This window comes from Amycolatopsis methanolica 239 (assembly GCF_000739085.1).
Taxonomy (GTDB): Bacteria; Actinomycetota; Actinomycetes; order Mycobacteriales; family Pseudonocardiaceae; genus Amycolatopsis_E; species Amycolatopsis_E methanolica.
The window spans coordinates 3,095,273-3,207,148 of the sequence record NZ_CP009110.1 but is presented as its reverse complement, the minus strand read 5'-3'; the positions used below and the strand labels follow the sequence as shown (position 1 = coordinate 3,207,148).

At 72.6% G+C, this 111,876-nt stretch carries 110 protein-coding genes, 9 pseudogenes and 1 riboswitch (2 of these 120 only partly in view); of the genes and pseudogenes, 44 read left to right on the top strand and 75 right to left on the bottom strand.

Going from position 1 to position 111,876, the window contains the following annotated elements:
* The 3 genes in view from AMETH_RS15465 to AMETH_RS15455 are tightly spaced (at most 37 nt apart) and all read right to left on the bottom strand, a layout consistent with a single transcriptional unit that may run on beyond the window.
* Positions 1-1,038, bottom strand: the 5' portion of a protein-coding gene (locus AMETH_RS15465) for a CaiB/BaiF CoA transferase family protein (protein WP_017988179.1). 147 nt of this gene lie to the left of the window's left edge; only the first 1,038 of its 1,185 coding nucleotides appear in the window; the start codon lies at positions 1,036-1,038; its stop codon lies off the left edge, out of view.
* Entirely contained in the window at positions 1,035-2,165 is a 1,131-nt protein-coding gene (locus AMETH_RS15460; RefSeq protein WP_017988178.1) for an acyl-CoA dehydrogenase family protein, read from the bottom strand. The genes AMETH_RS15465 and AMETH_RS15460 overlap by 4 nt, the downstream gene beginning before the upstream one ends.
* Positions 2,166-2,202: 37 nt before the next feature.
* Positions 2,203-3,345, bottom strand: a complete 1,143-nt coding sequence (locus tag AMETH_RS15455) for a CaiB/BaiF CoA transferase family protein (RefSeq protein WP_223843158.1) — start codon at positions 3,343-3,345, stop codon at positions 2,203-2,205.
* A 228-nt stretch (positions 3,346-3,573) separates the two neighbouring features.
* Here AMETH_RS15455 and AMETH_RS15450 point away from each other — a divergent pair, with 228 nt between their 5' ends.
* A complete protein-coding gene (locus tag AMETH_RS15450; protein ID WP_017988176.1) occupies positions 3,574-5,049 on the top strand; it encodes an aldehyde dehydrogenase (NADP(+)) in 1,476 nt (491 codons plus the stop codon).
* A 121-nt stretch (positions 5,050-5,170) separates the two neighbouring features.
* Here AMETH_RS15450 and AMETH_RS42580 read toward each other — a convergent pair whose 3' ends face one another.
* From AMETH_RS42580 to AMETH_RS15415, 7 genes are all read right to left on the bottom strand, one after another.
* On the bottom strand, positions 5,171-5,665 hold the full coding sequence (locus AMETH_RS42580; RefSeq protein WP_157628500.1) for an ROK family protein: 495 nt from the start codon (positions 5,663-5,665) through the stop codon (positions 5,171-5,173).
* Positions 5,666-6,235: 570 nt separating this feature from the next.
* On the bottom strand, positions 6,236-7,570 hold the full coding sequence (locus AMETH_RS15440) for an MFS transporter (protein ID WP_017988174.1): 1,335 nt from the start codon (positions 7,568-7,570) through the stop codon (positions 6,236-6,238).
* Between the two features lie 36 nt (positions 7,571-7,606).
* Complete coding sequence (locus tag AMETH_RS15435; protein ID WP_156131665.1) at positions 7,607-8,827, bottom strand: xanthine dehydrogenase family Fe-S subunit; 1,221 nt, start codon at positions 8,825-8,827, stop codon at positions 7,607-7,609.
* Positions 8,824-9,729 (bottom strand): FAD binding domain-containing protein, encoded by a 906-nt coding sequence (locus tag AMETH_RS15430; protein WP_017988172.1) that lies wholly within the window; start codon positions 9,727-9,729, stop codon positions 8,824-8,826. The genes AMETH_RS15435 and AMETH_RS15430 overlap by 4 nt, the downstream gene beginning before the upstream one ends.
* Before the next feature lie 8 nt (positions 9,730-9,737).
* On the bottom strand, positions 9,738-10,517 hold the full coding sequence (locus tag AMETH_RS15425) for an enoyl-CoA hydratase/isomerase family protein (RefSeq protein WP_017988171.1): 780 nt from the start codon (positions 10,515-10,517) through the stop codon (positions 9,738-9,740).
* A gap of 2 nt (positions 10,518-10,519) precedes the next feature.
* Positions 10,520-12,958: a xanthine dehydrogenase family protein molybdopterin-binding subunit gene (locus AMETH_RS15420; protein WP_017988170.1), complete on the bottom strand. Its 2,439-nt coding sequence runs from the start codon at positions 12,956-12,958 to the stop codon at positions 10,520-10,522.
* A 5-nt stretch (positions 12,959-12,963) separates the two neighbouring features.
* Positions 12,964-14,517, bottom strand: coding sequence for a class I adenylate-forming enzyme family protein (locus AMETH_RS15415; protein WP_017988169.1), 1,554 nt, complete (start codon positions 14,515-14,517; stop codon positions 12,964-12,966).
* 116 nt (positions 14,518-14,633) lie between these two features.
* Here AMETH_RS15415 and AMETH_RS15410 point away from each other — a divergent pair, with 116 nt between their 5' ends.
* Both AMETH_RS15410 and AMETH_RS15405 read left to right on the top strand, forming a co-directional pair.
* Complete coding sequence (locus tag AMETH_RS15410; RefSeq protein ID WP_038532142.1) at positions 14,634-15,206, top strand: PadR family transcriptional regulator; 573 nt, start codon at positions 14,634-14,636, stop codon at positions 15,204-15,206.
* 107 nt (positions 15,207-15,313) lie between these two features.
* The gene (locus tag AMETH_RS15405; RefSeq protein ID WP_017988167.1) at positions 15,314-15,904 is read left to right on the top strand and encodes a hypothetical protein; all 591 of its coding nucleotides are present in this window, start codon (positions 15,314-15,316) and stop codon (positions 15,902-15,904) included.
* On the opposite strand, the gene crcB is transcribed toward AMETH_RS15405, so the two are convergent.
* The 3 genes from crcB to AMETH_RS15390 are packed head-to-tail and all read right to left on the bottom strand — an operon-like array spanning position 15,897 to position 17,097.
* Positions 15,897-16,259 carry a fluoride efflux transporter CrcB gene (gene crcB, locus AMETH_RS15400; RefSeq protein ID WP_017988166.1) on the bottom strand — a complete coding sequence of 121 codons (363 nt, stop codon included), beginning with the start codon at positions 16,257-16,259 and terminating at the stop codon, positions 15,897-15,899. The two genes, AMETH_RS15405 and crcB, sit on opposite strands and share 8 nt — an antisense overlap.
* Complete coding sequence (locus AMETH_RS15395) at positions 16,256-16,606, bottom strand: DUF190 domain-containing protein (RefSeq protein WP_017988165.1); 351 nt, start codon at positions 16,604-16,606, stop codon at positions 16,256-16,258. The genes crcB and AMETH_RS15395 overlap by 4 nt, the downstream gene beginning before the upstream one ends.
* Positions 16,603-17,097 (bottom strand): fluoride efflux transporter FluC, encoded by a 495-nt coding sequence (locus tag AMETH_RS15390; RefSeq protein ID WP_017988164.1) that lies wholly within the window; start codon positions 17,095-17,097, stop codon positions 16,603-16,605. Before AMETH_RS15390 ends, AMETH_RS15395 begins: the two co-directional genes overlap by 4 nt.
* Before the next feature lie 208 nt (positions 17,098-17,305).
* Between AMETH_RS15390 and AMETH_RS15385 the strand changes: the two genes are divergently transcribed.
* The 3 genes from AMETH_RS15385 (at position 17,306) to AMETH_RS15375 (ending at position 19,296) form a co-directional block, all read left to right on the top strand.
* Complete coding sequence (locus tag AMETH_RS15385) at positions 17,306-17,659, top strand: ArsR/SmtB family transcription factor (protein ID WP_017988163.1); 354 nt, start codon at positions 17,306-17,308, stop codon at positions 17,657-17,659.
* Between the two features lie 223 nt (positions 17,660-17,882).
* Positions 17,883-18,284, top strand: a complete 402-nt coding sequence (locus AMETH_RS15380; protein ID WP_017988162.1) for an arsenate reductase ArsC — start codon at positions 17,883-17,885, stop codon at positions 18,282-18,284.
* 118 nt (positions 18,285-18,402) lie between these two features.
* Complete coding sequence (locus tag AMETH_RS15375) at positions 18,403-19,296, top strand: IS982 family transposase (protein ID WP_017983093.1); 894 nt, start codon at positions 18,403-18,405, stop codon at positions 19,294-19,296.
* A 96-nt stretch (positions 19,297-19,392) separates the two neighbouring features.
* On the opposite strand, the pseudogene AMETH_RS15370 reads toward AMETH_RS15375, so the two are convergent.
* Positions 19,393-19,960 (bottom strand): annotated as a pseudogene (locus AMETH_RS15370) (TetR/AcrR family transcriptional regulator).
* 168 nt (positions 19,961-20,128) lie between these two features.
* Here AMETH_RS15370 and AMETH_RS15365 point away from each other — a divergent pair.
* A pseudogene (locus tag AMETH_RS15365) lies at positions 20,129-20,461 on the top strand ((2Fe-2S)-binding protein); the annotation flags it as partial.
* Here the strand turns inward: AMETH_RS15365 and AMETH_RS15360 are convergent.
* Positions 20,446-20,914: pseudogene (locus AMETH_RS15360) on the bottom strand (FAD binding domain-containing protein); the annotation flags it as partial. The pseudogenes AMETH_RS15365 and AMETH_RS15360 overlap by 16 nt on opposite strands.
* 3 nt (positions 20,915-20,917) lie before the next feature.
* Here AMETH_RS15360 and AMETH_RS37975 point away from each other — a divergent pair.
* The 5 genes and pseudogenes from AMETH_RS37975 to AMETH_RS15340 all read left to right on the top strand — a co-directional run.
* A pseudogene (locus AMETH_RS37975) lies at positions 20,918-21,154 on the top strand (FAD binding domain-containing protein); the annotation flags it as partial.
* Positions 21,154-22,864 (top strand): annotated as a pseudogene (locus AMETH_RS15355) (xanthine dehydrogenase family protein molybdopterin-binding subunit); the annotation flags it as partial. The pseudogenes AMETH_RS37975 and AMETH_RS15355, both read left to right, overlap by 1 nt.
* 47 nt (positions 22,865-22,911) lie before the next feature.
* Positions 22,912-23,892 (top strand): TetR/AcrR family transcriptional regulator, encoded by a 981-nt coding sequence (locus tag AMETH_RS15350; protein ID WP_017988155.1) that lies wholly within the window; start codon positions 22,912-22,914, stop codon positions 23,890-23,892.
* A 598-nt stretch (positions 23,893-24,490) separates the two neighbouring features.
* On the top strand, positions 24,491-24,739 hold the full coding sequence (locus AMETH_RS15345; RefSeq protein ID WP_017988154.1) for a PLD nuclease N-terminal domain-containing protein: 249 nt from the start codon (positions 24,491-24,493) through the stop codon (positions 24,737-24,739).
* Complete coding sequence (locus tag AMETH_RS15340) at positions 24,736-25,050, top strand: hypothetical protein (RefSeq protein WP_017988153.1); 315 nt, start codon at positions 24,736-24,738, stop codon at positions 25,048-25,050. Before AMETH_RS15345 ends, AMETH_RS15340 begins: the two co-directional genes overlap by 4 nt.
* Positions 25,051-25,103: 53 nt before the next feature.
* Here AMETH_RS15340 and AMETH_RS36790 read toward each other — a convergent pair.
* The 6 genes and pseudogenes from AMETH_RS36790 to AMETH_RS15310 form a co-directional block, all read right to left on the bottom strand.
* Positions 25,104-25,983: pseudogene (locus AMETH_RS36790) on the bottom strand (universal stress protein); the annotation flags it as partial.
* A 179-nt stretch (positions 25,984-26,162) separates the two neighbouring features.
* Positions 26,163-26,708, bottom strand: a complete 546-nt coding sequence (locus AMETH_RS15330; protein WP_017988151.1) for a pyridoxamine 5'-phosphate oxidase family protein — start codon at positions 26,706-26,708, stop codon at positions 26,163-26,165.
* A 420-nt stretch (positions 26,709-27,128) separates the two neighbouring features.
* On the bottom strand, positions 27,129-29,405 hold the full coding sequence (locus AMETH_RS15325; RefSeq protein WP_017988150.1) for a heavy metal translocating P-type ATPase: 2,277 nt from the start codon (positions 29,403-29,405) through the stop codon (positions 27,129-27,131).
* Positions 29,402-29,764 (bottom strand): hypothetical protein, encoded by a 363-nt coding sequence (locus AMETH_RS15320; RefSeq protein ID WP_223843157.1) that lies wholly within the window; start codon positions 29,762-29,764, stop codon positions 29,402-29,404. The genes AMETH_RS15325 and AMETH_RS15320 overlap by 4 nt, the downstream gene beginning before the upstream one ends.
* Before the next feature lie 84 nt (positions 29,765-29,848).
* The gene (locus AMETH_RS15315) at positions 29,849-31,225 is read right to left on the bottom strand and encodes a wax ester/triacylglycerol synthase family O-acyltransferase (RefSeq protein ID WP_017988148.1); all 1,377 of its coding nucleotides are present in this window, start codon (positions 31,223-31,225) and stop codon (positions 29,849-29,851) included.
* A 6-nt stretch (positions 31,226-31,231) separates the two neighbouring features.
* Positions 31,232-32,638: a DUF4389 domain-containing protein gene (locus AMETH_RS15310; RefSeq protein ID WP_017988147.1), complete on the bottom strand. Its 1,407-nt coding sequence runs from the start codon at positions 32,636-32,638 to the stop codon at positions 31,232-31,234.
* 396 nt (positions 32,639-33,034) lie between these two features.
* Between AMETH_RS15310 and AMETH_RS15300 the strand changes: the two genes are divergently transcribed.
* Positions 33,035-33,481: a universal stress protein gene (locus AMETH_RS15300; protein WP_017988146.1), complete on the top strand. Its 447-nt coding sequence runs from the start codon at positions 33,035-33,037 to the stop codon at positions 33,479-33,481.
* 7 nt (positions 33,482-33,488) lie between these two features.
* Here AMETH_RS15300 and ppk2 read toward each other — a convergent pair whose 3' ends face one another.
* The 7 genes from ppk2 to AMETH_RS15265 form a co-directional block, all read right to left on the bottom strand.
* Positions 33,489-34,271, bottom strand: coding sequence for a polyphosphate kinase 2 (gene ppk2 / locus AMETH_RS15295; RefSeq protein ID WP_020486787.1), 783 nt, complete (start codon positions 34,269-34,271; stop codon positions 33,489-33,491).
* Entirely contained in the window at positions 34,268-35,062 is a 795-nt protein-coding gene (locus tag AMETH_RS15290) for a universal stress protein (protein ID WP_017988144.1), read from the bottom strand. Before AMETH_RS15290 ends, ppk2 begins: the two co-directional genes overlap by 4 nt.
* A 49-nt stretch (positions 35,063-35,111) precedes the next feature.
* Positions 35,112-36,092 (bottom strand): Acg family FMN-binding oxidoreductase, encoded by a 981-nt coding sequence (locus tag AMETH_RS15285; protein WP_017988143.1) that lies wholly within the window; start codon positions 36,090-36,092, stop codon positions 35,112-35,114.
* Entirely contained in the window at positions 36,073-36,588 is a 516-nt protein-coding gene (locus AMETH_RS15280; protein WP_017988142.1) for a flavodoxin domain-containing protein, read from the bottom strand. Before AMETH_RS15280 ends, AMETH_RS15285 begins: the two co-directional genes overlap by 20 nt.
* Before the next feature lie 82 nt (positions 36,589-36,670).
* Positions 36,671-37,447 (bottom strand): universal stress protein, encoded by a 777-nt coding sequence (locus tag AMETH_RS15275; RefSeq protein WP_017988141.1) that lies wholly within the window; start codon positions 37,445-37,447, stop codon positions 36,671-36,673.
* Positions 37,437-37,868 (bottom strand): hypothetical protein, encoded by a 432-nt coding sequence (locus AMETH_RS15270; protein WP_017988140.1) that lies wholly within the window; start codon positions 37,866-37,868, stop codon positions 37,437-37,439. Before AMETH_RS15270 ends, AMETH_RS15275 begins: the two co-directional genes overlap by 11 nt.
* A gap of 12 nt (positions 37,869-37,880) precedes the next feature.
* The gene (locus AMETH_RS15265; RefSeq protein ID WP_038533027.1) at positions 37,881-38,444 is read right to left on the bottom strand and encodes an Rv1733c family protein; all 564 of its coding nucleotides are present in this window, start codon (positions 38,442-38,444) and stop codon (positions 37,881-37,883) included.
* A 128-nt stretch (positions 38,445-38,572) separates the two neighbouring features.
* Here AMETH_RS15265 and AMETH_RS15260 point away from each other — a divergent pair, with 128 nt between their 5' ends.
* The 3 genes from AMETH_RS15260 to AMETH_RS15250 all read left to right on the top strand — a co-directional run bounded on the left by AMETH_RS15260 (position 38,573) and on the right by AMETH_RS15250 (position 41,004).
* The gene (locus tag AMETH_RS15260) at positions 38,573-38,998 is read left to right on the top strand and encodes a CBS domain-containing protein (RefSeq protein ID WP_017988138.1); all 426 of its coding nucleotides are present in this window, start codon (positions 38,573-38,575) and stop codon (positions 38,996-38,998) included.
* A 57-nt stretch (positions 38,999-39,055) separates the two neighbouring features.
* Positions 39,056-39,424 carry an STAS domain-containing protein gene (locus tag AMETH_RS15255; protein ID WP_017988137.1) on the top strand — a complete coding sequence of 123 codons (369 nt, stop codon included), beginning with the start codon at positions 39,056-39,058 and terminating at the stop codon, positions 39,422-39,424.
* A gap of 137 nt (positions 39,425-39,561) precedes the next feature.
* Entirely contained in the window at positions 39,562-41,004 is a 1,443-nt protein-coding gene (locus AMETH_RS15250) for a bifunctional aminoglycoside phosphotransferase/ATP-binding protein (protein ID WP_017988136.1), read from the top strand.
* Positions 41,005-41,110: 106 nt separating this feature from the next.
* Here AMETH_RS15250 and AMETH_RS15245 read toward each other — a convergent pair whose 3' ends face one another.
* The 5 genes from AMETH_RS15245 to AMETH_RS15225 are packed head-to-tail and all read right to left on the bottom strand — an operon-like array spanning position 41,111 to position 46,985.
* The gene (locus AMETH_RS15245) at positions 41,111-42,196 is read right to left on the bottom strand and encodes an acetate/propionate family kinase (protein ID WP_026154004.1); all 1,086 of its coding nucleotides are present in this window, start codon (positions 42,194-42,196) and stop codon (positions 41,111-41,113) included.
* 5 nt (positions 42,197-42,201) lie between these two features.
* On the bottom strand, positions 42,202-44,583 hold the full coding sequence (locus AMETH_RS15240; RefSeq protein WP_017988134.1) for a phosphoketolase family protein: 2,382 nt from the start codon (positions 44,581-44,583) through the stop codon (positions 42,202-42,204).
* The gene (locus AMETH_RS15235) at positions 44,580-45,461 is read right to left on the bottom strand and encodes a universal stress protein (protein ID WP_017988133.1); all 882 of its coding nucleotides are present in this window, start codon (positions 45,459-45,461) and stop codon (positions 44,580-44,582) included. Before AMETH_RS15235 ends, AMETH_RS15240 begins: the two co-directional genes overlap by 4 nt.
* The gene (locus AMETH_RS15230; protein ID WP_026154003.1) at positions 45,461-46,066 is read right to left on the bottom strand and encodes a CBS domain-containing protein; all 606 of its coding nucleotides are present in this window, start codon (positions 46,064-46,066) and stop codon (positions 45,461-45,463) included. The genes AMETH_RS15235 and AMETH_RS15230 overlap by 1 nt, the downstream gene beginning before the upstream one ends.
* 49 nt (positions 46,067-46,115) lie before the next feature.
* Complete coding sequence (locus AMETH_RS15225; RefSeq protein ID WP_223843156.1) at positions 46,116-46,985, bottom strand: DMT family transporter; 870 nt, start codon at positions 46,983-46,985, stop codon at positions 46,116-46,118.
* Positions 46,986-47,184: 199 nt separating this feature from the next.
* Between AMETH_RS15225 and AMETH_RS15220 the strand changes: the two genes are divergently transcribed.
* Entirely contained in the window at positions 47,185-47,505 is a 321-nt protein-coding gene (locus tag AMETH_RS15220; protein ID WP_017988130.1) for a hypothetical protein, read from the top strand.
* A gap of 3 nt (positions 47,506-47,508) precedes the next feature.
* Here AMETH_RS15220 and AMETH_RS15215 read toward each other — a convergent pair whose 3' ends face one another.
* The 3 genes from AMETH_RS15215 to fabG are packed head-to-tail and all read right to left on the bottom strand — an operon-like array spanning position 47,509 to position 50,097.
* Positions 47,509-48,543 carry a ferrochelatase gene (locus AMETH_RS15215; protein WP_017988129.1) on the bottom strand — a complete coding sequence of 345 codons (1,035 nt, stop codon included), beginning with the start codon at positions 48,541-48,543 and terminating at the stop codon, positions 47,509-47,511.
* 46 nt (positions 48,544-48,589) lie between these two features.
* Entirely contained in the window at positions 48,590-49,357 is a 768-nt protein-coding gene (gene fabI, locus AMETH_RS15210; RefSeq protein ID WP_017988128.1) for an enoyl-ACP reductase FabI, read from the bottom strand.
* Between the two features lie 35 nt (positions 49,358-49,392).
* Entirely contained in the window at positions 49,393-50,097 is a 705-nt protein-coding gene (gene fabG, locus AMETH_RS15205; protein ID WP_017988127.1) for a beta-ketoacyl-ACP reductase, read from the bottom strand.
* Positions 50,098-50,316: 219 nt separating this feature from the next.
* Here fabG and AMETH_RS15200 point away from each other — a divergent pair, with 219 nt between their 5' ends.
* The 6 genes from AMETH_RS15200 (at position 50,317) to AMETH_RS15175 (ending at position 55,962) form a co-directional block, all read left to right on the top strand.
* Positions 50,317-51,627, top strand: coding sequence for an MFS transporter (locus AMETH_RS15200; protein WP_017988126.1), 1,311 nt, complete (start codon positions 50,317-50,319; stop codon positions 51,625-51,627).
* A gap of 64 nt (positions 51,628-51,691) precedes the next feature.
* Positions 51,692-52,348, top strand: coding sequence for a response regulator transcription factor (locus AMETH_RS15195; RefSeq protein WP_017988125.1), 657 nt, complete (start codon positions 51,692-51,694; stop codon positions 52,346-52,348).
* Complete coding sequence (locus tag AMETH_RS15190; protein ID WP_017988124.1) at positions 52,349-53,737, top strand: sensor histidine kinase; 1,389 nt, start codon at positions 52,349-52,351, stop codon at positions 53,735-53,737.
* Between the two features lie 193 nt (positions 53,738-53,930).
* Complete coding sequence (locus AMETH_RS15185) at positions 53,931-54,875, top strand: TAXI family TRAP transporter solute-binding subunit (RefSeq protein ID WP_017988123.1); 945 nt, start codon at positions 53,931-53,933, stop codon at positions 54,873-54,875.
* A 17-nt stretch (positions 54,876-54,892) separates the two neighbouring features.
* Positions 54,893-55,309 (top strand): acyl-CoA thioesterase, encoded by a 417-nt coding sequence (locus AMETH_RS15180; protein WP_017988122.1) that lies wholly within the window; start codon positions 54,893-54,895, stop codon positions 55,307-55,309.
* Entirely contained in the window at positions 55,306-55,962 is a 657-nt protein-coding gene (locus tag AMETH_RS15175) for a class I SAM-dependent DNA methyltransferase (protein ID WP_017988121.1), read from the top strand. The genes AMETH_RS15180 and AMETH_RS15175 overlap by 4 nt, the downstream gene beginning before the upstream one ends.
* Here the strand turns inward: AMETH_RS15175 and AMETH_RS15170 are convergent.
* Complete coding sequence (locus tag AMETH_RS15170; protein WP_017988120.1) at positions 55,950-57,545, bottom strand: alkaline phosphatase D family protein; 1,596 nt, start codon at positions 57,543-57,545, stop codon at positions 55,950-55,952. The genes AMETH_RS15175 and AMETH_RS15170 overlap by 13 nt on opposite strands.
* 107 nt (positions 57,546-57,652) lie before the next feature.
* On the opposite strand from AMETH_RS15170, the gene AMETH_RS15165 reads away from it, so the two are divergent.
* The gene (locus AMETH_RS15165; RefSeq protein ID WP_017988119.1) at positions 57,653-58,117 is read left to right on the top strand and encodes a tRNA (cytidine(34)-2'-O)-methyltransferase; all 465 of its coding nucleotides are present in this window, start codon (positions 57,653-57,655) and stop codon (positions 58,115-58,117) included.
* A gap of 125 nt (positions 58,118-58,242) precedes the next feature.
* Here the strand turns inward: AMETH_RS15165 and AMETH_RS15160 are convergent.
* From AMETH_RS15160 to AMETH_RS15130, 7 genes and pseudogenes are all read right to left on the bottom strand, one after another.
* Positions 58,243-58,514 (bottom strand): annotated as a pseudogene (locus AMETH_RS15160) (DUF2267 domain-containing protein); the annotation flags it as partial.
* A 59-nt stretch (positions 58,515-58,573) separates the two neighbouring features.
* Complete coding sequence (locus tag AMETH_RS15155; protein ID WP_017988117.1) at positions 58,574-61,324, bottom strand: hypothetical protein; 2,751 nt, start codon at positions 61,322-61,324, stop codon at positions 58,574-58,576.
* Positions 61,325-61,548: 224 nt separating this feature from the next.
* Complete coding sequence (locus AMETH_RS15150) at positions 61,549-62,529, bottom strand: VWA domain-containing protein (protein WP_017988116.1); 981 nt, start codon at positions 62,527-62,529, stop codon at positions 61,549-61,551.
* The gene (locus AMETH_RS15145; protein ID WP_017988115.1) at positions 62,526-63,479 is read right to left on the bottom strand and encodes a DUF58 domain-containing protein; all 954 of its coding nucleotides are present in this window, start codon (positions 63,477-63,479) and stop codon (positions 62,526-62,528) included. Before AMETH_RS15145 ends, AMETH_RS15150 begins: the two co-directional genes overlap by 4 nt.
* Positions 63,479-64,549 carry an AAA family ATPase gene (locus AMETH_RS15140; protein WP_017988114.1) on the bottom strand — a complete coding sequence of 357 codons (1,071 nt, stop codon included), beginning with the start codon at positions 64,547-64,549 and terminating at the stop codon, positions 63,479-63,481. Before AMETH_RS15140 ends, AMETH_RS15145 begins: the two co-directional genes overlap by 1 nt.
* Positions 64,550-64,669: 120 nt before the next feature.
* Positions 64,670-65,215 carry a molybdenum cofactor guanylyltransferase gene (mobA, locus tag AMETH_RS15135; protein ID WP_038532135.1) on the bottom strand — a complete coding sequence of 182 codons (546 nt, stop codon included), beginning with the start codon at positions 65,213-65,215 and terminating at the stop codon, positions 64,670-64,672.
* A gap of 232 nt (positions 65,216-65,447) precedes the next feature.
* Entirely contained in the window at positions 65,448-66,800 is a 1,353-nt protein-coding gene (locus AMETH_RS15130; RefSeq protein WP_017988112.1) for an NlpC/P60 family protein, read from the bottom strand.
* A gap of 149 nt (positions 66,801-66,949) precedes the next feature.
* Here AMETH_RS15130 and AMETH_RS15125 point away from each other — a divergent pair, with 149 nt between their 5' ends.
* The 5 genes from AMETH_RS15125 to AMETH_RS40150 all read left to right on the top strand — a co-directional run bounded on the left by AMETH_RS15125 (position 66,950) and on the right by AMETH_RS40150 (position 72,408).
* On the top strand, positions 66,950-67,390 hold the full coding sequence (locus AMETH_RS15125) for a hypothetical protein (protein WP_017988111.1): 441 nt from the start codon (positions 66,950-66,952) through the stop codon (positions 67,388-67,390).
* A complete protein-coding gene (locus AMETH_RS15120) occupies positions 67,387-68,745 on the top strand; it encodes a flagellar basal body-associated FliL family protein (protein WP_017988110.1) in 1,359 nt (452 codons plus the stop codon). The genes AMETH_RS15125 and AMETH_RS15120 overlap by 4 nt, the downstream gene beginning before the upstream one ends.
* A gap of 184 nt (positions 68,746-68,929) precedes the next feature.
* The gene (locus AMETH_RS15115) at positions 68,930-71,743 is read left to right on the top strand and encodes an aconitate hydratase (RefSeq protein WP_017988109.1); all 2,814 of its coding nucleotides are present in this window, start codon (positions 68,930-68,932) and stop codon (positions 71,741-71,743) included.
* A 162-nt stretch (positions 71,744-71,905) separates the two neighbouring features.
* Positions 71,906-72,214 carry an MMPL family transporter gene (locus AMETH_RS40155; protein WP_223843155.1) on the top strand — a complete coding sequence of 103 codons (309 nt, stop codon included), beginning with the start codon at positions 71,906-71,908 and terminating at the stop codon, positions 72,212-72,214.
* Positions 72,202-72,408 (top strand): hypothetical protein, encoded by a 207-nt coding sequence (locus tag AMETH_RS40150; RefSeq protein ID WP_026154000.1) that lies wholly within the window; start codon positions 72,202-72,204, stop codon positions 72,406-72,408. The genes AMETH_RS40155 and AMETH_RS40150 overlap by 13 nt, the downstream gene beginning before the upstream one ends.
* On the opposite strand, the gene AMETH_RS15105 is transcribed toward AMETH_RS40150, so the two are convergent.
* From AMETH_RS15105 to AMETH_RS15070, 8 genes are all read right to left on the bottom strand, one after another.
* On the bottom strand, positions 72,380-73,615 hold the full coding sequence (locus AMETH_RS15105) for an RNA polymerase sigma factor (protein ID WP_017988107.1): 1,236 nt from the start codon (positions 73,613-73,615) through the stop codon (positions 72,380-72,382). The two genes, AMETH_RS40150 and AMETH_RS15105, sit on opposite strands and share 29 nt — an antisense overlap.
* On the bottom strand, positions 73,612-73,935 hold the full coding sequence (locus tag AMETH_RS15100; RefSeq protein ID WP_017988106.1) for a YciI family protein: 324 nt from the start codon (positions 73,933-73,935) through the stop codon (positions 73,612-73,614). The genes AMETH_RS15105 and AMETH_RS15100 overlap by 4 nt, the downstream gene beginning before the upstream one ends.
* A 36-nt stretch (positions 73,936-73,971) precedes the next feature.
* Complete coding sequence (locus tag AMETH_RS15095; protein ID WP_017988105.1) at positions 73,972-74,592, bottom strand: dihydrofolate reductase family protein; 621 nt, start codon at positions 74,590-74,592, stop codon at positions 73,972-73,974.
* Positions 74,593-74,695: 103 nt separating this feature from the next.
* A complete protein-coding gene (locus tag AMETH_RS15090; protein ID WP_017988104.1) occupies positions 74,696-75,166 on the bottom strand; it encodes a nitroreductase family deazaflavin-dependent oxidoreductase in 471 nt (156 codons plus the stop codon).
* A gap of 78 nt (positions 75,167-75,244) precedes the next feature.
* Complete coding sequence (gene egtD / locus AMETH_RS15085) at positions 75,245-76,219, bottom strand: L-histidine N(alpha)-methyltransferase (protein ID WP_017988103.1); 975 nt, start codon at positions 76,217-76,219, stop codon at positions 75,245-75,247.
* Positions 76,219-76,977 carry an ergothioneine biosynthesis protein EgtC gene (egtC, locus tag AMETH_RS15080; RefSeq protein WP_026153999.1) on the bottom strand — a complete coding sequence of 253 codons (759 nt, stop codon included), beginning with the start codon at positions 76,975-76,977 and terminating at the stop codon, positions 76,219-76,221. Before egtC ends, egtD begins: the two co-directional genes overlap by 1 nt.
* A 2-nt stretch (positions 76,978-76,979) precedes the next feature.
* The gene (egtB, locus tag AMETH_RS15075) at positions 76,980-78,341 is read right to left on the bottom strand and encodes an ergothioneine biosynthesis protein EgtB (RefSeq protein WP_017988101.1); all 1,362 of its coding nucleotides are present in this window, start codon (positions 78,339-78,341) and stop codon (positions 76,980-76,982) included.
* Positions 78,338-79,591 (bottom strand): glutamate-cysteine ligase family protein, encoded by a 1,254-nt coding sequence (locus AMETH_RS15070; protein ID WP_026153997.1) that lies wholly within the window; start codon positions 79,589-79,591, stop codon positions 78,338-78,340. Before AMETH_RS15070 ends, egtB begins: the two co-directional genes overlap by 4 nt.
* Positions 79,592-79,758: 167 nt before the next feature.
* Here AMETH_RS15070 and AMETH_RS15065 point away from each other — a divergent pair, with 167 nt between their 5' ends.
* The 6 genes and pseudogenes from AMETH_RS15065 to AMETH_RS42575 all read left to right on the top strand — a co-directional run.
* Positions 79,759-80,352 (top strand): TetR/AcrR family transcriptional regulator, encoded by a 594-nt coding sequence (locus tag AMETH_RS15065; protein ID WP_017988099.1) that lies wholly within the window; start codon positions 79,759-79,761, stop codon positions 80,350-80,352.
* 191 nt (positions 80,353-80,543) lie between these two features.
* Positions 80,544-81,875 (top strand): hemolysin family protein, encoded by a 1,332-nt coding sequence (locus AMETH_RS15060; protein WP_017988098.1) that lies wholly within the window; start codon positions 80,544-80,546, stop codon positions 81,873-81,875.
* Entirely contained in the window at positions 81,872-82,915 is a 1,044-nt protein-coding gene (locus tag AMETH_RS15055; RefSeq protein ID WP_017988097.1) for a hemolysin family protein, read from the top strand. Before AMETH_RS15060 ends, AMETH_RS15055 begins: the two co-directional genes overlap by 4 nt.
* A complete protein-coding gene (locus AMETH_RS15050; protein ID WP_017988096.1) occupies positions 82,915-83,775 on the top strand; it encodes a hypothetical protein in 861 nt (286 codons plus the stop codon). Before AMETH_RS15055 ends, AMETH_RS15050 begins: the two co-directional genes overlap by 1 nt.
* Positions 83,776-84,114: 339 nt before the next feature.
* The gene (locus AMETH_RS15045) at positions 84,115-85,050 is read left to right on the top strand and encodes a substrate-binding domain-containing protein (RefSeq protein ID WP_017988095.1); all 936 of its coding nucleotides are present in this window, start codon (positions 84,115-84,117) and stop codon (positions 85,048-85,050) included.
* 163 nt (positions 85,051-85,213) lie between these two features.
* A pseudogene (locus tag AMETH_RS42575) lies at positions 85,214-85,567 on the top strand (hypothetical protein); the annotation flags it as partial.
* A 186-nt stretch (positions 85,568-85,753) separates the two neighbouring features.
* Here AMETH_RS42575 and AMETH_RS15040 read toward each other — a convergent pair.
* A pseudogene (locus AMETH_RS15040) lies at positions 85,754-86,566 on the bottom strand (helix-turn-helix domain-containing protein); the annotation flags it as partial.
* Between the two features lie 79 nt (positions 86,567-86,645).
* Here AMETH_RS15040 and AMETH_RS15035 point away from each other — a divergent pair.
* Entirely contained in the window at positions 86,646-87,008 is a 363-nt protein-coding gene (locus AMETH_RS15035) for a nuclear transport factor 2 family protein (RefSeq protein ID WP_017988093.1), read from the top strand.
* A 161-nt stretch (positions 87,009-87,169) separates the two neighbouring features.
* Positions 87,170-87,270: riboswitch (glycine riboswitch) on the bottom strand.
* A gap of 42 nt (positions 87,271-87,312) precedes the next feature.
* Here AMETH_RS15035 and AMETH_RS15030 read toward each other — a convergent pair.
* From AMETH_RS15030 to AMETH_RS15000, 7 genes are all read right to left on the bottom strand, one after another.
* Complete coding sequence (locus AMETH_RS15030; RefSeq protein ID WP_017988092.1) at positions 87,313-87,879, bottom strand: MerR family transcriptional regulator; 567 nt, start codon at positions 87,877-87,879, stop codon at positions 87,313-87,315.
* Between the two features lie 360 nt (positions 87,880-88,239).
* Positions 88,240-88,713, bottom strand: a complete 474-nt coding sequence (locus AMETH_RS15025) for a bifunctional nuclease family protein (RefSeq protein ID WP_017988091.1) — start codon at positions 88,711-88,713, stop codon at positions 88,240-88,242.
* Between the two features lie 248 nt (positions 88,714-88,961).
* Positions 88,962-89,714 (bottom strand): transcriptional regulator FtsR, encoded by a 753-nt coding sequence (gene ftsR, locus AMETH_RS15020; protein WP_038532131.1) that lies wholly within the window; start codon positions 89,712-89,714, stop codon positions 88,962-88,964.
* Complete coding sequence (gene garA / locus AMETH_RS15015; protein WP_017988089.1) at positions 89,711-90,175, bottom strand: glycogen accumulation regulator GarA; 465 nt, start codon at positions 90,173-90,175, stop codon at positions 89,711-89,713. Before garA ends, ftsR begins: the two co-directional genes overlap by 4 nt.
* Positions 90,176-90,279: 104 nt before the next feature.
* Positions 90,280-90,663, bottom strand: a complete 384-nt coding sequence (gene gcvH / locus AMETH_RS15010; RefSeq protein WP_026153995.1) for a glycine cleavage system protein GcvH — start codon at positions 90,661-90,663, stop codon at positions 90,280-90,282.
* A 57-nt stretch (positions 90,664-90,720) separates the two neighbouring features.
* The gene (clsA, locus tag AMETH_RS15005) at positions 90,721-91,332 is read right to left on the bottom strand and encodes a cardiolipin synthase ClsA (protein ID WP_017988087.1); all 612 of its coding nucleotides are present in this window, start codon (positions 91,330-91,332) and stop codon (positions 90,721-90,723) included.
* 587 nt (positions 91,333-91,919) lie between these two features.
* Positions 91,920-92,123: a hypothetical protein gene (locus AMETH_RS15000; RefSeq protein WP_017988086.1), complete on the bottom strand. Its 204-nt coding sequence runs from the start codon at positions 92,121-92,123 to the stop codon at positions 91,920-91,922.
* Positions 92,124-92,278: 155 nt separating this feature from the next.
* Between AMETH_RS15000 and AMETH_RS40145 the strand changes: the two genes are divergently transcribed.
* Positions 92,279-92,737, top strand: a complete 459-nt coding sequence (locus AMETH_RS40145) for a hypothetical protein (RefSeq protein ID WP_017988085.1) — start codon at positions 92,279-92,281, stop codon at positions 92,735-92,737.
* 33 nt (positions 92,738-92,770) lie between these two features.
* Here AMETH_RS40145 and AMETH_RS14990 read toward each other — a convergent pair whose 3' ends face one another.
* Complete coding sequence (locus AMETH_RS14990; RefSeq protein WP_017988084.1) at positions 92,771-94,483, bottom strand: AMP-binding protein; 1,713 nt, start codon at positions 94,481-94,483, stop codon at positions 92,771-92,773.
* 11 nt (positions 94,484-94,494) lie between these two features.
* The gene (locus AMETH_RS14985) at positions 94,495-95,337 is read right to left on the bottom strand and encodes a crotonase/enoyl-CoA hydratase family protein (RefSeq protein WP_017988083.1); all 843 of its coding nucleotides are present in this window, start codon (positions 95,335-95,337) and stop codon (positions 94,495-94,497) included.
* A gap of 80 nt (positions 95,338-95,417) precedes the next feature.
* Between AMETH_RS14985 and AMETH_RS14980 the strand changes: the two genes are divergently transcribed.
* Positions 95,418-96,245, top strand: coding sequence for an alpha/beta fold hydrolase (locus AMETH_RS14980; protein WP_085929458.1), 828 nt, complete (start codon positions 95,418-95,420; stop codon positions 96,243-96,245).
* 31 nt (positions 96,246-96,276) lie between these two features.
* On the opposite strand, the gene cobA is transcribed toward AMETH_RS14980, so the two are convergent.
* From cobA to rpmB, 6 genes are read right to left on the bottom strand one after another with little or no spacing between them, the layout of a single operon-like run.
* Positions 96,277-97,506, bottom strand: coding sequence for a uroporphyrinogen-III C-methyltransferase (cobA, locus tag AMETH_RS14975; protein ID WP_017988081.1), 1,230 nt, complete (start codon positions 97,504-97,506; stop codon positions 96,277-96,279).
* A gap of 37 nt (positions 97,507-97,543) precedes the next feature.
* Positions 97,544-97,930: an ankyrin repeat domain-containing protein gene (locus AMETH_RS14970; protein ID WP_017988080.1), complete on the bottom strand. Its 387-nt coding sequence runs from the start codon at positions 97,928-97,930 to the stop codon at positions 97,544-97,546.
* 47 nt (positions 97,931-97,977) lie between these two features.
* Positions 97,978-98,226 carry a 30S ribosomal protein S18 gene (gene rpsR / locus AMETH_RS14965; RefSeq protein WP_017988079.1) on the bottom strand — a complete coding sequence of 83 codons (249 nt, stop codon included), beginning with the start codon at positions 98,224-98,226 and terminating at the stop codon, positions 97,978-97,980.
* On the bottom strand, positions 98,223-98,528 hold the full coding sequence (gene rpsN, locus AMETH_RS14960; RefSeq protein WP_017988078.1) for a 30S ribosomal protein S14: 306 nt from the start codon (positions 98,526-98,528) through the stop codon (positions 98,223-98,225). Before rpsN ends, rpsR begins: the two co-directional genes overlap by 4 nt.
* Positions 98,528-98,692, bottom strand: coding sequence for a 50S ribosomal protein L33 (gene rpmG, locus AMETH_RS14955; protein WP_017988077.1), 165 nt, complete (start codon positions 98,690-98,692; stop codon positions 98,528-98,530). Before rpmG ends, rpsN begins: the two co-directional genes overlap by 1 nt.
* Positions 98,692-98,928, bottom strand: a complete 237-nt coding sequence (gene rpmB, locus AMETH_RS14950; RefSeq protein ID WP_017988076.1) for a 50S ribosomal protein L28 — start codon at positions 98,926-98,928, stop codon at positions 98,692-98,694. The genes rpmG and rpmB overlap by 1 nt, the downstream gene beginning before the upstream one ends.
* Positions 98,929-98,978: 50 nt before the next feature.
* Between rpmB and mrf the strand changes: the two genes are divergently transcribed.
* From mrf to AMETH_RS14930, 4 genes are read left to right on the top strand one after another with little or no spacing between them, the layout of a single operon-like run.
* Positions 98,979-100,205 (top strand): ribosome hibernation factor-recruiting GTPase MRF, encoded by a 1,227-nt coding sequence (mrf, locus tag AMETH_RS14945; RefSeq protein ID WP_017988075.1) that lies wholly within the window; start codon positions 98,979-98,981, stop codon positions 100,203-100,205.
* Positions 100,202-100,450, top strand: a complete 249-nt coding sequence (locus AMETH_RS14940; protein ID WP_017988074.1) for a type B 50S ribosomal protein L31 — start codon at positions 100,202-100,204, stop codon at positions 100,448-100,450. The genes mrf and AMETH_RS14940 overlap by 4 nt, the downstream gene beginning before the upstream one ends.
* The gene (gene rpmF, locus AMETH_RS14935; protein ID WP_017988073.1) at positions 100,450-100,608 is read left to right on the top strand and encodes a 50S ribosomal protein L32; all 159 of its coding nucleotides are present in this window, start codon (positions 100,450-100,452) and stop codon (positions 100,606-100,608) included. Before AMETH_RS14940 ends, rpmF begins: the two co-directional genes overlap by 1 nt.
* Positions 100,605-101,660, top strand: coding sequence for a GTP-binding protein (locus AMETH_RS14930; protein WP_017988072.1), 1,056 nt, complete (start codon positions 100,605-100,607; stop codon positions 101,658-101,660). Before rpmF ends, AMETH_RS14930 begins: the two co-directional genes overlap by 4 nt.
* Here the strand turns inward: AMETH_RS14930 and AMETH_RS14925 are convergent.
* The 5 genes from AMETH_RS14925 to AMETH_RS14905 form a co-directional block, all read right to left on the bottom strand.
* Entirely contained in the window at positions 101,657-103,048 is a 1,392-nt protein-coding gene (locus tag AMETH_RS14925; protein WP_026153991.1) for a pyridoxal phosphate-dependent decarboxylase family protein, read from the bottom strand. The genes AMETH_RS14930 and AMETH_RS14925 overlap by 4 nt on opposite strands.
* A gap of 25 nt (positions 103,049-103,073) precedes the next feature.
* Positions 103,074-104,375, bottom strand: a complete 1,302-nt coding sequence (locus tag AMETH_RS14920; protein WP_017988070.1) for an MFS transporter — start codon at positions 104,373-104,375, stop codon at positions 103,074-103,076.
* A 79-nt stretch (positions 104,376-104,454) separates the two neighbouring features.
* Positions 104,455-106,464, bottom strand: a complete 2,010-nt coding sequence (locus AMETH_RS14915) for a neutral/alkaline ceramidase (protein WP_026153990.1) — start codon at positions 106,462-106,464, stop codon at positions 104,455-104,457.
* 256 nt (positions 106,465-106,720) lie between these two features.
* Positions 106,721-107,746 (bottom strand): LLM class F420-dependent oxidoreductase, encoded by a 1,026-nt coding sequence (locus AMETH_RS14910; RefSeq protein ID WP_017988068.1) that lies wholly within the window; start codon positions 107,744-107,746, stop codon positions 106,721-106,723.
* Positions 107,743-108,666 (bottom strand): oxygenase MpaB family protein, encoded by a 924-nt coding sequence (locus tag AMETH_RS14905; protein WP_017988067.1) that lies wholly within the window; start codon positions 108,664-108,666, stop codon positions 107,743-107,745. Before AMETH_RS14905 ends, AMETH_RS14910 begins: the two co-directional genes overlap by 4 nt.
* A gap of 48 nt (positions 108,667-108,714) precedes the next feature.
* Here AMETH_RS14905 and AMETH_RS14900 point away from each other — a divergent pair, with 48 nt between their 5' ends.
* Positions 108,715-109,305, top strand: coding sequence for a TetR/AcrR family transcriptional regulator (locus tag AMETH_RS14900; RefSeq protein WP_017988066.1), 591 nt, complete (start codon positions 108,715-108,717; stop codon positions 109,303-109,305).
* Here the strand turns inward: AMETH_RS14900 and dmpG are convergent.
* Both dmpG and AMETH_RS14890 read right to left on the bottom strand, forming a co-directional pair.
* Positions 109,302-110,324, bottom strand: coding sequence for a 4-hydroxy-2-oxovalerate aldolase (gene dmpG / locus AMETH_RS14895; RefSeq protein ID WP_020486785.1), 1,023 nt, complete (start codon positions 110,322-110,324; stop codon positions 109,302-109,304). The two genes, AMETH_RS14900 and dmpG, sit on opposite strands and share 4 nt — an antisense overlap.
* Positions 110,321-111,232 (bottom strand): acetaldehyde dehydrogenase (acetylating), encoded by a 912-nt coding sequence (locus tag AMETH_RS14890; RefSeq protein WP_017988063.1) that lies wholly within the window; start codon positions 111,230-111,232, stop codon positions 110,321-110,323. The genes dmpG and AMETH_RS14890 overlap by 4 nt, the downstream gene beginning before the upstream one ends.
* A 58-nt stretch (positions 111,233-111,290) precedes the next feature.
* Here AMETH_RS14890 and AMETH_RS14885 point away from each other — a divergent pair, with 58 nt between their 5' ends.
* Positions 111,291-111,876, top strand: the 5' portion of a protein-coding gene (locus AMETH_RS14885; RefSeq protein ID WP_026153989.1) for an IclR family transcriptional regulator. Its footprint extends 161 nt past the window's final position; 586 of the gene's 747 nt are visible here — the first part of the coding sequence; its start codon is at positions 111,291-111,293; the stop codon falls past the right edge of the window.

Below are 111,876 nucleotides of genomic sequence, written 5' to 3'. Positions count from 1 at the left end.
GAGAATGCGGGTCGTCCGCCCCCCGCCGACCTCGACCTGGGTGATCGTGCCGTTCTCGAGCACCTGGGGGTGCGCCAGTGCCTCCTCGAGGGTCAGCAGCGGCGCGGAGAGCAGATCGACGGCGTCGAATCGAGCGATCGCCTCGTCCGTGGTGAGGGCGCGGACAGTACCCCGCAGGACCTCGTTGGCCTTGTCCTTGTTGCGGGCCTGCAGCTCCGCCGTGGCGAACTCGGGGCGGCGGCTCAGGTCCTCCACCCCGAGCGCCTTGCACACCAGGTGCAGTGCGTTGTCCCGGAACAACCCGAGCACGGTGACCATGCCGTCGGTGGTTTCGAAGATCCCGCTGTACCAGTCGGTGACCCAGTTCGTCTCACGCCGGTACATCAGCAGTGACGCGCTTTCGAGTGTCTGCAGCGCCAGCGCCGTGTCGAGCAGGTTGACGCTCACCCGCTGCCCCCGGCCGGATCGCTCCCGTTCCAGGAGGGCCGCGAGAATTCCCTGTGCCAGCGCCATTCCCGACGCGTAGTCGACCACGGGAACCGGCAGGATGTGCGCCTTCAGGTTCGGGTCGCCCACGGTGCGGGCCATGCCGCTCAGCGACTGGGCGAGCATGTCCTGTCCCGCCTTGTGCGCGTAAGGCCCGCTTTCCCCGAAGCCGGAGGCCGAAGCGTAGACCAGCTTCGGGTAGCGCTCGGCCAGGTCTTCGTAGGCCAGGCCGAGCCGCCGCACCGCTGCCGGCCGGTAGCTGTGCACCAGCACGTCGGCCTCCGCCAGCAACCGGTGCAACGCCTCCATGCCCTCGCGGGTCTTGAGGTTGAGCGAGACGCTGCGCTTGTTCCGGTTCACCGCGACGTAGTAGGAGCACGGTTCGCCCGTCTCCCCCGCCACGCGGTCCAGTGACCGCATCATGTCGCCGCCGATCCCGCGCTCGACCTTGACCACATCGGCGCCGAAGTCGCCGAGCACCTGCGCCGCGAGCGGGCCCTGCATGATCTCGCCGAGGTCGAGGACGCGGATTCCCTCGAGTGCGCGGGTCATGACCGAGCCTGCCGGGCGTAGACGTCCTTCGCGATGACCAGCCGCTGGATCTGGTTGGTACCCTCGTAGATCTGGGTGATCTTCACGTCACGCATCATGCGTTCCACCGGGTAGTCACGGGTGAATCCGTAGCCGCCGTGCAGTTGCAGGGCGTCCGTGGCCACCGACATCGCGTTGTCGCTGCAGAGCAGCTTCGCCATCGAGACCCGGGATCGCGCCCGCGGGTCGCCCGCGGAGATCAGCGCGACCGCGTCGTAGAGCAGCGCACGGGCGGACTCGATCTTCACCGCCATGTCGGCGACCATTCCCCGGAGCAACTGGAACCGCGACAGTGACTGCCCGAACTGCCGGCGATCGCAGGTGTAGGCGACGGCGGCGTCGAAGGCGCCCTGGGCGATCCCGAGCGCCTGCGCGGCGATCAGGGCGCGACTGGTGTTGAGCTCGCCATTGATGTAGCGGTAGCCCTGCACCGGATCGGCGACGACACGGCCGCCGGGGATCCGGCAGTCCTCCAGGAGGACGTCGGTGGTCGGGCTGCCCCGCATGCCCATCTTCTTCTCGTGCGGGCCGAAGGAGATCCCGGCGTCGTCGTTGCGGACCATGAAGACACCGAAGTCCTGCTCGCCGGTCCGGGCGAGCACGGCGTACCACTCGGCCCACGGGGCGTTGCTGATGAACCGCTTCTGTCCGTTGAGTACCCAGTCGTCACCGTCCCGGGTCGCGGTGGTCCTGATGCCGGACAGATCGGAGCCCACGGTCGGTTCGGTCATGCACCAGGCCGCCCCCGCGTCACCGGCGGCGACCCGCGGCACGACCTCGGCACGCAGCTCGTCCGAACCATGACTGACCACAGTGGACGTGCCAGCCCAGTTGACCAGCATCACCAGCGCGGAGCTGGCACAGGCCGCCGCCACCTCCTCGACGGCGATCACCTGGGACAGCAGGTCGGCGCCGGAGCCGCCGAGCTTTTCGTCGTAGGGCAGGCCCGGCAGGTCCGCCGCGCGCAGTGCGGCCCAGGCCTCCTCTGGGAAACGCTCCTTGTCGTCCACATCCGCGGCGTGGGGCGCGATCTTGTCCGCCGCCAGCCGGCGCACGCTGAACCGGAAGTCCTCGTACTCGGTGTTCACGTCTTCGTGCTCCTCAATGCTTTTTCCAACTACCGCTTCACATCGGCGGCCAGCGCAGGCCCGTGACGGCGCTGGCGTCGCGGGTCCCCGCCGCCTTGCCCGCTTCCTCGGCGGAGAGGCCGAACCGGGCGAGCACCCGCTCGGTCGCGTCGGCGGTGTCGATCCGGCCGGGCGCCGCCGCGGTCCGGGAGTACACCGGCACCGCCGGCACCGACTCCGGGGCGAATCCCTGGTATCGCTCGGCAATCTGCTCGAACTCACCCAGCTCGTGCGGTTCGAGGACCGGTGTGACACACGCGTCGATCCCGGCGAAGAACTTCGTCCACTCCGCCATCGTTCGCTGCCGGAAGGCATCGCCGAGCCGCGCCTCGATCCCGGCGAAGTTGGCCGGGTCGAAGTGGTCGGGCACGGCGCCCAGGTCCAGTGCCTGCCACAGGTTCGCGAAGAACGCCTTCTCCAGTGCGCCGACCGCCACGTAACGACCGTCGGCGCACTCGTAGCAGCGGTAGGCCGGCATCGACCCGGTGAGCACACCCTCACCGCGCCGCGGCAATGCTCCCCTGCCCCAGTCGGTGAAGTTCATGCCCATCATGGACAGCACCCCGTCGACCATGGCCGCGTCGAGGTACTGCCCGCGGCCGGAACGCTCCCGTTCGTAGAGCGCACCCACGATGCCGAACGCCGCGAGCAGACCGCCGCCGGCGAAGTCGGCGACCAGGTTCAGCGGGGGCACCGGTGGACCGCCAGGCGGGCCGAAGGTGCCCAGCGCGCCGCCGATCGCGAGGTAGTTGATGTCGTGTCCGGCGCGCTGCGAGAGCGGGCCGGTCTGGCCGTAACCGGTGACACTGCAGTAGACCAGGCGCGGGTTGAGCGCGCTGAGCTCCGCGTACCCGGCGCCGAGCCGATCGGCCACCCCGGGCCGGAAGCCCTCCATGAGCACGTCGGACTCGGCGACCAGCCGGTGCAGGGCAGCGCGGCCCTGCGTGGTCTTCAGGTCGAGCGTGATGAATTCCTTGCCCCGGGACAGCGCCGGAACCGGCAGGCCGGAGCGGCCGCCACCGATCGCGATCACTTCGGCGCCGAGATCGGCCAGCAGCATACTGCCGTACGGGCCCGGAGCGAGCCTGGTCATGTCGAGCACCCGGATTCCGGCGAGCGGTCCGGCCGCCCGGCGGGTCACCGGGTGCCCCCGGCGGAAGACCGGGAAAGTACTGCGGATTGAAGCAAAACCGTCCTCCTCGGTGAGGTCGCGGATCGCCGCGATGGATCGATGCTCGCCCGGGCCGCCGCAACGCCGGTACCTCCACCTGGAGGTACCGGTTTCCGCGGCCCGGCGGTGATCGTGAGGAGCCACGGATTCCCGTGCAGCCGGGACTTCCGGCCATTCCGGCGAACAGAAGGAGCGACGATGCCTGCCCCCGCGATCGCGGACACCACCTGCCAGAAGTACGAGGAGGTGCTGGCCGCGGCCCTCACGGCCGCGCCGGTGCTCGCGGCGATGCCCTTGACCGAGCGCGCCGGCCTGTTGCGCGCCATCGCCGGCGCTCTGCGCGCGCAGGCGGACTCGCTGGTGCCGCTGGCCGACGCGGACAGCTCGCTCGGCGTGCCGCGGCTCACCGGAGAGGTCGAACGGACCGCCGGGCAGCTCGAGATGTTCGCCGATGCCGTGGAGGAAGGCTCGTGGCTGGAGGCGATCATCGACCGCGCGGGCGCAGGCCCGGATCTGCGGCGGATGCTGATCCCGCTCGGTCCGGTCGCGGTGTTCGGCGCGAGCAACTTCCCGTTCGCCTTCGGGCTGGCCGGGGGCGACACCGCGTCGGCGCTGGCGGCGGGGTGCCCGGTGATCGCGAAAGCACATCCCGCGCAACCCCGGCTGTCCGGCGCCTACGCACGGGTGGTCATCGACGCCTTGCGTGCCGCCGGTGCGCCCGAGGGCACGTTCGCCGTGGTCCACGGGATGGAGACCGGGCGCAAGCTGGTGACCGACGCCCGGATCACCGCCGTCGCCTTCACCGGTTCCACCGCGGGAGGACGGGCCCTGGCAGACCTGGCCGCGGCCCGGCCCTCCCCCATTCCCTTCTACGGGGAACTGGGCAGCCTCAACCCGGTGTTCGTCACCCGCGAAGCGGCCCGGGCGCGCGGCACGGAAATCGTCGACGGCTTCCTGCGGTCGATGTCACTGGGCGGCGGCCAGTTCTGCACCAAACCGGGCGTGTTGTTCGTGCCGGCCGAGTACGGACTGGAAGATCTGATCGCCGCCGGAGCGGCCACGGCTCCGATGAGGTTGCTGCACGAGGACATCGGCGCCGCGTTCCGGGCGGAGGCCGCGCGACTGGCCGCCCATCCGGCGGTCCGCCCGCTGAGCGTCCCCGAGCAGGACGCCGCGGACGAATCGGTCGTCCGGTCCGTTCTGATCAGCACCACCGCCGCGGAATTCGCCCGGTGTTCCAAGCAGTTGCTCGTCGAGTGTTTCGGACCGTTCGCGCTGGTCGTGATCTACGCCGACGACGCGGAACTGGCTGCCGCGGCGGACCTGATGGAGGGCAACCTCACCGCTACGGTACACGGGGAACGGAGCGGTGACGCGGTCGCACCGGCGCTGCTGCACGCCTTGACCCGAACGGCGGGGCGGGTCATCTGGAACGGCTGGCCGACGGGTGTGACGGTCGGCTGGGCGCAGCACCACGGCGGCCCGTACCCGGCGACGACTTCGGTGCACACCTCGGTCGGCGCCACCGCGATGCGCCGGTTCCTGCGCCCGGTCGCCTACCAGTCGGTGCCCGACGCGCTGCTGCCACCCCCGCTGCGCGACGCGAATGAACTTCACATCCCCCGGCGAGTGGACGGTGCGCTCACCGCCGCACCGCTGACCGCCTCGCGGTAGCGCTCCCATCCTGGGCGCCGGCGACCGGGCAGGTCACAGTCCGAGCCACAGCAGGTGCACTGGACGACCGGTCCGCTGAGGACGATCCGCACCGGGTTGCGGAAGTTCACCAGGTCGGCGATCACCCGGCCGACGACGGTGGCCACCTCGCGGACCACGCTGACGGTGTTCGCCTCGCCGCGAAGTCGTTCTCGCTCAGCCCGAGCCGGGGCGTGATGGGCCCGGTCGAGGCGATGGCGTCGAGGCAGCCATGGTTTCCGCAGCGGCACCGTCCGCGCCGTGCAGGAGCCTGCTGTTCTCGCCGACGAGCCCGTCGCCGACACCGGGTCCGATGTGGACGAGCAGCGGCAGGTGTGCCGGCCTCCCCCAGCGCCTTCAGGTTCACGTCGTTGTCGGCGATCACGTCGCATCCCCGCCGTTCGGCCAGGAACCGGCACACGCCGAAACCGTCCCAGCCGGGCATCAGCGGTGGCCGCACGGCCATGCCCAGGTGCGAGCCGGCCGGCCCTGGCAGGCCGACCGAAACAGTCAGGTCCTCCCGCGTGAGCCCGTTCTCCTCCAGCGGGGCGCGGGACTGCTCGGCGAGCGCGGCCGGCAGCGCTACGGGCGACGACACTCCGCGCCGACGTACATGATGATGGAGACCACTGTGTACACCCGCGAGTTCTCCTTTGTCGGGCAGAACAACGCGGCCCACGCGATCAGCCGGCGCTCGCCCTCACCGGGCACCAGGCCGAATACGTGCAGTGCCTGGGCTCGGGTTCGGTGTTCGACCGCTCGTTCAGGGCAGCGGGCACGGCGGCTCCCACCCGCCCTAGCGCGGGTTGCTGATATCCGTGCCCGGGGAGGCCGGGCCCTACCCGAACCGCCTTGGGCGGCGGCCTGAAGCACCGGATTCCTCCTCCCGGTGCGGCGGTTGCCGCACCGGGAGGCTCCTGTGGATCGCACCGGCATCGACGCGATGCCATGAGGACAGTTCCCGTTCCCCCATCGGGGTACCCGGCGGGCGGCGCCGGCACCGCCGGTTCCGGCCGCGGCCGTTAACCTGGCCGGAGTGTTCAAGGCCTCCCGGGCGGTGATCCCGCACATCCGGTCGGGATCACCGGAGTCGACTCCCCCATGTCCAAACAACGAGTTCTTTCCCTGGTGGCTCGACGGCCGCCCAACGAGCCTCGGCGGCCGGCCCTCAGGCGGGCGTCACGTCGTCGGCGGCGGTTGGCCGCGCTTCGCGCTCGCGGTCGAGCGCGCCCCGGGTTTCCGGGCTCGCGAGGACTGCGAGGACGAACACCACGGTCGCGCCCACCAGGAACATCGCGAGCCGCGAGGGGACGTCAGCCAGCTCCGGGCTGAAGAGGCTCACCAGGGTCGGCATCAGCCCGCCGAGCATGAAGCCCAGGTTCCAGCTCACCGCCGTGCCCCTGGCCCGCAGTCCGGTCGGGTACCGCTCGTTGAGGAAGATCATCAGCGGCGAGTACGCGGCGTTGGACAGCATCACCATGACCACGCACAGCAGCGCGACGACCGCGCCGCGACCGCCTCCCGCGGCGGCGATGCCCCAGGTGAGCACCGGCAGCGCGACGAGGTTGCACAGACCGAACCCGAGCATGGTCCGGCGGCGGCCGAGACGTTCGCTCAGCTCGCCCGCGCCGATCGCCGCCCCGACCACCACGACGCTGCTGACCAGCAGGACGATTCCGCGCTGGGCGGCCGGGACCCCGACCACTTCGCTGAGCAGCGTGGGCAGGTACCCGGAGGTCAGGTAGTACTGCGCGCCACCGCCGGCGGCCACCGCGATGTTCAGCGCGAGGATCTTCTTGCCGCGGCCCCGGAGCAGCTCCCGGAACGGCACCGGCGCCTGCCGCTCGCCCTGGAACTGCGGGGATTCGTCGACCTTGCGCAGCACGAACAGGCTCAGCAGCGCGCTGAGCAGCCCGCAGAAGAACAACACCCGCCAGCCCCACTGGTCGAACGCCGGGCCGGAGAAGAGCGCCGTGACCACGATGTAGGCCAGGCTGGCCAGCGCGGCGCCGAGGCCCGCTCCCCCGGCCCCGATCAGCCCGCTCATCAGCCCACGCCAGCGGGGACCGATGCTCTCCGTGCCGAGCGTGTGCGTGGTCGCGGTGACCCCGCCGACGAACAGTCCCTGCGCGATCCGCAGTGCCAGGAACAGGATCGGGGCGAGCACCCCGACCGTGGCGTGGGGCGGCACCAGGCCCATCGCGGCCGTGGTGAGGCCGACGCCGCCCATCACGAGGACCATGGTCGCCTTGCGCCCCTTGCGGTCGGCCAGCTCGCCGAAGATCGCCGCGCCCGCCGGGCGCATCACGACGGTGACCGCGAACGAACCGAACACCGCGGCGATCCCCAGGGTGGGGCTGGTGCTCGGGAAGATGTTCTTGCTGATCGGTCCGGCCACGTAGAGCAGCAGGAACAGGTCGAACAGGTCGAAGGACCAGCCGGCGACGGAAGCGAATACCGCGGCACGAGGCGACTTTGACCGTGGTGCGATATCGGGTGTCACAGTTTTCCCCTCACGGGACAGGGACCGGGAACCGGATCAGCGGGACTTGCGGCGCAGGGCTGTCCGGATCCGGTCGAACAGCGGGGCGAACAGGAGCTTCAGCGCGCTCGGCGCTGCGACCGGCCCGGTGGGAGCCTGCCCGGAGGTCGCGGTTTCGCGCAGGGCGTCCGCGAACTGCTCGAACATGCGCCGGCTCACGTCACCGGCCAGCGCACGGCCGAACTGCGCGATGCGCCCGGTGAGGTACACCTTGGCCTCGGCCCGCATTACGGTGCCGGTGGCGGTGGCCTCGGTGCGCAGCACGATGTCGGCCTGGGTCTGCGCGCCACCGGTGTCCTGCCCCTGCGCGAGCACGCGCAGGCGCTGACCGGCGCGGTCGTGCTCGACGACGTGCGCGACGCCCTTGAACGCGAGCTTGATCGGGCCCACTGACACGCGCGCGCGGCCGGCGTACTGGTCCTCGCCGAGGTCCTCGGTGAGCTCCGCACCGGGCAGGCAGCGGGCGAGCAGGGACACGTCGTCGAACACGCGCCACACCGCGTCCACTGGCACGCCGATCTCGGTCCCGACGTCGACCGCGATCGTCGGATCGCCGTCCGGAAGCACGATGTCGATCCGGCGCGTGTCCCCGGTTTCCTCGGTGACCTCACGGCCGTCGGTGCTAACCCCCGCCTGGCCGGTGGCCCGGCCCACGAGCGCGCGGTGCGCGCAGTTGCCCGGGGCGGGGATTCCGCCGGGGTGTGCCGACTTGGTTTCCCTGACCGCCGTGAGGATGTTGCGGTACCCGGTGCAGCGGCAGATGACACCGGACAGCTCCGCCGGCAGTTCCTCCTCGGTCACCTCCGGCTGGTTGCTGAGCAGGTCGTAGGAACTCATCAGGAAGCCCGGTGTGCAGAAACCGCACTGCAGCGCGTGGTTGCGGCCGAAGGCCTCCTGCAGCGGGTGCAGGTCGTCCGGCCTGCCGAGGCCCTCCACGGTGACGATGTCGGCCCCGTCGAGCTGGACCGCGAACAGCAGGCAGGCCCGGGCCGCCTCCCCGTCCACGAGCACCGTGCACATCCCGCACACCCCGTGTTCGCAACCCACGTGCGTGCCGGTGAGCCCGAGGTGGTCGCGCAGCGCGTCGGCGAGCGTGACGCGCGCGGGCAGGCTGAGCACGGCGGGGGTGCCGTTCACCGTCATCCTGACTTCGACAAGGTCGTCCGCCGCCGCCTTCACCGCGCGGGGTTTCCCGTTTTCTGCCAACACTTCGGTCACGAGTCCACCTCACCGGCGCTCCTGCGAGCGCGCTCGTATGCCTTGCTCAGTTCCCGGCTCGCCAGCGTCCGGAACAGGCGGCGGCGGTAGTCGCGTGAGGCGTGGGCGTCGCCATCGGTGTCGACCAGCTCCTCCGCGAGTGCGGTGAGCGGATCGGACAGTGCGCCCGGCAGGCGGCTCACCTCACCCCCGCTTTCGCGCAGTGCCGCGGCGAGCTCACCGGCGGCCGAGCGGGTGACCGGCCGGTCGGACACGCCGAATCCGGTCAGTTGCGCGTCGGTCTCCGTGCCGCGCACGCGAACCCGGGCGACGACCCCGGCGAGTGCGAAGTCGCCGTGCCTGCGCGCGATCTCGGCGAACCCGAAACCCTCACCCTTCCCGGCGACGGGGAAGCGCACCGCGGTCAGGATGTCCTCGGGCCCGAGCGCGGTCGTCATCGCGCCGGAGAAGAACTCCCTGGCAGGCACCCGGCGGGCGCCGCCGGTTCCGGTCACGGTCAGCTCGGCGTTCAGGCAGCACGCCACGGCAGGCAGCTCGGCGGCCGGGTCGGCGTGCGCGAGGCTCCCGCACACGGTGCCGCGGCTGCGCAGTTCCCGGTGACCGACCCACGGCAGCGCCATGCCCAGCAAGGGAACCGTGGCGCTCACCGGGTCCCGCTCGACCCGGCGCTGGCGTACCGTGGCGCCGATCTCCAGGTAACCGTCCGCGGTGCCGAACCGGTCGAGCTCCGCGACAGCGTTGATGTCCACCAGGGTTTCGGGGCGGGCGAGCCGCATCGCCAGAACAGGCACCAGCGACTGCCCACCCGCGATGACCTTGCCGCCGCCGCCCGTGCTCGCGAGTTCGGCGATCGCGTCGGACAGACTCGACGGCCGGACGTAGGCGAATGGTGCGGCCTTCATGGCTCAGCTCACCGGCCCTGGAACTTCGGCGCCCGCTTCCCGGTGAACGCGGCGACACCCTCGGCGAAGTCGTTACTGGAGCGCAGCATCGCGTACGCCTTGCGCTCCAGCTCGATGCCGGAGTACAGCGGCGCGTCCACGCCCTTGTCGAGCACCTCCTTGGCGGTGCGGGCGGCCAGCGGGGAGAACCCGAGCAGCACACCCACGATTCGCTCCACCTCCGCGTCCAGCGCGGCGCGGTCCTCGACCACGTTCGCCACCAGGCCCCAGTCCCCGGCCTGCTGCGCGTTGATCCGGGACGCGGTCATCACGTGGTACTTCGCCCGGGAAAGGCCGATCAGCCGGGCGAGGCGCTGCGTGCCGCCGGAGCCGGGAATCATGCCCAGCCGCATTTCCGGCAGCGCGAACTCGGCTCGCTTGGTCGCCACCCGGATGTCGGTGGACAGCGCGAGTTCGAGCCCGACGCCGAAGCAGTAGCCGTCGACCGCGGTGATCACCGGTTTCGGGCTGCGCGCCGGTGCGGTGACGTTGTGCCCCAGGTCGGTGAAGTCGATCGGGTCGACCTCCATGAACCCGGCGATGTCGCCGCCGGAGGAGAAGTGCTCCCCCGTGGCCTGGATCACCACGACCTTGATGTCGTCGTCGGCGTCGATCTCGGCGAACCGGTCGGCCATCACCTGACGGGTCTCCCAGGTGATGATGTTGTACTTGCCGTGATCGAGGGTCAGGTACGCGACCCGGCCGTCGTGACCGCGGTCGAACCTGATCTCGCCTCCGGTGAGTGCCATGGTCAGTGGTTCCTTCCGTTTTCCGATGTGCTGCCGCTCAGCAGCTCGTGGAGCACGTTTCCGTGCAGGGGCAGGCTCGTGATGTCCACGCCGGCCGGGGCGAGCGCGTCCGCGACCGCGTTGGCGATCGCGACCGGCAGGCTCATGCAGCTGCCTTCACCGCAGCCCTTCGCGCCGAGCCTGGTCAGCGGGGACGGCGTTTCCAGGTGGTCACTGTCGAGCTCGAAGGTGGTCTCGGCGCTGGTCGGGCACAGGTAGTCCATGAAGGTGGCGGTGGGCTGCCCGGCCTCGGTGTAGTGCATCTCCTCGAACAGCGCGCCGCCCAGGGCGTGTGCGAGCGCGCCGTGCACCTGGCCTTCGAGCAGGGCCGGGTTGAGGATGGTCCCGGCGTCGTGCACGGTGACCACCTGCTCGAGCTTGACCTCGCGGGTCTCCGGGTCGATCCGGACGACGGCCAGTTCGGCGACGAAGCCGTAGCACAGGCTGGAGTTGATCTGGTCGGTGCGGCTCGCCGCCGTGGACTGCGGAGGGGTGAACGCGGCCTCCTCGTACAGCCGCGCGGAGGTGCCCGCCGGCAGCGCACCGGGGTCCCAGTGCACCAGGCCGGCCGCGTGCTTGAACGGGACCGCCCTGCCCGGTTCTGCGCGCAGCCGGACCTGGCCGTCGGCGAGTTCCACCTCCTCGGCCGCGACGCCGAGCTGGGCCGCGCCGGCGATCTTGATCGTCTCCGCGATCTTCTCCGCGGCCTCCACGAGCGCACTGGTCAGCAGCGGCGCGAAGCGCGAGGAGTAGCTGCCCGAGCTGATCGTCCACGGCGTGGTGGCGGTGTCCATCTCGACGATCGGGCGCACCTGGTCCAGCGGAAGCCCGAGCTGGTCGGCGACCACCTGCTGCGCGACGGTGGCGTGGCCCTGCCCCTGCGGCACGGAGCCCAGCAGGACCGAGACCAGTCCACTGGGGTCCACGCTGATCCGGACGTGTTCGGTGGAACCCGACTTGCCGCGCCCGGACGCCCGCTGCTCGGCCGGGGTGGCCAGGCCGACGTAGCCGATGTTGGTCGCGGACGGATCGACGATGGTGGCCACGCCGAGTCCGAAGTACTCGCCCCGCGCCCGCGCTTCCCGTTGTTTCTCGCGCAGGGCCTGGTAGTCCGCGTTCTTCACGACCATGTCCAGCGCGCGGTGGTAGTCGCCGGAATCGTAGATGCCGCCGCTCGGTGTGGCGTACGGGAAGTCCTCGTGCCGCACGAAGTTGCGCCTGCGCAGCTCGATCGGGTCCAGGCCGCAGGTCGCGGCGACCTTGTCCATCAGCCGCTCCAGGCCGAAGTACAGCTGCTGGCCGCCGAAGCCGCGGTTGAGTCCGGTGGGCGTCTTGTTCGTGACGACCGCACGCGACCGGATCTGGACGGCGTCGATCTTGTAGGCGCCGGTGATGTTGCCGAAGCAGCGGTACAGCGTGCTGGGTTCCGGCGGGCGCAGGTAGGCGCCCACGTTGTCCACCAGGTCGGCCCGCAGCGCCTGCACCGTGCCGTCGGCCGAGACGGCTGCCTCGAACCACATGGCCCGGTCGGATCCGGCGGAGCTGGCCAGCATGTGCTCGATGCGGTCCTCGGTCCAGCGCACCGGCCTGCCCGCGTACTTGCTCGCCAGCGCCATCAGCGCGACGTAGGGGTAGATGCCCGCCTTGATGCCGAAGCTGCCGCCGTTGTCGGCCGGGATCATCAGCCGGATCCGCGACGCGGGCAGGCCGAAGGCGCCGGCCAGCACCGCCACCATCGAGAACGGTCCGTGGAAGTTGGCCCAGGCCTGGATGGCCGGTCCGTCCACTTCGTCCTGCCACTCGGCGACGACCGCGTAGCACTCCATCGGGGTGGAGGAGTAGCGCGGGAAGTCGTACTTGCCCGTCACCACGTGATCCGCCGTGGCGAACGCCCCGTCCACGTCGCCGAAGGTGAAGGTCCGGTCGGTCGCGACGTTGCCGTCCGCGTCCTCGTGCAACCGCGGCGCGTCCGGCAGGAGCGCCTTCTCCACGTCGACCACCGGCGGCAGCGGCTCGTAGTCGATCTCGACGAGTTCCGCGGCGTCCTCGGCCAGATAGCGGTCGGCGGCGACCACGACCGCGACCGGTTCGCCCACGAAACGCACCTTGTCCGTGGCCGTCGGGTAGTACGGCATGGGCGCTTTGAGCGCCAGCGGGAACGGGCGCAGGTTCGCCTTGACCTCCTCGGGGCCGATCACCGCGGCGACCCCGGGGTGCCGTCGCGCGCGCTCGAGGTCGACCCGGCGGATCCGGGCGTGCGGGTGCGGGCTGCGCACCACCGCCGCGGTCAGCGTGCCCGGCAGCGGGTCCATGTCGTCGAGGAACCTGCCGCGGCCGGTGAGCAGCGCGGGGTCCTCGACCCGCGCCGTCCTCCTGCCCGGCGTGCCGGCGACTGCGGTCATTCGGCTCACCTGCCTGCTTCTGCGATGCTGTCGGACAACGCGCGGTAGTTACCGGAGCTCAGTTCGCGGCGGAGGACTTTGCCCACCGCCGATTTGGGGATGGTCGCCACGGCGACGAACCGCTTGGGGCGCTTCAGCGACGGCAGTCCGGATTGCTCGCGGGCGAAGGCTTCCAGCACCTCCGTCGCATGCTCGGGGGTCATGTCCTCACCCGGGACGAAGAACGCGGTGGCGGCCTGACCCCACCTGTCGTCGGCCATGCCGACCACGACCAGTTCGCGCACCGCCGCGCAGCGGATCAGCGCGTCCTCGATCTCGTCCGGGTAGATGTTCTCGCCGCCGGAGTTGATCATGTCGTCGACGCGGCCCGCCACCCAGAGGTCCCCGTCCTCGTCGGCGATCGCCAGGTCGCCCGGGAAGTACCAGCCGTCCCGGATGGACCTGGCGTCGGCGTCGGGGCGGTGCCAGTACCCGGCGAACGCCTCGGGGCTGGACATCGAGATGGCGACCTGGCCCTGCTCCCCCGGCGCGACCTGCGCGTCCGGCGGCGCGGCGGGATCCGGGTCCACCAGCCGGACCCGGGAGAACACGCCCGCGCGGCCCGCCGACCCCGGCTTCGCGATCACGTCCGGACCGACGGTGAAGGTGTAGATCTCGGTGCTGCCGAAGTGGTTGACGAAGGACTCCGGTTCCAGCGCATCGGTGAGTTGCTCGGCCAGTGCCGGGGTCATCGACGAACCCGCGTACGCCAGTCTGCGCACGGTCCGCGCCTCGGACAGCCGGCCGGTGCGCACCAGCGACCAGTAGATCGTCGGCACCAGGTACAGGGAACCGATCTGCTCGGCGGTGATGAGCTCGAGCGCCTCGTCCGCGTCGAACCTCACCTGCGGCACCCAGGTTCCCGCGCCGACCAGGGTGGCCAGCAGGGTCCGCAGCCCCATGGTGTGGAACAGCGGCATCACGCCCAGCGTCGCGTCGAAACGGGACTGTCCACTCTGGATCAAGTGAGCGAGCGCGGCGTAGTGCTCCGCGGAGTGCGTGCGCGGTACGCCCTTCGGCTTCCCGGTGGTGCCCGAGGTGTAGAGCATCACGCTGATGTCCTGGCCGGACACCCGGACGTCCGGGGCGCCGCCCGGCTGCCGCAGGGCGAGGCGCTCGACGGTGTCCTCGTCCGGCGGGCCGGAGGCGATCCGGGGCACCGGGGGCAGCTCGGCCAGCGCCTCGTCCGCGAGAGCGGCAGTCGAGGCGTCGGTGATCACGAGGGCGGGCTCGGCGTCGGCGACGCAGTAGGCAAATTCGGGCGGCGCGAGCCGGAAGGACAGCGGCACCGAGACGACGCCGAGTTTCTGCGCGGCCAGGTGCAGGCTGGCCAGCGGTTCGCCGCCGGCCAGCGCGAGCACCACGCGCTCACCGGGCCGGACGCCGAGCGCGACCAGTGCCCGTGCCAGGCGGTCGGTGTGCGCGTCCCAGTCCGCGTAGGTCATGGGGGTGCTGCCACCCACCGCGCGGCGCCCGGGATAACGCTCCGCCGTCCAGCGCAGAACCGTGCCCAGATCCATGACCGTCCCTCCATCGCGACAGTGATCGTGCCGAGCAGAGCTAACCGTCCGTAACAAACGATACGAGAAGGACCATCTGTTTCGGACGGTTGAGAACCTACGGTATGGTTCGGAGCATGTCAACGGTTCGGCTGTCGACGACGTCGTACGTGGTGCTCGGCATGATCGCGCTGCGCGGTCCGTCCACGTCCTACGACCTCAAGCGCGCGATCGGCCGGTCAGTGGGGTACTTCTGGAACTTCCCGCACGCGCAGCTGTACTCGGAGCCCAAGCGCCTCGAGGAGGCCGGCCTGCTGGAACTCGACGAGGAGGACTCGGGGCGCCGGCGCAAGACGTTCTCGATCACCGAGGCCGGCCGCAAGGCGCTGCGCGAGTGGATGGCCGAGCCGGTCAACGAGCATTTCGAGCTGCGCGACGTCGCGGAGATCAAGCTCTTCTTCAGCGAGCTGGCCGGCCCCGATGACGTGGCTCGGCTCGCGAAGGAGCAGGTCGAGCAGCACGAGCGCAGAATCGCCGAGTACGAGGAGATGCAGCGCCGCTTCGGCCACATCGAAGAGGTCGCCGGCCGGATGATCACCCTGGAACTCGGGCTGGGCATGGAATACGCCGCCCTCGAGTTCTGGCGCCGCGTGCGCGAGCGCGCGGCCCGCGGCGAGTTCACGACCGAAAAGCGTTCAACGCAGGACTAGCGACACCGGATCTCTCCCCGCAACCGGGCGTCCTGCCGGCCGTTTGCCTGGGGACACATCGGGAACCCTGGCGGCCTCACTCCCAGAGATCGAGGAGAGGCCCTCGCATGACTGCCCAGCGCGAGCCGGAGGCCCTCTCGGTGGGTCTCCTGACCGATGACGGACTGCCCCGGCAGCTCGCCGGACGAATCGCGGAGGGCCGGCCCGCCCGCCTGGCCCAGGATCTCGACGACGGGACGACCTGGCACGTCGAGCACGAGACGCGATCGTTGCCACTTGACGAGGAAGGCAACATCCCGATGCTCGCCCTCGCGGAGGAGCACCGGGCCGAGCACGAGTGGGACCTGGTCGTGCTGATCACGGACCTCCCGCGGCGGGCCGGCACGGTCCCGATCGCGTCGGACTACAACGTCGCTCACGGCGTCGCGATGGTATCCCTGCCCGCGCTTGGCGCCCTGCGTCTCCGTGACCGGGCCTGCCGGCTGATCATCCGCCTGATCCACCACCTGATGACATACCGCTCGGCGAAGGCGGCCGCTCCGCCACGGCGGATCCTCGACCGGCTCCGGAAGCTGGTGGCGCCGACGCGGCACATCCGCGACCGCAGCGCCGCCGACCATCACCTGACCGCTCGGTCGTTGACCAGCACCGCGCGCCGGCCGCGATGCAGCAACCTGACGAAGCGCCTGCTCAGTTAGTGAGGGCTTGGGCGAGGGCGAGGCCGGTGTAGGCGGCGCCGAGCCCGGCGACGATGCTGGCGGTCACGTTGGCCACCGCGTAGAAGCGGGCCCGTTCCTGGGCCAGGCGCAGCGTTTCGTAGCTGAAGGTGGAATAGGTGGTCAGCGCGCCGCAGAACCCGCTGCCGATCAGTGCGGTCAGCGCCGGGTTGGTGGGCAGGCCGGTGAGGAACCCGAGGATCGCGGAGCCGGCGACGTTGACGGTGAAGGTGCCCCAGGGGAACACGGTGTCGTGGCGGGCCTGGATCGCGCGGTCGGTCAGGTAGCGCAGCGGCGCGCCGACCGCGGCGCCGAGGGCGACCAGCAGAACGGTCATCGGCCGGCCGCCCGGTCCCGGCCGACGTAGCGGATGACCTCGACCGGTTCGACGATCACCAGGCCCTCCCCGATCAGCTCGTCGAGGGTGGGCAGGAAGTCACGGATGCGGGTTTCGTCGTCGACGATGAGGATCACCACCGGCAGGTCGTCGGACAGGGACAGGATCCGGGTGGTGTGCACGTGGTTGGAGGCGCCGTAGCCCTCGATGCCGCGCAGCACGGTGGCACCGGCCAGCCCTGCGGTGTGGGCGCGGTGCACGATCTCGGTGAACAGCGGCTTGTGGTGCCACTTGTCGGTCTCGCCGACGAAGATCGTCAGCCGCAGCGCGGGACCCTGGAGTTTCATCGGTTCCCACCCGCTTCCCGGGAGACCGGGCGCATGCGCAGCGCCCACATGCTGAGTGTGACGCCGGTCCAGACCGCGAGCAGCGCGGCCAGGGCGGTGGCGGCGAGGTAGGCCAGGGCGGTACGGGCCGCCCCGGCGGCCAGTGCCTGCTGGATGTCCACGATGTAGGTGGAGAAGGTGGTGAACCCGCCCAGCACACCCACGCCGAGGAAGGGGCGCACCAGTCGCCGTCCGGGCCACACCTCGTTGAGCAGGGCCATCAGCACGCCGATCAGCAGGCAACCGGACACGTTGATCGCAAAGGTGGCCCACGCGAATTGCCCGGCGCGGTGGGGGAAGGCCTGCTGCAGCCCGTAGCGGGCCAGCGCGCCGAGCACACCGCCGGCGGAGATCACCGCGAGCACCGGCCGCGGACTCGGCCGCACCTCCCGCCGCTCGGCGGGCACGTGCGGATCCACATCCGGATCGACGGGGTTGGTCGCGGGTTCCACGCAGTCCTCCTACCAGCGTAAACGACACTCACTGGCAGGGACCGTTGGCAGACGCTCCGCGGTTCACCCCGGTCGCCGGGGTCGGCGGGCCCCACCGCCGGGCGCCGGGCCGTGACCCGGAACCGGCACCAGCATACCCAACCCGGCTGCCGTCCCGGCATAGCCTGTGTTGACAGGTGTCAAATTAGAAGTCTGCTTAGATAGGCCTATGTCGAACCAGTTGCCGGTCGTGGACGCCGAGTGCTGCTCGCCGCTCGTGCGCGAGCCCCTGTCCGAGCCGCAGGCCGCGGAGCTGGCCAGGGTGTTCAAGGCGGTCGGCGACCCGGTGCGGTTGCGGCTGCTGTCGCTGATCGCCTCGCGTGACGGCGGCGAGGCGTGCGTGTGCGACCTGACCGGCGCGTTCGAGCTGACCGGCCCGACGATCTCGCACCACCTCAAGGTGCTGCGCGGGTCCGGGCTGATCACCGGCGAGCGGCGGGGCACCTGGATCTACTACCGGGTCCGGCCGGAGACGCTGGCCCGCCTGTCCGCCGTCCTCACGCCGGCGGCGGTGACTGCGTGACCACCACTCGCCGGCGAACTGTCCACACCGGACCGCTTCCTGCCGGTGCGGATCGGCGCCGCGATGGTCCCCGGGTTGCCGGGCGCTGGATCCCCGGCCTGGAGACCGGGCTCAACGCCGTGGCCGTCGACGGGATATCGCCGCCGATCGCGCTTGCACGCCGGCCGCGACTGGCACGGTCCCGGTTCCTGCGCCGCCGGTTCACCACAACGGAGATCGCCCGATGACCACACCCGAAGTCCTCTTCGTCTGCGTCCACAACGCCGGCCGCTCCCAGATGGCCGCCGCCCTGCTCGGCCACCACGCCGCCGGGCGGGTCACCGTGCGCTCCGCCGGCTCCGCTCCCGCCGACACCATCAACCCGGCCGTCGTCGAAGCCATGCGCGAAATCGGCCTCGACCTGTCGAAGGAATTCCCCAAGCCGCTGACCACCGAAGCCGTGCGGGCCGCCGACGTCGTGATCACCATGGGCTGCGGCGACGCCTGCCCCGTGTTCCCCGGCAAGCGCTACCTCGACTGGCGACTCGAAGACCCGGCAGGCAAGGACGTCGACGCGGTGCGGCCCATCCGCGACGACATCGACCGTCGCGTGCGCGCACTGCTGGCGGAATTGGTGAGCAGCTGATCAGACCCCTACCCGCGGGTACAACCCGCTCCCCCAGCGACGCGACCCCGCCCTAGACGAGTAATGCGTAAGTCGGGGTGATGCCCGGAGTGAGGTGAAGGGTGTCCAAGATCAGTTTGTGACGACCGACCTGAACACCCTTCTCACCGCACTCTACGTCAAGATCGACGACCATCTCGCGGGCAGGCGGCGGATGGGCAGACCGCCGAAGCTGACCGACGCTGAGCTGGTCACGCTGGCCGTCGCCCAGGCGTTGCTGGGGTTCACCTCCGAGGCCCGCTGGCTGCGGTTCCTGCCCGCCCGGATGCCCGGCGCGTTCCGCTACCTGCCCGGCCAGTCCGGCTACAACCGTCGCCTGCGCGCTGCGCTGCCACTGATCAAGCACGTGATGCGCTGGCTGGCGGCCGATACCGACCTGTGGACCGACACCACCTGGATCGTCGACTCCACCCCGGTGGAGTGCGGCCGGTCCCGACCGACGGTCAAGCGCTCAGAGCTGGCCGGCTGGGCCAAGTACGGCTTCTGCCGCTCACACTCCCGCTGGTTCTGGGGACTGCGGCTGCATCTGGTCTGCACCCCTGCCGGACTCCCGGTGGCCTGGGCGCTGGCGGACCCGAAGATCGACGAGCGGCAGGTACTCATGGCGATCTGCGACCACGAACCCCACCTGCTCACCGACCGCCCCGGCCTGCTGATCATCGCCGACAAGGGCTACGTCTCCCGCGAACTCGACCACTACCTCACCGAGCGCGGGGTCCGGCTGATCCGACCGTCCTACCGCAACCGCCGGCCCCATCCCGGCGAGCCGCTGCTCAAGTCCATCCGCCAGCTCATCGAGTCAGTCAACGACACCCTCAAAGGCCAACTCGACCTCGAACAGCACGGCGGACGCACCATCGAAGGCGTCGGAACCCGCGTCGCCCAACGCCTCCTGGCCCTCACCGCCGCCATCTGGCACAACCGCGCCACCGGCCAACCCATCACCCGATCACTGACCGCCTACGACCACTAACCGAGATACGCATTACTCGTCTAGCGCTGGCCGGGCCTGTCGTTCGCACTGCTCGGCGGCCGGGAACGACTCGAACCCGGCAGCGGTCGATGGTGCTCAGTCCGCGCGGAGGCCGCGCCACACGAGGTCCACCAGGTCCGCCGTCTGGCACCGCCAGTCGTCCTCGGGGTCGAGGTGGAGCAGGCCCAGCAGGCTGCGCATCACGGTCTCGACGTCGACCCCGGGCCGCACCAGGCCCGCCTCGACGCCGGCCGTCAGCAGCGCTTCCATCGCCTCGCGGATCGACTGGACGGCGCTGGCCGGCAGCGTCCCGCGCTGCGCCGTCGCCTCGGCCAGCGCCCTCGCCAGGCCGCGCTTGGTCATCATGTACGGCGCGAGGTGGTCCGTCACCCAGGTCCGGAACGCCCCGGCCGGGCCGGCGTGCTCCAGCAGCTCCGGCACGACCTCCAGCAGGTGCCGGACCTCCCGCTCGTAGACGGCCAGGATGAGGTCCGCCGGGGGGAAAGTGGCGGTACACCGTGCCGACGCCGACCCCGGCGCGCTTGGCGATCGCGTTGAACGACACCTCCCCCGACTCGGCGAGGGTCTGCGCCGCGACGGCGAGGATGCGCTCGTGGTTGCGGCGGGTGTCGGCACGCCGTGGGCTGACCGAACCCGTCGTCATTGGTCCCTCCCTCGCCGTTCCGGTGCCGCTTCACGGTAACCCGCCCACCTGGAGCCGCTCCGGGCGTACTCTTCATTGGGAAGCGGATTGTAATCCGATACCGTCGAGAGAAATCGGATAAGTATCCGCTCCGCTTCCGGACCTCCACGCCGTCAGGGAAGCGATCCAGTGGACATCTCACTCGAAGTGAACGGCCATCCCGAACACCTGAGCGTCGACCCGGGCGTCACGCTGCTCGACGCGCTGCGTGAACGGCTCGGGATCACCGGCCCCAAGAAGGGCTGCGACCGCGGCCAGTGCGGCGCCAGCACCATGCACGTCGGCGGACGGCCCGTGCTGTCCTTCCTCACCCTCGCCGCCGCCGTGACCAAGCCGGTCACCACCGTCGAAGGTCTGTCCACAGGGGACGAACTGCATCCCGTGCAGCAGGCCTTCGCCGACCAGGACGCCCTGCAGTGCGGCTTCTGCACGCCGGGGCAAGGCATGTCCCGCACGTCGAGCGCGACCGCGGCCGAGCAGAGCGCGAACTCGTAGGACTGCCGGTCTCGCACCTTGACGTAGGTCGTGTGCGTGGCCCAGTCCAGCCGCGGCACGACGACCTCGGTGATCAGCTCGCCGGGACGCAGGTCGTGCTCGACGTGCGGGGTGTCGCCCGGCGTGCGGTAGAAGTCGGTCAGTTTGACGGTGCGCTCGCCGTCCGGCCCGGCGAGCCGGACCTCGGCGTCGAACGCGACGAGGGCGACCGCCACGTCACTGGGGTGGGGGGGCGACGCACCTGTCGCTCGTGCCGAGCACCGCGTGCATCCGGTTCGCGCCGTCGATGGCGGGGCAGCCGCTGCCCGGCTCGCGCCGGTTGCACGGCGTGGTCACGTCGCGGAAGTACGTGCACCGCGTGCGCTGCGTCAGGTTGCCGCCGATGCTCGCCATGTTGCGCAGCTGCTGGGACGCGCTGAGCTGGACGGGGTCGTCGCCGACGCGCGGGTCGCGGCCGGTGGCGTGGCCACCGTGCCGTGGCGGCTCACCGCCGTCGAGGCGGCCCTGCGCGGGAAGCCGGCGACCGAGGAGTCGTTCACGGCCGCCGCCGCGCTCGCCACCGATGGCGCTCGGCCACTGTCGGAAAGCGCTTTCAAGCTGTCCCTGCTGCCGCGGACGATCGTCCGCGCCCTGCTCGAAGTCACCGAGGGGAGCCGCTGATGCCGACACGGCTGGACGCGCCGCTGAAGGTCACCGGCGGCGCGAAGTACGGGGTGGACCACAACTTCCCGGGCATGGTCTACGGCTACATCGTGGTCAGCACGATCGCGCACGGCGAGATCGAGAGCATGGACGTCACCGCCGCGAAGAGCGCGCCGGGTGTGCTCGGCGTGTACTCCCCCTTCGACCCGCGGGCGCTGAACCAGGCCACGACGCCGATGTTCGGCGAGACGTGGGTTCCGCTGCGCGACCGGCAGGTCACCTACGTCGGCCAGCCCATCGGGTTCGTCGTGGCGGAGACGTTCGAGCAGGCGCGGGCCGCCTACCGGGAACTGCCCCCGCTGACCTCGCTGGAGGACGGGCTGGCCACGGCCATCGAGGCCTCGCCCGGGCACGTGGACGCGCCGCCGACGCTCAGCGTGCTCGAAGACGCCGTCGAGTCCATCAAGGACGCGATCGCCGCCGGCCCGGTGGTCGTCGACGCGACCTACCGCACCGCGTCGCAGAACCACACCCCGATGGAGCCGCACTCGGCCGTCGCGGTGTGGGCCGACGACACGCTCACCGTCTACAGTGGAAACCAGGGCGCCCACCTGCAGGCCATGGCGCTGGCGATGGCGCTGGGGCTGGACCCGGCAGCGGTGCGGGCGGTGAACCGTTCGTGGGTGGCGCGTTCGGCGGCAAGGGCCGCACCACGGCGCCCGCGTTCCTCGCGGCCGCCGCGTCCCGCGCGCTGGGCAGGCCGGTGAAGGCGTCGCTGCCCCGCGAGCAGGTGTTCACGGTGACGGCGGGCCGCGCGGCGACCGTGCAGCGGATCACCTGGGCGCGGAACGGGACGGCACGCTGGTCGCGCTGCGGCACGACTCGTGGTGCAGCACACGGACACCGCGCGCTCGTTCATCGAGCCGACCTCGCACGGCACCTCCCGCGAATGGTACTCGACGCGCAACCTGCAGATCAGCCAGCGGATCGTCCCGCTGAACCTGCCGCCGATCACATTCATGCGCGCGCCAGGCGAGGCGCCCGGCTCGTTCGCGCTGGAGAGCGCGATCGACGAGCTGGCCGACGCGCTCGGCATGGACCCGATCGAGCTACGGCAGCGGAACAACTCGCTCGCCCCGCCCGGCAAGGACCTGCAGTGGTCGAGCAAGCACCTCGACGAGTGCTTCCGCATCGGCGCGCAGCGGTTCGGGTGGGCCGACCGCAGGCCGGGCGGCCGCACCGACGGGGACTGGCTGGTCGGCATGGGCATGGCCGTGCGATGTTCCCCGCGCTCCGGTTCCCCGCGTCGGTCGGGATCACGCTCAACGCGGACGACACCGCGGACATCGCGACCAGCGGCGCGGACCCGGGCACCGGAATGCTGACCGTGCTGTCCCTGGTGGACGCCGAATCGCTGGACATCCCGGCCGGCCGGATCACCCCGCGCTTCTCGGCGACTCGGCCCTGCCGCCCGGCGGGATGTCCGGCGGGTCCACCGCCACGGCGAGCGCGGGCACGGCGATCATGGCGGGCGCCGCGCAGGTGATCGACGAACTGCTCGCGCTGGCCTCGGCTCCCGGGGCGCCGTTCGCCGGTGAGGAGGTCACCTACGCCGACGGCCGCGTCCACGGCGGCGGCCGGTCGATGACCTTCGGCGAGGTGCTGCGCGCGGTGGGCAGGCCGAACCTCACCGCGGTCGGGTTGTCGGCGCCGGGCGAGGAGCTGACGGCAGCACTGCCGCGGCCCTGTACCGGCACTTCCCGAACAAGTACGCGTTGTTCGCCGAGTGCGCGGACGTCATGGTCGACGGTCTCCTCGCCGCGCTGGACGAGGTGCCGGACGGCGCGCCCCTGGCCGACGTGCTCGCAGCGGCGACCCGCGTCACCGTCGCCCACCGCGCGTCCGGCGGCCTCTACCGGTGGGAGTCCCGCTACCTCGACCGCGCGGACCGGCGGGTGCTGCGGGGCAAGTTCGCGCGCGTCGTCGAGCGGGTGGCGGAGGCGGTGCGGCGCGAGCACCCGCGGCCCGGCGAGCACCTGCGGGCCGTGGCGGCGCTCGGCGCGATCGGGTCCATCACGATGCACCACACGTCGATCGCCCAGCGGCGGCTGGAGGACGAGCTGCAGAGCTGCGCGCTGCGCGTGGCGGCGGCCGACCCGGAGGCGAGCACCGCGCACGCGGTCGAACTCCCCGCGCAGCCCGTGGCGCGGACCCGGCGTTCGGAGATCCTCGCGGCCGCCGTGCCGCTGTTCGAACGGGACGGGTTCGCTGCCGTCACCAACGGCCGGATCGCCGAGGCCGTCGGACTGGTTCCGTCCGCGCTGTACCGCTACTTCACCGGCAAGGCCGACATCCTGGCGGCGGCGTGCCTGCAGGCGGCGGCGCTCCTGACCCAGGCGGTGGACCACAACCTGCGCGGGGTGACGGACCCGCGTGACGCGCTCGCCGCGCTGACGGCCACCTACGTGGCATACAGCTTCGAGTACAACGCGCTCACCACCGTCGCGAACGCCGAGATCGTCGGGCTGCCGGACAACCTGCGGCGGCCGCTGGTCGCCGCGCAGCGCGATCACATCGCGGTGTGGGAGCAGCACCTGCGGGCGGTGCGGCCGGACCTGGACTCGCGTCTGGCGCGGGTGCTGGTGCACGCCGGTTTCGGCGTGGTGGTCGAGTTCGGGCGCCGCTTGCGGTGGGAGGACAGCCCCGCGCACCGCTCCACCGTGTCGGCGCTGGTGCTGAGCGCGCTGGGCGGCTGATCCTGGGCGCCTGGACGGTCTCTGAGCACCGGCGCGACCGGGCGGGGCGTGTGCAGGACGACCGGGAGCTGCGCAACCGAACGCGCGGCCCTGACCTGGCCCGGGGTGGCGCCGAACGCCCTGGCCACAGCCAGCGACCGCCGCGCTTCGAGGGACCAGGCGATGATCAGCGTGCTCACGAACGCCAGCACGACCAGCGCGACGTTGACGGCCACGACCGTGGGGCGGGCCCGCCGCGCGGTCCTCGGCGCCGCAGGCATTGCCACGGTCGGCATCGCGCTCGGCCCTGGCGTTGCGGGCGCAGCCGCCAAAGGTCCACGACCTGGGCGGCACGACTTTGGCCAACGTCCGCGCAGGCTGTTCGAATGCCCGCCGCGGGCGTCCGTCAGGCCGTCGAAGAACTCCCCGGTCCGGCTCTCACGGAGAACTGCCCGTCGTGCACGTGCAGCTCACCCTCGGACAACAGCCTCACCGCGGCAGTCTGCCAGCAGCCGGGCACGTGCTGACCAAGGTCCTCGCCGCGAGTGCCTTACGTCCGTTTCCCGCGGCGGCACCGCCCGCACACCCTGGGACCGGAGAGCCGACGAGGAGGAACCCCATGCGACACACCCACCGGCACTGGCACGAACTGAGCCGGACCGAACAGGGAGCCATCGTGGCGGCGGCGGCCCTGCAGGTGGCCATGGCAGCCGACGCGTGGTGGGACCTGTCCCGCCGCCCGGCCGACTCGGTGCGCGGCCCCAAAGGCGCCTGGGCGCTGGCGATCGCCGTGAACTTCCTCGGCCCGCTGGCCTACCGGCGCTTCGGCCGCAAGCCGGTCGTCGAGCCGGAACCGGCGCACCCGTGAAGCGCCGCGCCCGGATCGCCGGGCTGGTCCTGGTCACCGCTCTGCTCGTCGCCTCGTGCGCGGCCGGGCCGAACGACGCCGCGGCGGGCACGCCCGACCCGGCCGGGTTCTGGCTCGGCCTGTGGCACGGGATCATCTGCCCGATCGCGTTCATCGTCTCGCTGTTCGACGACGGCGTCGGCATCTACGAGGTGCACAACAACGGCAACTGGTACAACTTCGGCTTCGTCCTCGGCATCGCCCTGATGAGCTCGATCTTCAGCCGCCCCGCCGTCACCGCGCCCGCCCGGCGGCGACGGCGGAAGTCCTGACCGTTGTGGGATCTCTCGTGCCCCCACGGGATTCTCGTCCAGCGGTCGTCGCCGGGAGAGACGACCATCACCGGGCACTGGGCGTGGTGGAGGAGCGCCTGGCTGGTCGGACCGAGCAACAGCCCGCCGAACCCGCCGCGCCCACGGCTGCCGACCACGACCAGCTGGGCATTGGCGCTCCAGTCGAGCAGCTGGTGCCGGGGCCGGTCCCGCGCCACGACCCGCTCGACCTTCACGTCCGGGTGCCGCTCCTGCCCCGCCGCTCAGCTGCTCGGCCAGCAGCCGCTGCTCGTCCTGCTCGATCTCGTCCCAGTCCACCGCCAGCGGCAGGGTCCCGTAGTAGCCGGTGAACCGGTCGTCGCTCCACGCGTGCACCGCGATCAGCGGCGCGCCCCGCCAGGACGCCTCCTCGAACGCCGTGTCCAGCGCCCACGCGCTGTTGGCGCTGCCGTCCACGCCGACGACCACCGGTCCGTCCTCGGTATCCCGGCCGCGGACGACCACGACGGAGCAGTGGGCGTGGGCCGAGACTCCGAGCGTCGTCGAACCGGCGAGCATACCGGTGAAGCCTCCGGCGCCGGAGCTGCCGAGGACGATCATCCGGGCGCCGCGGGACCGGGACACCAGCAGGGGCGCGGCCGGCTCGTCCGGCATCTCCGAGGTGATCGTGACTTCGTCGCCGGCGACCTCACGGGCGGTCCGCACCGCCTCCGCCAGCGTTCTCTCGACTGCCCGCACCAGCTCGTCGTAGGCGTTCTGCAGCACCGGCATCCCGGCCCCGTAGAACCCGGCGAGCGGGGCGAACGCGTACACGACGTGCAAGGGCGCGTGGCGGCGCCGCGCGTTCGCGGCGGCCCACCGCAATGCCCGGAGGGAATGATCGGAACCGTCGATCCCGGCGACGATCGCGTCCTGCGCGCTGCTCATGGTCATGCCGACGAACCGAGGGAGACGAGCCGCCCGCGGGCAGCAGGCCATGGTCACCGGCCGGAGGGACTTCCGGCCCTGCGGTTGGGCCGCGCGCTCGTCCAATGTGTACTTCTTCGCCACCGCAGGCTTCTGGAGCCCCCTTCGCTAGCGGCGCAACGACCTTGGTCCGCGCACTGTGGACGTCAACGCGCCGTCGAGCATGAATCTCCGGATGCGCCGAGTGTGGTGGTCCCGGTCTCGGGCGATGCGCGGACTCCCGGGACGGCGGGGCTTTCGTTGGGCGTGGGCGCGCTTCCCTCGTTTCCAGACGGGCTGCACGGCAGGAGTTCGCCGTCGAGGGCGAAGCCGGTGACGAGTTCCGGCTCGATCCGGATCACCTCGGTCATCTCGCCCGCCACCCACGGGCTCGGCAACGTCCGGAACTGGGTCAGCTCTCGATCGCCGACGCGGCGCGCGTACCCGACCGCGATCACACTCCACCCGATCCGGTCACCTTCGTGGATGAGGTCGGCCTCGTAGGCGACCACGGTGCCGATCGCGGACAGCAGCGCCGCGCCGGGGTGGGTCCGGACGATGACGCAGCCGTCGTGGAGCACGTGGTTCACCGGCCGGACGGTGGGCAGCGCCCGATGGGTGAACACGACACGGCCGACACTCACACTGCCCAGCAGGTTCAACGACTCGGCGCGGCCCAGTTCACGCCCAGCCCTCGGCGGAGTCGGATCCATCACCTCGTCATCGTCGCCCCGGCTCCGCGCGCCGGACAGGGTCGAAGGTCCCCAGATCGATCATCAGAGCGACAAGTGACCAAGGTCCCTGCCGGAGGTCGGGGGTCCCCGGCCGGCGAGCCCGCCGCGCCGCTGGCCACGCGTTGTCGCAAGTGGACCACCGCCCTGGCCCCCTGGTCCGAGCGGGCAGGCACAAGGGCCTGCGGTCCGACAGCAGGATCGCACAAGGGCACCGGGGCGGCAGGAAGGGCCGTTGGTCGCCGCCGCGCGTGGCATCCCGGCCCTGCCCCGCCACGCCGCGCCGCCCGCTGGCGCACGTCGTCACGCCACCCAGCACCCGGTCCGCCACCTGAGGAACCAACCATCGAGCAGGCCGCGCGCGCGGCACCCTTTCCGTTGCGGGTGGGGAAATACCCGCTCCTACTGCCTTGTCGTGCCGTCCCCGGTGGAATCGGCGGCCAGCGAGAAGTACGCCTCCTCCTCTTGAGCGAAGTGGAGGGTGAGCACGGCGTCCAGACCGTAGAGGGTGGCGCGCAGGTCGTCGATCTGGTCGGGGCGCAGCCCGTCCGGCGCCTCGGCGAGGTGGCGTCCCAGGCGGCGGGTCAGGCGGGTGATCTCGGCGTGTCCCCGGCTCATCGGCACGGTGCTCTCGGCGCCGAGCATCCCGGCCAGCGCCGGGTAGAGCTGTGTCTCCTCGGCGAGTTCGTGCGGCAGCAGCCGGTCCACGAGCATCCGGTGGGCGCGCCGCACCGCGGCTTCGGTCTCGGGGCCGGTCCCCCGCGTCAGCGCGTCCGCGGCCTGCCGGACCGCGGCGCGCGCCGGAAGCAGTTCCTCGTGCTCGTGCGCGAATCGGTGCAGCAGGACGTCGGTGGCAGGCTCCGGCTTGGGCCGCTGCCACCACACGACCCGCAGCGCGTTCAGGATCACCACGACGTCGATGGCCTCCTGCACCACGGCCCCGGCGACCGGGACCAGCAACCCGAACCCGGCGGCGACCATCGCGAGCGCCGACAGCACGGTGCCGGCCGCCGCGCTCTGGACGGCCAGCCGGCGCGCCCGGCGCGCGATCTCCACCGACTCCGCCAGCCGGTCGATACGGTCGTCCAGGATCACCGCGTCGGCGGCCTGCGCCGCCGCGGTGGAACCCCGCGAGCCGAGCGCGATGCCGACGTCGGCCGCGGCGAGGGCCGGTGCGTCGTTGAGGCCGTCGCCGACCATCACGGTCACCCCGGGGCCACGCCGCACGCGGGCGATCTTGTCCGCCGGGCCGGCCCCGGCGACGACCTCGTCCAGGCCCAGCTGCTCACCCACCTCACGCGCGTTGTCGACGCGATCGCCGGTCAGCAGCACCACGTAGCCGAGCCCGATGCCGCGCAGCCGGCGCAGCGTCCGCGGCGCGTCCGGCCGGATCCGGTCGCGGACCAGCAGCGCCGCCAGCAGCCGGTCGTCCCGCACCACCCAGATCACGGTGGCCAGGTCGAGCCTGCCGCGGCGGGCGGCGGCCATCGCCCACTCCGGCAGCGAGTCGTCCGGTGGCTTGCCCACGCGGACGATGTTGTCGCCGACCCGGCCGGAGGCACCGCGGCCGGGCTCTTCCGTGACCTGTTCGGCGTGGGCGGGCTCGACACCGGCGGCCCGCGCGGCCCGGAGCACCGCGCCGGCCAGCACGTGCGGCGAGTCCTGCTCCACGCCGGCCGCCAGCGCCAGCGCCCCGGCGGGGGTGCTGCCCGGCGCGCACACGATGTCCAGGACCTGCGGGGCGCCCTCGGTGATGGTGCCGGTCTTGTCCAGCAACAGCGTCCGGGCGCGGCCGAGCAGTTCCAGGGCCGCGCCGCCCTTGACGACGACGCCGGCGCGGGACGCGCTGGACATCCCGCCGGTGATCGCGATCGGGACCGCGAGGAGCAGCGGGCAGGGCGTCGCGGTGACCAGCACGGCCACGGCGCGGTCCGGATCGCCCGAGGCGATCCACGCGACGGCGGCGATGAGCAGCGCCGCGGGCAGGAACCAGACGGCGATGCGGTCGGCGAGCCGGGCGACCGGCGCGGACGACGCCGCGGCCTGCCTGGCCAGCCGGACGACGCCGGCGTAGGTGCTCTGCTCGGCGCTCGACCGCGCCGTCAGGTCGGTCGCCGCGCCCGCGTTCACCACGCCGCTGCGCACGGCCTCCCCGGCGGGCCGCGCGACCGGGACCGCTTCCCCGGTGAGCGCCGATTCGTCGAAGACACCCGGTTCGCGCAGTTCCCCGTCCACCGGAACGATCTCCCCCGGCCGCACCACCACGCGGTCGCCGGGGCGGACCTCGTCCACGGCAACGGTGCTGAGCCGCCCGTCGCGGCGCAGGCGCGCCAGTCGCGGACTGCGCCGCAGCAGCGCCGACAGGTCGCGCCCGGCGCGGGCCCGCGCTGCCGACTCCAGGACCCGGCCGGTGGCGACCATGACGGCGATGACGGCCCCGGCCAGGTACTCGCCGACCGCGAGCGTGCCGGCCAGCGCGAGAACGGCGAGCACGTCGGCGCCCCAGCGGCGGGCCCGCAGGTCCGCCGCTACCCAGGCCAGCGTGGGCACCAGGGCGACCGCAGTGGCGCCGCCCCACAGCCCGTCCCCGACGCGCGGAGCGTCCAGCAGCCAGGCCAGTCCGCCGCCGGCCAGCAGCGCGGCGACCGCGCCGAGCAGCAGCGGTTCGCGCCGCGTCACGGGTACCGGTGGGTCGTCGGGGCGGTGCCGCGGACGATCGCCGCCCCCGCGACGCCGCTCAGGGTCACCGTGATCGACAACCCGATGGCCAGGTTGAGGATCGCGGTGGCGAGGCGGGCGCCCAGCGCCGCCGACAGCCCGAGCGGGATCACCACCGCGATGGCGGTCAGCAGGACCATGATCCACCCGAATAACGCGCGGGCCCGCGGGGTGGTGAGGAGCAGCAGGTGCAGCAGCGCGGTCGCGGCCAGGGCGGCCGCGGCGGAGGCCAGGGCGGCCACGCAGGCGCTCGCCACGCCTCCGGCCCACAGCCGTCCCCCGAGCACCCGTGACCTGGCTCCGGTTCCGGGTTCGTCCATGTCCGCCTCCGAGGGGATTCACATGCCGGTGCCCGGCGCCTCCCAGCGAACCGCGTGCGCCCGGCCCCGCGACGCGGCCGAGCGTCACCGATCGACTGGACCAAAGTCCCTGCCGCGGGAGCCCGCGAGCGCGTCCAGCGCGTGCGCGGCGCCGCGGGCGAACACCTCGACGTCCGGGCAGGCGTCCGCGTCGCCCACGACCGTGATCGCCAGCTGCCCCGCGTAGGACAGCGCGCCGAGGCCGAGGGTGACGTTGCCGATCAGCGGCACGATCGGGAACAACTCCAGCACGCGCGCACCCGCGAAGTGGAGGGGCTCCGGCGGGCCCGGCACGTTCGCGGCGTAGACGTTCGCCCACCGTTGCCGGTCCATCCGGCGCATGACCGCCCGCTGCAACGCGCTGACGCGGAAGAGCGCGCCACCGCCCGCGGAACGCTTGTGCTTCTTGCGCTTCGCCGTCTCGGCGGCGATCATCTCGAGCCGCCGCACCGGATCGGCCACCCCGACCGGAAACGGCACCAGCATCATGCCGTCGAAGTTGCCGCGGAGCCGGTCCCGCGGCTCCCGGTGCAGGGACACCGGCACGTAGGCGCGAAGCACCAGTGCGTCCACCGGCTCGCCCCGGGCGCACAGGAGTTCACGCAGCGCGCCGGACATCGCCGCCATCAGCACGTCGTTGACCTTCGCGCCGTGCGCGGCCGCGATCCGCTTCGCGAGCGGCAGGTCGCCGCGGACGAGCGCGAACCGCCGCCCCGGCCCGATCGGCGTGTTCAGGCTCGTCCGCGGCGCCCGTCCCTCCGCGGCGAACTCCCGGAACGCCGGCCATGCTTGGCGCACCGCGGAGACCGATTCCGGCAGGCGGGCCAGCGCGGACACGCCCCGGCGCACCTCCCGCCACCGGCGCCGCGCGTTGTCCGCCAGCAATTGCGGCACCGTCGGTTCCGGCTCAGCCTCCGGCCAGGGCGGAGCGAGGGCGCGCACCTCGGGCCCGGGGTCGAAGAACGCACCGAGCAGCGCGACCGCGGCGACCCCGTCGGCGATCGTGTGGTGGAGCCGGACGAACAGCCCGGTGCGGCCGCCCGCCAGCCCGGTCAGCACCCACATCTCCCACAGCGGACGGGACCGGTCCAGCCGGCGCCGCCGGATCCGCTCGACCACGCCCAGGAGCTGCTCGTCGTCACCCGGAGCGGGCACCTCGGCCGCCCGCACGTGGTCATCGACGTCCACTGTGGACGCATCCGTCCAGTACGGCGCGCCCAGCCCGAACCGCGGCACCCGCAGGACCTGCCGCATCCGGCGGACCAGCGGGAGACGCGTCCCGACGACCTCGCGTGCCAGGTCGAGGGAGAAGTGCCCCGCCGTCCGGTTCCCGTCCAGGACCGCCAGCACACCGATGTCCTCCGGCCAGCCGAAGTCGTCCGGCCACAGCATGCCGAGATCGAGCGGGGACAGTCGCTCCATGTCGCGTCAGGACTCCGGCTGCGCGCCGACGGGACGCTGCGCGGCCCGGTGCACCGGCACCGCGATCAGGGCCACACCGCCGGCCAGCAGCACCAGGCCGACCCCGATCACGATCCAGGCGATCTCGTCGAGGGCGGGCACCGTCGCGCCGATCTCGGTCACCACGTTCACCCCGGGTGAGCCGTCGGCGTTCATCACCACGACCGTCCAGTCGCCGCTGCGCATCGGCCACACCACCGTCTGGGTTCCGCCGCCGCTCGCCTGCGCCGTCCAGATGCCCGCGGTTTCCGGCGCCGGCAGGGTGCGGTTGCCCTGGTGCACGACGTACCGGTCGCTGGACCAGTCGGTCACCGTGGCGTACTGGGCGCCCGCGAGGAACCCCGCCGCGGCGGCGGACGGCGCGACGCCGATGAACACCGGGGTCGCCGGATCGGCCGCGGTCGCCCGCACCCGCACGTCACCGACGAGGCGCTGGATGCCGCTCCAGTCGGTGGCCGTGCCGGCCAGCTCGATGTCCTTCGTCGCGATGGCGTAGCCGGTGGCGCTGAGGCTGTTCGACGCCGACAGGTAGCCGTCGGCGTCCCGCTCCGCGCGGTCCGCCCACAGCAGCGTGCTGCCGCCGGTGAGCAGGCCCATGGCGGTGAGCGCGAGCACCGCGCCCGCGACCACGGACGTGATCTTGCCGCCGGTCCAGCGGTGGTTCGCCGGCTGCCAGTGCTCGGGCGAGGACGGCTCGGTGACCGGCCCCGCCGGGTCGTGCGCGCCCACGTCGAGGCGGAACGGCGGGTAGGCGTCGGTCATGAGCGCGGCGTACGCGGCGACCCGCAGCACCCAGCGGTCCATCCCGAGCACGAAGTCGAAGACCGGCTTCGGGTAGCGGCCGGTGAACAGCAGCACGATCGCGGCCACCAGCACCAGGATGCCGACCAGGCCGCCCGCCGCCCAGGTGAACCCGCGGTCGTCGGTGTACCCGAGCAGCCAGGTGCCGCCGCCGACGAACAACCCGACGATGATGTAGTGCGGGATGGCCAGCAGCCACCACTTCACCAGCACGAGCCCACGGGACAGCCGCTCCGGGTAGTCGATCTCCAGCCGCGCCGGGTAGGCGGGCACGTCGGCGAGCGTGAACGGCGGGTAGGCGTCCGTGCCGAGCGCGCTGTAGGAGTAGAACTGCACCCGCCACGACCAGCGCAGCACGCCGACGTTGAAGTCGAAGATCGCGCGGGGGTAGCGGCCGGTCACCAGGATCGCGAAGAACGCGGCCACGGTGAGCACGAAGAATCCGAGCCACAGGAACGAAAGCACCACCAGGTGCGGGATGACCAGCAGCCACTTCACCAGCCACAGCCACCGGGACAGCCCGGTGGCGAGGTTCCCCTCGACCCGGACCGGGTAGGTCATGCGGACGTCCATCGGACACCTCCGGCAGAAGAATCGGTCGAAAGCCCACGCTGCGCGCGAGGGTGGCGTGGTCACCAGGCACGAAGGTCCCGGGTCCGGGGGCATTCCGGCCCCGCCGGGCGGCGGTCAGGACCAGGCGCGACGCAGCAGGACCCGCCGCTCGGCGCAGGCGATCGCGCTCCCGGTCGCCGGTGCCCCGGTCGGCCGTGAACGCAATGCCAGCCCCGCTCGGTAGGCGACCCGCGGGAACAGCGAGGCCCAGCGGTCGGTGAGCCGCAGTCCTCCTCGGTCGCCGCCGCGGGGACGGCGGGGAGGGGCCGGAAGTCCCCGCCGGCCGGTCCGTTCTGCCCTGCCGGAGCGCCGCCCCCACACGCGACGCTGGCCGCAGCCTGACAGGGAGGAAGTCCGATGAGCGAATCCCGCACGATCGTGGTCGGCGTGGACGGTTCGGCGCAGAGCCGCGCCGCCCTGCGGTGGGCGCTGGCGGAGGCGCGGCCGGGGGACCGGGTGCGCGCGATGCTGGTGCGCGTCCGCGACGAACTGCTGCCGGGCACGTCCTACGCCATCCAGCCGCACGGGCGGATCCCCGTCGGCGACGACAGCGCCTACACCGGCCTGCTGCACTCGACGGTCCAGGAGACCCGTGAACCGGGGGCGCCGGAGGTGGAGGAGGTCGTCCTCAGCGGCGACCCGGCCACCGAGCTGAACAAGGCCTCCGCCGACGCCGACCTGCTCGTGGTCGGCTCGCACGGCGCGCGGCCGCTGACCGAACTGCTGGTGGGCAGCGTCGCGACCCAGGTGGTCCGGCACGCCCACTGCCCGGTCGTCGTCATGACGGCCCACGCCGCGCAGTAGCGGGCGCTCACAGCGTGCTCGCGTGGTCCGGGACGTAGCTGCCCGGGTTCGACGGCGGCCGCACGTAGTTCGACGGCGGCCGCGGCGGGACCTCCAGCGCGGGCGGCGGCACCTCCATGTACGGGATGCTGGTGACGAGGTGATGGATCATGTTGATCCGGGCCGCGCGCTTGTCGTCGCTGTCCACCAGGTGCCACGGCGCTTCCGCGATGTCGGTGTGGACGAGCATGTCGTCCTTGGCGCGCGAGTAGTCGTCCCACCGGGTCAGCGAGTCCAGGTCAACCGGGGACAGCTTCCACCGGCGCATCGGGTCGTCCAGCCGGGCGCGGATGCGGCGCTCCTGTTCGTCCTGGCTCACCGAGAACCAGTACTTGCGCAGCAGCATGCCGTCCTCGGAGAGCATCCGCTCGAAGATCGGGCACTGCCGCAGGAACAGCTGGTACTGGGAGGTCGTGCAGAACCCCATGACCCGTTCCACGCCCGCGCGGTTGTACCAGCTGCGGTCCATCAGCACGATCTCCCCGGCCGCGGGCAGCTGCGCGACGTAGCGCTGGAAGTACCACTCGCCGCGCTCCCGCTCGTCCGGCCGGGGCAGGGCGACGATGCGCGCCACCCGCGGGTTGAGGTACTCGGTGACCCGCTTGACGGTGCTGCCCTTGCCCGCGCCGTCCCGGCCCTCGAAGATCACCACGAGCCGCCTGCGCTCGGCGCGGACCCACTCCTGGATCTTCACCAGCTCGCCCTGCAGCCGCACCAGCTCGCGCCGGTAGGCGTCCCTGCGCAGGCTCACCGGACGACCGCCACCGGGCACGGGCCGTGGTGCAGCAGCGCCTGGCTCGTCGAACCCAGCCCCACACCGCCGAAATCGGCGCGCCCGCGCGAGCCCACCACGATGAGCTGGGCGTCCGGGCCTGCCGTGAGCAGCCCGCGCACCGGACGGTCGCGCACCACCACCGGGCGCAGGTCCACGTCCGGGTACTTCTCCCGCCACCCGGCGAGCCGCTCGGCCAGCAGGCGGCGCTCGTCCTCGGCGACGGCGCCGTAGTCGGCGTCGATCGGCAGCACCGACCAGGTCTCCCCCATCGTCATGTCGGTCCAGGTGTGCACCGCGAGCAGCGGCACGCGGCGCAGGTTCGCTTCGTCGAGCGCGAACGCCAGTGCCGCGTCACCGCCCGGCGAGGCGTCGATCCCGGCGGCCACGGGAGCGTCCTCCGGTGGGGCGCCGCGCACCACGACGACCGGACAGTGCGCGTACGCCGCGAGCGCGCCCGCCACGGACCCGAGCAGCATGCCGGGGAACCCGCCGAGCCCGTGCGAGCCCAGCACCACCACCGACGCGGTGGCCGATTCCTCGATCAGGCGTTCCGCGGGGTGGCCGGTTCGCGTCCCGCTCCGGATCTCCACGCCCGGAACCGCCGCCGCGTCCTCGGCCGCGGCGAGGCAGTCCGCGTTCTCCCCGACGTGGATCAGCCGCAACGGCCGCTTCCGCAACGCGGCGTCCCGCGCCGCCCAGCGCACCGCGTCCAGCGCCCGTGCCGATCCGTCGACACAGGCGAGCACCGCCTTCTGTTCACGCGCCATGCTCCGACTCTCGCGTCCCGGGCCCGGTGCCGGCCAGGGCCGGGCGGCCTCACCCGGGGAGCCCTTCGGCCCTTCCGGACTCGCCGACCACTGTGGTCACCTCATCCGCGGGCCGCCGCGGCGCGCCCGGCGTGGTGAAGCCGAAACCCAGGCGCAGCAACGTGTGCGGCTCGCCCTCGGGCCGGAACAGCGCGGCCAGCTCGGCGCGCGGACCGGGCACGTCGAACGGCTGGGACAGGAACGAGGCGCTCAGCCCGTGCACCGTCGCCGTGAGCAGGACCCGCTCGACCGCGAACCCGGCCCTGGTGTCCTGCCCCGGGTGGCGGGTGGTCACGACCCCGAGCAGGGGCTGCTGCTCGTATTCACGCGCCGGTAGGTCCCGGCTGCCCTCGAACTCGCGCAACGCCAGCGCGGGCACCGGGCTGGCCGGCGGTCCCGCCGCGGTCGCCGGAACCCCGGAGGTCTCCCCGCGGGGACGCCCGGTCCACCGGCGGGCTTCGCCGAGGTAGCGCTCGTCGGTCTCCTGCAGGCGTTCCGCGCGCCGCACCAGCGCGGCGACGGCGTCGTACCGGGCGCCGCGGTCGAGCAGGTGCAGCTCCGCCCCGCCGCCCCGGGCCGCGGCGATGAGAGCCGAGCGAGCGCGCTCGGGCACCGGCCGGTCCTGGAACGGCCTGCGGTTGGTGTGACGCGCGTGCACGGCGGCCGCCAGGCGGCGTTCCGCCTCGGTGGGCTCGCGCCTGCCCAGCACCTCCACGGTGACCAGCCGCCGCGGCCCGGGCAGGAACCGCACCGACACCCGGCGTCCCTCGCCCCGCAGGGCGGCCACCAGGTTGAACGCGGCCGCGCCGCAGGCGAGCCTGGCCTGCCGCGCGCCGGGATCGCTCACCGGGAGCACCCGCTCGGGATCGAGCAGGACGTCGACGCGGGACCCGCGGACCTCGAACCGCCACGGCTGCGTGTTGTGCAGCGAAGGCGCTTTCACCGCGGCGGCCAGCGCGCGGGCGAACCCGTCAGCCATCGGCGCGGTCACCGAGGGACTCCCCCCACGAACGGGCGCGCTCGAGCTCGCCAGGGTGCAGGTCACCGGCCTCCTTGCCGGTCACGAAGAAGCTCTCCGGGGCCGCGCTCACCCGGTAACCCTTGCGACGCAGGCGCTTCGCCGCCGCACGGGCGGCGGATCCGGTCAGCCACGCCGGTTTGTCGATCCGCGTGTCGAAGGTGACGGCCCGCGTCCCCGGCGACGCGGTGGCCAGTCCCTCCAGCCACTCCCGCAGCCCGCGCTTGCGCGAGTGCAGGGGCCGCTCCCCCGCCTGCTGCGCGGCCGCGTCGCGGGTCCGCTTGCCGGTGAGCCCGTGCACGTGGGTCGGGCCGCCCGCCACGACCAGGTCGACACCCGCCAGATCGTCGGGCGCGTCGTCGACGTTGAGCACGTCCACGTGCATCCGGCCGGACAGTCCTTTCGCGACCGACCGCGCGACCTCCTCGGTGCTGCCGAACATCGACTCGTAGACGACCAGTGCTCGCATGGCCTCCTCCTTCCCGTTCCCCCAACCCTGCGACCGGACCGGTGCGTCCGGACAGGTGCGAAGGTCCTCGAAAGCGGGGACCTCAGGACCCGCCCGGCGGCACGACCACGACCGGGCAGCCCGCCCGCTGCGCCAGCACTCGCCCGGTCGAACCCAGCACCAGACCGCCCACCCCGCCGCGGCCACGGCTGCCGACCACCACCAGCTGCGCCCGCCGGCTGAGCTCCAGGAGGTGGTGCCGCGGGCGGTCCCGCCGCACGATCCGGTGCAAGACCACGTCGGGGTACCGCTCCTGCCAGCCGGCCAGCCGCTCGGCGATCGTGCGGTGCTCGTCGCCCGCGGCGCGCTCCCACTCCAGGCGAAGCCGGTCACCCGGGGCGGTCACGTACTCCGCGTCGCTGCGAGTGTGCAGCGCGATGAGCGGCACGCCCCGGTACGCGGCCTCCTGGAACGCCACGGCGATCGCCCGGCCGGCCGCCCCGGAACCGTCGATCCCGGCGACTACCGGTCCCGAGGGCGCCGCACGGCCCCGCACCACGACCACCGGGCAGGCGCTGCGGGCGGCGAGTGCCAGCGCCGGCGACCGCAGGTACCGGTCGGCCGTGCGCGCCCGCGCCGAGGGGCCGAACACCAGGAACGCGGCGGTCGCCGACAACGCGAGCAGCGTGTCGGCCGGTGGTCCGGGCAGCCGCTCCACCCGGAACGCGGTGCCGTCGGCCAGGCGCACGTCCAGGTCCGCGTCACCGGCGTGCACGAGGCGAAGCGGAAGGTGGCGGCTCGCCGCCAGATCCGCGGCCCACTGCGCGCCGCACCACGACCCGGGCGAGGCGCTGACGCCGGCGACGACCTCACCGGTCACGCCCGCGCCCGAAGTCCCGCAGCCCGGCCACCAGCAACACCAGCCCGGCCAGCACGCACACCGGCTGCAGGACGTTGAACGTCCGGACGATGCCGACCTCGACGGCGATCCACCCGATCAGCACCGTACCCGCGACGACGGCGGCCGGGCTCGTGCGCGGGTCCCGCCGCGCGGCGAACCAGGTGACCACGGTCATCGGCACGGCGATCAGCACCCCGAGGCTGATGCCGGCGAACACCGTACTGTGGAAGGGAAGCCGCGCGGTCACCGTGGCGTCGAGATCGACCGCGCCGATCACGAGGCCCACCGCGCCTGCCCACGCGGTGACGGCGATCAGCGCGGTCAGCGACGCCAGCCACGGCCTGCGCCGCGCCAGGCGCTCGTCGCGGCGCCACCCCAGCCGGTCCCCGAGCCTGTCCATGCCTCCCCTTCCTCAGAACGGCGTGTGCCTGCTGTCGAACCGGTCCCACGCGCCCGACCAGTCGTCCCGCCTGCGCCGGTCGAGCACCCGGCGGTAGAGCCAGAAACCCAGACCGCACAGGGCCATCACGGCCGCCCAGCTCAGCGCGCCGGTCGTCACCCCGTTCACGACCGCGGTCTCCGCGGTCACCGGGGGCGCCGCGGGTTCACCGTTCTCGTCGATCCAGATGGGCGCCGCGTCGCCGGCGACCGCGCCACGCGGGGCGGTGACCTCGCCGGTCGCGGTACCGCCGGCGGGAAGCGGCCATTCCGCCTCGACGCGGGCGGTGCCACTCTCCGGGTAGCCCGCGGGCGGGGGCGCGTCGGCGAGCAGCGTCGCGGTCACCGCGGTGCGGGTGTCCTGCTCGCTTACCGCCAGCCGCTCCTGCCACTGGTGCACGCGATCGCCCAGCAGGGCCGCGAACGGCGCCGTGAGCACCACGACCGTGACGGCCACGAGCAGCGCCAGCCGTTCGCGGCGATCGGAATCCCGCGTCAGCGGGTTGCCGCGCAGGCGCGGCGGTCGCCAAGTCTCCACCGGATCCTCCTCGTGTCGCCTGACCACCAGGGTCGTCACCGGCGGGCGCGCGGCGAAGGGCCGTTGGTCTCCGCTGTCGCGGCCCTACGTCCCTTCCCGCGCCGCCGCGGCCGGCCGAGGATCGGGGCATGCGGATACCGGAACTGATGAGCTCGCCGGTCGTCGGCGTCACCGCCGGGGCGACCCTGGAGGAGGCGGCCGCGCTGATGCTCGAGCGCGGCTACACCACGCTGCCGGTGCTGACCACGGCCGGCGAACTCGTCGGCCTGGTCACCGAGGGCGACCTCGCGGCCGCCCGGTACGCCCCGGCGCTGCGGGGCCGGACCGGACCGGACGGCGGTGCGATGCTCGGCGTCGACGCGATCACGGTCCGGTCGGTGATGCGGGTCGCGGCGCTGGCCGTGCCTGCCGACGCGGACGTCGCGGAGGTGGCGACCCGTCTGGTCGATGCGCACCAGCGCTGCCTGCCGGTGGTCGACCACGGCAAGGTGGTCGGCATCGTCAGCTGGCGCGACCTGCTGACGCACCTGCTGAACGCACGGGCCGTGCGGTGAAAACCGGCGCCGGCGCACTGGTGCTGCCCGCACGCCGTTTGCCAGGCTGGTGCGGTGATGGCTGAGCAAGGTGCTCCCCGGGGCGGGCCGGGGCGCGACCAGCTGCGCGTCGGCGTTGACGTCCTGGACCGCGAGCTCGTGGTGCGCGTCGCGGGCGATGTCGACCTGGACAGCGCCACGCACCTGGAGCAGGCCCTGACCGAGTCGGCCGAGCGGCTGCCGCCGCTGCTGGTCGTCGACCTGACCGGCGTGGCGTACTTCGGCTCCGCCGGGATGCGGGTGCTGGTCCGGTTGGAGCAGCGCTGCGGCGCCACGCGCGTCCGGGTGGTCGCCTCCGACCAGCGGGTGCTGCGGCCGATGGAGATCACCGGGCTCACCGAGGTGCTCGACGTCCGGCCCACCCTGGCCGACGCGCTGCGCTGCTGACGGTCCTGCTCGCGCCCTTCGTCCACTGAGGACGCTCGTCAGGGCACGACGGCCCCGCGGTGCAAGGGACTTCGAGCCGCTCGGCTTGGGACTTCCTGCCCTTCCCGCCGCCGATCACCGGCGGCGAGCCTGGAGGCATGCCGGAGACCGGGATCGACGTCCGCGAGACCCACATCGGGGCGGTGTTCCTCGTGGGCGACCGCGCCTACAAGCTCAAGAAGCCGGTGGACCTCGGGTTCGTCGACTTCACCGACCGCGCCACGCGGGAACGGGTGTGCCACCGGGAGGTCGAGCTCAACCGGCGCCTGTCGCCGGACGTGTACCTCGGCGTGGCCGACCTGCACGGCCCGGACCACCGGGTGTGCGAGCACCTGGTGGTGATGCGTCGCATGCCTGAGGACCGCAGGCTGTCGACCCTGGTCCGGGCGGGGGCGCCGCTGGCACACACGGTTCGCGTGCTCGCCCGGACCGTGGCGCGCTTCCACGCCGCCGCCGAACGCGGGCCGCGCATCAGCGAGCAGGGCTCGCGGGCGGCGATCCGGCGCCGCTGGGAGGACAGCTTCGCGCAGGTCCGCCCGTTCCACGGCGTCGCGCTGCACCCGGAGACCGCCGACGAGATCGAGCGGCTGACCCGCGAGTTCCTCGACGGGCGGGACGCGTTGTTCGAGCGGCGGCTGGGCGACGGGCGCGTCGTGGACGGTCACGGCGACCTGCTCGCCGACGACATCTTCTGCCTCGACGACGGACCGCGCGTGCTGGACTGCCTGGAGTTCGACGACCGGCTGCGCTGGGTCGACGGCCTCGACGACGTCGCCTTCCTCGCCATGGACCTCGAACGACTCGGCGCGGCCGGGCTCGCCAGGCAGCTCCTCGACGACTACGCCGAGTTCTCCGGCGACCCCGCTCCCCCGGCGCTGCGCCACCACTACACCGCCTACCGCGCGTTCGTGCGCGTCAAGGTCGCCTGCCTCCGGTTCGCTCAGGGCGACGACAGCGCAGCCGTACTCGCCCGGGCCTACGCCGAGATCGCGCTGCGCCACCTGCGGCTCGGCAGGCCGCGGATGATCCTCGTCGGCGGGCTGCCCGCGTCCGGCAAGTCCACCCTGGCCGGAGCGGTCGCCGACCGGCTGGGCGCCACGGTCCTGCGTAGCGACCGCATCCGCAAGGAACTGGCCGGCGTCACCCCGGAGGACAGCGCGGCCGCGGGGTACCGCGAAGGCCTCTACGGCCCGGAGACGACGAAACGGACCTACGACGAGATGCTGCACCGCGCCGGCGAACTGCTCGCGCTCGGCGAGAGCGTGGTGCTGGACGCCTCCTGGTCCGAGGCGCACCACCGCCTCGCCGCGGCGAAGGCCGCCGAGCGCGCGGGCAGCCCGCTGACGCAGCTCCGCTGCTGGGCGCCGGAAACGGTCACCGCCCACCGGCTGGCCACCCGGACCGGCTCGATCTCGGACGCGACGCCGGCAATCCTGCAGCACATGGCGACGGACGTGCACCCCTGGCCGGAGGCGCACACGGTGCTGACGGCGGGCACCACCGAGGATTCGCTCGCGCAGGCGCTGGCCTACCTGGCCTGAACACCCACCTCGGCCGGCGCGGCGCAGGTGGCCGGACGGGCCGGCAGCCCGCGATTTCAGCTTCACTCCCGGGCACCCAGGACCGGCTGGCCACCTCCGCAATGGCCTACCCGGACCGAACACCCACCAGGGCCAGCGCGCCCCGGCGCAGCTCGAGGTCCTCGCGCGCCGTCACCACCAGCACCGCCGGGCCGTCGCCGGTCCTCACCACCCGGTCGCCGCTCCCGCCGGGCAGGGCGGCACGCAGGCCGAGGACCCCGCACCCGGCGAGGATTTCCCCGACCACGCCGGGCTGGTGTTCGGCCACGCCGCCGGTGAACACGACCGCGTCGAGCCGGTCCAGGCTCATCGCCGCCGCGCCGATCTCCCGCCGCAGCCGGTGCACGTACACCGCCAGCGCCTCGCGGGCATCGTGGTCCCCCTGATCCCGCGCCGCGAGCACGTCCCGCAGGTCGCCCGATGTGCCCGTCATCCCGGCCAGCCCGGACTCGCGGTGGAGCACGTGCGCCAGCCGCGGCACGGTGACCTCGCCGGCTTCCAGCACGTGCAGCAGCAACCCGGGATCCACCGATCCGGACCGGGTCGCCATCGCCGCGCCCTCCAGTGCCGTGAACCCCATCGAGGTGTCGACGCTCGCGCCGCCGCGGATCGCGGTGACCGACACGCCGGCCCCGATGTGCGCGACCACCAGCCTCAGCTCGTCTTCGGCGCGGCCGAGCAGTTCCGCGGCCCGGCGCAGCGCGTGACGGCACGACAGCCCGTGGAAACCGTAGCGGCGCAACCGGTTCTGGCTCGTCCACGCCCGCGGCAGCGGGTAACGCGCGGCGGCCGCCGGCAGTCCGGTGTGGAAGGACGTGTCGAAGCAGCCCACCACCGGCGTGCCCGGCAGCAGCCCGCGCACCACCCGGGCGACGTCGACCGACAACGGCTGGTGCAACGGCGCCAGCGGGCTCAGCCGTTCCAGTTCGCGCAACACCGCGTCGTCGAGCACGACCGGCCCCGGCCGGGACCCGCCGTGCACGAACCGGACCGCCACGCAGCCGGGCGGCCCCCACTCCGCCAGCGCCTCGGACACGGCCCGCTCGTCGGCGCGAGCGTCCGCCGCCTGCCACGTGCGCGTGTCCACCAGGTCGCCGTCGTGCAGGGCAGCCTTCAGCGACGACGACCCGGGGTTGAGGGTCAGCACCCGCATCGCGCTCACCGGGTCCAGCGCCACTCGCGGACCTCCGGCAGGTCCTCGCCGTGCTCGCGGATCCACCGGCGGTGCCGGGCGCGCGCGTCGGCCATCGCCTGCCGGGTCGTGCCCGCCGTCCGCAACAGCCCGGGCACCCGGTCGATCACGTCGATCACCAGCTGGAACCGGTCCATGTCGTTGAGCACCAGCATGTCGAACGGCGTCGTGGTGGTGCCGCGCTCCGTGTAGCCCCGCACGTGCAGCCCCGCGTGGTTGGCGCGGCGGTAGGCCAGCCGGTGGATCAGCCACGGGTAGCCGTGGTAGGCGAAGATCACCGGCCGGTCCCGGGTGAACAACGCGTCGAACTCGCGGTCGGTCATGCCGTGCGGGTGTTCGGTGTCCGGTTGCAGCCGCATCAGGTCGACCACGTTCACCACCCGCACCGCCAGCTCCGGCAGGTGCTCCCGCAGCAGGGTGACCGCGGCCAGCACCTCCAGCGTCGGGGCGTCTCCCGCGCAGGCCAGCACCACGTCGGGCTCGTGGCCGGGGTGGGTGCCCGCCCACTCCCAGATCCCGGCGCCGCGGGCGCAGTGCAGCGCCGCCTGCTCGGCGTCGAGCCAGTCCGGGCTGTCGTTCTTGCCGGCCACGATGACGTTGACGTAGTCCCGGCTGCGCAGGCAGTGGTCGGCGACGGTCAGCAGCGTGTTCGTGTCCGGCGGCACGTACACCCGCACGACCTCGCTGCTCTTGTTGGCCACGTGGTCGATGAAGCCGGGGTCCTGGTGCGAGAAGCCGTTGTGGTCCTGCCGCCACACGTGGGAGGTGAGCAGGTAGTTCAGTGAGGCCACCGGTCGCCGCCACGGGATGTCCCGCGAGCTGCGCAGCCACTTGATGTGCTGGTTGACCATCGAGTCGACGATGTGCACGAACGCCTCGTAGCAGGAGAACAGCCCGTGCCGCCCACTGAGCAGGTAGCCCTCCAGCCAACCCTGGCACAGGTGCTCCGACAGCACCTCCAGCACCCGGCCGTCGCGGGACAGGTGCTCGTCGACCGGCTCGATCGCCGCCTGCCAGCCCTTGCCGGTGGCCTGGTACACCGCATCGAGCCGGTTGGAGGCCGTCTCGTCCGGGCCGAACAGCCGGAAGTTGCGCCTGCCCGCGCTGCGCTCGGCCACTTCCCGTAGGTAGCGGCCCAGCACGCGGGTCGGTTCATGCACGGTCGTGCCCGGTTCGGCGACCCGTGGCGCGTGGTCACGTGGATCGGGCAGGTCGAGCGGCCGCAGCAGCGCGCCGCCGTTGGCGTGCGGGTTGGCGCCCATGCGACGGCCGCCGGACGGGATCAGCGCGGTCACCTCCGGTGCGGGGCGCCCGTCGGCGTCGAACAGCTCCTCCGGCCGGTAGGACCGCAGCCAGCGCTCCAGCGCCACCAGGTGGTCCGGGTTCTCCCGCACCGCGGGCAGCGGCACCTGGTGCGCGCGCCACGTGCCTTCGACCGGCACACCGTCCACTTCGGCCGGACCGGTCCAGCCTTTCGGGCTGCGCAGCAGGATCACCGGCCACCGCGGCCGCCCCGTCGCGGCGCCGGACCGCGCCGCGGCCTGGATGTCCCGGATCCCGGCGACGACGTCGTCGAGCGTCGCGGCCATCGCCTGGTGCATGGCCTCGGGGTCGGAGCCTTCGACGTGGTAGGGCCGGTAGCCGTAACCCCGCAGCAGTTCGTCCAGCTCCTCGCGCGGGATCCGGGACAGGACCGTCGGGTTGGCGATCTTGTAGCCGTTGAGGTGCAGGACCGGCAGCACCGCGCCGTCGTGCACCGGGTCGAGGAACTTGTTGGCGTGCCAGCTCGCGGCCAGTGGCCCCGTCTCGGCCTCGCCGTCGCCGATCACGCACGCGACCAGCAGGTCCGGGTTGTCGAACGCGGCGCCGAACGCGTGCGCCAGCGAGTAGCCCAGTTCGCCGCCCTCGTGGATCGAGCCGGGCACCACCGGGGCGACGTGGCTGGGCACCCCGCCGGGGAACGAGAACTCGCGGAACAGCGTCCGCATGCCCACCGCGTCCCGCGTGACGTCCGGCGTCAGCTCGGGGTAGCTGCCCTCCAGCCAGGTGTGCGCCAGCAGCGCAGGCCCGCCGTGGCCCGGCCCGGTAACGAAGATCGCGTCCAGGTCGTGCGCCACGATGGCCCGGTTGAGGTGGGCGTAGACGAAGGTCAGGCCGGGCGAGGTGCCCCAGTGGCCGAGCAGCCGCGGCTTGACGTGCCCCGGCACCAGCGGCTCGCGCAGCAGCGGGTTGTCCATCAGGTAGATCTGGCCAGCCGCGAGGTAGTTCGCGGCGCGCCACTGGCAGTCCACCTGGGACAGTTCCCGGCCGGTCAGTGCGGTGCGCGCCGGCGCCTCGGCGGTGCTCATGAGCCGGCCTGCGGGCGGACGACCATCACCGGGCACTGCGCGTGGTGGATCAGCGCCTGGCTGGTCGAGCCCAGCAGCAGGCCGCTGAACCCGCCCCGGCCGCGGCTGCCCACGACGACCAGCTGGGCCTGCGCGCTCCAGCTCAGCAGCTGGTGCCGCGGCCGGTCCCGCGCGACGACCCGCTCCACGACCACGTCCGGGTACTTCTCCTGCCACCCGGCGAGACGCTCGGCCAGCAGCCGCCGCTCGTCGGCGGCGATCTCCTCCCAGTCCAGCGCGACCGGCACCATCGACGGGTGGCCGCCGGAGTCCACATCGGACCACACGTGCACCGCCACCAGCCCGGCGCCTCGCCAGGACGCCTCCTCGAACGCGGCCGCGAGCGCGCGCTCGCCGACCGGGCTGCCGTCGACGCCGACGACCACCGGGCCGTCCGCGTTCTCGCGCCCGCGGACGACCACCACGGGGCACCACGCGTGCGCGGCTACCTCGACGGTCGTCGAGCCGACCAGCATCCCGGTGAACCCCCCGGTCCCGGAACAGCCGAGGACGACGGTCCTGGCGGCGCGGGAGGCTTCGATCAGGGCCGGCGCTCCGGCCTCGGTCGGCCGGTCGGTGGTGATCGTCAGGTCCGGGCCGCCCGCCTCGCGGGCGGTCCGGACGGCGTCGGCGACCAGGTCGTCAGCCGTCTTGACCAGCTCGTCGTGGGCCTGCTGCAGGACCGCGAGCCCGGCGCCGTCGAAGCCGGTGATCGGCGCGAAACCGTGGACGATGTGCAGGGATTCCTGGCGCTGCCGGGCCGCCTGCGCGGCCCAGCGCAGGGCACGCGTGGCCTCCTCGGAGCCGTCCACGCCCACGACGACCGCGTTGCCGTGCATCAGATCCCTCCCCGGTGCGCGGCCACCGCGCGGGCGCTGACGACACCGGGCACAGCCTCGGCCAGCACGGTCGCCACGTGGCGGTCGGTTTCGTCGTCTAACTCGTCGGCGATGTGCACGACGCCGTCGCGCACCTCCACGTGCCAGCGGCCGGGGCCGCCGTAGATGCTCAGGTGCCTGCGCACGTCGCCGGCGATCTCGCTGTCGCTGCGGGCGAAGACCCGCACGATGTCGCCACGCGTGACGATGCCGACGACCTGGGCGCCCTCGGCGATGGGCATGGCGCGGATCCGGGCGTCCAGCAGGGCGCGGCTGAGCGTGGCCAGGTCGGTGCCAGGGGACATCGCGGTGGCCGGGCTGGTCATCACCTCGCCCACGGTGGCGCCCAGCGCGCGGTCCGTCCGCTCCTCGCGGGTCCGCGGGTCCCGTGGCAGCCGGCCTGCGACCAGGTCGGCCTCGGTGACGATGCCGATCAGCCGTTCGTCGTCGTCCACGACCGGCAGGGCGGTGAACCCGTGGGACGACAGGATCCGCGCCGCCTCCTTCACCGAGGTCCGCGGCGTCACGGTGGTGACGGGCCGGCTCATGATGTCGTGTGCTCGCATGTGTCCGACGCTAGGGAGCCGCGTCCGGCCGCACAGCGGGCCATGGTCGTCAGGAGGAGGGACTTCCGGCCCTCTCGTGCACGGCGAGCAGCGGTAAACGGGCCAGGCCGATCGTGCCGGCCACGACCACCGCGCCCGCGGCCAGCTCGAGGAACACCCAGGCGCCGCCGCGCACGTTCTCCCCGAACACGGTCACGCCCCACAGCAGCGCCACGAGCGGGTTGACCAGGGTCAGACCCGGCTGCGACGCGGTCAGGCTCCCCGCGCGCAAGGTGTTCTGCAGCAGGAAGAACCCCAGTGGCGCCGCCACCACCGCCGGGTAGAACTGCCAGGTCGACAGCACGGTAACGGACGGGTCACGCGCCGCGGCCATGACCGCCGACACCAGGACAGCGGCGAACCCGAACCACGCCCCGGCCGCGCTGCCGAGCAGCAGCGCGCGGCGGCCACCAGCGGCCACGGTGGCCCCGCGGTGCACCACGACGGCGACCAACGTGGTGGTCGCCAGGCACCCCACCACCCAGCCGGCGGCGGACACCGTGAGCGGATCACCGCCCGTCGGCCGCAGGGCGGTGAGCAGGACCGCGACACCGCAGCCCACGCCCGCGACGGGCAGCCACTCGCCGAAACCGAGGCGATGGCGCCGGAAGACTGCGGTCAGGACCAGGACGAACGCCAGCTCGCCGATCAGGATCGGCTGGACGAGCACGATCGGGCCGGCCGCCAGCGCCAGTGCCTGGAGCACGGACCCGGCCACCATCGAGGTGACGCCGAACCCCCACGCCGGCTGTTTCGCCAGGTCCCACAACAGGCCGATGGTCAGGCGCCCGCCCGCGGGCTCGTTCCGGGCGGCGTGCCGCTGCAGGACCGACCCGGCGGCGTTGGCCGCCGCGGCCAGCACCGCCAGCACCACGCACACCCACACAACAGTTCCTCCCGGCCGGCTGGGCCGAGCATGCGCGACGCCCCGGCCGCCCGGCCAGTGTCCTTCGTCCCCGTCCGGGTGCCGTTGGTCAGCGCCCCGCCGCTTCGCTCACCAAGCCCCGGTCCGACGGGCGCGCCGGAGCGGTCCATGATTTGATCACCGCGTCTCCAGCCCGGACCGCAGGGGGAACCTCATGGACTACGTGGACCCGGCCCGCAACCTCATCTCGTTCACCACCGGCGGCGGCGCGGTGTTCGCGGAGTCCGCGCCCGCGCAGGCCGTCGACGCCTTCCGCCAGGTGTGGGAGCGGGTCTCGGCGGACCACGGCGTCGAGGCTGGCGACGTGACCCGCATCGAGGCCTACTGGCAGCCCGCGCGCTGGGACGAGCGCTACCTCACGCGCACCTTCGGCGACGTCGAGCTGGAGTACGTCTTCCCACGGCCCGATCCGGGCGGCTGGCACACCGCGCTGGACCGGGCACGCGAAGTCCTCGACGAGGTGGCCGCGGGCTGACGCTCAGCGGGCCGGGCGCTTCACCGGCTCGCAGCACCCCACCGCGCACGGCGCGCCGTTCACGGTGCACCCGGCGAGCGGGAACTCCGACAGCGTCCGCACCGGCCCGTCGGTCAGGTGCTCGCGCACCAGCTCCACCACCAGCTCCGCGAACCGCGGGTCGCCGTTCGGCGTCGCCGCGCGGGCGAAGCCCATGCCGTGCTCCGCGGCGCGCTCGGCGGCCTCGTTGTCCAGGTCCCAGATCACTTCGAGGTGGTCGGAGACGAACCCGACCGGGCAGACCACGACCCCCTGGACACCGGCGGCGTGCAGCGCGTCGATGTGGTCGACGATGTCCGGCTCCAGCCACGGCACCTGCGGCGGCCCGGACCGCGACTGCCACACCACGTCGTACTCGGCGACCCCGGCCTGCGCGGCCACCAGGCGCGCGGCCTCGTGGACCTGCCGCGAGTAGCGCCGCCCGCCCTCCTCCGGCGGCCCGGCGGCCTTGTCCGCGCTCTCCGGCACCGAGTGCGCGGTGAACACGACCCGCGCGCCGGGCACCTGCTCCAGCCCGGCGCGCACCGCGTCGGCGAAGGCGCCGACGAACAGCGGGTGGTCGAAGAAGTGCCTCAGCTTCACCAGTTCCGGCGCGCCGTCACCGACCGCGGCGCGCGCCCGCTCGATGTCCTCGTCGTACTGGCGGCACGCCGAGTAGCCGCCGTAGGCGCTGGTCGGGAACACCAGCGCGCGGCGCACCCCGTCGGCCTTCATCCGGGCGACGGTGTCCTCCACCATCGGTTCCCAGTTGCGGTTGCCGAAGTACACCGGCAGGTCGACGCCCTGCGCCGCCAGCTCCTTCTCCACCGCGGTGATCGCCTCGCGGTTGAGCCGGTTGATCGGCGACACGCCACCGAAGTGCTGGTAGTGCTCGGCGACCTCGAGGAGGCGTTCGCGCGGCACCCCCCGGCCCCGCGTCACGTTCTCCAGGAACGGCATGACGTCGTCCGGTCCCTCCGGACCGCCGAAGGACAGCCACAGCAGCGCGTCGTAACTCACGGTAGACGATTCTGCCGCTGTGGCCGCCCCCACGCCCGCTCAGGGGTCAGAGTCCGAGCGCGTGCACCCCGCCGTCGGCCCAGATCATCGAACCCGTCGTGGCGGGCAGCCAGTCCGACAGCACGGCGCAGATGGTCTTCGCGACCGGCGTCGGGTCCTCGGCGTCCCAGCCCAGCGGGGCACGGTCGCCCCAGCCGCCCTCCAGCTCGCCGAAGCCAGGGATGGACTTGGCGGCCATGGTCTTGACCGGGCCCGCCGCGACGAGGTTCACCCGGATGCCCTGCGGGCCGAGGTCACGCGCCAGGTACCGGTTGACCGACTCCAGCGCCGCCTTCGCCACGCCCATCCAGTTGTAGGCGGGCCACGCCACGCGCGCGTCGAAGTCCATGCCGACCACCGAGGAGCCCCGCGACAGCAACGGCAGCAGCGCCTTGGTCAGCGACATGAACGAGTACGCCGAGACCTCGACCGCGACCGAGACGTCCTCCTTCGGGGCGTCCAGGAACGGCGCGCCGAGGCAGGACTGCGGCGCGAAGCCGATCGAGTGCAGCACCCCGTCCAGGCCGTCGACGTGCTCCCGCACGCGGTCGGCCAGCGTGTCCAGGTGCTCGGTGTTCTGCACGTCCAGCTCGATCACCGGCGCCTCCTCCGGCAGGCGCTTGGCGATGCGCTCCACCAGCGAAAGCCGGCCGAAACCGGTGAGCACGACCTTCGCGCCCTGCTCCTGCGCGGCCTTCGCCGCGTGGAACGCGATCGAGCCGTCGGTGATCACGCCGGTGATCAGCAGTCGCTTACCTTCCAGAAGTCCGGCCACGCCAGTCCTTTCGGTGTCGGTTCGGGAGAAGAGGGTCAGTGGCCCATGCCGAGGCCGCCGTCGACCGGCAGCACGGCGCCGTTGATGTAGCCCGCCTCGTCGGAGGCCAGGAAGCGCACCGCGGCGGCGATGTCGGCGGTGTCGCCGTAGCGCCCCGCCGGGATCTGGTTCAGCGCCGCGTTGCGCTGGTCGTCGGTCAGCGCGTTCGTCATGTCGGTGACGATGAACCCGGGCGCCACCACGTTCGCGGTGATGTTGCGCGAGCCCAGCTCGCGGGCCAGTGACCGCGCCATGCCGACCAGGCCCGCCTTGCTCGCGGCGTAGTTGACCTGCCCGGCGCCGCCGGAGAGGCCCACCACGGACGAGATGAAGATGAACCGGCCCCACTTGCCGCGCAGCATGCCGCGCGAGGCCCGCTTCGCGACCCGGTAGGCGCCGGTGAGGTTGGCGTCGACGACCCGGGCGAACTGGTCCTCGCTCATCCGCATCAGCAGCGTGTCGTCAGTGATGCCGGCGTTGGACACGACCACCTCGACCGGGCCCTGGTGCTCCTCGACCTGCTTGAACGCCGCGTCGATCTGCTCGCTGTCGGTGACGTCGGCCTGCACGCCGAACAGGCCCTCCGGCGCGCCGGACCCGCGGTGCGTCACCGCCACCTGGTGCCCGGCCTCGGCGAGGCCCCGGGCGATGGCCAGGCCGATGCCGCGGTTGCCGCCGGTGACCAGTACGGACCGTCCCACGTGACACTCCTCGTTCGATTTCCCTCAGTTGCCCGGTGAGGTTATCCGGCGGCCCGGAGGCGGGGCAGCACCGCCCGGCCCACTACCTGGAAGTAACCCGGTGAGTCCGGTCACGAGGCGTGCCGGCTTAAGGGACTGTTAGGTCTGCGCGCACTCCCTTGTCCGGGACGGCCTCCGCCACCGAACGTGGTCCGCGGTCATGAGACAAGGGAGTTCCTGATGACGACTGGCATCGACGCCGGGGCGGACCGGCGCGCGGGGCGCCGCGTGGTGAGCAACATCCTCCGCGGCTCGGTCGGCAACCTGATCGAGTGGTACGACTGGTACGCCTACACCGCGTTCAGCGTGTACTTCGCCGCCACCTTCTTCCCGAAGGGCGACTCGACCGCGCAGCTGCTCAACACCGCGGGCGTGTTCGCGGTCGGGTTCCTGATGCGGCCGCTCGGCGGCTGGCTGCTCGGCCGCTACGCCGACCGGTTCGGGCGGCGTGCGGCGCTGACGCTGTCGGTCAGCTTGATGGCCGCGGGCTCGCTGCTGATCGCGCTGACGCCCGGCTACTCCTCGATCGGCATCGCCGCGCCGCTGCTGCTCGTGCTGGCGCGGCTGCTGCAGGGCATCTCGGTCGGCGGCGAGTACTCCACGTCAGCGACCTACATGTCGGAGGTCGCCACGCGCGGCAAGCGCGGCTACTACTCCAGCTACCAGTACGTCACGCTGATCGCGGGCCAGCTGGTCGCGCTCGCGGTGCAGATCCTGCTGCAGCAGGTGCTGACCACCGAGCAGCTGGACAGCTGGGGCTGGCGGATCGCGTTCGGCATCGGCGCGGTCGGCGCGCTCATCGTGTTCTGGCTGCGCCGCGGCATGGACGAGTCGGCCGACTTCGAGGCCGCCAAGGCCGACCGCGACCGCGCCGCGCACGGCACGCTGAAGGCGCTCGCCAAGCACCCCAAGGAGGTCGCCCTCGTGGTCGGCCTGACCATGGGCGGGACGCTGTTCTTCTACACGTACACGACCTACCTGCAGAAGTTCATGGTCAACACCAGCGGCATCAGCAAGCCGAACGCGGCGTGGATCAACTTCCTAGCGCTGGTGGTGTTCGTGCTGCTGCAGCCGCTCTACGGCGCACTGTCCGACCGGGTGGGCCGCAGGCCGCTGCTGATCGGGTTCGGGGTGCTGGGCGCGCTGGTTACCGTGCCGTCGCTGACGCTGCTGTCGCACACGAAGAACCCAGTGTTCGCGTTCGTGCTGATGGTGGTGCCGCTGGCGATCAGCGCTCTCTACACCTCGATCAGCGCGGTGGTGAAGGCGGAGCTGTTCCCGACCAACATCCGCGCCCTGGGCGTCGGGCTGCCCTACTCGGTCGCGGTCGCCGTGTTCGGCGGCACCGCCGAGTACATCGCGCTGTGGTTCAAGCAGGCCGGGCACGAGTCGCTGTTCTTCTGGTACGTCACGGCCGTCGTGTTCGTCTCGCTGGTCATCTACGTGCGGATGCGGGACACCAGCAAGGACTCGGCGATGGACCGGTCCTAGGCCAGCCGCTTCCCCACCCCCACCCTCAACGGTGCCGCTGCGCGGCGCGGCTACATTCAAGGCCGTGCGCGTGCTGCTGGTCGAGGACGACGACGGTGTCGCCGGCGCCCTCGTCGACTCGCTCGGCGCGCACGGCCACCAGACCACCCGGGTGCGGCGCGGCGAGGACGCGTTGCTCGCCCACCGCGACGCCGACCTGGCCCTGCTCGACCTCGGCCTGCCCGACCTGGACGGCCTGGAAGTGCTGCGCAAGCTGCGGGCGGTGAGCACACTGCCGGTCATCGTGCTCACCGCGCGCGGCGACGAACGGTCGGTGGTGCGCGGGTTGCGGCTCGGGGCGGACGACTACCTGGTCAAGCCGGTGCGGCTGAGCGAGCTGCTGGCCCGGATCGAGGCGGTGACCCGGCGGGCCGCGGCCGCCCGGCCGGAACCGCAGGTGGTGGTCGTGGGCGACATCGAGGTGAACCTCGGCGCGCGACGGGTCGTGGTGGGCGGCGCGGAGGTCGAGCTGACCGCGAAGGAGTTCGCCGTGCTGGCGGCGCTGGCGCGGCGGGCGGGCACCGCGGTGAGCAGGCAGCAGCTGATGGACGAGGTGTGGGGCGACGCGTACGTGGCGGTGTCGCGGTCGCTGGACGTGCACCTGACGCAGTTGCGGGCGAAGCTGCGGCGGCCGGAGCTGCTGACCACGATCCGCGGGTTCGGCTACCGGCTGGGCGCGTAGGTGCGCACCCGGGTACTGGCCGTGCTGCTGGCCTTCGTCGTGCTCGCGACCGCGGGGTTCGCGCTGCCGCTGCTGACCGTGACCGCCACCGAGCGCACCCAGCAGCTGCTTCTCGCCAGGACCGCCGACCTGGACCGGTTCGCGGCGCTGGCCGACCAGGCGGTCGCCGCGGGTGACGCGTCGGCGTTGCGGGCCGAGGTGACGCGGTACACCGAGCTGTACGGCGAGGGGATCGTGGTGGTCACCACCCGGCGCGCGCCGGTCGCCGAGACCGGTGGCCTGAGCGCGTCGGATCCGGCGGTCGCGCAGCTGATCGACGCGGCGTTGCGGAACCAGCCGAGCCAGCCGGCGGCGACCGTGCGGCCGTGGTCGCGCATGCCGGTGCTCCTGGCGCGCCCCGCCGGCACGGGCACGAAGGTCTCCGGCGCGGTGGTGCTGCGGGCGTCGGTGGCGGCGGCCGCCGACGACGTGCGGCGCAGCTGGTTCGCGGTGCTGGCCGGGGCGGCGCTGGTGACGCTGGCCGGCGCCGGGCTCGCGCTCGGGGCGACGCGGTGGGTGCTGGGCCCGATGCGGCGTCTGGACCGCGCGGTGGGCGACCTGACCGCGGGGCTGCGGCCGGTGCACGCGGACCTGGCCGGGCCGCCCGAGCTGCGGCAGCTGACCGCCGGGTTCAACCGAATGTCGGACACGGTCACGGCGGCGCTGGACCAGCAGCGGCGGCTGGTCGCGGACACCTCGCACCAGATGCGCAACCCGATGACGGCGCTGCGGTTGCGGGTCGACGCACTCGGCTCGTCGCTGCCCGCGTCTGCCGCGCGCACGTACGAGGGCGCGGTCGGGGAGCTGGACCGCCTGGAAGCCCTGCTGGACGACCTCCTGACCCTGGCGACGGCCGAGCACCGGGCCGGCGAGCTGGCCGTGTCCGGCGAGGGCGCCTCCTGTGACGCGGCGGCCGTGGCGGAGGCTCAGGTGCACCTGTGGCAACCCGCCGCGGAACGGGCCGGGGTGACGTTGCGCTTCGCCGGGGAGGCGGCCCAGGCGGCGGCGACGGAGGCCGAGCTGGCGCAGGTGCTGGACGTCCTGCTGGACAACGCGCTGAAGTACGCGCCGGGCACGGAGGTCCAGGTTTCATGCGGGGCCGAGGGCGCGTGGGTGGTCGTGTCGGTGGCGGATGCCGGGCCCGGGCTGTCCGCGGACGAACTGGCGCAGGCGCAGACGCGTTTCTGGCGCGCTGAACGGCACCGGAACCTGCCCGGAACGGGCCTGGGCCTGGCGATCGCCGAGCGCTTGACGGCGGGCCGGGGCGGCCGGATCGAACTGCGGGCCGCGGAGCCGCACGGCCTGGTGGTGCGGGTGCTGCTTCCTCGTGTGGAGGTGCGTGCCCTGTGAGCGCTCTGCCCGCCGCGACCCGCCACCGGTGCGGAGATGGGTGTGGTGGTTGGTCATGGTTTGCCCCCGCTGGGAAGGCGGCGGGTGATGGAGCGGGTGGTCATGGCACTGCCGCGCGCGAAAGCAAGAGCGCGGGCTGGCCGCAGCGCGATTCCGGCCTAGCCGGCAAGCGCCCGCCCCGCGGGGCCACCCCATGACCAGCCGCCGCAGTCTGCTCCGCGCCGGGATCGCCGTCGCGGCCGGCGGGGCGCTCCTCGGGGCCGGCGCCCCGGCCCGTCCCGGCGGGCCCGCGGGGCGATTGCGCATCGCCACCGGGGAGGAAGCCGGGTTCTACCTCGCCTTCGGCCAGCTCCTCGCCACGGAGCTGAATACCGCCCACCCCCGCCTGCGCACCGTCGCGCTGCCGACCGAGGCCAGCGTCGCCAACCTGGAGATGCTCGACGCCGGCGCGGCCGAGCTCGCCCTCAGCCTCGCCGACATCGCGGGCGCCGCCACCGACGGCACGGCCCCGTTCGGCCGCCGCATCGAGCTGTGCGCGCTCGGCCGCGTCTACGAGAACTACCTCCAGCTCGCCGTCCGCGCCGACTCCCCCATCACCTCGGTCACCGATCTCGCCGGGCGCACCGTCTCCCTCAGCGCGCCCCGCTCCGGCGCGGCCGTCCTGGGTGCCCGGCTCTTCGCCGCGGCCGGGGTCGCCATCGTCGACCGGCACCTGCCGATGCTCGAGGCAGGCGAAGCCCTCCGCCACGGCCGGATCGACGCGATGCTCGTCTCCGGCGGGGTGCCGCTGCCGGTTCTGTCCACCTTGGACAACGAGATCGGCATCCGCCTGCTGCCGCTGGCCCCCTACCTCCCGGCGTTGCGCGGCCCCGGCCAGGAAGCCGTGCGCGTGCCCGCGGGCGCCTACCGCTCCCCCGAGGTCGACACCATCGGCGTGGCGAGCCTGCTCGTCTGCCGCCCGGACCTGCCCGCCGACGTGGCCGCCGCGGTCACCCGCGTGCTCGTGCAGCGGGCGGCCCACCTGGTGCCCGCGCAGGCCGTGGCCACCCAGTTTCTCGATGTACGTTCGCTGATCGGAACCGGTACCGTGCCCCTGCACCCCGGAGCCGTGGCGACCTACCGCGCGTTGCACGGCTGAGCGAGGAAGGAGCACCGGTGACCCAGTCCCGCCCGCCGGTCGTGGCCATGCCGCTGCGCGTCCGCTTCCACGAGTGCGATCCGCAGGGCATCGTCTTCAACGCCCACTACCTGGCCTACTTCGACATGGCCTCGTTCGAGTTCTTCAAGGCGATCTTCGGCTCCTACGACGCCCTGCGCGAACGGCACGTGGACTGCGTGGTGGCCGAGTCGAACCTGCGGTACCGCGCACCAAGCCGGTTCGACGACGAACTGGTCGTCGAGGTTGCGATCGCCCACCTCGGCACGACCTCGATGATCCTGGCGTTCACCGTACGCCGCGGCGACGACCTGATCGCGACCGGCACGAACCGCTACGTGTTCGTCGACGCCCGGACCCTGGCCAAGGCCGCGCCGCCGGAGGACGTGCGCGCCAAGCTGCTGGCCCACACGTGAGCGAACCGCGCTACCTCAACGAAACCCGCGCGGCCTACGACGCCATCGCAGGCGAGTTCGCCGAGTGGATCCGTGACGAGCTGGCGGTCAAACCGCTCGACCGCGCCGTGCTGGCCGCGTTCGCCGAACTGGCGGACGGGCCGGTCGCCGACGTCGGCTGCGGCTCCGGCCGCATCGCGGCGCACCTGCGGGGCCTCGGCGTGGACGCGTTCGGCATCGACCTCTCCCCCGAGATGGTCGCCGTGGCCCGGCGCACCCACCCGGGCGTCCGCTTCGAGGTCGGGTCGATGACCGCGCTCGACCTCCCCGACGGCAGCCTGGGCGGGCTGGTGGCCTGGTACTCGATCATCCACGTCCCGCCGGGCACCCTGCCCGCGGTGCTCGCCGGGTTCCGCCGGGTCCTCGCGCCCGGCGGCTGGCTGCAGCTGGCCTTCGACGTCGGCGACAAGCCCGTGCACCGCGACGAGATCGGCGGGCACCCGGTGAGCCTGGACTTCCACCAGCGCCCCGTGGACGAGGTGGCGGCCCTGCTCACCGCGGCCGGGTTCGAGGTGCGCGCCCGGCTGGAGCGCGCACCTGACGAAGCGGGGCCGTTCCCCGAAACGGCCCCGCAGGCGTTCGTCCTGGCCCGGCGGCACGCTCAGGCCTCCTGAACGCCGGCCCGCCGGTCCTCCACGACGTAGCTGGCGCGCGTGCTGATCGGCGCGCCCGGCTTCGTCACGTACGGCACGACCCGGAAGTCGCTGCGCCAGCGCTGCTGGTTCACGTTGACCCGCACGTAGCCCCGCTGGGCGTTGAAGAACTTCATGTGCGGGTTGGCCGCCAGGAAGTTCGTGCCGTCGGTGTTCATGTCCGCGCCGTCGCCGCCGCTGGTGATCGAGGTGCCGACGAACTCGCTACCGACGGTGGCCGAGCCCGGATCGGCGTAGTCGCGCTTGAGGTCCCAGGCGTAGTTCTGGTGCCGGTCGCCGGTGATCACGACCAGGTTGCGCACGTCCCGGTCCTGGGCGGCGGCGAGCACCTTGTTGCGCTCGGCGACGTAGCCGTCCCACGGGTCCAGCCACACGTCCACCGGCGCACCCGGGTCGCGGTCGGTCTGGCCCATCGGCGCCTGGTTGCCCAGCACCTGCCAGCGCGCCTTCGACTGCGAGAACCCGTCGATGAGCCACTCCCGCTGCTGCGGGCCGAGCAGCGTGCGCTCCGGGTCGAGCCGCTCGGTGCAGGTGGCCGAGTTGCCGTCGCCGCAGGGCTGGTCGTCGCGGTACTGGCGGGTGTCCAGCATGGTGATCTCGGCCAGCTGCCCGTAGGACAGGCGGCGGTGCAACCGCACGTTCGGCCCGGCGGGCATCTGCATGTGCCGGTAGGGCAGGTTCTCGTAGTTGGCCTGGAACGCCTGGGCCCGGCGCTGCCGGAACACGGCCGGGTCCTGGTCGGGCTCGGTGTCGGCCTGCGAGATGTCGCCGGCCCAGTTGTTCTCGACCTCGTGGTCGTCGATGGTGTGGATCCAGGGGAAGCGGGCGTGCGCGGCCTGCAGCGGCGCCTCCGCCTTGTAGAGCGCGTACTGCAGGCGGTAGCGGGCGAGGTCGAAGGTCTCGGTCTTGAACTTGTCCTCGACGGTCACGCCGCGCTTGTTGGTGCCCACGCCGGACTCGTACAGGTAGTCGCCGAGGTGCACGACGAAGTCCAGGTCCTCGGCGGCCATGTGCTCGTAGGCGGTGAAGTAACCGTCCTGCCAGGCCTGGCACGAGGCGAACGCGAAGTTCAGCTCCCGCGGCGACGACCACAGCGCCGGGGCGGTGCGGGTGCGGCCGACCATCGAGATCTCGCCGCCGACGCGGAAGCGGTAGAAGTACTCGTGGTCGGGCGCCAGGCCGGAGATCTCCGGGTGCACCGAGTGGCCCAGCTCGGGGGTGGCGATCGCGCTGCCCCGCCGCACCACGGCGCGGAACCGCTCGTCCTGGGCCACCTCGTACTCGACCCGCACCGGGACCGCGGGCATGCCGCCCGCGCCGTCGGCGGCGAACGGCTCCGGGGCGAGCCGCGTCCACAGCACGACTCCGTCGGGGGCCGGGTCGCCGGAGGCGACGCCGAGCGTGAACGGGTTGGTCCCCTTGACGGGGCTGGCGTAGGCATTCGCCGCCGTCCACGCGCCGGTGCCGAGCAGCACCGCCGCGGCGCCCGCCCCGCTGAAGCCGAGGAACCGGCGGCGGGACAGGTGGTTCGGGCGCACGACCATGTGAGGTCCTCCTGTGGTGGGATGGGAGCACCAGGATGCTCACGGCCCGACATGACCGCCAGCGTCCGGACGGGCGAACCACAGGTGAACGGAAACGATCAACTCGAATGTTCCGGATTCTCTTCTACCAGCCGGAGATACCGCCCAACACGGGCAACGCGATCCGGCTCGCGGCCAATTCGGGCTGCCAGCTGCACCTCGTCGAGCCGCTGGGCTTCCAGTTCGAGGACAAGCACCTGCGCCGCGCCGGGCTGGACTACCACGACCTGGCCGACGTGCACGTGCACGCGGACCTGGACAGCGCGTGGAAGGCGTTGCTGCCGGCGAACGTGTACGCGTTCAGCGCCGGCGCCGCCCGGTGGTACACCGAGGTGGCGTACCAGCCGGGCGACGTGCTGCTGTTCGGGCCCGAATCGTCCGGGCTGCCCGCCGCCGTGCAGGACGCCCCGCAGGTCACCGACCGCGTGCGCGTGCCGATGAAGCCGGGGGTCCGCTCCCTCAACCTGGCCAACACGGCCGCCATCGCGGTGTTCGAGGCCTGGCGGCAGCAGGGTTTCCCCGGCGGCGTCTAGCGGTGCTCGTTCACCGGCGCCGTGGACAGCAGGTCGTCGCGGTAGTCGCCGGGCAGCTGCTGGACCAGGTCGTCGAACTCGCCCTTGCGCACGCCCGCCTTCAGCGCGGCGACGACCGCCCGGGCGGCTCGCGGGCGCCGTCCTGCGTGCAGCCGTGGCCTTCGCCGTCCATGACGCGCCGGTAGAACTCCTCGACGCCGAAGGACGCGCCTTCGCCGGTGGCGGACAGCGCCTCCTTGATGCCGGCGGGCAGCTGTCCGGCCAGGTCACCAGGCTCACCGCCGGCGAGCCGCTGCCCCAGCACGGTCAGGGTGGCGCGGGTGGCGTCGGCCGCGTGCCCGGCGTCTTCGAGGCCCGCGGTCTTCCGCACGGCAGCGACGATTTCCTGTTCCCTCATCACACCTCCCCTGGATCGCTTCCGGGAGGCGCATACCCGGCGGGGCCGGGCACGACACGTCATCCGGCCTCCGGGGGCGCCACCGCGTCCAGCCCCCACGCCTCGCGGAACGCGCTGACCGTCAGCCACGCCAGCCGGGCGTTCACCGCGAACAGCTGGCGCACCGAGGTGAGCGTGTCGAAGGAGCCGTCACCTTCGCTGTCGCGGCCGCGCGCCAGCTCGGCCTCGCCGAAGACCTCGCCGAAGACCTCCCGGATCGTGCCCAGGTAGTAGAGGTAGCCGAGGGTTTCGAGCTGGACCCGGCGCAGGCCTTCGTCGTCGCCGGGCGAGACGGGCGGGCGCGCCGCCGCCGTCAGCAGGGCCGGCGCGTCCGGAACGGCGTGCGCCTCGACGTGCCGGACCAGCTCGCTGGCCCGGGCGTGGTCGTAGGCCTCGCGCGCGACGACCGTGCGCAGCCCGGCGAGCTTGCCCTTCAGGTCCTCGTCGACCACGCGGCGGCACACCGCGTCGAGTGACCCGGGCTCGGCGGTCACGAGCCGCGCGACGCGGATCAGCTCCCGCGGCAACCCGCCGGCCAGGCAGTGGCAGAGACAGACGAACGGCTCGGGCAGGCCCAGCACGCGGGCGCCGAGCACGGCACTGGCGTCCGGCAGGCGCAGGTGGTCCAGCCGGAAGATCATGTCGAAGGCGCTGTCGAACGCGTCCCGCACCGGCAGCCCGCGCCGTTCGAACGACGCGAGCGCGTCCTCCGACACCGACACCAGGAACAGGAAGCCGGGCACGTCCAGGTTGAACAGGGCCTTGACCTCGTTGACGAAGTCCTGCGCCTCCTCCGGCGAGAGGATCTTGTCCAGCTCGTCGAGCACGATCACCACCGAGGGCGTGGCGATGTCCGGCAGGCGGGAGACGCAGTCGATCGTGGTGCGGAGGAACTCGCCGAACTCGTGCACGATCTGCGGGTAGCTGCGTGGCTGGCGCGTCAGCTCGCGGGAGTCGCTGAGCCCGGTCTCCGCCCCGAACAGCAGGCCGACCTTGCCCGACCACCCCGAGGTGTGCTTCTGCTGGAATTCGATGCCGTCCAGGGTTTCCCTGGCCAGGTCCCGCAGTCCGGGCAGGTCCCGCGGCCTGCGGGTGAGGGCGGGCGCGGGCCCCGGCGCGAACCGGCGACGCCGCGCCAGGTACAGCACGGTCGCCCCGGCCAGCACGACGACGAGCGGCCACCACATGGCCGACAGCCAGCTGCCGAAGTCCTGGCGCGGCCCGCTGACCGCGGCCGCGCCGACGAACCCGACCACGACCCACAGGACGACGGCGGCCAGCAACGGCGCGGCGGGCCGCAGCAGCGCGAGCCGCTCGGTCCATCGCGGGGGCCGGTCCTTGATCCGCGCGGCGCAGAACCCGAGCACCTCGGCGCAGGTGCGCGCGAAGAGGTGGAGGACGAACTCGCGGGCGTCGTAGCGCACCGGGACGCTTTCCAGGACCACGATGTGCTGCCTGCCCGCCTCGAGGAACCGGCCCGCCTGGTAGGCCTCGAGCAGGGTGGACTTGCCCGCGCCGCGCGGCCCGGCCACGCCGATGGCCCCGCCGCTGATCCCGCTGGTGAGCCGGCGCAGCCGGGTGAACGCGGCGGTGTCGACGATGCGGTCGCCCGCGCGCATCAGGCCGAGCCCGGCGCGGTTGAGCTCCGGCAGCACGGTGCTGAACGACGGGTTCACCGCCTCGTTCAGGTGCCGCGTGACCGCCGGGAGCACCGCGCGCATCGCCGCGGACCGCCAGTCCCGCTCGGCCTGGACGGCGCGGACCCGCAACGCGTCCCGGGTGGCGGTCCACTTCGCGCTGCCGCGCCGCTCCGGGTCCTGCGACAGCCGGGCGGGCACCAGCCCGGGGCTCAGCGACAGCGGGCCGCCCAGCACGAGGACCAGCAGGGTGACGCCGTCGGCGAGCGACCACACCTGCCAGTCCGGCCACGGCAACGGGATCACGTGCGACAACAGCAGGTAGGCCGCCACCGCGGCCACCGCGGCGGCGAGCGTGGTCCGCGCGACGACCGGCGGCGGGATGCGGCGTCCGGGCTCCTCGTCCTTCTCGGGGCTGAAGGTCGCCAGGCACGCCGTCAGTAACACGAACCCGGCGGCCAGCCCGGCCAGCACCCACACCACAGTGGCCCAGAACGGCCCCATCGTCGCCTTCGACGACGGCCACAACCGCCACAGCACCAGCAGGAACGTCGTCGCGATGGCGGTCGTCACCGGCCAGCCGGCGCCGGCCCGGGCGGGCTTGCCGGTGAACCTCGTGCCGGCCCGGGCGATCAGCCGGTGGGCCCACCGCAGCGCGAACCCGCCCACCACCGCCCCGGCGACGAGAATCCAGAACCGCGCGCCGCCGCTCAGCGACGTCTGGCCGAGCTGCCAGATCGCGAGCGGGAACACCAGGCCCGGCCACATCGCGGCGCCGGTCAGCGCGTGGCCCTTCCGGTCCCGGGCCGACGGCGTTCGGACGGCCGGCGTGGCGTCGCGTTGCTCGTGGTCGGCCAGCGCTTGCCGGGCCAGCCGCAGCCCCGCGATCTCCGGGTTGGTGTGCCGCAGGATGCCCTGGCTGCCGCGCAGCACCGCCGACCGCACGTGCGCCCGCACGCCCGCCCGGTCGGCCTCCGCCACGCGACGGCCGAACTCGGTTTCGACGGAGGGGTCGGCCAGCGCTTCGTCGACGAGGTCCGGCAGGCGGTCGCGCAGTTCCGCGACCAGCGGGTCCGGCGGGGCGCCCGCCGTGTCGCCCGGTGTTCCGGCGGACGCCTCGTGCAGTGCGGTCATGATCGAGCACTGTATCGGCGCGCGCCCCGGGCAGCCCGCGTTTCGGCGGATCCAGGTGCGCTGTCCGGGGACCTTGGTGACGAGCTGACAAACCTGCCGCTTCGACGACCCCGCCTGGCGCCACGCGCCTGGTTCGCCGAACCCGGCTTCACCCGCCCCTGGCGACCCCGAACCAACGACAAGGCCGAACGCTTCCGCGGCACCAACCTCAGCGCACAACAAACCTACGGCAGGCGCTGCCCCACGAACAGCGACGTACCGGCGGCGGCGACGAGGGCCAGCGTGCCGAGCAGGACCCACGGCCTGCTGGCGTCGGCTTCCTTCATCTCGTAGCCGATCTGCTCGCCGAGGTCGGCGTAGACCTCCTTGAGCTGCTCGGCAGAGCCGGCCTGGTAGAACTGCCCGTCGGAGAGGCGGGCGACCTCCTGCAGCGAGCCGTCGTCGACGTCCACGGGCACCTCGCGGCCGTCGATCTCGACGGTGCCGTGGCTGGTGCCGAAGGAGATCGTGGAGATCGGCACCTGCTGTTTGCGCGCCTCCTGCGCGGCGGTGAACGCGCCGCGCGGCGCGTACAGGTCGTCGGGCACGGTCTGCTTGCCGTCGCTCATCAGCACGATCCGCGCCGGCGGCGGCCCGTCGGCGCCGCCGACCACCGCCGAGAAACCCTGGATCGACTGCAGCGCCGCGTAGATGCCTTCACCGGTCGCGGTCGACTGGGCCAGCTTGAGGTTGTCGATCGCGCTGACCACGCTCTGCCGCTGGGTCGTCGGCGCCACCAGGACGGTCGCGGTGCCCGCGAACGACACCAGGCCCAGGTTGATGCCGGGCGTGAGGCCCTGCGCGAACTGGGTCGCCGCGTCCTGGGCCGCCTTGATCCGGGAGGGCTTGACGTCGGTGGCGTCCATGGACAGCGACACGTCCACCACCAGCATGACGGTGGCGCGGTTGCGCGGCACCTTCTGCTCCGCGGTGGGCCCGGCCAGCCCGACGGTCAGCAGCAGCAGTGACACGATGATCAGCGCGGCAGGCACGTGCCGCGGCCAGCCCTGCGAGCGGGGCGCAATGCGGTCGAGCAGTTCCAGGTTGGTGAACCGCATGGTGCGGCGCCGACGGGCGCGCTGCGCCAGCACGTAGCCGACCGCGACCGCGGCGACCACGAACAGCAGCAGGAACCACCAGGGCGCGCTGAAACCGGAGAGGCTCATGCGACGCCTCCGCTCCACCGCCGCTTGCGCGCCACCACGAACCGCACGGTGTCGGCGATCCAGTCGGAGTCCGTGCGCAGCACCAGGTGCGCCGCCCCGGCCTGCCGCAGCGCCCGCGCCACCTGGTCGCGGTGGGCCTTCGCGGCGGCGGCGAACTCGCGCCGCAGCAACGCCGAGGCCCGCACCTCGCGTTGTTTGCCGGTCTCCGGATCGGCCAGCACGACCGTGCCCACCTCCGGCAGGTCGACGTCGCGGGGGTCGATCACCTCGATGCCGATGAGGTCGTGCCGCGCGGACAACGCGCGCAGCGGGCGCTGCCATCCGGTGCCGCCGAGGAAGTCGGACACCACGACGACGAGGCCGCGGCGGCGCGGCGGGCGGCGCAGCTGCTCGACCATGGCGGCGAGGTCGCCTCGGGTACCCTCGGCCGCGCGTGGCATCTCGGCGATCTTGCGCAGCAGATTGCGGGCGTGCGCGCGGCCACCGCGGGCCGGGACGCGTTCGGTCTGGTCCCCGTTGGAGAAGACCGCGCCGAGCCGGTTGCCACCGCCGCCGGTCAGGTGCGCGATCGCGGCGACCGCGCACACCACCAGGTCACGCTTCTCGGACAGTGCGGTGCCGAAGTCGAGGCTCGCGGACAGGTCGGCGGCGACCCAGGTCTCCAGCTCGCGGTCGGCGACCGTCTCGCGGATGTGCGGCTCGGTGGTGCGGGCGGTGACGGCCCAGTCCATGCGGCGCACGTCGTCGCCCGGCTGGTAGGGCCGCGCCTCGCCCGGCTCGGATCCGGGGCCGGGCACGAGGCCGAGGTGGTTGCCCTGCAGCAGGCCGTCGAGCCGGCGGCGCACCTCGAGTTCGAGCATGCGCAGGCCGGCGTCGAGCCGTTCACCGCGGAGCACGGGCGGCGCCCACGCGGGCCGGGCGCTGCCGTCGCCGGTGTTTCCCCTGGCCACTACCGCCCCGGGGTCCCGTTCGGCAGCGGCTGGGCCGGGCCGCCCTGTGGCCGGGCGGAGACCTGCGGCAGCGGCACGGTCTGCAGCACGCGGGTGATGATGTGGTCCAGGGGCACGGCGTCGGCGAGCGCGTCGTAGGACAGCACGAGCCGGTGGCGCAGCACGTCCGGCACGACATCGACGACGTCCTGGGGCAGCACGTAATCGCGGCCGCGGACGAGCGCGAGCGCGCGGGCGGCGGCGATGATGCCGAGGCTGGCGCGCGGCGAGGCGCCGTAGGACACCCAGCCCGCGACGTCGGTGAGACCGTGCTCGGCCGGGGTGCGGGTGGCCAGTACCAGGCGCACCACGTAGTCGACGAGCGAGTGGTGCACGAACACCTTCGCGGCAGCGTCCTGCAGCCGGACCAGCTCGGCCGGGCTGAGGACCTCGTGCGGCTCCGGCGGCGTGACGCCCATCCGGTAGATGATCTCGCGCTCCTCCTCGGCAGAGGGGTAGTCGACGATGATCTTGAAGAGGAACCGGTCGCGCTGCGCCTCCGGCAGCGGGTAGACGCCCTCGTTCTCGATCGGGTTCTGGGTCGCGAGCACCAGGAACGGGTCGGGCATCGGGAAGGTCTTGCCGCCGATGGAGACGTGCCGTTCGGCCATCACCTCGAGCATCGCGGACTGCACCTTGGCCGGCGCGCGGTTGATCTCGTCGGCGAGGACGAAGTTCGCGACGACCGGGCCGAGCTCGACGTCGAACTTCTCGCTGCCCTGCCGGTAGATGCGGGTGCCGAGGATGTCGGCCGGCACCAGGTCGGGTGTGAACTGGACGCGGGAGAACGAGCCGCCGACGACGCGGGCGAGGGTCTCCACCGCGAGGGTCTTGGCCACGCCCGGCACACCCTCCAGGAGCAGGTGCCCCTTGGCCAGCAGGCCCACCAGGAGCCGCTCGACGAGCCGGTCCTGCCCGACGATCACCCGCTTGACCTCGAACACGGTGCGCTCGAGCAGCTGCGCGTCCCGCGCGGGGGTCGCGGACTGCTGTTGCCCGTTCGCGCCCTCCGGGTAGCGGGGCTCGGTCACGGTTCCCTCCTCGCTCACGTTCACCTCTGCGCTGCGACCGTACTAGCCGGCCGGGCACGGGAGGTGGCCACGGTAGTCAACTCGCTCAGCGGTGTGACGACTGTGAACTGCCGACGGGGCTCAGACGAGGCGGTCGAGGTCCTGCGGCGTGTCGACGTCGGCGCACTCCCCCGGCGCGGCAGGCACCTCCACGATCTCCAGGTGGCCGAGCACGCGCCGCAGGGCCGCGCCGTGCGGTTCGGCGGGCAGGGCGGCGCGCAGGCTCGCGGTGCGCCACACGCCGATGAGCCACTGGCGGCGGCCGGTGTCGTCGGTGAGCAGCGCGCCGTCGGTGTCGCCGAGCGCGACGGCGAGTCGCTCCACTGTGGACGGTGTGACGCCGGCCAGATCCCCGGCGAGCAACACGACCCGGCTCGCGGAGACGTGCCGGAGACCCGCGGCGACGGCGGCGACCGGCCCGCCGCCCGGCGGGTCCTCGCGCGCCCAGTGCACCCCCGTGATCCCGTCCCGCACCGGCCCCACCACGACGACCGGATCGGCGCCGGCCACCGCGGCCAGCGCGCGGTGCAGCAAGGGCCGCCCGCCGACCGGCAGCATGGGTTTGTCCACACCGGACATCCGGCGAGCGGAGCCTCCCGCGAGCACGACGGCGGCCAGGTCGGTCACGCCGCCCAGGCTAGCCCCGCCGGCGCCGGGGTGTCTGACAGAGGTTCCGGCAGGTAGCTCGTGCGCCACCATTCCGCACCAGCCACCGCGAACTCCGCAGCCGCCGGGACGGGCGACCCCGCCGCCGGGCACCGCCCCGCCGCCGGTAGCGACCGCCACCAACGCGCGCCTGACAGAAGCTCCGACGGGTAACCGCTGCGCCGCCGTTCCGCGTCAGCCGCCGCGACCACCGCTAGCCGACCAGGCGCGTCGCGAACGGCAGGATGTCGCCGTAGCGCACCCGGGTCACGCGCACGGTCAGGCCGGACTGCGGGGCCTCGATCATCATCCCGTTGCCGAGGTACAGCGCCACGTGGTGGATGCCGCCGCGGCCCCAGAACAGCATGTCCCCCCGCCGCATCTGCGCCAGCGGCACCCGCCGCCCGGAGGTGTACTGGTAGCCGCTGTAGTGCGGCAGCGCCTTCACGCCGGCGAAGGCGTAGATCATCAGCCCGGAGCAGTCGAACCCGACCTTGCGGTAATCGCCGTAGGCGTCGGCCACACCACCGTCGCGGATGCCGCGCGTGGGGCCGTAGGCGTTGCCTCCGCCCCACGCGTATGGCACGCCGAGCTGCGACATCGCCCGCGCGACGACCCGCTCGATCGTCGCCGACGATGAACCCGACGCGACCGGCGGCGGCGACGGCCTGCTGTTGTTCCCGCCGCCGCTGGGCTGCGAGTTCGAGGCCTGCGCCGCGGCCAGCGCCGCCTGCCGCGCCTGTTCCTCGTCCTCGCGTTGCTTCTGCGCGAGCCAGTCGTCGTAGCGCTGCCGCTGCCCCTGCAGCCCGCTGACCCGCTGCTGAGCCTCGAACAGCTGCTGCTCGACCGTGGTCTTCTGCGCCACCAGCTGCGCGTTCTGCGCCGCCTGGTTCTGCTGGGCCTGCACGGCGGCGGCCTGCGCGGAATCGGCGGTAATCTTCGCCTGCGCGGCCTGGTCCTGCGCCTGCTGGGCGAGCTGCAGCGCCTGGCGCGCGGCGGCGTCCTTGTTGGACTTGTCCGTCTGCGCCTGCTGCATCATCTCCAGCGCGTTGAGCTGGCTGCCGCTGACAGCTTCCAGCAGCTGGGCGCGGGCCAGCAGGTCCTTCGGGCTGGTCGCGCCCAGGTAGGCCGAGATCGACCCCATGGTGCTGCCCTGCTGGTAGCTGCTGGAGATGAACGCGTCGAGGTTCGCGCGGGCCGCGTCGATCTGGGCCTGCGCGGCGTCGGCCTCGCGTTTGGCCGCGTCCGCGTCGCGCTGCGCCTGGTCGGCCGCGTCCTGCGCGGTCTGCAGGTCGACCAGCGCCTTGTTGGCCTCTTCCATGCGCAGCTCGACGGTGCTCTGCAGCTCGTCGAGCCGCGACTCGGCCTCGGCGAGCTGGTTGGTCAGCTGCCCGACCTCGCCGGCCTTGGCGTTGGCATCCCGCTGGCTCGCGCTGATCTCGGAGTCGCTCGGGTTCGGCGGCGGTGGCGGCACCGCGGCGGCCGGCCCGGTCGCGATCGACACCACCACGAGCGCCAGCGCTGCGGCCCCCAGCCAGCGGCGCGCTCTCCGGCCCTGGTCAACCACGCCCTCGACTCCCTCCCGCGGACAGACTTCCCCACTACATCGCGAACTGTGCCACCCGAGTCACTCGCAGACCAGGTGTCACACGCGGCACAGCTGCAACTTTCACCCCAACCGGGGATCCTCCGGGCGTTCCGGCGCGTCGGAGGGGCGTGCAGAGATCGCGAGTCGGCCCAGCCGTCGCCACGCTGGGCCTGGCCCTGGTGGTGGCGGGCACGTTCCTGCCCTGGTTCCGGTCGGGGTCGGTGAGCCGGAGCAGCTACGCGGCGGCCGGGCTGGCCGACCGGCTGGCGCTGCTCGACGACCCGCTCGCCGGCACGGCGCTGCGGGCCTGGGTGGCGGTCCCGGCGCTGGCGGCGGCGTGCCTGGTGCTGCTGGTCTGCGGTCTGGCGCGCACCGGCGCAACGTTGACGGCCCTGCTGGCGATTACCGGGGGAACCGTCGCGCTGATCGCCACCGTCCAAGGGGGCGGAACCGCGGGGGTGGTCTCCGTCGCCCTGGCCGGGCCGATGACCACGCTCTGCGGATCCGCCCTCGCGCTGGCCGGCGCGGTCGGCACCTTCATCACGGCGAGAGCAGGTAGGACACGGTGAGCACGCCTCCCCACGATGGTCAATGGCCGTACCAGCAGAACCAGTACCCCGGGCAGCAGTACCCGCAACAGCCGTACGGGCAGCAGCAGTACGGACAGCCCTACACGCAGCCGTTCCAGCAGCTGCCGCCGCAGCAGCCGCCGAAGCGGGGACGCCGCGGCCTGATCATCGGGCTGGTGGTCGCGCTGATGGTGCTGCTCGGCGGCGGCGGCACGTGGTTCGCGCTGTCGCAGCGTGATTCGATCGCCTCCGGCGCGGCCACCCCGACCGAGGCGGCGCGGAACCTGGCGACCGCGCTGAGCGGCAACGACGTGGTCGGCATGGTCGGCGCGCTCGCGCCCGCCGAGTCGAAGCTGCTCACCGAACCCATCGGGCAGACCACCGACGAGCTCAAGCGTCTGGGCATCCTCAAGGCGGACGCCGCCCCGGAGGCGCTGACCGGGATGCAGGTCAAGGCCGAGAACCTGACGTTCGACGAGGCCGGTGCCGAGCAGGTCAACGACCACCTGACGATCACCAAGCTCACCGGCGGGACGATCACCGTGACCGCCGACCCGTCGAAGCTGCCGCTGTCGGACAAGCTGATTGAGCAGATGCCCGCCGGCGAGGGCCCGCAGACCGAGACGATCGACATCGCCGAAGAGGTCGCCGACTCCGGCGAGCCGGTCCGCATCGCCACGGTCAAGGTCGACGGCGAGTGGTACCCGAGCCTGCTCTACACGATGGCCGACTACGCCCTGCGGGACGCGAACGAGCAGTGGCCGTCCACCTCGATCCCGGCGCGTGGCGCGAGCAGCCCGAACGAGGCGGTCAAGCAGCTCGTGCAGGCCGCGCTCGACGCCGACGTCACGCGCGTCATCGAGCTGCTGCCGCCGGACGAGATGGCGGTGCTGCACGACGCCGGTCCCGCGCTGGTCGCCGCCGCGGCGGAGGACGCGGAGCCCAGCGGCGCGAAGCTGCTCGACCTGCGGACCGAGACGTCCGAGGTGCCCGGCGGCACCCGCGCCACCGTCACCCACGTGCAGATCGAGAGCCCGGACGGCGAGACCTACACCGTGACGAAGAAGGGCGACTGCTACGAGGCGACCGGCGAGGGCCGCACCGAGGAGCTGTGCGCCGACTACCTGACGGACACCATCGAGAACGAGGTCGGCTCGTCGGTGCCCGAGGAGGTCACCCAGGTCCTGCAGCACCTGTCGAGCGGCATCCTCGGCCAGGGCCTCGGCGTGATCACCACCGAGGTCGCCGGGCAGCACTACGTCAGCCCGCTGCGCACGTTCAACGAACTGGGCCTGACCGTGCTGCGCAGCCTGCAGCCGGAGGACATCACCGCGCTGCTGCGCCTGGCGGAGTAGCGCGAAGCAGATCACACCGCTGCCTGGGCGGGTCGCGTTGAAGTCAAAAAAGGACAAGCGTACTGTTTGCCGTGTGGGAGCCTGCGCCGTCCCCGCGTCTGCGGACGCGAGCCGCGTGCGCCAGACTCGCGACAGACAGACCCGAACCGAACTGACGGCGACGACCCTGCCCAGGGAGTTAGACGTGACCGCACCAGCCAGCAAGGACAGCTTCGGCGCCCGCGACACCTTGAAGGTGGGTGACGCCTCGTACGAGGTGTTCCGCCTGGACAAGGTGTCCGGGTCCGAGAAGCTGCCCTACAGCCTGAAGATCCTGCTCGAAAACCTCCTGCGCACCGAGGACGGCGCGAACATCACCGCCGACCACATCCGCGCGCTGGGCAACTGGGACCCGACCGCCGATCCGTCGATCGAGATCCAGTTCACCCCGGCCCGCGTGATCATGCAGGACTTCACCGGTGTCCCCTGCGTGGTCGACCTGGCCACCATGCGCGAGGCCGTCACCGACCTCGGCGGCGACCCGGACAAGGTGAACCCGCTCGCCCCGGCCGAGCTGGTCATCGACCACTCGGTGATCATCGACGTGTTCGGCCGCGCGGACGCCTTCGAGCGCAACGTCGAGATCGAGTACGAGCGCAACCGCGAGCGCTACCAGTTCCTGCGCTGGGGCCAGGGCGCCTTCGACGAGTTCAAGGTCGTCCCGCCGGGCACCGGCATCGTGCACCAGGTCAACATCGAGCACCTGGCGCGCACGGTGATGGCCCGCAACGGCCAGGCCTACCCCGACTCGTGCGTCGGCACCGACTCGCACACCACGATGGTCAACGGCCTCGGCGTGCTGGGCTGGGGCGTCGGCGGCATCGAGGCCGAGGCCGCGATGCTGGGCCAGCCGGTGTCGATGCTGATCCCGCGCGTCGTCGGCTTCAAGCTGACCGGCGAGATCCCGGCCGGCGTGACCGCGACCGACGTGGTGCTGACGATCACCGAGATGCTGCGCCGCCACGGCGTGGTCGGCAAGTTCGTCGAGTTCTACGGCGAGTCCGTCGCCCAGGTGCCGCTGGCCAACCGCGCCACCATCGGCAACATGAGCCCGGAGTTCGGCTCGACCGCGGCGATCTTCCCGATCGACGACGAGACGATCCGCTACCTCAAGCTGACCGGCCGCTCGGCCGAGCAGGTCGCGCTGGTCGAGGCCTACGCCAAGGAGCAGGGCCTGTGGCACGACCCGAGCCGCGAGGCGTCCTACTCCGAGTACCTGGAGCTGGACCTGTCGACGGTGGTGCCGTCGATCGCAGGCCCGAAGCGCCCGCAGGACCGCATCGAGCTGACCGACGCGAAGTCGGCGTTCCGCAAGTCGGTGCACGACTACGTCGAGGAGCAGCACCCGACGCCGCACACCAAGGTCGACGAGAAGGTCGAGGAGTCCTTCCCGGCCAGTGACGCGCCGAGCCTGTCCTTCGCGGACGAAGATGTTGCTGTCGCGGTTCCTACTGCAGCGAACGGCGCGTCCGGCCGCCCGTCGAAGCCGGTCACGGTCCGCTCCGGGGACCGCGGCGAGTTCGTGCTCGACCACGGCGCCGTGGTGATCGCCTCGATCACCTCCTGCACCAACACCTCCAACCCGTCGGTCATGCTGGGCGCCGCCCTGCTCGCCCGCAACGCGGTGGAGAAGGGCCTGTCGGTCAAGCCGTGGGTCAAGACGTCGATGGCGCCGGGCTCGCAGGTCGTCACCGACTACTACGAGAAGGCCGGCCTGTGGCCGTACCTGGAGAAGCTGGGCTACCACCTGGTCGGCTACGGCTGCACCACCTGCATCGGCAACTCCGGCCCGCTGCCCGAGGAGATCTCGGCCGCGGTGCAGGAGAACGACCTGACCGTCGTGTCGGTGCTGTCCGGCAACCGGAACTTCGAGGGCCGGATCAACCCGGACGTCAAGATGAACTACCTGGCGTCCCCGCCGCTGGTCATCGCCTACGCGCTGGCCGGCACGATGGACTTCGACTTCGAGGAGCAGCCGCTCGGGCAGGACACCGACGGCAACGACGTCTTCCTGCGCGACATCTGGCCGTCGCCGCAGGAGATCCAGGAGACCATCGACTCGGCGATCACGCAGGAGATGTTCTCCAAGGACTACGCCGACGTGTTCGACGGTGGTGAGCGCTGGAAGTCGCTGCCCACCCCGGAGGGCAAGACCTTCCAGTGGGACCCGGAGTCGACCTACGTGCGCAAGCCCCCGTACTTCGAGGGCATGCAGGCCGACCCGGAGCCGGTCACGGACATCAAGGGCGCCCGCGTGCTGGCGAAGCTGGGCGACTCGGTGACTACCGACCACATCTCCCCCGCCGGCGCGATCAAGGCGGACTCGCCTGCCGGCCGCTACCTGGCCGAGCACGGCGTGGACCGCAAGGACTTCAACTCCTACGGCTCCCGGCGCGGGAACCACGAGGTGATGATCCGCGGCACCTTCGCCAACATCCGGCTGCGCAACCAGCTGCTGGACGACGTGCAGGGCGGCTACACCCGCGACTTCACGCAGGAGGGCGCGCCGCAGGCGTTCATCTACGACGCCGCGCAGAACTACGCCAAGGCCGGCATCCCGCTGGTCGTGCTGGGCGGCAAGGAGTACGGCTCGGGTTCGTCGCGGGACTGGGCCGCCAAGGGCACCCGGCTGCTCGGCGTGCGCGCCGTGATCGCCGAGTCGTTCGAGCGGATCCACCGGTCCAACCTGATCGGCATGGGCGTCATCCCGCTGCAGTTCCCGGAGGGCGAGTCGGCCTCGTCGCTGGGCCTGGACGGCACCGAGACGTTCGACTTCGAGGGCATCACGAAGCTCAACGAGGGCGAGACGCCGCGGACGGTCAAGGTCACCGCGACCAAGGAGGACGGCACCAAGGTGGAGTTCGACGCCGTGGTGCGGATCGACACCCCCGGTGAGGCGGACTACTACCGCAACGGCGGCATCCTGCAGTACGTGCTGCGCAAGATGACCCGCGCCTGACGGTTTTCGCTGTAGAAGCGCCCGCGAGCCCCGCTCGCGGGCGCTTCGTTTCGTCGCGCCGTCCGCGACTCCCCCGGCAAGCGCGTAGTCGCCAGGAGCCGCGCCGTATAGGTCGTTATACGACGCTCACGGGATGACGGGCTCCAGGTACCGCCGCAAAGCGTGCTTGAGCTCGCGGATCCAGATCTCCCGCTCCTCCTCCGCGGCGCTCACCACCGGCCGCTCGGGTTCACCCCGGCGGGCACGCTGGAGACGAGCATCCCGATCCTGATGTTCTGCGTCGCCTACGGCCTGTCCATGGACTACGAGGTGTTCGTGACCTCGCGCATCCGGGAGGAGTACCTGCGCACCGGCGACACGAACGGCTCCGTCGCCGCCGGGGCGCAGCGCAGCGCTCCGCTGGTCACCACCGCGGCCGCGATCCTCGCGCTGTCGTCGCGACCTACACGACCGGCGGCGTGGTGTACCTGAAGATGCTGGGGCTGGGCATGTTCGTCACGGTCCCGGTCGACGCCACCCTCCTGCGCGGCGCGCTGCTCCCGGCGTTCATGCGGCTGGCCGGCCGGGCGAACTGGTGGACCCCGGCGTTCTACCGGCGGCGCCTCGCCCGCACCGCGCCCGAGCCCGCTTCCGGCGCTACCGCAGCTGGTCGCGGCGGCGCGTGAGGTAGGCGAACTCGGCGGTGTTGCCTGCCAGCTCGATCGCCTTGTCGTAGGCCGCGCGCGACTCCTGACCGCGGCCGAGCCTGCGCAGCAGGTCGGCGCGGGTGGCGTGGAAGGCGTGGTAGCCGGCCAGCCTGGGTTCGAGGCGGTCGGCGGCGGCGAGCGCCACCTCCGGGCCGTCGAGTTCGGCGACCGCGACGGCCCGGTTGAGCGCGATGATCGGCGAGGGGTCGAGCCGGACGAGCTGGTCGTAGAGGGCGAGGATCTGTGACCAGTCGGTGTCGCGGATGTCGCGGGCGGAGGTGTGCACGGCGTTGATCGCGGCCAGGATCTGGTAGCGGCCCGGCGCCACCCCGGCCGCGGCGGCGGCGAGGCGCTCGCGCACCAGCCGGTGGCCCTGGGCGATGAGCGCCGCGTCCCAGGCCCCGCGGTCCTGCTCGTGGAGGGGTACCAGCTCGCCGCCCGCCGACACCCGCGCCGGTCGGCGCGCCTCGATGAGCAGCATCAGCGCCAGCAGCCCGGCCACCTCGCCGTCGTCCGGCAGGAGGGCGCGGATCAGGCGGGTGAGCCGGATCGCCTCGGCGGTCAGGTCGTCGCGCACCGGGTCGGCGCCGGAGCCGGTGGCCAGGTAGCCCTCGTTGAACACCAGGAACAGCACCGCGAGCACGCCGGACACGCGGGCCGGGAGGTCCTCCGCCGCCGGTACCCGGTACGGGATGCGGGCAGCCTTGATCTTGGCCTTCGCGCGGGTGATCCGCCGCTCCATCGCGGTCTCGGCCACCAGGAACGCGCGGGCGATCTCGCGCACGGTCAGACCGCCGACCATGCGCAGCGTCAGCGCGACGCGGGCCTCCACCGCGAGCGCGGGGTGGCAGCAGGTGAAGATCAGCCGGAGCCGGTCGTCGTCGATGACGCCGAGGGTCCCGGGTGGTTCGTCGTCGTGCACCATCCGGGCCTCCTTCTGCTTGTCGTCGCGTTTGTTCTCGCGCCGGATGCGGTCGATGGCCTTGCGGGTGGCGGTGGTGGTCAGCCAGGCGCCGGGGTTGGGCGGCACCCTGTCGGCAGGCCACCGCTCGACCGCGGTCGCGAACGCCTCGGCGGCCGCCTCCTCGGCGATGTCGAGGTCGCCGAAGCGCCGGGTCAGTGCGGCCACCACCCGGGCCCACTCCTCGTGGTGGGCCCGGGTGACCGCCTCGCGCGCGTCCGTCACCGGAACGGCCGCACCTCGATCTTGCGGTCGCAGACCTTCGAGGCCTCGGTGGCGAGTTTCAGCGCGACGTCGAGATCGGGGACCTCCCAGATCCAGACCCCGGCGAGGTACTCCTTCGATTCGACGAAGGGCCCGTCGCTGAACACCGCCTGCTCGCCCCGGTTGTCGACGACCGTGGCCGACTCGGTGTCCGCGAGCCCGCCCGCGAAGACCCAGTGGCCCTCGGCGATCAGGCGTTCGTTGAACTCGCTGATGGCCGGCTGCCGGTCCGTCCGGCCAGGGTTTTCCTTGTCGTCGATGACGGAAACCAGGTACTGCATCCGGGGATCAACTCCTGTGGTGTCGGTGGGCGGGTTTCAGGCGGCCGGGTACTGCGGGCGCCCGGCGGGCCGGTAGACCTGGATGGTCACGCCCTTCGAGTCCGTTCGCGAATCGGCCAGGTCGAGCGCGAGATCGGGGCCGGCGTCCGGGAACAGCCGCGCGCCCTGGCCGAGAACCACCGGGATCACGATCAGGGTCATCTCGTCGACCAGGTCGTTGGCCAGCAGCCACCGGGTCAGGGCGCCGCTTCCGTGCACCTGCAGCTCGCCACCCGGCTTGGCCTTCAGGTCCGCGACGGCCGCGGCCAGGTCGCCGCCCAGGACGGTGGTGCCCGGCCACGCCGGGTCGGTCAGAGTCGTCGAGGCGACGTACTTGGGCCGGGCGTTCAGGGCGCGCCGGACGGGCTCCCAGCCGGGGACGTCCGCGTCCGTACCGGACCCCCACGAGGCGGCGAACAGCTGGTAGGTCCGCCTGCCGAACAGGAACGCGTCGGCGCGCTGGTAGGTCTGCTTGATCAGCGCGTGGGTGCCGGCGTCGCCCTTGCCCAGCGCCCAGCCGCCGCGGTCGAACCCGGCGCGGCGGTCCTCCTCCGACGCGCCGCCGTTGCCCTGCATCACGCCGTCGACGGTGATCTGGGTCATGGTCGTCAGTTTCATGGTCGCGGTTCCTCCACCTCGGCGCCGCCCCGTTCGCGGGCAGCCTCGCCCTGACCACGAACACGACCACCCGGATCCGACACCGCCCCCGGGATTTTTTTCGCTACCGGCGGGTGAGCAGGAAGATCGGCAGCTCGCGGCCGGCGGCCAGGCGTTCCATCTCGTAGCCGGGCCAGAAGTCGAGGAGGCGCTGCCACATCCGGTCGTAGTCCTCGCCCTTCACCGGCTGCGCGGTGACCGGGATTTCCTTCCCCCGGATGGCCACCGTCGCCTCGGCGTGCTCGCGCAAGTTGAAGGTCCAGCCGGGGTCGCGCGGGCGGCCCCAGTTGGAGCCGACGAGCACGAAACCGTCCTCGTGCGGGAAGTACAGCAGGTTCGTGCTGCGCGGCAGTCCGCTCTTGCGCCCCAGGGTGGTCAGCCGCAGCGACGGCAGGCCCGCGATGCCGACCAGGGTCACCCGGCCGTCGAACCAGCGGTGCAGCCGCTTGTCCGCCCAGATGATGACCTTCGCGAGCCGCAGCAGCCACGGGCGGGTGCCCAGCCTGCGGGCCAGGAACGGGAGCGGGTTCTTCACGACCCCTATTGGACCACCCACCCGCACCCGCCACCGGGCACCCCACGCTGCGGCACCGGTCACGATCGAGCAAAGCCCCTAGCTCATCGCGCGGGCCAGGGACACCCCGAACCGTCCCCCGGCGTCGGTCCACCAGTGCTCGACCTCGAAGCCGGCGTCGGCCAGTTCCGCGGTCACGCCTTCGCGGCGGAACTTCGCCGAGATCTCCGTCCGGATGTGCTCGCCGGCCTCGAACGAGACCTCCAGGCCCGCTCCCGGGATCGACACCCGCATCGCCTCCGGGGCGCGCAGCCGCATCTCGATCCACTCGTTCCCGGCGTCCCAATGGGCCACGTGCTCGAAGGCGTCCGGGTCGAAGTCCGCGCCCAGCACCTCGTTGACCACCCGCAGCACGTTACGGTTGAACTCCGCCGTCACCCCGGCCGCGTCGTCGTAGGCGCGGACCAGCGTCTCCGGGTCCTTGACCAGGTCGGTGCCCAGCAGGAACCACTCGCCCGCGCCCAGCACGTCCCGCACCGACCGCAGGAACTTCCCCCGGTCGGCGGGCAGGAAGTTGCCGATCGTGCCACCGAGGAACGCGACCAGCCGCGGCGGCTCGCCGGGCAGCAGGCCGAGGTGCTCAGTGAAGTCGCCGACCACCCCGCGCACGTCGAGCCCCGGGTAGTCGGCCTGGATCGCCTCCACCGCCTCGGCCAGCGCGGCCTCCGACACGTCCAGCGGCACGAACGTGCGGAGGCTGCCGTGCTCGCGCAGCCCGTCGAGCAGCAGCCGGGTCTTCTCGCTCGATCCCGAGCCGAGTTCGACCAGCGTGTGCGCGCCGGTGATCTTCGCGATGCCGGCGGCCTCCCGCGCCAGCACCTCGCGTTCGGCCCGGGTCGGGTAGTACTCGGGCAGCGCGGTGATGTCCTCGAACAACCGGCTGCCCGCCGCGTCGTAGAACCACTTGGAGGGCAGCCACTTCTGCTCGGCCGACAGCCCCTCCCGCACATCCGCGCACAGCGCCTCGGCGATCTCGGTGGCGCCGCGGTGGATGTCCAGTTCGGACTCGGTCATCAGGGAACACTCCGATCGGCGTTGAGGGGAATGACTTCGACGGCGCCGTGCCGGGCCGCCACGAGGTGCCGGTCGGGCACCTCCGACCAGCCGGGCGCGTCGTCGAGCGGTTCGGACGCGAAGAGGACGGCCTCGCCCTCGACCCGCACCGACAGGGCGTGGGTCCAGGCGGTGCCGACGAGGACGGTGCCGTCGGTGAGCAGGAAGTTCAGCCGCGACCCCGGCGCGGCGCGCTCGACCTTGGCGATCAGGTCGGCCACCGCGCCCACGGGGTCCTCCCCCGCCTCGAGCCGCTCCCGCAGCAGCGCCCACAGCACCGCCGAGTCGGTGGGCGCCTCCAGGGTCATCAGGTCGGTGACCGGCAGCTTCCCGGCCAGCGTGGCGAGGCTGTCCGGCCAGCCGCGCACCGTCCCGTTGTGGCTGAACAGCCACCGGCCGCCGGTGAACGGCGCGCACGCGCCCTCCCCGGACGGCATCCCGGTGGTGCCGTTGCGCACCGCGGCGACGAACGCTCCACTGTGGACCGACCGGGCCAGCCGGGGCAGGTCCTGGTCGCTCCACAGTGGAACCGGGCGCCGGTACCGCACCGGCTCCGGACCGTCGCCGAACCAGCCCAGCCCGAACCCGTCGGCGTTGACCACACCGCCGCCGCGCATGTCCCGCGGCACGTAGGTCTGCCGCAGCAGCGAGTGCGGCGCGTCGAACACCGGCTCGGCCGGCGAGCGCGGCGGGCCAAGGTAACCCAGGTGGCGGCACACCGTCAGGCCCGCTCGCCCGGCGCGGCGTCCCGCGCGCAGCGGAACCCGGCGAAGATCTGCCGCCGGATCGGGTAGTCCCAGTTGCGGAACGTGCCGCGGACCGCCGCCGCGTCGGTGCCGAACGAACCGCCGCGCAGCACCTTGTACTCGGGCCCGAAGAACACCTCCGAGTACTCCCGGTACGGGAAGGCGCGGAAGCCCGGGTAGCCGGCGAAGTCGGTGCTCGTCCACTCCCACACGTCGCCGATCAGCTGGTGCACGCCCAGCGCCGAGGCGCCCTTCGGGTACGCGCCGGCCGGTGCGGGCGAGAGGTGCCGCTGGCCCAGGTTCGCGTGCTCGGGCGTGGGATCGTCGTTGCCCCACGGGTACCGCCGGGACTCCCGCGTCGCCGGGTCGAACCGGGCGGCCTTCTCCCACTCCGCCTCGGTGGGCAGCCGCTTGCCCGCCCAGGCGGCGTAGGCCTCGGCCTCGTAGTAGGACACGTGCACCACCGGCTGGTCTGCAGGCACCGGCTCGTGCACGCCGAAGCGGACCCGCCACCAGCCGTCCGGCTCGCGGCGCCAGAACCGAGGCGCGGTAATGTCGTGCTCGGTGCGGTACGCCCAGCCCGCCGCGCTCCACAGCTCACGCCGGTCGTAGCCGCCGTCTTCGAGGAACTCCACGTACGCCCCGTTGGTCACCGGCACCGTGTCCAGGTGGAAGGCGTCCACCTCGACCTCGTGGGCCGGGCGCTCGTTGTCCAGCGCCCACGGCTCCAGCGAGGTGCCCATGACGAACGGCCCGGCCGGAACGAAGACCTCGCCGGGCAGTGGCCCCGATCGCGCCGCCGGCGGCGCGGGCGCGTGCAGCACCGGATCGCCCTTGCGCAGCTGGTGGGTGGCCAGCATGGTCTCGTCGTGCTGCTGCTCGTGCTGGGTGATCATGCCGAAGGCGAACCCGGCCTCGGTGAGCGGGCGGCCGGTCATCGGCGCGCGCTCCAGCACGTCGAACGCCTTGGCCCGCACCTCGGCGACGTAGGCGCGCGCCTCGGCCGGCCCCAGCAGCGGCAGCGAGGGCCGGGAAGCACGCGGGTGCTGGAAGGCGTCGTAGAGGTCGTCGATGTCGGGCCGCAGCGGCTCCCGGCCGCCCACGTCCCGCACCAGCCACAGCTCTTCCTGGCTGCCGATGTGCGCGAGGTCCCACACCAGCGGCGACATCAGCTTCGAATGCTGGCGGACGAGGTCGTCGTCGTCCACCGCCGCGGTCAGCGCGGTGCTGCGGGCGCGCGCCCGCTCCAGCGCGCCGGCCGCACGGGAACGCAGCGCCTCGTCGGACAGTTCACGCACCGGATTCGGCGCTTCGGTCAACGGCGACACGTCGGTCATCTCGTCCCCTCCCCGGCGTGCGCGAGCCGCTGCACGCCTTCGCTGATCCGGTTGACGGTCTCCTCGGGCAGGTCGGTGCGGGCCAGCTCGGCGCACCCGAGGTCGGCGACCTCGCGCGCCACCGCCGCCATCCGCGGGTCGGCCATCCCGGCGCGCGCGGCGCGCTCCCACTCGCCGTCGACGGGCGCGCACACCTCGCGCACCCGGTCCACTGTGGAGGGACGGTCGAGCAGGGCGGTCAGCAACGCGACCGGGTGCAGCCAACGCTGCCGCGGCTGGGCGTCGAGGTAGCGGACCTCCAGGTAGCCGTGCGGCCGCACCGGGGTGAACATCGTGGTCAGGTGGTAGTCCAGATCGGCCGTGGTCGGCCGCCGCAGGACCCGCCCGGCGCCGCGGCCCGCGGCCCAGTCGGCGAAGGTGAGGCCCTCCGGCGCGTCCCACGGCCCGTCGCCGCGCCGCACCACCAGCAGGGGGGTGTCCATGATGCGGCGCGACCAGCTCGCCGCCGGGTCCGGGCCGCACGCGGCCGCGGAGGTCCGGCACGCTTCGGTGGCCATCACCGCGAGCCAGCGGGCCGATGCCGCACCGGTGTCCCGCCCCGCGTGCCGCCGTGAGTTGGCGAACAACGCGAGCAGTGGCGGGCCGAGGGCGTGGACGGCGGCCCACCGGGCGGCGAACGTGTCCGCCTCCCCGGCGTCGACGCAGATCTGCAGGCCAGCGGTGCTGCACATCATCGTCACGCCGCCGTCGCCCCTCGGGGCGAACCGGCGTTCCATCGCGGCGTAACGGGGGGTGTCGAGCAGCCGGGCGGGGGCGCGGTGGGCGTCGGTGCCGTCGTCGCGCAGGACGAACCCGTGGCGGGCGAGCAGTTCGGTGAGGTGAGCCAGATCGGCGGCCACCACGTCGGCGAGCTCGCGGAGCGAGGCCTGTGGCAGGGCGGAGATCTCCACCTGGCCGCCGGGTTCGAGAGTCAGGGGCGAGCCGGCCGGCAAGGGCCTGGCCGGACTCTCGGGACTGAGGGTGCGCGGGGCGTGCGGGCCGAGCGCACGGGCGAGATCAGCACGATCGAGTGGTCTTCGCAGGTCGTCCGCGTAGTGCACGGTGTACTCGAGCTCCACGCCGAGCAGGCGGGGTGGCCCGTGCTTGAAGCACACGGACGCCACGTACGCCTCACCCTCGGCGCGGTCGGAGACCACCTTCGCCGCCACCGCCCCGCCGGGAGCGGGTGACGTGGGCCGGACCGCTGTCATATCGTGTCCAATCGCCGGGATCACTCGCTTTCGGACGCTACACGCGGGTGCCGACAATTTTCAGGGTTGACCGGGGGCCGTTCGCGACTACCGGCAAGACATCCGTAAGAATTGCAGTAAGTACGTACGGTTTGCGAAAGCCGGGCCCACGGTGTCAGGATCTAGCCATGCCCCGGGTCAGCCAGGACCACCTCGAAGCGCGCAGGCGCCAGATCCTCGACGGATCCCGCGTCTGCTTCGCCCGGTACGGCTACGAGGGTGCCACGGTGCGCAGGCTGGAGGAAGCGACCGGGCTCTCCCGCGGCGCGATCTTCCACCACTTCCGCGACAAGGAGTCGCTCTTCCTCGCCCTCGCGGAGGAGGACGCGGCCCGGATGGCCGACGTGGTCGCGCAGCAGGGCCTGGTGCAGGTGATGCGCGAACTGCTCGCCGAGGGCAGCGACCACCCCGCGGACTGGCTGGGTACGCGGCTGGAGGTCTCCCGGCGGCTGCGCACCGACCCGGAGTTCCGCGGCCGCTGGGCCGAGCGCTCGCACCAGCTGACCGCCGCCACCCGGCAGCGCCTGCTGTGGCAGCGCCAGGCGGGCAACCTCCGCGACGACGTCGACGTGGACGTGCTCACCGCCTACCTGGAGCTGGTCCTGGAGGGCCTGGTGTCACACCTGGCGATGGGCCTGCCCGCCGACGACCTCGGCCCCGTGCTCGACCTCGTGGAGGAGAGCGTGCGGCGGCACCGGGTGCGCGCCTCGGCCGACTCCTGACACGCTCACCAGCGCCGACGCCCTCGTACGCGCGCACGGACAGGTATCATGGCGTACACATTCACAGCCAACTCCCAAGGAGTGACTTCTTTCGTGCGCGACGCGCAGTCACCTGGTGACAGTACGAAGCCGGGTGATCGACCCGGCTTGCCAGAGCACCTCCCCGGCCCGGTTCAGGACCGTGACGGCCGATGACGGAAGTGCTCCTCTCCGTTCTCGGAGTCCTCTTCTTCGTACTGCTCACCGTCGGCACCGGTCTCGCGGTGGCCGCCGAGTTCTCCCTCACCGCGCTCGAGCGCAGCACCGTCGAGGCGCACGTCCGCCAGGTCGGTGACAAGCGGGCGCGCACCGTCCGCAAGGCGCATTCGACGCTGTCGTTCCAGCTCTCCGGCGCGCAGGTCGCGATCACGCTGACCACCCTGGTCACCGGGTACGTCGCGGAGCCGCTGATCGGCAACCTGGTCCGCCCGCTGCTCACCGCCGCCGGCATGTCCGAGGGCTTCGCGGGCGGCGCCTCGCTCGTCCTCGCCCTGCTGCTGGCGACCATCCTGTCGATGGTGCTGGGCGAGATGGCGCCCAAGAACCTCGCGGTGGCCAAGCCACTGGAGACCGCGCGGGCCGTGATGGGCTACCACTCGCGGTTCTCGGCGCTGTTCCGCTGGCTGATCACGCTCATGAACAACAGCGCGAACTGGCTGGTCCGCAAGTTCGGCATCGAGCCGCAGGAGGAGCTGCGCTCGGCGCGCTCCCCGCAGGAGCTCGGCTCGATCGTGCGCACCAGCGCGGAAAGCGGCACCCTCGACACCTCGACCGCGCAGCTGCTGGACAAGTCGCTACGGTTCGGCGACCGCACCGCGGAGGAGCTGATGACCCCGCGCGTGCAGGTCGAGTCGCTCACGGTCGGCGACACGATCAACGACCTCGTCGAGCTGTCCCGGCGCACCGGCCACTCCCGTTTCCCGGTCTACACCGAGGACCTGGACGACGTGCAGGGCGCGGTGCACGTGAAGCAGGCGTTCACCGTGCCCGCCGCCGAGCGGGGCACCACGCGGATCGCGTCGATCATGCGGCCGGTGCCCACCGTGCCGGAGTCGCTGCCCGGTGACGCGCTGCTGTCCCGGCTGCGGGACTCGCGCTTCCAGGTGGCGATGGTCGTCGACGAGTACGGCGGCACGGCGGGCCTGGTGACGCTGGAGGATGTGGTCGAGGAGATCATCGGCGACGTCCGCGACGAGCACGACACCGGCGAGGCGCCGTCCTCGCAGCAGGTCGGCTCCGACACCTGGCTGGTCTCCGGCCAGCTGCGCGCCGACGAGGTCACCGAGGTCACCGGTTTCCGGATGCCCGACGGCGACTACGAAACCATCGCCGGCCTGATGCTGGAGCGGCTCGGCCGCATCCCCGAACCCGGTGACTCCACCGAGGTGGACGGCTGGTGCCTGACCGTGTCCGAAATGGACCGGCTGCGCATCGCCGAGGTGAGCCTGCGGCCGCTGGCCGGGCGGACGGAGGTGGCGCGGTGAACGACTGGCTCGCGATCTTCCTGATCGTCGTCCTGCTGCTGCTGAACGCGTTCTTCGTGGGCGCGGAGTTCACCCTGATCTCCTCGCGCCGCGACCGGCTGGAGGCCCTGCTGGAACAGGGCAAGACCCGGGCGCGAATCGTCATCAACGCGAGCAAACACGTGTCGCAGATGCTCGCCGGCGCCCAGCTGGGCATCACGATCTGCTCGCTGATCCTCGGCCGCCTCGGCGAACCCGCGGTGGCGCACCAGCTCGAGGGGTTGTTCGGGCTGCTCGGGCTCCCGGACGTCGTGCTGCACACGGTGTCCTTCGCGATCGCACTGGCGTTCATCACCATCCTGCACGTGCTGATCGGCGAGATGGTGCCGAAGAACCTCGCCATCGCCGAGCCGGAGCGGCTGGCGCTGTGGCTGGTGCCGATCCACGTGGCGTGGGTCAAGCTCGCCAACCCGTTCATCTGGCTGCTCAACGCCATGGCCAACGCGCTGCTGCGGCTGGTCCGGGTGGAGCCGAAGGACGAGCTGGAGACCGCCTACACCTCCGACGAGCTGGCCGAGCTGCTGTCCGAATCGCGCCGGGAGGGCCTGCTGGAGCAGTCCGAGCACGAGCGGCTGAGCCAGACGCTGTCGTCGGTAGAGAAGACCGTCGCCGATGTCCTGGTGCCCACCGCCGAGCTGACCACGCTGCCGAGCACGCCGACGGTGGGCGACGTCGAGGAAGCGGTCTCGTCGACGGGCTTCTCGCGGTACCCGCTGCGGTCGGCGAGCGGTGAGCTGATCGGGTACCTGCACGTCAAGGACGTGCTCGACCAGATCGGCGAGGCCCCGGGGAGCCGGGTGCCCGCGGACAAGACGCGGCCGCTGACCGACCTGCCCGCGCACGCCCGCCTCGACGAGGCCCTCTCCGCGATGCGCCGCGAGGGCAGCCACCTGGCTCGTGCCCGCGGCGCGGACGGCACGATCATCGGCGTGGTCGCCCTGGAGGACCTGGTCGAGGAGTACGTGGGCACGGTGCGCGACGGGACGCACGTGACGGCGTGATGCGGGTTCTGGCCGAGGACGAGTGGCGGGCCTGGCAACGCGACCACGTCGCGCGGGTCCGCCGCTGGACCGGCCCCTACCAGGAGCGCCGGTCGCGGGGCGAGAAGCACCCGGTGCACGACTTCCTGTTCCAGTACTACCCGCACCGCCCGGCGCACCTGGAACGGTGGAGCCCGGGGCCCGGTGTGGTGCTGATGGGGGCGCGCGAGTTCCTGGCGCGGCCGGACTTCCGGGAGACCGGCGGCGGCGTGGCGCTCGGTGACCTGCCCGCCAAGCGGGTGCCGACGGTGCGGGCGTTGCTCGTGCTGCTGGAGGCCACCGCGTCCCGCCCGCCGCGGCTGAGCTGTTTCGGGCTGCACGAGTGGGCGATGGTGTACCGGCAGGCGCCCGGGCAGGTGCGCCACAACCAGCTGCCGCTGCGGCTGGGCGCGGCCGGCACCGACACGGTCGTCGAGTCGCTGGAGCTGCGCTGCGGGCACTACGACGCGTTCCGGTTCTTCACCCCGCCAGCCCGGCCGCGCAACGCGCTGGAGCCGTCCCGGAAGCGGCAGGTGGAGCTGGAGCAGCCGGGGTGCCTGCACGCGAACATGGACCTGTACCGGGCGGCGTTCAAACTCGACCCGTTCGTGCCGTCCGAGCTGGTCGCGGACTGCTTCGAGCTGGCAGTGGAGATCCGCGAACTGGACATGCGGGCGAGCCCGTACGATTTATCGGGACTGGGCTACTCCCCCGTGCGGATCGAGACCGCACGGGGGCGGGCGGAGTACGCGCGTGCCCAGGCGGCGTTCGCCGCCCGGGCGGAGCCGCTGCGCGCTCGGCTGATCGAGCACTGCCGGACGCTCCTCGCACAAGGGCAGTAACGCTCAGTCCTGCGATTTTCGTGGGTTCATCACGTTTCGCTAACGACGAACCCCTGTTAGGGTGAACGTCGTTTGTCGGAGCACACGGAGAGTTGAGGAAGAGCACGCATGGGGCGACACAGCAGGGGCGACGACCCCGCTCACGGCCGTCCTGAGGCTGGGGAGCCGACGGGGTACCGGCAGGCGGCGCCGCGGCCGGGCGAGGCCGTGGGTGCCTTTCCAGTGGATCCCGGCTCAGCGAGCGGGTACCAGCGCATGCCCGGGGGTGCTCCTGGCGATGGTCCCTACGGGGCGACCGCTGGTGTTTCCCACGGCGTGGCCCCCGGTTTTTCCCACGGCGTGGCCCCTGGTGTTCCCGCGGGCGGCCGGACTCCTCCCGTCGAGGCGGGCAGTCGCCGCGTCGGCGGTTTCGCCGCGCCCGGTGAGACGACCGGCGGCCGCCGCGCCGTCGGCACCATCGAATCCACCGGCAGCCGCCGCGCCGTGGGTGCCTCCGAGTCCACCGGCAGCCGCCGGGCGGTAGGTGAGTCCAGTGGCTACCGGCGTGGCCGCGCGGGCGAGAGCACCGGCACCCAGCGCATCCTGGCCGTGGACGGCCGCCCGCAACTGGGCCGCCGCCGGGCCGGGGCGGGCGAAACGACCGGCTCCCACCGGATCGCGGCGCCCGGGGAGGCCACCGGCTCGCACCGCGTCGTCGGCGAGGCCAAGCGCGGCATCGCGAAGTGGCCGATCGTCGCCGGGGTGTTCGTCGTGCTCCTCGTGCTCGGGATCCTCGGCTGGGGCTGGGCGGACAGCATCGTCGCCAACCGGGCCGAGGCCCAGGCCAGCGCGTGCGCCGAAGGCGACTCCAACCTGAACGTCGTCGCCGCCCCGTCGGTGGCCCCCGCGGTGACCGCCGCCGCCGAGCGGTGGAACCAGGCGAGGACCGTCGTGCACGCGCACTGCGTCCACGTCCAGGTCCAGGCCATCGACGATCAGCGCGTCCTGCTGGCGCTCACCGGCCGCGGCAACCTCGACTCGATCGGCGGCCAGCCCGCGGTGTGGATCCCGGAGACCACGGCGACGATCACCGAGCTGACCACCGCCCGGCCGACCCTGCTGACCTCCCCGGCCGAGCCGCTCGCGGCCAACGCCCCCGCCGACTACCCGTGCGCGGTGCTCACCGCCGAAAACGTCGACGAGGTCCAGCAGCGCGCCTCCCAGAGGTTCCGCAACTACCTCCAGGAACCGGCGCAGCAGGCCGACTTCACCCGCCTGCGCAACCCCGGCGCGTAGGGCGAACCGCTGCGAACCACCGCCCGCAACGGGCGGCTTCGCCGATCCTGGTTCACAGTCGCGGCACAGCTCACGCACCGGTGACCGCACAGGTCACCCCGGTTGACTCGACGCCGTCCGGACCTCAGCGGAGCCGAGGGAGTTCCTGGGTGGCAGGCGCGTCGTGCTGGTGGTGCTCGCGATCGTCGTCGTGGTGGACCAGTCGGCCAAGTGGTGGGCGTGGCGGCACGTGCCCGGCACGCTGATCAACAGCGGCGGCAGCTACCTGGTCGGCGAAGCGATCGGCGGCTGGTACCGCGACCCGCTCGCCGGCGCGCTCCTCGACCTCCTCGGTGCCGCGGGGCTGGGCCTCGCCACGGCTGCGCTCGTCCGGCGTCCCCGGCCTACCTCGGTCCTCGTCCCGGCCGCGCTGGTCCTCGCCGGGTGGGCGAGCGACCTGCTCGACCGCCTCGGCCTGCACTTCCTGACCGCGCCGGGCAGCGTCCGCAGCGCGGTGGACTTCATCCCGGTCGGCGACTCGGTGTTCAACCTCGCCGACGTCGCCATCACGGCGGGGACCGCGCTGCTCGCGGTGGCCGCCGGGCGCAGGCTCGTCCGGCTGCCCCTGCGCCCGGTGGCCCGGCTCGGGCTGCTCGCGGGCGCGGTGGGCCTGGTCGCCATGGTGGGCCTGGGCGCGGCGCAGGACACCGGGGTGACCAGCGCCGCGCTCACGCCGGCCGGTGAGTACCTCGCGGGTGGCCGCGTCGGCCGGGTAGAACGACTCGATCACCAGCTCGGCCAGCGTGACGTCCAGCGCGGTGCCGAAGGTGGCCACCACGGACAGCAGGGTCAGCTCGGCGTCGCCGCGACGCAGCCGCACCGGCACGAACACCGAGCCGGCCGGGGCCTCGTCCACCGGGTCGTCGCACGGGTACCCGCTCACCTCGGCCAGCAGCTCCGCCAGTCCGGGGTCGCCGGTGATCTCCACCTGCCGCCGCAGCCGCCCGAGCAGCTCGGCCCGCCATTGCCCCAGGTTGATCACGTGCGGGGCGAGGCCGCGGGGGTGCAGCGCGATCCGCAGCACGTTGGCGGGCGGTTCCAGCAGCGCGGGGTCGACGATGTCGGTCAGCAGGGTGATGCCGCTGTTGCTCTCGACGAGGTCCCAGTTGCGGTCCACGACGACGGCCGGGTACGGCTCGTGCCCGGCGAGCAGGTGCCGGACGGCGTCGAGCGCGGCGCCCAGATCGGGCAGCGGGGTCTCCGGAAAGACCGGCGCGTAGCCGGCGGCCAGCAGCAGCCGGTTGCGCTCCCGCAGCGGCACCTCCAGCCGCTCCCCCAGGCGCAGCACCATCTCGCGGCTCGGCCGGGACCGGCCGTTCTCCAGGAAGCTGAGGTGGCGCGTGGAGATCTCGGCGGACAGGGCGAGGTCGAGCTGGCTGAGCCTGCGGCGTTCCCGCCACTGCCGCAACTGCTCGCCCACGGGGCGCTGCACGGTCGTCACTCGTGCGAAGTTACGGGGCGCGCACGGCGCCGCCATTACCTCCCGCGTAATCGACGGGCCGCGCGATCCGGGCGATGGTGATCAGGTCACACCGAGTGCAACCAGGAGGAATCCGATGACCGACTACACCGCTCTCGCCCAGGGCTACATCGACGTCTGGAACGAGACGGACGCGGACAAGCGCCGGGCGCTGGTGGAGGAGCTGTTCACCCCGGAGGCGCTGTTCACCGACCCGATCGGCTCGGTGCGCGGCACTGCCGCGATCGACGAGTTCATCGGCGCGGCGCAGGCGCAGTTCGCGGGGCTGGAGTTCAGCCTCGGCGGCGCCGTGGACGGCCACCACGACCAGGCCCGGTTCATGTGGCACCTGAGCGCGCCGGGTGCCACGGAGCCGCTCGCGATCGGCTTCGACGTCGTGGTGGTCGAGGACGGCCGGATCGAGCGGCTGCTGGGCTTCCTCGACAAGGTGCCCAGCTGACGCGGATCCGCCAGCCGGCCCGGAACCCCCAGTTCCGGGCCCTCCCCACTCTGTCGTGCCCCGTGAGGGCGCCTGAGAGGTTCACCCGAGTGTTGAGCCGGGCTTGCACCTTCGGCGGGGCCGGACGTAGTTGTGCCCGTCGGCCCGCTTTCCAGAGGCGTCTCGTCCGCGCGGTCCAGGGTGCCTGAGAGGTTCCGGGGAGGCTTTGCTCCTTCGGCGCCGGGCGCGCTGGTGGTGGCCCGGTCTCTCCCGCGCGGCTTCAGCGACCGCGTTCAGTACCCTACTCCCCGGTTCAGGGAGACGATCATCCGGTCCGGCGTGCGTTGCGGCGCTGCGTGAGCTCGTCCGGAACTACCGGTTCGATCGCGCCGCCGTCGGCGCGCTCGGCCGGGAACTCGTGGATCGTGCCGCTGATCTCCTGCATCGGGACCTTCACCGCGATGCCGAACACACCCTGGCCGCCCTGGAGCAGATCCACGATCTCCTCCGGCGAGGTGCACTCGTAGACGGTGGTGCCGTCCGAGACCAGGGTGACTTTCGCCAGGTCGCGTGCCCCGCGCTTGCGCAGGTGCTCGACGGCGACACGGATGTTCTGCAGCGAGACGCCCGTGTCGAGTAAACGCTTCACGATCTTGAGGGCGAGGATGTCCTTGAACGAGTACAGCCGTTGCGAACCCGAACCGTGCGCCGTGCGGATGCTCGGCGCGACCAGCCCGGTGCGCGCCCAGTAGTCCAGCTGCCGGTAGGTGATGCCGGCGATCTGACAGGCCGCGGGACCCCGGTATCCGACCAGCTCGTCAGGCAGGGACGAGTCCGGGAAGAGCTCACCCTGCTCCCCGGGCACGACCTGAACCGGCCCTTCGTCGACCACGCATGCCTCCCCTCGCCCGGCCGTGCGGCCGGTCGAAACAAGCACCCGGGGCCCTGGAGTAGGACCCGCGGCAGTGGCAAACCGCTCCGGCGCCCCAGTGACCGCGCCGCGGCCGAATCACACCGAAGCGATTTACCGCCATCGACGGTATGCGCGGGCGCGCGCCCGGTCAACGCGACGCGCGGCCCCGCCTTCACACAGTCTTGAGAGTTGATCGGTGAAGACGCTCCGACCACGGTTTACCCGGCCGGGTAATTTTCGCCGCGAAGGCGGCGGAGGGCCCCGGAACGCGCCGAAGGGGCCCTCCCGGCCGGTGCTCGAGCCGGGAAGGCCCCTTCGGCGCCGCCGGAGGCGGGGCGGTCAGGTGTCCGCGCCGCGGAAGTCCTCCGGCGAGACGGATTCGAGAAATTCGCGGAACTTCTCGACCTCGTCCTCCTGCTCGTCCGGGATGATCAGCCCGGCCTCGTCGAGAACCGCGTCCACCGCGTGGATCGGCACCCCGACGCGCAGGGCCAGCGCCACCGAGTCGCTCGGCCGCGCGGACACCCGCACGTTGCCGTCGAAGACCAGTTCGGCGAAGAACGTGCCTTCGCGCAGGTCCGTGATCACGACCTGTTCGAGCTCGCGGCCCAGCGCGCCGATGACCTCCTTGAGGAGGTCGTGGGTCAGCGGGCGCGCGGGGCGGACGCCCTGCTGCTCGAGTGCGATCGCGGTGGCTTCCACGGACCCGATCCAGATGGGGAGGTACCGCTCACCCTGCGCCTCCCGGAGCAACAAGATCGGCTGGTTCGCGGGCAACTCGACCCGCACGCCGACGACGCGCATTTCGCTCATCGGGCTTCGCCTCCCTCTCGTGTGCGCGGGCCGCGGCGCTGGTCCGAGGACCCCGCATCGACATCTCCGACGCTACCCGCCATCCCGGCACCGTGCTCGTTCGCGGGGACTGTGTGGCAGTCGCGTGGACCGTTCCGGCAAATCCATCACCAACGGTACGGCATCGGCGGCTCGCTGCGGAGTCCTGAAACCATGTCATTACCGTCGCGACCCACGACCAGCGGAGATCCAGAACCGCACCGGCGGGCTCACCCGCCGGTCACGTCCCGGATGCCCGCTTTGACCAGCAGCGTGTGCAACGTCACCGACAGTGCCGCCAGCTGCCGCGCCAGCTCGTCCGCCCGCGCCTTGGCGTCCGGGTCACGCTGCCGCGACACGGGCGCGACGATCTGCTCGAGCAGACCGACCTCGCGGTCCGCCGACGCGCGGAAGGCACGCAGGTGCCGCGGCTCGATGCCGTACTCCGTCATGGCGCGGACCGTGCGGGCCACCAGCACCGCGTCCGGGTCGTAGAACCCGGCCGCGCCGGGGCGGATCAGGCCGTACTGCTCCAGCTCGGCGAGCAGAGGGCTGTCCACGCCCGCCTCGGCGAGCAGGTCCTCCCTGGTCAGCCGGACGTCGCGGCCCGGCGCGAAGTCGTCGGGCCCGGGCAGTCCGTCCCCGGGGCCGGGCGCCGCCGGGATGGGGACCAGCTTGCGCGGCAGCCTGCCGCCGGGGCCCTGGCCGTCGGACAGGCCGCGGTCGGCGGCGTCGAGCTGCTCCTTGATGACCTTGAGCGGGAGGTAGTGGTCCCGCTGCGCGGCCAGCACGAACCGCAGCCGCTCGACGTCCGCCGCGGAGAACTGCCGGTATCCGGACGCGGTCCGGCCCGGGCGGACCAGTCCCTCGGACTCGAGGAACCTGATCTTGGAGATGGTGACATCGGGGAAGTCCGGGCGTAGCTGCGCCAGCACCGCCCCGATGCTCAGTCCATCACGCTGTGGCCGCCCGGCAGCCGTCACCGCGCCCCCTGGCCCCCGTGCCCCGGGCCGGTCAGGAAGACCAGGCGGAACTTGCCGATCTGCACCTCGTCACCGCCCGCGAGCACCGCCTGGTCGACCGGCTCGCGGTTGACGTAGGTGCCGTTCAGGCTGCCCACGTCGATGACGACGAACTCCCCGCCCTCGCGGCGGAACTCCGCGTGGCGGCGGGACACTGTGACGTCGTCGAGGAAGATGTCGCTGTCCGGGTGGCGCCCGGCGCTCGTGGTGTCCCGGTCGAGCAGGAAGCGCGAACCGGCGTTCGGGCCCCGCTTGACCACCAGCAACGCCGTGCCTGCCGGCAGCGCGTCGACACCGGCGACCGAAGGCTCCGGCGTCGGCGCCTCCTGACCCTCCACGTCCGCCAGGAAGTCGGCCCGGAAGACCGAGGTCCGCTCCGGAGACTGCTCCGGGGGAACGCCGGGCCCGTCGTTGGTGCTCACCTGAGCTCTCCTCACCACTGATGTGTCGCTGGCTGAAAACCTGTGGCTGCCAACGTACCGTGCCTGATCGATTCGGCCCCCGCGGCTCCCCCCAAAACGCGGTCCTAGCCTGCGGTCAGCCGGTTGTAGGCGTCGGCGTCGAGCAGCCCCGCCACGGCGTCGGCGTCGCTCACCCGGATCTCGACGAGCCACCCCTCGCCGTAGGGGTCGCTGTTGATCAGCTCCGGCGAGTCGCCCACCGCGTCGTTGACCGCGACGACCTCGCCGTCGACCGGGGCGAACAGCTCGGACACGCTCTTGGTCGACTCGACCTCGCCGAACGGCTCCCCCGCGGTCACCGCCTTGCCGGCCTCCGGCAGGTCGACAAACACCACGTCACCCAGCTGGTCCTGCGCGTAGTCGGTGATCCCGACCCGGACCACGTCCCCGTCACGGGTGGCGACCCACTCGTGCTCCTCGGTGTAGCGCAACTCTTCTGGCGCGGACACTCCACGTCCCCTTTCCTGCCCCGGCTCGCGGGTCTGTCGCGATGCTCGCGCGAAGTCTTACATCCGGGCGCCCGCTCTGGCACGGCGGACCGCCCAGAAGGTCTGCAGCAGGTACAGCGCGCCGGACCACACGTACAGCACGGTGCCCCACGCGGTGAAGGAGTAGGCGATCGGCCGGGCGATCGCGGCCGCGGTTGAGCCGCCCTGGGTGAGCAGCAGGAACGGGAAGGCGTACATCAGCACGAAGGTCGCGGCCTTGCCGATGTAGGTGACCTCGGGCGGCGCGTAGTCGTGGCGGCGCAGCACCAGCAGGGCCGCGCCGACCAGCAGCTCACGCCCGACGAGCACCGCGACGAGCCACCAGGGCACGATGCCGCGGACCAGGAAGGCGATCAACGTGGCGACGATGTAGAGCCGGTCGGCGGCCGGATCGAGCAACTGCCCGAGGCGGCTCGTCTGGTCCAGCCAGCGCGCGAGCTTGCCGTCCAGCCAGTCGGACAGGCCGCTGAACACCAGCAGCGCCAGGGCCCAGCCGTCGGCGCGCGGGCCGAGCAGGAGCCACAGGAACACCGGGACGCCCGCGAGCCGCAGCAGGGACAGCAGGTTCGGCACGGTCCACGCCTGGCGCAGCAGGCTGGGCTCGGCCGTCTCGGCGCGGGGTTCGATCACGAGGTAACCCTAATCGGTGGGGCGGCGGCGGGTTCACCCTCGGACCGGCGATGTCCGGTGTCCGCGCCCGGGATGGGAGCGAGCCAGATGGACGGTGTCGGGTGGTGGGCGTTTGGGGGGGCGCAACGCGCGATGCCGATGCTGCGCGGCCCGCGCCTGGCGGCTTGACGCGCGGGCGCAGGTGGGCGCGATGGGCCCGACGCGGCGCGGGTGCGCCGTCGCCTTCGGTGCGAGCCCTCGGCAGGGTGCGCCGTCGGGCGCGGGCACCGCCCGACCTCGGGTCCAGCCCGCGCATCCGGAATCGACAGGGGGCAGGGCTGCCAGCGCCTCCCCCATCCCGGGAGCCAGCAGCCGAGAGTGCGCCCCAGCCGCCTCAGGCCGCCCGCGGCGGCGCCGGAGGCGACCCGGCTTGCCACTGCTGCCGCCAGCCCGCTCGGCAAGCAGCTGAGCGCCGCAGGCAGCTCGGCGCCGCAGGCAGCTCGGCGCCGCAGGCGGCCCCTGGCGCGCCGCGGCCGTCCCCGGCCGGACGTCGCGCGCCGCCGTGGCCGTCCTGGCCCGCCGCGGACGCGGCGCGCCGCGTGTGTGCGTCAGCCCGCGCGGCGGTGCGTCCAGCCGCGGCGGCGGAGTTCGTCGCCGGTGAGGCTGAGTGGGCGGCCCAGGTGGTCGGTGCCCACCCAGCGCAGGGTACCGGCCCCGGGCTCGAGGACGTAGGGGCGGCCCTGGCTCCACACGACGGAGCAGGGGGCGGTCGGAAGCGGATCCGTCTCGGTCGCGGTCTCGGTGCTCAACACAACTGTGGTGTCGCGCGAAGCGGGAGAAGTGTTAGCCGCCTGCCAACTATTCACCCGGCCGGTGGATCATTGTCCACAGTGGAGCGCCGGCGGGCGCGTCCTGCCTGCGATTTCGCCGGTGTCGCGGTACTTTCCCGCCGAGGAGGCAACCACTGATGACCGCACCCCGCCGCGTCCTGCCCCTGCTGCTCCTGTCCGCCGGCGTGCTGGCCGGCTGCTCCGCCACGCCCGGCGTCGCACCCCAGACGACTGCACTCCAGACGACTGCACCACAGACGAGTGCGCCCGCGAGCACAGCCGCCCCCGCGCCCAGCACGTCGGCCACCACGACCGAGGCACGCGCGTACGGCTGCGGCACCGTGCCGGCCGCGAGCGGCCTGACCCTGCAGGTCATGGAGACCACGACGAGCACCCTCAGCTGCGGTCAGGCCACCGACCTGGTGACCCGGTTCCAGCGGGCGATCGCCGGGCGGCAGCCTGCCGGGTCGGGCCGCCCGGTGAGTGAGACCGTGGACGGCTGGCTGTGCGTCTCCGGCCCGCCCGCGTCGCAGGGCGGCACCACGTGCAGCCGCGGCGACGACACCGTCTTCGCCCGCGTCACCGAAGCGGAGTAGCCGCCCCCGGCCGCGACCGGAGGCGGCCCGCGCTCAACCCTTCAGTCCCGGGAAGTCGTCCTCGCGGAACTCGCCCGCCGGCCGGGAGTCCGGCGAGGCCTGCTCCTTGCCGCGCAGCTCGACGCGGCGGATCTTGCCCGAGATCGTCTTCGGCAGCTCGGCGAACTCCAGCCGCCGGATCCGCTTGTACGGCGCCAGGTGGTCGCGACAGAAGGCGAGGATGCTCTCCGCCGTGGCCGCGTCCGGCTCGTATCCGGCCGCGAGCACCACGTAGGCCTTGGGCACCGCGAGCCGGATCGGGTCCGGCGCGGGCACCACCGCGGCCTCGGCGACCGCCTCGTGTTCGAGCAGCACGCTTTCCAGCTCGAACGGCGAGATGCGGTAGTCCGACGCCTTGAACACGTCGTCGGTGCGGCCGACGTAGGTGATGTAGCCGCGCTCGTCGACCGAGCCGACGTCGCCGGTGTGGTAGTAGCCGCCGCGGAACGCCTCCGCGGTGCGCTCCTCGTCGTCGGCGTAGCCGACCATCAGCCCCACCGGCCGCTCGCGCAGGTCGAGGCAGATCTCGCCCTCCTCGGCGGGCTGCCCGCTCACCGGGTCGACCAGCACCACCTTGAACCCGGGCACCGGCCGGCCCATCGACCCGGACTTGACCTCCTGGCCGGGCGTGTTGGCGATCTGCACGCTGGTCTCGGTCTGGCCGAACCCGTCCCGGATCGTGACGCCCCACGCCTTGCGGACCTGGTCGATCACCTCCGGGTTGAGCGGCTCGCCCGCGCCGACCACCTTGACCGGCGGCGTCTCCAGCGCGCCGATGTCGGCCTGGATCAGCATCCGCCACACCGTCGGCGGCGCGCAGAAGCTGGTGATCCCGCACCGCTGCATCTGCGTCATCAGCGCGCCGGCGTCGAAGCGGGAGTAGTTGAACAGGAACACCGTCGCCTCGGCGTTCCACGGCGCGAACACGTTGCTCCACGCGTGCTTCGCCCAGCCGGGCGAGGAGATGTTCAGGTGCACGTCGCCGGGTTCGAGCCCGACCCAGTACATCGTGGACAGATGTCCGACCGGGTAGGACACGTGCGTGTGCTGCACGAGCTTCGGCTTGGCGGTGGTGCCGGAGGTGAAGTACAGCAGCAGCGGGTCGGTGGCGGCGGTCGGACCGTCCGGAGTGAACGATTCTTCCGCGGTATAGGCGTCGGTGAAGGAGTGCCAGCCCTCGGCCCGCTCCCCCACCGCGATGCGCGTGTAGTCGCCGGCGACGTCGGCGAACTTCTCGACGTCCGCCGACCGGACCACGACGTGCCGCGCGTTGCCGCGGTCCACGCGGTCGCGCAGGTCGGCCGCACCGAGCAGGGTCGACGCCGGGATGATCACCGCGCCGAGCTTGATCGCGGCGAGGATCGTCTCCCACAGCTCGACCTGGTTGCCGAGCATGAGGATCAGGCGGTCGCCGCGGCGGACGCCGAGCCCGCGCAGCCAGTTCGCGACCTGGCTGGAGCGGCGCGCCATCTCGGGGTAGGTCCAGCGGCCCTCGCCGCCGTCCTCTTCGACGATCCACAGCGCGTACTTCTCCGCGTTCGCCGGATCGGCGGCGACCACGTCGAACCAGTCCAGCGCCCAGTTGAACTCGTCCAGTTCCGGCCAGGCGAAGTCGCGGTAGGCGGTGTCGTAGTCCTCGCGGTGCGCCAGCAGGAAGTCGCGGGCCTCGCGGAACCGGTCGTGAGCGGCTGAATGGACACTGCTCATAGCGTTTCTCCTCACTCGCCGGTGAACTCGGGCGCCCGGCGCTCCATGAACGCCCGCACCGCTTCCTGGATGTCCTTGCTGGGCAGGAAGGCCGCGTTCCAGGTGGAGACGTAACGCAGCCCCTCGCTGACCTGCCGCTCGGTGTTGAGCGAGAGCACCTCCTTGACGCCCTGCACGACCAGCGGCGGGTTGGCGGCGATCTCGCGAGCCAGCTCGTCGGCCGCGGCCAGCACCGCCTCCTGGTCGGCGTACACGTCGTTGACCAGGCCGATCCGCTCCGCGCGGGCCGCGTCGATGTCCTTGCCGGTCAGGGCGAGCTCGCGCAGGTGGCCCTCGCCGATGATCCCGGCCAGCCGCTGCAGGCTGCCCAGGTCCGCCACGATCGCGACCTTCGCCTCGCGCACGCTGAACTTCGCGTCCGCGCTGGCCAGCCGCACGTCGGCGGCCGCGATCACGTCGACGCCGCCGCCGATGCACCAGCCGGACACGGCGGCGATCACCGGGGTGCGGCACTCCGCCACGGCGGTGACGCTGTCCTGCAGGACCCGGATCTCGCGAAGGAACTCGGTGCGCGGCCCGGCCAGGGCGTCGCCGGCCAGCAGCGGCGCCCAGCCACCCATCATCGCGGGCAGGTCGAGGCCGTACGAGAAGTTCTTCCCGCTGCCGGTCAGCACGATCGCCCGGACCGCGGGATCGGCGTCCAGGGTGCGGAACACGATCGGCAGCTCGCGCCAGAAGTCCGGGCCCATCGCGTTGCCCTTGCCCGGCCCGAGCAGGGTCACGCGGGCGACCGGGCCGGTCCGCTCGACGGCGAGCGAGACCAGGTCCGGGAGCTTGTCGGCGGTGTCAGTCATGCGGCCATCTTGACGCATCCGGGCACGATCCCGCGCACAAGCCTGTGCGGGGACGCCCGGTGGGTGGTTTCCTGATCGTCATGCTGACCCGTCCCCTGGAGACCACCGGACTGGCCGCCGCGTTCACCTTCGAGGGCCACCGGCTCTGCTACACCGAGTTCGGCACCGGCGACCGCGTGGTCGTGCTGGCCCACGGCCTGATGTTCACCCGGCGGATGCACGCGCCGCTGGCGCGCGGGCTCGCCGCCGAGGGATTCCGGGTCGTCACGCTGGACCTGCTCGGGCACGGCGACTCCGACCGGCCGCGCGAGTCGTGGCACTACTCGATCCCGGCGTTCGGCGACCAGGTGCTGGCGCTGCTGGACCACCTGGACGTGGACCGGGCCGTGGTCGGCGGGACGTCGCTCGGCGCGAACGTGGCGCTGGAGGCGGCGGTCAAGGCGCCGGAGCGGCTGCGCGGGATCGTGGTGGAGATGCCGGTGCTGGACAACGCGATCGTCGCCGGCCTGCTGGCGTTCACGCCCCTGCTGTTCGCGGCGCGGTTCGTGCCGTTCGGGGTGCAGGCGGTGGCGAAGGTGGCCGGCCTGGTCCCGCAGGGCAGCCAGTGGGTGGACGTCGTCACCGACACGCTCGACCAGCGCCCGGCGTCGATGGCGGCGCTGCTGCACGGCGTGTTCTTCGGCCGGATCGCGCCGCCGCGGTCGGTGCGCAAGCGGATCGAGGTGCCCGCGCTGGTGATCGGGCACCAGCGCGACCCGGTTCACCCGTTCGGGGACGCCGACACTCTGGCCGCCGACCTGCCCGCGGCCGAGTTCGTGCAGGCACGCAGCCCGGTCGAGCTGCGGTTCGACCCGCAGCGCCTGACCGCGGCGATCCTGGACTTCGTGCGGCGCTGTTACGCCGCCTGACGGCGCCCGGCTGCGAGCGTGGGACTCGCGGTCAGCGGAGGTCGTCCGGCAGCAGGCCGGCGACCGGGCCGATCACGATCACCGCGGGCGGGCGCACCCCGGCGGCCTTCGCGTCTTCGGCCGCGGTGGCCAGGGTGAAGCGGTGCACGCGCTGGGTGGGCATGGTGCCGTTCTCCACGACCGCGACCGGCGTGTCGCCCGGGCGGCCGCCGTCGAGCAGCGCGGCGGCGAACTGGCCGAGCCGTTCCACACCCATCATCAGCACGATCGTGCCGCGCAGCTTCGCCAGCGCCGGCCAGTCGGTCAGGGAGCTCTCGTTGTCCGGCGCGACGTGCCCGGACACGACGACGACCTCGTGGGCGACCCCGCGGTGGGTGACCGGCACCCCGGCCGCCGCGGGGCCGGCGATCGAGCTGGTGATGCCCGGCACCACGGTCACCGGCACGCCCGCCTCGGCGCACGCGAGCAGCTCCTCGAAACCGCGGCCGAACACGTACGGGTCGCCGCCCTTGAGGCGGACCACGAACTTGCCCGCCTTGGCGTGCTCGATCAGGGTGGCGTTGATGAAGTCCTGGCTGGCGGCGCGGCCGTAGGGGATCTTGGCGGCGTCCACGACCTCGACGTCCGGGTGCAGCTCGTCGAGCAGCTCGCGGGGGGCCAGCCGGTCGGCCACCACGACGTCGGCGCGGGCCAGCAGCCTGCGGCCCTTGACGGTGATCAGCTCCGGATCGCCAGGGCCGCCGCCGACCAGCGCGACACCGGGCAGCTCGGCGGCATCGGGCGGGGTGATGTCGTCGGCGACCGCGCCGGTGTGCAGGGCCTCGACGATGTTGTCCCGCACCGCGGCCGAGCGCAGCGGCTGGCCGCCGGAGAGAACGCCCACGACCAGACCTTCGTGGCGGCCGACCGCGGCGGTCACGGCGGTGCCCTCGATGCCCGCGTCGGCGCGCACGCAGAAGATGCGGCGCCGCTCGGCCTCCGCGCAGATCGCGGCGTTGACCTCGGGGTCGTCGGTGCAGGCCAGGGCGTACCACGCGCCGTCGAGGTCGCCGTCGGCGTAGCGGCGCTGGTGCCACACCACCTCGCCGGCGTCGATCATGCCGCCGACGGCCGGGGTGGTGGACGGCGAGATCAGCTCGACCGCGGCGCCGGCGCTGATCAGGCGGGGCAATCTGCGCTGGGCGACGGTCCCGCCGCCGACGAGCACCACGCGCCGCCCGGCGAGGTCGAGGCCGACGAGGTAGTGCTGGTCTTCAGGCATGCGGACAAGCATGCCTGCTCGGTGGCGCGAAAACACCTCAGGGCTGCAGGAGTGTGAGCAACTCCGTATTGCCGAACATGCGCGCGGTGTCCACGGCCGACGGGGTGCCCGCCGCCGGGTCGGCTCCTCCCGCCAGTAGCGCCTTGACCACCTCGGGGTCGCTTTTGAACACCGCGCCCGCCAGCGGGCTCTGGCCCCGGTCGTTGAGCCGGTTCGGGTCGGCGCCTCGGTCGAGCAGCGCCTTGACCGTCTCGGCGTGACCGTAGTAGGCGGCCAGCATCACGAGCGTGTCACCGCGGTCGTTGGTCAGGTTGACGGCGATGCCGGCGTCGACGTAGGCGGCCAGCGTCTCCATCTGCCCCTCCCGGGCCATCTGGAAGACCCGGCTCCACAGCTCGATCATCTCGTCGGACGGCTCGCTCATGACGTCGACCCTAGTGCGGGCCGTCCGGCCGGACGGCCCGCACCGGGTCAGCGCGCCGACGAGGGATACGGCAGCAGAGCCATCTCGCGCGCGTTCTTGATGGCCTGGGCCACCTGCTTCTGCTGCGTCGGCGACAAGCCCGTCACCCGCCGGGCGCGGATCTTGCCCCGGTCGGAGATGAACTTGCGCAGCAGGTCCACGTCCTTCCAGTCCACAACGGACACGTCCGCCTCGGCGAGCAGGTTGCGGCGTCGGCGGCCGGGCCGGTCCTTGACGTACTTGGGCACGGCGCTCACCAGCTCGACTTCGACACGCCGGGCAGCTCGCCGCGGTGGGCCATCTCGCGCAGTCGCACCCGGGACAGCCCGAACTTGCGGAAGTAGCCGCGCGGGCGGCCGTCGGCGGTGTCGCGGTTGCGCAGCCGCGTGGGGCTGGCGTCGCGGGGCAGCTTCTGCAACGCCACCACCGCGGCCGCCCGCTCGTCCGAAGTGGACTGCGGCGAGGACACCACCGCCTTCAGCTCGGCCCGGCGCTCGGCGTAGCGGGCCACGACGGCGCGCCGCTGCTCGTTGCGGGCGATCTTCGACTTCTTCGCCATCAGCGCTCCTCCCGGAACTCGACGTGGCGGCGCACCACCGGGTCGAACTTGCGCAGCACCATCCGATCCGGGTCGTTGCGCCGGTTCTTCCTGGTCACGTACGTGTAGCCGGTCCCCGCGGTCGAGCGGAGCTTGATGATCGGCCGGACGTCGTTGCGGGCCACTACAGCTTCACCCCCTTCGCGCGCAGTTCGGCCACGACGGCGTCGATCCCGCGCTTGTCGATCGTCTTGATCCCCTTCGCCGAGACCCGCAGCGTGACCCAGCGCCCCTCGGACGGCACCCAGTAGCGCCGCCGCTGGACGTTCGGATCCCACCGCCGCGACGTCCGCCGGTGCGAATGGGACACCTGCTTGCCGAAGCCCGGCTTGCGGCCGGTGACCTGGCAGACCGACGACATCCACCCTCCCTAGTTGGTATCGATTTTCATTATCACCTACTCTACAACGCGTGGATCCCGAAACGACCGGCACCACCCGGGTGCCCCTCACCCTGATCAGCGGCCTCGTCCCCGCGGCGACCGCGGACCTCGCCGAAGAGGTCCGCGCGGCCCGGCCCGGCACCGCGGTCGTGCACCACGACCTGCGCGAGATCCGCGGCGGCGTCGTGCGGCGGCGGCTCCAGCTGGACGACCGCGACGAGACGACCGTCCTGGAACTCGCGCACGGCTGCGTGTCCTGCACGCTGCGGGAGGACCTGCTCCCCCTGCTGCGCCGCCTCGCCGGCACGCCCGGCGTGCGGCACATCGTGGTGCGGCTGGACGAGGCGATGGAGCCGGAACCGGTCTGCTGGGCGATCAGGCACGTCCTCGTCGGCGACCGGCCGGTGATCGACTTCGTGGCGATCGACGGCGTGCACACGGTGCTGGACCGCGGCTCCTGGCTGGCCGACGCGACCGGCGACGACACCCTGGCGGAGCGCGGGCTGCAGGCCAGTCAGGACGACGAGCGGACGGTCGCGCAGGTCGCGTTGTCCCAGGCCGAGTTCGCCGACGTGCTCGTGCTGACCGGCACGGCCGACGCCTGGACCGACGCGAAGACCGCGGCCGTCCTCGACCGGGTCGCCCCCGCGGCCTTGCGCACCACGCGCCTGGCCGACGTGCCGCCGGACGCGCGGCGCGGCGAGGTGACCGACATGCACGGCCCGCTGCTGCACGGCGAGCCGCCGCTGGGTGCCGACTGCGGGGTGGCGACGCTGCTGTTCACCGCGCAGCGCCCCTTCCACCCGGAACGCCTGCACGACGCGCTCGACGTGCTGCTCGACGGGGTGGTGCGGACCCGCGGCCGGGTGTGGGTGGCCAGCCAGCCGGACATGGCGCTGTGGCTGGAGTCGGCGGGCGGCGGCCTCGGTGTCGGGCACGCCGGGCCGTGGCTGGACGCGCCGGACGGTCCGGCGTGGACGGACGTGTCGCCTGAGCGGCGGACGCTGGCGTCGCTGCGCTGGCACCCGGTGTTCGGCGACCGAGCCTCGGAGATCTTCGTCGTCACCGATCAGGCCACGCCGGCCGAGATCGACGAAGCCCTGTCCGGGGCGCTGCTCACCGACGCCGAGCTCGCGGCCGGGCAGCGGGAGTGGCTGACCTACGAGGACCCGTTCGGCGCCTGGCACGAGGAACCGTGCGAAGACACCGACGAGACGCAGGACGTGAACGTCACGTCCGGAACGGAGAAGCAGTGAAACCGGGCATCCATCCCGACTACCACCCCGTGGTGTTCCAGGACACCGCGACCGGCGACGCGTTCCTGACGCGCTCGACGATCACCTCGGACAAGACGATCGAGTGGAGCGACGGCAACACCTACCCGCTCGTGCTCGTCGACGTCAGCGCGTGGTCGCACCCGTTCTGGACGGGCGCGCGCCGGATCATGGACACCGCGGGCCAGGTGGAGAAGTTCCACCGCCGCTACGGAAGGCGGAAGTGATGGCCGTTCCCAAGCGCAAGACCTCGCGCAGCAACACCCGCCACCGCCGCGCCCAGTGGAAGGCCGTGAAGCCCGACCTGGTGCCGGTGGTGATCGACGGCAAGGAGCAGCTCGTGCCGCGCAGGCTGCTCGGCCACTTCCACCGGCTGGCGCGGTGACGCTCCCGGTCACGGTCCTGTCCGGGTTCCTCGGCGCGGGCAAGACGACGCTGCTCAACCACGTGCTGGGCGACACCGGCGGCGCGCGGGTCGCGGTGATCGTCAACGACATGAGCGAGGTCAACATCGACGCCGCGCTCGTCCGCACGCGAGAGCGGCTGGTCGAGATGACCAACGGGTGCATCTGCTGCACCCTGCGGGACGACCTGCTGGAGGAGGTGGGCCGGCTCTGCGACGAGGGCCGGTTCGACCACGTGCTGATCGAGTCGAGCGGGATCTCCGAGCCGATGCCGGTCGCCGCGACCTTCACCGTCCTGCCGCGGGCGCGGCTGGACACCATGGTGACCGTGGTGGACGCGGTGAACTTCACCCGCGAGCTGGACCGCGGCGACGAACTGGCCGCGCGGGCGCTGGACCAGTACGAGGGTGACGAGCGGACGGTCAGCGACCTGCTGATCGACCAGGTCGAGTTCGCCGACGTACTGCTGCTGAACAAGACCGACCTCGTCGGCGAGGACGAGCTGGTCCGGCTGGAGGCGCTGCTGCGGCGGCTGAACCCGGCGGCGGAGGTGATCCGCGCCAGCTTCGGGAAGGTGCCGGTGCGGGAGGTGCTCGGGACCGGCCGTTACGACCTGGAGCGGGCCCAGCAGGCGCCCGGCTGGGTGGCGGAGCTGAACGGCGACCACGTGCCGGAGACCGAGGAGTACGGCATCTCCAGCGTCGTGTTCCGGGCCTCGCGGCCGTTCGCGCCGGAGCGGCTGTGGTCGTTCGTGACGCGGGACCTGGACTCCGGCCGGTTCGGGAAGGTGCTGCGCTCCAAGGGGTTCTTCGCGCTGGCGTCCCGCCCGGGTGTGGTGGGCCTGTGGTCGCAGGCCGGTTCGGTGGCGCGGTTCGAACCGCAGGGCAGCGGGCCGGCGCGGCAGGAGCTGGTGTTCATCGGGACGGGCCTGGACCACGCGGCGCTGACGGCCGCACTGGAGAGCTGCCTGGGCGAGGAGACCGGCCCGGACCCGTTCCCGGCGTGGGAGCTGCACGACCACGCGGCGCACTAGTCCGGCCGGTAGAGCATCCCGAGGAACTCGCGCAGCAGCCGTTCCCGCAGGGCCGGGGTGGCGGCGCCGAGCAGGGCGTTGATCCCGGCCATCCGGTCCGGCAGTCCCGCGCCGCCGCCCAGGCCGGCGGCGGTGAGCAGGCCTTCGAACCGCTCGCCGGTCAGCGCGTCCGGGTCGAGGGCGGCGACGAACGCGGCCACGTTCTCGTCCACCGTCACCGGCCCGGTCTCCCGGGCGGCGGCGACCGAGGCGGCGAGGTCGGCGAGGAACCCCTCCTCGCCGCCCCGGTTCGCGGGGGTGACGGTGAGGTGCAGGTTCACCGGCGAGGACCCGTGGGCGAACTGCGGCTGCACGTACCAGCCGCGGACCCGCATCTCGTCGGCGACGGTGAACAGGTCGAAGCTGTCGTCGTCGGCGGTGAGCGCGATCAGGGTCGAGTCCGGTTCGGCGAGCAGCCGCAGGCCGTCGATGCTCCGGATGCCGTCGGCGACGGCCGTCACCGCGGCCAGCGTCTGCCGGGCGAGTTCCAGGTATCCGTCGTCGCCGAGGTGCTGCACCACAGCCCACGCGGCGGCGAGCGGGCCGCCGGAACGGGTGGACTGGATGGTGCTGTTGAGCATCGTGTAGCCGGGCCAGTCCGCGCTGGCGAAGTAGTGCCCGCGCCGCAGCCCGGCGTCGGCGTGCAACAGCACCGACACGCCCTTCGGGCAGTACGCGTATTTGTGCAGGTCGACCGAGACGCTCGTGACGCCCTCGACGCCGAACCCGAACTCGGGCACCGGCGTGCCGAGGCGGCGGAAGTACGGCAGGACCCAGCCGCCGATGCAGGCGTCCACGTGCATGCGCACGCCCCGCGCCGCGGCCGCGGCGGCGACCGGCGCGACCGGGTCGATCACGCCGTGCGCGTAGGACGGAGCGCTGGCGACGACGAGCACCGTCGTGTCGTCGATCGCGGCGGCCATGGCGTCCGGGTCGGCGCGGAAGGTCACCGGGTCGACCGGCACCACGACCGGCCGCACCCGGAACAGGCGCGCGGCCTTGTGGAACGCGGCGTGCACGGTCGAGGGCAGCACCATGCTCGGCTCGGCGACATCGGGGCGACCCTCGCGCGCCGCGAGCACCGCGAGCAGGCACGACTCGGTGCCGCCGGAGGTCACCGCGCCGACCGTGGACGGGGCGCCGCTGACCAGGCGCGCGGTGGCGGCGACCAGGTCGTTCTCCAGGCGGCGCAGGCTGGGGAACGCGGTCGGGTCGAGGCCGTTGGCGGAGGAGGCGAGCGCGTGCGCCTGCGCGGCCAGTTCGTCCACACCGGACAGTCCGCTGTCGTAGACGTAGGCCAGGGTGCGGCCGCCGTGCGTGGGCAGGTCGCCGGCGCGCAGCTCCCGCAGCTGGCGAGCACCTCGCGGGCGGGCCTCATCGCGGCTCCAGGATCGAGCGGCGCAGCAACGGCAGGCCGGCCAGCACGAGGATCCCGGGCAGCAACGCGAACCCGAGCAGGATCGCGGTGACCGCGCTGTCCGGCTGGGCCGCGGAGGCGTCCACACTGGACACGTATCCACCCGCGGTCAGCACCAGCCCGAACAGGCCCGGTCCCAGCGCCAGGCCGAGCGTCTCCGACGCGGTCCACACCCCGGCGGTGATGCCCGCGCGGGTGGCGCCGGTGCGCTCCTCCTCGGCGCTGATCAGGTCGGGCAGGATCGCCAGCGGGAACACCTGGATCCCGGCGTAGCCGACGCCGGCGAGCGCGACGAACACGAACGACACGCCGACCGGCAGCACCAGCGCCGCGCACAGGCCCGCGCACGCGACGCCGAAGGCGATGCAGGCGAACCGGAAGCCGGCCAGCTTGCCCCAGCGCGCGCCGATGCGTGGCCACAGCGGCATGGTGACCAGCGCGGGCAGCACGAACCCGACGAAGAGGTAGGTCTGCAGGTCCGCGTCGCCGAACACGTACCGGGACGCGTAGTTGACCCCGGCGAGCAGGGTGGCCAGGCCGAGCGACTGGACGAAGTAGACGCCCAGTAGCCAGCGGAAGGCGCGCCACTGGCGCATCGTGGCGAGCAGCTCACGCCAGCCCGGCGTCGGCGGGCGCAGGTTGCCGACCGGCGCCCCCCGGGTGCCGAGGAACACCGCGATGGTGCCGAGCACCATGATCGCGCCCATCACGATGCCCATGACCCGGTAGCCGCTGACCCCGCCGATCTGGTTGGTGATCTCGGGGGCGCCGCCGCCGGAGACCAGGATCGCGATCGCGAGCAGGCCGATGCGCCAGCTGGTCAGGCGGGTGCGCTCGTCGTAGTTGCCGGTCAGCTCGGCGGGCAGCGCGTTGTAGGGCACCTGAAAGAAGGCGAACGCGGTGGCGCACAGGAAGAACGCGAGCACCACGTACCCAGCGTCCAGCGGGGTGCTGCCGAACCCGGGGTGGGCGAAGATCGCGGCGAACAGCACCGCGACCCCGAGCCCGCCGGACAGCAGGAACGGCCGCCTGCTCCCCCGGCGGTTCAGGCTCGTGTCGGACAGCCGCCCGGCGACCGGGTTGAACACGACGTCCCACGCCTTCGGCACGAGCACGATGGCCCCGGCGACCGCGCCCGGCACCGCCATCGTGTCGGTGAGGTAGGGCAACAGCAGCAGGCCGGGCACCGTGCCGAACGCGCCGGTGACGAACGACCCGGCGGAGTATCCGAGCCTGGTCTTGGCCGGTAGGGCGACCATGGTCCTCCGATCTGCACCCGGTGATCGCCCGCATCGTGTCATCGATCACGGCCCGGGGAGCGCCCGGGGCGCGAATTCGTTATGAGACGACGAACGCGCGGGAGGCGCCGGTGAAGGGCGTGATCGTGCCGTCCAGGGACTTCGCGTCGCCGGAGTGGACCACCCGGTACTTGCCAACCGGGGTGTCCGCCGGTATGTCCCAGGTGATCGTCGCCGTGGACTCGGCCAGGAAGGTACGCCGCCACCGGTACTTGGTGGCCCAGTCGCCGTCGTCGGCGTGCCGGACCCAGGTGCCGCCGTCCAGGCGCTGGACCTCCAGGAACGTCCCGTTCCGGTGCAGGTCGTTCTTCGGGTGGCCGGTCACGAACTCGACCAGCACCTGCTCGCCCCGGCGGTAGCTGCTACGCGCCTCGGTGAGCACGTCGCCGAACCTCTTCAGCACTGGTGGCGAGTCCACCACCACGCCGGGCTGGAAGTTGAGCTGGTCGCCGGACAGGTCGCGCGGCTGCGGGCCGCGCGCGACGCTCGTGCCTGCCCGCATCGCGGCCGCGAGCCGGGCGAACTCCTGCTGGTAGGCGGGCAGCGTGTGGCGGCCGAAGAGCGTGGACGCGCCCTCGTACTGCTGCGAGTCGTACTCCTCGGGCGTGGTCACGTACTGGCTGTAGGCGTTGGCGTAGCCCTGCATGATCACGTTCTCCAGCGGCACGCCCAGCTCGGCGGCGACGGTGCGGCGGATGCGCAGCCCGGCGACGATCGTGTACTCGGCGGGCCCGGCGACGAGGTGGAGCTGCCCGAGCCGCAGGATCTGCAGCGGCAGCACCTCAGGCGCCCACGGGTAGGGCTTCATGGCGCCGAACGGCACCGCGATCACCTTCGGCGCGTGCGCGTCGGCCAGCGCCTGCGGGATCGGCGCGTCCATGCCGCCGAGCGCGTCGATGAAGGGGTTGCGGACACCCTCGGGCAGCGGGAGCCCGGGGCCGTCCTCGGTGCTGCCGGCGAGCATCGACACGCCGATCGCGGCGGTGGCCGTGGTGCGCTGCCGTCCGTCCGGGGTGTACCGGCCGTCCACGGTCACGCGGGACATGTCCACGTAGCAGAAGCGGAAGTCGAGCGGTCCCGTGACGGCTGTGGTGGCGTTGTCGAAGGCGGCCTTCGCGGCGGTGAACTGGCGTTCGCCGATGATGCGGGTGTTCTCGAACTCGTCCTCGGTGGGGCCGGAGCCGGGCTTGAGGTTGAGGTTCGGGGACATGTCGCCGGAGTTGGTCTGCGGGAAGCAGGCGACGAACTCCGGTGCGCCGTCGAGGTAGCGGGTGCCGCGGCCGTGTTCCCACGCGTAGGCGGCGTAGCCCTTGTTGTCGCCGCTGATCAGCTTGTTCGCGTTGGTCATCGAGGTGCCGTGGGTGGCGAACCAGGCGATGGCGCCGATGTCGCGGCCGCCCTGCCGGAACCGCAGCACGGTGACGGCCGGGTCGATGGCGAGCGGGAAGTGGTCCTTGTCGGCCTGCGGGTTGAGCTCGAAGGCGGTGCGGGAGCGGTTGACGCTGGCGTCGGTGAGCTCGGTCCGGCCGAGGCTGATCGTGCCCGGCGCGAGGTTGTCGTGCGCTTGCTGGATGGCCTCGGTGATGCCGTCGACCTGGGCGTCGTAGGCCTGCCGCTGGAAGCCCAGGATGGACAGGTTGTACGCGGCGTACCAGGACGATCCGCCGCAGCCCGCGTGCGTGTGCGTGGCGTTGAGCAGCACGTTCTGCTCGGTGTAGAGGTCGCCGTACCGCTGGGCGAGCCGGGCGAGCACGCCCTGGTGCACGGACTGGAACAACGCGCCGACGTCGGCGTTGACGAACACGATCCGGCGGCCACCGGATTCCGCGACGATATAGGCGCGGGCGCGGGTGCGCTGGTGGATGCCGGCGGTCTGCTGCTGCGGCATGGAGTAGCCCATCATGCCGCACTCGGCCGCGGGCCCGGTGACGTCGGAGATGCCGACGCCGACGAGATAGCCCTGGTCCGCCGCGGCGCGGGTGGACACCAGACCCGCGGCGAGCGGCGCGGCGGCCACCCCGGCGAGAACACTCCTGCGACTCACCGGCATTCGGCGGCCCTCCCTCCAAACATGAAGCCCTTTCATGTTTGCCGAAGACTAAAGGAGGTCACCCAGCCCTGCCAACCCTCCATCGGGCGGTTCCCCCACCGTCACCCGGCAACGAACCGCAACCAATCCCCCGAACCACCCCTCTCCCGCAACCCGATCCCCAGCCAAACACTCAAAGATCCGGTTCGGAAGGGCTTCTTTTCATCCGGGCGTAGCGAAGCGAAGCCGGCGCAGTAGAAACCCGCGTAGCGAAAACCTAAGACAACACCTCGGCAACCCGCCGCAATGTCCCCGCATCCCCACGCAGCAGCAGCGTCGTCACCACGGTCTCCTCCCAAGCCCCGAGCTCCGCGCGGATCTTCTCCGGCGGCCCGATCAGCGAGGTGTCCTCGACCAGCGACGTGGGGATCGCCGCGGTGGCTTCGTCCTTGCGCCCGGCGAGGTAGAGCTCCTGCACCTTCTCCGCGACGTCGGCGTACCCGAGCCGGGCGAACACGTCCTTGTGGAAGTTGACCTGCTTGGCGCCCATGCCGCCGATGTAGAGCGCCAGCGACGGCTTGATGAACCCGGCCGCGGTCTCCACGTCGTCGTGCACGATGACCGGCACCGAGGCGGCCACCTCGAAGTCGGCCTGCGTGTGCCGGGCGCCCGGGCGCGCGAAGCCCTCGGCGAGCGCTTCCCGGTAGAACGCGTCGCTCTTCGGGGAGAAGAACAGCGGCAGCCAGCCGTCGCAGATCTCGGCCGCCAGCGCGACGTTCTTCGGCCCCTCCGCCGCCAGGTAGATGGGGATTTCCGGGCGCAGCGGGTGCACTGTGGACTTCAGCGGCTTGCCCAGCCCGGTGCCGTCCTTCAGCGGCAGCTGGTACTGCTCGCCGTCGAAGGTCACCGGCTCCCGCCGGGCCACCACCCGCCGCACGATCTCCACGTACTCCCGCGTCCGGACCAGCGGCCGCGGGTAGGGCTGCCCGTACCAGCCCTCCACCACCTGCGGCCCGGACGCGCCGAGACCGAGGATGAACCGGCCGCCGGAGAGGTGGTCCAGGGTCATCGCGGCCATCGCGGTGGCGGTCGGGGTGCGCGCCGACATCTGGATGATGTTGGTGCCGAGCTTGACCCGCGAGGTCGCCGCGCCCCACCAGGCCAGCGGGGTCAGCGCGTCCGAGCCGTACCCCTCGGCCGTCCACACCGAATCGAACCCCAGCTCCTCCGCCGCGCGGATCGCGTCGAGCGCACCCTCCGGTGGACCGGAGGACCAGTAACCGATGTGATAGCCGAGCTTCACGACACCTCCCGGGGAACGTAATGGGTGGGACTGTCCCGTTCGGACAGCGGCGGCAGGTTGCGGGCCGGCGTCTCCACCAGCGGGGCGTCCGCCGGGACCTCGCCGCGTACCCGCCGCCACGCCGCCCTGGCGCGCGGGTGGTAGCGGCGGTCGTGCGGCACGAACCGGAACGCGAGCCCGATCGCTCGGCCGGCCAGCCGGTGCAGCACCTCGTTCCGGCGCGACCAGGAGTAGCCCAGCCGCTCGCGCACCGCCGGGTGGTACAGACCGACGGTCCACCACACGAACGACTTCGCGATCACCACGCGCAGCACGCGCCAGACCGGGTCCGGCATCCACGACACGAACGGCGGCTTGGCGATGCCGGCGATGTCCAGCACATCCCTGGTGGCCTTGTTGTCCTCCAGGACCCCGGTGCACATGTGGTCCCAGTAGGCCTGGAACTCCTCCCACGATCCCGGCACCGGCCGCATGCTCAGCCCGTAGAGCCGGTACCACTGGACGTGCTCGTCGAACAGCCGCCGCTTGTCCGCCTCGCCCAGCCCACCCATCATCCGCTCCGCGGCGACCACGGTGAGCATGAAGAACGTCGAGTGCGCCCAGTAGAACGTGCCCGGGTTCAGCGCGTGGTAGCGCCGGCCGCGGGAGTCCACGCCGTGGATCGTCTCGTGGTAGCCGCGCACCGCGCGGGCGGTCTCGGCCGCGCGCGGACCGTCGTAGACCACGCCGCCGATCGGGTAGAGCGAGCGGAACAACCGCTCCCACCGTTCGGCGAAGAACCGCGAGTGCTCCTCCACCCCCGCGCCGAGTTCCGGGTGCATGTTCTGCAGCGAGCCCGCCCACAGTGCCATGAGCAGGGTCCGCCAGTCGCCGAAGTACTTCCACGTCAGGGAATCGGGGCCCAGGGGCTGCGGTGCCATGATCCGAACGCTACAATTGACAACATCTGTAGTCAATTGTGAGGGCGGATGGCGGAGAAGACCTGGGCGGGGACCACCCTGAGCGACCGCCGGGCGGCCCGGCGCGCCCAGCTGCTCGACGCCGGGCTCGACCTGCTCGGCACCGAGGGCAGCGCGGCGGTCACCGTGCGCGCGGTGTGCCGGCACGCGAAGCTCACCGAGCGGTACTTCTACGAGAGCTTCGCCGACCGCGAGGAGCTGGTGGTCGCGGTCTACGAGCAGGTCGCCGCCGAGGCCCACCGCGCCATCGCCGGCGCGGTGCCGGACACCCGCCGCGACCCGGCCCAGCGCGCCGAGGCGGCGGTCACCGCGTTCGTCGAGCTGATGCTGGACGATCCGCGCAAGGGCCGGGTCCTGCTGCTGGCGCCGATCACCGACCCGGCCCTGTCCGCGCGCGGGATGGCGCTGCTGCCCGCCTTCGCCGGGCTGATCCGCGAGCAGCTGCCCGCGCGCATGGACGCGCTGGAGAAGCAGCTGACCGCGATCGGCCTCGTCGGCGCGCTGACCCACCTGTTCACCGCCTACCTGTCCGGCACGCCCGAGATGCCCCGGGAACGCCTGGTCGAGCACTGCGTGCGCCTGCTGGTGCGGTCGTCCTAAGCGGACTCGCGCTCCGCCACCAGCTGCAACGCGATGTCGATGATCATGTCTTCCTGACCGCCGACGTAGCGCTTCTCCCCGACGCGGTAAAGGATTTCGTGCGCCGGCACCTGGTAGCGCTCCGCGGCGCGCTCGGCGTGCAGCAGGAAGCTGGAGTACACCCCGGCGAAGCCCTGCACGATCGACGACCGGTCCATCACCGGCAGCCGCGTGATGAACGGCTTCACCACGTTCTCCGCGGCGTCCATCAGCACGTCCTTGTCCACACCGGTCTCGACGCCGAGCCGTTCGAACACCGCGGCCAGCACCTCGGTCGGCGAGTTGCCCGCGCCCGCACCGAGCGCGACGAGCGAACCGTCGATCTGCTTCGCACCGGCCCGGTGGGCGAGCACCGAGTTCGCGACGCCGAAGCTGAGGTTCTGGTGGCCGTGGTAGCCCACCTGCGCCGCGTCGCCGAACTCCGCCACCAGCGCGGCCACCCGTTCGGCGGCCTCCTCCAGGATCAGCGCCCCGGCCGAGTCGACGACGTACACGCACTGGCAACCCGCGTCGACCATGATCCGGCCCTGCTTCGCCAGCGTCTCCGGCGTGGCCATGTGCGACAGCATGAGGAACCCGACGGTCTCCAGTCCGAGCCTGCGCGCCTCGGTGAAGTGCTGGATGGACACGTCCGCTTCGGTGCAGTGCGTGGCGATCCGCACCGCGCCGGCGCCGAGGTCGGCGGCGGCCTCCAGGTCGGCGACCGTGCCGAGGCCGGGCAGCAGCAGCACCGCGATCTTGGCCTGCTTGGCCTCCTCGACGGCCGTGGCGATCAGCTTCCGCTCGTCCACCAGTGAGAAGCCGTAGTTGAAGGTCGACCCGCCGAGCCCGTCGCCGTGGGTCACCTCGATCAGCGAGATCCCGGCTGTGTCGAGCGCGCGCACGGTGTCCCGCACGTTCTCCTCGGTGAACTGGTGCGCCATGGCGTGGCTGCCGTCGCGCAGGCTCGTGTCGACGAGCCGCACCTCCCGCTCGGTCATGCCGGCACCTCCTGAGTCCGGTTCGCGGCCAGCAGCTCGCCGACGCGGGCGGCAGCGGCGGTCATGATGTCCAGATTCCCGGCGTAGGGCGGCAGGTAGTCGCCGTTGCCGGCGACCTCGAGGAACACCGCCACCCTGGCGCGGCCCTGCCAGCCCGGCCGCGGGTCGTCGAACTGCGGCGCCGCCTTGAGCGTGTAGCCGGGCACGTACTCCTGCACGTCGGCGACCATCCGCTCGATCGAGGCGGTGATCGCGTCGCGGTCGGCGTCCGGCCGGATCGCGCAGAACACCGTGTCGCGCATGATGAGCGGCGGTTCGACCGGGTTGATGATGATGATCGCCTTGCCCTTCGCGGCGCCGCCGACGATCTCCAGCCCGCGCGCGGTGGTCTGGGTGAACTCGTCGATGTTGGCGCGCGTGCCCGGCCCAGCCGACCGCGACGACACCGACGCGACGATCTCGGCGTAGGGCACCTCGGTGACGCGGGCGACGGCGTGCACGATCGGGATCGTGGCCTGGCCACCGCAGGTGATCATGTTGAAGTTCGCGGCGCCCAGCTGCTCCGGCAGGTCCACCGCGGGGCAGGTGAACGGGCCGACGGCGGCCGGGGTCAGGTCGACGGCCTGGATGCCGGCCTCGGCGTAGCGCGGCGCGTTGGCCAGGTGGGCCTTGGCGGACGTGGCCTCGAAGACGATGTCCGGCAGCTCGTCGCGGGACAGCAGCCAGTCCACGCCCTCGGCCGAGGTCTCCACGCCCAGCGCGGCCGCGCGCTTCAGGCCGTCCGATGCCGGGTCCACCCCGACCATGTACGCGACCTCGATGTGCTCGCTGCGCCGCAGCTTGACGAGCAGATCGGTGCCGATGTTGCCGGGTCCGACGATCGCGGCCCGTGCCTTCCGGGTGCTCATGCGCCCTCCTTCCGGGGTCGGCTCCACGGTGCGCCCCGGAGTGCGGCACACTCAACGCATGTGTGCCGCTGAGCGGGACGACGGGATGACCGCCGCCAGGATCGCCGCGCTGCTCGGCGCGTTCCGGCCGGGCGATCAGGCGCTGGGCGCGTCCGAACTCGCCCGCCGCACCGGCCTGCCGAAGTCGTCGGTGCACCGGCTGACCGGGCACCTGGTCACGCAGGGACTGCTGGAGCGGGACGGCACCGCGGTGCGGCTCGGGCTGCGGCTGTTCGAGATCGGGCAGCTCGCCGGCCGCGAGCGCGGGCTCGTCGACGCCGCCCGCCCCTACCTGGCCGATCTGCGGGAAGCCACCCGCAACACGGTGCACCTCGCGGTGCTGGAGGGCACTGAGGTGGTGTACCTCGACATCGTGCGCGGTCCGGACGCGCCGGCCCTGCCCTCGCGCATCGGCGGCCGCTTCCCCGCGCACGCCACCGCGGTGGGCAAGGCGATCCTGGCGCACTCCCCCGCGTCCGTGCTGGACACCGTGCTGGCGGCCGGCCTGACCAGGGTCGGCCCGCGCACGATCACCGCGCCCGGGCTGCTGCGGCGGCAGCTGACCAGGATCCGCGACGAGGGGGTCGCCTACGAGCGGGAGGAGT

Excerpts from the sequence above, each read along its gene's own strand:
- AMETH_RS15450 (WP_017988176.1), top strand. The coding sequence starts at position 3,574 with ATGCCTGCCCCCGCGATCGCGGACACCACCTGCCAGAAGTACGAGGAG.
- AMETH_RS15430 (WP_017988172.1), bottom strand. The coding sequence starts at position 9,729 with ATGAAGGCCGCACCATTCGCCTACGTCCGGCCGTCGAGTCTGTCCGAC.
- AMETH_RS15425 (WP_017988171.1), bottom strand. The coding sequence starts at position 10,517 with ATGGCACTCACCGGAGGCGAGATCAGGTTCGACCGCGGTCACGACGGC.
- AMETH_RS15420 (WP_017988170.1), bottom strand. The coding sequence starts at position 12,958 with ATGACCGCAGTCGCCGGCACGCCGGGCAGGAGGACGGCGCGGGTCGAG.
- AMETH_RS15415 (WP_017988169.1), bottom strand. The coding sequence starts at position 14,517 with ATGGATCTGGGCACGGTTCTGCGCTGGACGGCGGAGCGTTATCCCGGG.
- AMETH_RS15410 (WP_038532142.1), top strand. The coding sequence starts at position 14,634 with ATGTCAACGGTTCGGCTGTCGACGACGTCGTACGTGGTGCTCGGCATG.
- AMETH_RS15405 (WP_017988167.1), top strand. The coding sequence starts at position 15,314 with ATGACTGCCCAGCGCGAGCCGGAGGCCCTCTCGGTGGGTCTCCTGACC.
- crcB (WP_017988166.1), bottom strand. The coding sequence starts at position 16,259 with ATGACCGTTCTGCTGGTCGCCCTCGGCGCCGCGGTCGGCGCGCCGCTG.
- AMETH_RS15395 (WP_017988165.1), bottom strand. The coding sequence starts at position 16,606 with ATGAAACTCCAGGGTCCCGCGCTGCGGCTGACGATCTTCGTCGGCGAG.
- AMETH_RS15385 (WP_017988163.1), top strand. The coding sequence starts at position 17,306 with ATGTCGAACCAGTTGCCGGTCGTGGACGCCGAGTGCTGCTCGCCGCTC.
- AMETH_RS15380 (WP_017988162.1), top strand. The coding sequence starts at position 17,883 with ATGACCACACCCGAAGTCCTCTTCGTCTGCGTCCACAACGCCGGCCGC.
- AMETH_RS15345 (WP_017988154.1), top strand. The coding sequence starts at position 24,491 with ATGCGACACACCCACCGGCACTGGCACGAACTGAGCCGGACCGAACAG.
- AMETH_RS15330 (WP_017988151.1), bottom strand. The coding sequence starts at position 26,708 with ATGGATCCGACTCCGCCGAGGGCTGGGCGTGAACTGGGCCGCGCCGAG.
- AMETH_RS15320 (WP_223843157.1), bottom strand. The coding sequence starts at position 29,764 with ATGGACGAACCCGGAACCGGAGCCAGGTCACGGGTGCTCGGGGGACGG.
- AMETH_RS15315 (WP_017988148.1), bottom strand. The coding sequence starts at position 31,225 with ATGGAGCGACTGTCCCCGCTCGATCTCGGCATGCTGTGGCCGGACGAC.
- AMETH_RS15310 (WP_017988147.1), bottom strand. The coding sequence starts at position 32,638 with ATGGACGTCCGCATGACCTACCCGGTCCGGGTCGAGGGGAACCTCGCC.
- AMETH_RS15300 (WP_017988146.1), top strand. The coding sequence starts at position 33,035 with ATGAGCGAATCCCGCACGATCGTGGTCGGCGTGGACGGTTCGGCGCAG.
- AMETH_RS15290 (WP_017988144.1), bottom strand. The coding sequence starts at position 35,062 with ATGGCGCGTGAACAGAAGGCGGTGCTCGCCTGTGTCGACGGATCGGCA.
- AMETH_RS15280 (WP_017988142.1), bottom strand. The coding sequence starts at position 36,588 with ATGCGAGCACTGGTCGTCTACGAGTCGATGTTCGGCAGCACCGAGGAG.
- AMETH_RS15270 (WP_017988140.1), bottom strand. The coding sequence starts at position 37,868 with ATGGACAGGCTCGGGGACCGGCTGGGGTGGCGCCGCGACGAGCGCCTG.
- AMETH_RS15260 (WP_017988138.1), top strand. The coding sequence starts at position 38,573 with ATGCGGATACCGGAACTGATGAGCTCGCCGGTCGTCGGCGTCACCGCC.
- AMETH_RS15255 (WP_017988137.1), top strand. The coding sequence starts at position 39,056 with ATGGCTGAGCAAGGTGCTCCCCGGGGCGGGCCGGGGCGCGACCAGCTG.
- AMETH_RS15250 (WP_017988136.1), top strand. The coding sequence starts at position 39,562 with ATGCCGGAGACCGGGATCGACGTCCGCGAGACCCACATCGGGGCGGTG.
- AMETH_RS15245 (WP_026154004.1), bottom strand. The coding sequence starts at position 42,196 with ATGCGGGTGCTGACCCTCAACCCCGGGTCGTCGTCGCTGAAGGCTGCC.
- AMETH_RS15240 (WP_017988134.1), bottom strand. The coding sequence starts at position 44,583 with ATGAGCACCGCCGAGGCGCCGGCGCGCACCGCACTGACCGGCCGGGAA.
- AMETH_RS15235 (WP_017988133.1), bottom strand. The coding sequence starts at position 45,461 with ATGCACGGCAACGCGGTCGTCGTGGGCGTGGACGGCTCCGAGGAGGCC.
- AMETH_RS15230 (WP_026154003.1), bottom strand. The coding sequence starts at position 46,066 with ATGCGAGCACACGACATCATGAGCCGGCCCGTCACCACCGTGACGCCG.
- AMETH_RS15220 (WP_017988130.1), top strand. The coding sequence starts at position 47,185 with ATGGACTACGTGGACCCGGCCCGCAACCTCATCTCGTTCACCACCGGC.
- AMETH_RS15200 (WP_017988126.1), top strand. The coding sequence starts at position 50,317 with ATGACGACTGGCATCGACGCCGGGGCGGACCGGCGCGCGGGGCGCCGC.
- AMETH_RS15185 (WP_017988123.1), top strand. The coding sequence starts at position 53,931 with ATGACCAGCCGCCGCAGTCTGCTCCGCGCCGGGATCGCCGTCGCGGCC.
- AMETH_RS15170 (WP_017988120.1), bottom strand. The coding sequence starts at position 57,545 with ATGGTCGTGCGCCCGAACCACCTGTCCCGCCGCCGGTTCCTCGGCTTC.
- AMETH_RS15165 (WP_017988119.1), top strand. The coding sequence starts at position 57,653 with ATGTTCCGGATTCTCTTCTACCAGCCGGAGATACCGCCCAACACGGGC.
- AMETH_RS15155 (WP_017988117.1), bottom strand. The coding sequence starts at position 61,324 with ATGACCGCACTGCACGAGGCGTCCGCCGGAACACCGGGCGACACGGCG.
- AMETH_RS15150 (WP_017988116.1), bottom strand. The coding sequence starts at position 62,529 with ATGAGCCTCTCCGGTTTCAGCGCGCCCTGGTGGTTCCTGCTGCTGTTC.
- AMETH_RS15100 (WP_017988106.1), bottom strand. The coding sequence starts at position 73,935 with ATGCAGTACCTGGTTTCCGTCATCGACGACAAGGAAAACCCTGGCCGG.
- AMETH_RS15095 (WP_017988105.1), bottom strand. The coding sequence starts at position 74,592 with ATGAAACTGACGACCATGACCCAGATCACCGTCGACGGCGTGATGCAG.
- egtD (WP_017988103.1), bottom strand. The coding sequence starts at position 76,219 with ATGACCGAGTCCGAACTGGACATCCACCGCGGCGCCACCGAGATCGCC.
- egtB (WP_017988101.1), bottom strand. The coding sequence starts at position 78,341 with ATGACCGACGTGTCGCCGTTGACCGAAGCGCCGAATCCGGTGCGTGAA.
- AMETH_RS15070 (WP_026153997.1), bottom strand. The coding sequence starts at position 79,591 with ATGACAGCGGTCCGGCCCACGTCACCCGCTCCCGGCGGGGCGGTGGCG.
- AMETH_RS15065 (WP_017988099.1), top strand. The coding sequence starts at position 79,759 with ATGCCCCGGGTCAGCCAGGACCACCTCGAAGCGCGCAGGCGCCAGATC.
- AMETH_RS15060 (WP_017988098.1), top strand. The coding sequence starts at position 80,544 with ATGACGGAAGTGCTCCTCTCCGTTCTCGGAGTCCTCTTCTTCGTACTG.
- AMETH_RS15050 (WP_017988096.1), top strand. The coding sequence starts at position 82,915 with ATGCGGGTTCTGGCCGAGGACGAGTGGCGGGCCTGGCAACGCGACCAC.
- AMETH_RS15035 (WP_017988093.1), top strand. The coding sequence starts at position 86,646 with ATGACCGACTACACCGCTCTCGCCCAGGGCTACATCGACGTCTGGAAC.
- AMETH_RS15025 (WP_017988091.1), bottom strand. The coding sequence starts at position 88,713 with ATGAGCGAAATGCGCGTCGTCGGCGTGCGGGTCGAGTTGCCCGCGAAC.
- AMETH_RS40145 (WP_017988085.1), top strand. The coding sequence starts at position 92,279 with ATGACCGCACCCCGCCGCGTCCTGCCCCTGCTGCTCCTGTCCGCCGGC.
- AMETH_RS14990 (WP_017988084.1), bottom strand. The coding sequence starts at position 94,483 with ATGAGCAGTGTCCATTCAGCCGCTCACGACCGGTTCCGCGAGGCCCGC.
- AMETH_RS14985 (WP_017988083.1), bottom strand. The coding sequence starts at position 95,337 with ATGACTGACACCGCCGACAAGCTCCCGGACCTGGTCTCGCTCGCCGTC.
- AMETH_RS14980 (WP_085929458.1), top strand. The coding sequence starts at position 95,418 with ATGCTGACCCGTCCCCTGGAGACCACCGGACTGGCCGCCGCGTTCACC.
- cobA (WP_017988081.1), bottom strand. The coding sequence starts at position 97,506 with ATGCCTGAAGACCAGCACTACCTCGTCGGCCTCGACCTCGCCGGGCGG.
- AMETH_RS14970 (WP_017988080.1), bottom strand. The coding sequence starts at position 97,930 with ATGAGCGAGCCGTCCGACGAGATGATCGAGCTGTGGAGCCGGGTCTTC.
- rpsN (WP_017988078.1), bottom strand. The coding sequence starts at position 98,528 with ATGGCGAAGAAGTCGAAGATCGCCCGCAACGAGCAGCGGCGCGCCGTC.
- rpmB (WP_017988076.1), bottom strand. The coding sequence starts at position 98,928 with ATGTCGTCGGTCTGCCAGGTCACCGGCCGCAAGCCGGGCTTCGGCAAG.
- rpmF (WP_017988073.1), top strand. The coding sequence starts at position 100,450 with ATGGCCGTTCCCAAGCGCAAGACCTCGCGCAGCAACACCCGCCACCGC.
- AMETH_RS14920 (WP_017988070.1), bottom strand. The coding sequence starts at position 104,375 with ATGGTCGCCCTACCGGCCAAGACCAGGCTCGGATACTCCGCCGGGTCG.
- AMETH_RS14915 (WP_026153990.1), bottom strand. The coding sequence starts at position 106,464 with ATGCCGGTGAGTCGCAGGAGTGTTCTCGCCGGGGTGGCCGCCGCGCCG.
- AMETH_RS14905 (WP_017988067.1), bottom strand. The coding sequence starts at position 108,666 with ATGGCACCGCAGCCCCTGGGCCCCGATTCCCTGACGTGGAAGTACTTC.
- AMETH_RS14900 (WP_017988066.1), top strand. The coding sequence starts at position 108,715 with ATGGCGGAGAAGACCTGGGCGGGGACCACCCTGAGCGACCGCCGGGCG.
- dmpG (WP_020486785.1), bottom strand. The coding sequence starts at position 110,324 with ATGACCGAGCGGGAGGTGCGGCTCGTCGACACGAGCCTGCGCGACGGC.
- AMETH_RS14890 (WP_017988063.1), bottom strand. The coding sequence starts at position 111,232 with ATGAGCACCCGGAAGGCACGGGCCGCGATCGTCGGACCCGGCAACATC.